Origin of the sequence: Mycobacterium sp. 360MFTsu5.1 (assembly GCF_000383495.1) — a bacterium.
GTDB classification, from domain to species: domain Bacteria; phylum Actinomycetota; class Actinomycetes; order Mycobacteriales; family Mycobacteriaceae; genus Mycobacterium; species Mycobacterium mucogenicum_B.
This window is the reverse complement of the sequence record NZ_KB911470.1, coordinates 56365-141344: the sequence shown is the minus strand read 5'-3', so window position 1 is coordinate 141344 and position 84980 is coordinate 56365. Positions and strand designations below refer to the sequence as shown.

The 84980-nt window shown below is 68.1% G+C and carries 80 protein-coding genes (1 of these 80 running past the window's edge); 31 read left to right on the top strand and 49 right to left on the bottom strand.

Annotated elements, in window-relative coordinates; translation table 11 throughout:
- The first annotated feature begins 287 nt into the window (after window positions 1-287).
- Window positions 288-587, top strand: coding sequence for a hypothetical protein (locus H289_RS0121645; protein WP_029105560.1), 300 nt, complete (start codon window positions 288-290; stop codon window positions 585-587).
- A gap of 9 nt (window positions 588-596) precedes the next feature.
- Here H289_RS0121645 and H289_RS0121640 read toward each other — a convergent pair whose 3' ends face one another.
- From H289_RS0121640 to H289_RS0121590, 12 genes are all read right to left on the bottom strand, one after another.
- Window positions 597-2441, bottom strand: a complete 1845-nt coding sequence (locus tag H289_RS0121640; RefSeq protein ID WP_020102922.1) for a CocE/NonD family hydrolase — start codon at window positions 2439-2441, stop codon at window positions 597-599.
- A 17-nt stretch (window positions 2442-2458) separates the two neighbouring features.
- Complete coding sequence (locus tag H289_RS30980; RefSeq protein WP_141772155.1) at window positions 2459-2980, bottom strand: hypothetical protein; 522 nt, start codon at window positions 2978-2980, stop codon at window positions 2459-2461.
- 267 nt (window positions 2981-3247) lie between these two features.
- Window positions 3248-4708, bottom strand: a complete 1461-nt coding sequence (ahcY, locus tag H289_RS0121630; RefSeq protein ID WP_020102920.1) for an adenosylhomocysteinase — start codon at window positions 4706-4708, stop codon at window positions 3248-3250.
- A gap of 98 nt (window positions 4709-4806) precedes the next feature.
- Window positions 4807-5427 (bottom strand): TetR family transcriptional regulator AlkX, encoded by a 621-nt coding sequence (alkX, locus tag H289_RS0121625; protein WP_036421106.1) that lies wholly within the window; start codon window positions 5425-5427, stop codon window positions 4807-4809.
- 32 nt (window positions 5428-5459) lie between these two features.
- The gene (locus H289_RS0121620; protein ID WP_020102918.1) at window positions 5460-5645 is read right to left on the bottom strand and encodes a rubredoxin; all 186 of its coding nucleotides are present in this window, start codon (window positions 5643-5645) and stop codon (window positions 5460-5462) included.
- Window positions 5642-5815, bottom strand: coding sequence for a rubredoxin (locus H289_RS32565; protein ID WP_081633492.1), 174 nt, complete (start codon window positions 5813-5815; stop codon window positions 5642-5644). Before H289_RS32565 ends, H289_RS0121620 begins: the two co-directional genes overlap by 4 nt.
- Window positions 5812-7044, bottom strand: a complete 1233-nt coding sequence (locus H289_RS0121615) for an alkane 1-monooxygenase (RefSeq protein ID WP_020102917.1) — start codon at window positions 7042-7044, stop codon at window positions 5812-5814. Before H289_RS0121615 ends, H289_RS32565 begins: the two co-directional genes overlap by 4 nt.
- Window positions 7045-7188: 144 nt before the next feature.
- Window positions 7189-8100, bottom strand: coding sequence for a cation diffusion facilitator family transporter (locus tag H289_RS0121610; protein WP_020102916.1), 912 nt, complete (start codon window positions 8098-8100; stop codon window positions 7189-7191).
- Window positions 8101-8124: 24 nt separating this feature from the next.
- The gene (manA, locus tag H289_RS0121605; RefSeq protein WP_029105559.1) at window positions 8125-9351 is read right to left on the bottom strand and encodes a mannose-6-phosphate isomerase, class I; all 1227 of its coding nucleotides are present in this window, start codon (window positions 9349-9351) and stop codon (window positions 8125-8127) included.
- A 5-nt stretch (window positions 9352-9356) separates the two neighbouring features.
- Window positions 9357-10448: a hypothetical protein gene (locus H289_RS0121600; RefSeq protein ID WP_020102914.1), complete on the bottom strand. Its 1092-nt coding sequence runs from the start codon at window positions 10446-10448 to the stop codon at window positions 9357-9359.
- Entirely contained in the window at window positions 10445-11845 is a 1401-nt protein-coding gene (locus H289_RS0121595) for a phosphomannomutase/phosphoglucomutase (protein WP_029105558.1), read from the bottom strand. The genes H289_RS0121600 and H289_RS0121595 overlap by 4 nt, the downstream gene beginning before the upstream one ends.
- 117 nt (window positions 11846-11962) lie before the next feature.
- A complete protein-coding gene (locus H289_RS0121590; protein ID WP_029105557.1) occupies window positions 11963-12394 on the bottom strand; it encodes a DUF3499 domain-containing protein in 432 nt (143 codons plus the stop codon).
- Between the two features lie 119 nt (window positions 12395-12513).
- On the opposite strand from H289_RS0121590, the gene H289_RS0121585 reads away from it, so the two are divergent.
- Window positions 12514-12936: a metallopeptidase family protein gene (locus H289_RS0121585; protein ID WP_029105556.1), complete on the top strand. Its 423-nt coding sequence runs from the start codon at window positions 12514-12516 to the stop codon at window positions 12934-12936.
- Between the two features lie 30 nt (window positions 12937-12966).
- Here the strand turns inward: H289_RS0121585 and H289_RS0121580 are convergent, their stop codons facing one another.
- Entirely contained in the window at window positions 12967-13230 is a 264-nt protein-coding gene (locus tag H289_RS0121580) for a WhiB family transcriptional regulator (protein WP_225433608.1), read from the bottom strand.
- A 535-nt stretch (window positions 13231-13765) separates the two neighbouring features.
- Between H289_RS0121580 and cofD the strand changes: the two genes are divergently transcribed.
- From cofD to H289_RS0121565, 3 genes are read left to right on the top strand one after another with little or no spacing between them, the layout of a single operon-like run.
- Window positions 13766-14758: a 2-phospho-L-lactate transferase gene (cofD, locus tag H289_RS0121575; protein WP_020102909.1), complete on the top strand. Its 993-nt coding sequence runs from the start codon at window positions 13766-13768 to the stop codon at window positions 14756-14758.
- Window positions 14755-16104 (top strand): coenzyme F420-0:L-glutamate ligase, encoded by a 1350-nt coding sequence (locus H289_RS0121570; RefSeq protein ID WP_020102908.1) that lies wholly within the window; start codon window positions 14755-14757, stop codon window positions 16102-16104. The genes cofD and H289_RS0121570 overlap by 4 nt, the downstream gene beginning before the upstream one ends.
- Window positions 16101-16646: an NUDIX hydrolase gene (locus tag H289_RS0121565; protein ID WP_020102907.1), complete on the top strand. Its 546-nt coding sequence runs from the start codon at window positions 16101-16103 to the stop codon at window positions 16644-16646. Before H289_RS0121570 ends, H289_RS0121565 begins: the two co-directional genes overlap by 4 nt.
- On the opposite strand, the gene manB is transcribed toward H289_RS0121565, so the two are convergent.
- Together manB and H289_RS0121555 are read right to left on the bottom strand one after the other, a co-directional pair.
- Entirely contained in the window at window positions 16628-17704 is a 1077-nt protein-coding gene (gene manB / locus H289_RS0121560; protein WP_020102906.1) for a mannose-1-phosphate guanylyltransferase, read from the bottom strand. The genes H289_RS0121565 and manB overlap by 19 nt on opposite strands.
- 50 nt (window positions 17705-17754) lie before the next feature.
- On the bottom strand, window positions 17755-18672 hold the full coding sequence (locus H289_RS0121555) for a glycosyltransferase family 2 protein (protein WP_020102905.1): 918 nt from the start codon (window positions 18670-18672) through the stop codon (window positions 17755-17757).
- Window positions 18673-18807: 135 nt separating this feature from the next.
- Between H289_RS0121555 and H289_RS0121550 the strand changes: the two genes are divergently transcribed.
- Window positions 18808-20244 (top strand): LCP family protein, encoded by a 1437-nt coding sequence (locus H289_RS0121550; protein WP_020102904.1) that lies wholly within the window; start codon window positions 18808-18810, stop codon window positions 20242-20244.
- Between the two features lie 2 nt (window positions 20245-20246).
- The gene (locus H289_RS0121545) at window positions 20247-20963 is read left to right on the top strand and encodes a TIGR03089 family protein (protein WP_029105554.1); all 717 of its coding nucleotides are present in this window, start codon (window positions 20247-20249) and stop codon (window positions 20961-20963) included.
- Between the two features lie 9 nt (window positions 20964-20972).
- On the opposite strand, the gene H289_RS0121540 is transcribed toward H289_RS0121545, so the two are convergent.
- The 4 genes from H289_RS0121540 to H289_RS0121525 are packed head-to-tail and all read right to left on the bottom strand — an operon-like array spanning window position 20973 to window position 24748.
- Window positions 20973-22133, bottom strand: a complete 1161-nt coding sequence (locus H289_RS0121540) for an acyl-CoA dehydrogenase (RefSeq protein WP_020102902.1) — start codon at window positions 22131-22133, stop codon at window positions 20973-20975.
- A gap of 56 nt (window positions 22134-22189) precedes the next feature.
- Window positions 22190-23014, bottom strand: coding sequence for a class I SAM-dependent methyltransferase (locus H289_RS0121535; RefSeq protein ID WP_020102901.1), 825 nt, complete (start codon window positions 23012-23014; stop codon window positions 22190-22192).
- 11 nt (window positions 23015-23025) lie between these two features.
- Window positions 23026-23538, bottom strand: coding sequence for a 5-(carboxyamino)imidazole ribonucleotide mutase (purE, locus tag H289_RS0121530; RefSeq protein ID WP_029105553.1), 513 nt, complete (start codon window positions 23536-23538; stop codon window positions 23026-23028).
- Window positions 23531-24748 (bottom strand): 5-(carboxyamino)imidazole ribonucleotide synthase, encoded by a 1218-nt coding sequence (locus H289_RS0121525; RefSeq protein WP_036421033.1) that lies wholly within the window; start codon window positions 24746-24748, stop codon window positions 23531-23533. The genes purE and H289_RS0121525 overlap by 8 nt, the downstream gene beginning before the upstream one ends.
- A gap of 117 nt (window positions 24749-24865) precedes the next feature.
- Between H289_RS0121525 and H289_RS0121520 the strand changes: the two genes are divergently transcribed.
- Complete coding sequence (locus H289_RS0121520; protein ID WP_020102898.1) at window positions 24866-25480, top strand: GtrA family protein; 615 nt, start codon at window positions 24866-24868, stop codon at window positions 25478-25480.
- Here H289_RS0121520 and H289_RS0121515 read toward each other — a convergent pair.
- The 12 genes from H289_RS0121515 to H289_RS0121460 form a co-directional block, all read right to left on the bottom strand.
- Window positions 25435-25953: a PH domain-containing protein gene (locus H289_RS0121515; protein ID WP_020102897.1), complete on the bottom strand. Its 519-nt coding sequence runs from the start codon at window positions 25951-25953 to the stop codon at window positions 25435-25437. The genes H289_RS0121520 and H289_RS0121515 overlap by 46 nt on opposite strands.
- 20 nt (window positions 25954-25973) lie before the next feature.
- On the bottom strand, window positions 25974-26777 hold the full coding sequence (locus tag H289_RS0121510; protein ID WP_020102896.1) for a biotin--[acetyl-CoA-carboxylase] ligase: 804 nt from the start codon (window positions 26775-26777) through the stop codon (window positions 25974-25976).
- Window positions 26767-27996, bottom strand: coding sequence for a lipase family protein (locus H289_RS0121505; RefSeq protein WP_029105552.1), 1230 nt, complete (start codon window positions 27994-27996; stop codon window positions 26767-26769). The genes H289_RS0121510 and H289_RS0121505 overlap by 11 nt, the downstream gene beginning before the upstream one ends.
- 37 nt (window positions 27997-28033) lie before the next feature.
- Window positions 28034-29557, bottom strand: coding sequence for a sugar transferase (locus H289_RS0121500; RefSeq protein WP_036421031.1), 1524 nt, complete (start codon window positions 29555-29557; stop codon window positions 28034-28036).
- A gap of 113 nt (window positions 29558-29670) precedes the next feature.
- Window positions 29671-30201: a YdcF family protein gene (locus tag H289_RS0121495; RefSeq protein ID WP_231388094.1), complete on the bottom strand. Its 531-nt coding sequence runs from the start codon at window positions 30199-30201 to the stop codon at window positions 29671-29673.
- Between the two features lie 31 nt (window positions 30202-30232).
- Window positions 30233-31129, bottom strand: coding sequence for a sialate O-acetylesterase (locus H289_RS0121490; RefSeq protein ID WP_020102892.1), 897 nt, complete (start codon window positions 31127-31129; stop codon window positions 30233-30235).
- Entirely contained in the window at window positions 31101-32339 is a 1239-nt protein-coding gene (locus H289_RS0121485) for a lipase family protein (protein WP_020102891.1), read from the bottom strand. Before H289_RS0121485 ends, H289_RS0121490 begins: the two co-directional genes overlap by 29 nt.
- Window positions 32340-33569: an acyltransferase family protein gene (locus H289_RS0121480; protein WP_020102890.1), complete on the bottom strand. Its 1230-nt coding sequence runs from the start codon at window positions 33567-33569 to the stop codon at window positions 32340-32342. It abuts the gene before it with no gap.
- Window positions 33566-34819, bottom strand: a complete 1254-nt coding sequence (locus tag H289_RS0121475; protein ID WP_020102889.1) for a lipase family protein — start codon at window positions 34817-34819, stop codon at window positions 33566-33568. The genes H289_RS0121480 and H289_RS0121475 overlap by 4 nt, the downstream gene beginning before the upstream one ends.
- Complete coding sequence (locus H289_RS0121470; protein WP_020102888.1) at window positions 34816-35484, bottom strand: YveK family protein; 669 nt, start codon at window positions 35482-35484, stop codon at window positions 34816-34818. The genes H289_RS0121475 and H289_RS0121470 overlap by 4 nt, the downstream gene beginning before the upstream one ends.
- Window positions 35481-36764 carry a lipase family protein gene (locus H289_RS30975; protein ID WP_020102887.1) on the bottom strand — a complete coding sequence of 428 codons (1284 nt, stop codon included), beginning with the start codon at window positions 36762-36764 and terminating at the stop codon, window positions 35481-35483. Before H289_RS30975 ends, H289_RS0121470 begins: the two co-directional genes overlap by 4 nt.
- Window positions 36764-38239 (bottom strand): tyrosine-protein kinase domain-containing protein, encoded by a 1476-nt coding sequence (locus H289_RS0121460; protein ID WP_020102886.1) that lies wholly within the window; start codon window positions 38237-38239, stop codon window positions 36764-36766. Before H289_RS0121460 ends, H289_RS30975 begins: the two co-directional genes overlap by 1 nt.
- Window positions 38240-38371: 132 nt before the next feature.
- On the opposite strand from H289_RS0121460, the gene H289_RS0121455 reads away from it, so the two are divergent.
- On the top strand, window positions 38372-39787 hold the full coding sequence (locus tag H289_RS0121455) for an O-antigen ligase family protein (RefSeq protein WP_020102885.1): 1416 nt from the start codon (window positions 38372-38374) through the stop codon (window positions 39785-39787).
- A gap of 96 nt (window positions 39788-39883) precedes the next feature.
- Complete coding sequence (locus H289_RS0121450; RefSeq protein ID WP_020102884.1) at window positions 39884-41380, top strand: beta-galactosidase; 1497 nt, start codon at window positions 39884-39886, stop codon at window positions 41378-41380.
- Here the strand turns inward: H289_RS0121450 and H289_RS0121445 are convergent.
- From H289_RS0121445 to H289_RS0121420, 6 genes are all read right to left on the bottom strand, one after another.
- Window positions 41371-42513 (bottom strand): glycosyltransferase, encoded by a 1143-nt coding sequence (locus H289_RS0121445; RefSeq protein ID WP_020102883.1) that lies wholly within the window; start codon window positions 42511-42513, stop codon window positions 41371-41373. The genes H289_RS0121450 and H289_RS0121445 overlap by 10 nt on opposite strands.
- A complete protein-coding gene (locus H289_RS0121440; protein ID WP_020102882.1) occupies window positions 42510-43646 on the bottom strand; it encodes a polysaccharide biosynthesis protein in 1137 nt (378 codons plus the stop codon). Before H289_RS0121440 ends, H289_RS0121445 begins: the two co-directional genes overlap by 4 nt.
- Window positions 43647-43677: 31 nt before the next feature.
- A complete protein-coding gene (locus tag H289_RS0121435) occupies window positions 43678-44805 on the bottom strand; it encodes a glycosyltransferase family 4 protein (protein WP_020102881.1) in 1128 nt (375 codons plus the stop codon).
- Window positions 44805-45446 carry an acyltransferase gene (locus H289_RS0121430; RefSeq protein ID WP_020102880.1) on the bottom strand — a complete coding sequence of 214 codons (642 nt, stop codon included), beginning with the start codon at window positions 45444-45446 and terminating at the stop codon, window positions 44805-44807. Before H289_RS0121430 ends, H289_RS0121435 begins: the two co-directional genes overlap by 1 nt.
- Window positions 45447-45536: 90 nt before the next feature.
- Window positions 45537-46682, bottom strand: coding sequence for a glycosyltransferase (locus H289_RS0121425; protein ID WP_020102879.1), 1146 nt, complete (start codon window positions 46680-46682; stop codon window positions 45537-45539).
- On the bottom strand, window positions 46682-47830 hold the full coding sequence (locus H289_RS0121420) for a glycosyltransferase (protein WP_155944207.1): 1149 nt from the start codon (window positions 47828-47830) through the stop codon (window positions 46682-46684). Before H289_RS0121420 ends, H289_RS0121425 begins: the two co-directional genes overlap by 1 nt.
- A 444-nt stretch (window positions 47831-48274) precedes the next feature.
- On the opposite strand from H289_RS0121420, the gene H289_RS0121415 reads away from it, so the two are divergent.
- The 10 genes from H289_RS0121415 to H289_RS0121370 all read left to right on the top strand — a co-directional run bounded on the left by H289_RS0121415 (window position 48275) and on the right by H289_RS0121370 (window position 57330).
- The gene (locus H289_RS0121415; protein ID WP_231388093.1) at window positions 48275-49003 is read left to right on the top strand and encodes a class I SAM-dependent methyltransferase; all 729 of its coding nucleotides are present in this window, start codon (window positions 48275-48277) and stop codon (window positions 49001-49003) included.
- A 59-nt stretch (window positions 49004-49062) separates the two neighbouring features.
- On the top strand, window positions 49063-50691 hold the full coding sequence (locus tag H289_RS0121410) for an acyl-CoA carboxylase subunit beta (protein WP_020102876.1): 1629 nt from the start codon (window positions 49063-49065) through the stop codon (window positions 50689-50691).
- Window positions 50688-50972 (top strand): acyl-CoA carboxylase subunit epsilon, encoded by a 285-nt coding sequence (locus H289_RS0121405; protein WP_036421027.1) that lies wholly within the window; start codon window positions 50688-50690, stop codon window positions 50970-50972. Before H289_RS0121410 ends, H289_RS0121405 begins: the two co-directional genes overlap by 4 nt.
- A complete protein-coding gene (locus H289_RS0121400) occupies window positions 50969-51607 on the top strand; it encodes a Maf family protein (protein WP_029105550.1) in 639 nt (212 codons plus the stop codon). The genes H289_RS0121405 and H289_RS0121400 overlap by 4 nt, the downstream gene beginning before the upstream one ends.
- A gap of 74 nt (window positions 51608-51681) precedes the next feature.
- Window positions 51682-52995, top strand: coding sequence for an FAD-dependent oxidoreductase (locus tag H289_RS0121395; RefSeq protein ID WP_029105549.1), 1314 nt, complete (start codon window positions 51682-51684; stop codon window positions 52993-52995).
- A complete protein-coding gene (locus tag H289_RS0121390) occupies window positions 52992-53714 on the top strand; it encodes a DUF1365 domain-containing protein (RefSeq protein ID WP_029105548.1) in 723 nt (240 codons plus the stop codon). Before H289_RS0121395 ends, H289_RS0121390 begins: the two co-directional genes overlap by 4 nt.
- Entirely contained in the window at window positions 53711-55003 is a 1293-nt protein-coding gene (locus H289_RS0121385; RefSeq protein WP_020102869.1) for an SAM-dependent methyltransferase, read from the top strand. Before H289_RS0121390 ends, H289_RS0121385 begins: the two co-directional genes overlap by 4 nt.
- Entirely contained in the window at window positions 55000-55638 is a 639-nt protein-coding gene (gene sigK / locus H289_RS0121380; protein WP_020102868.1) for an ECF RNA polymerase sigma factor SigK, read from the top strand. The genes H289_RS0121385 and sigK overlap by 4 nt, the downstream gene beginning before the upstream one ends.
- On the top strand, window positions 55631-56377 hold the full coding sequence (locus H289_RS0121375) for an anti-sigma factor (protein WP_020102867.1): 747 nt from the start codon (window positions 55631-55633) through the stop codon (window positions 56375-56377). The genes sigK and H289_RS0121375 overlap by 8 nt, the downstream gene beginning before the upstream one ends.
- A 5-nt stretch (window positions 56378-56382) precedes the next feature.
- A complete protein-coding gene (locus H289_RS0121370) occupies window positions 56383-57330 on the top strand; it encodes an SDR family NAD(P)-dependent oxidoreductase (protein ID WP_029105547.1) in 948 nt (315 codons plus the stop codon).
- 15 nt (window positions 57331-57345) lie between these two features.
- On the opposite strand, the gene H289_RS0121365 is transcribed toward H289_RS0121370, so the two are convergent.
- The 5 genes from H289_RS0121365 to H289_RS0121345 form a co-directional block, all read right to left on the bottom strand.
- Window positions 57346-57777 carry an SRPBCC family protein gene (locus H289_RS0121365; RefSeq protein WP_020102865.1) on the bottom strand — a complete coding sequence of 144 codons (432 nt, stop codon included), beginning with the start codon at window positions 57775-57777 and terminating at the stop codon, window positions 57346-57348.
- Entirely contained in the window at window positions 57774-59132 is a 1359-nt protein-coding gene (locus tag H289_RS0121360) for a TIGR01777 family oxidoreductase (protein WP_020102864.1), read from the bottom strand. Before H289_RS0121360 ends, H289_RS0121365 begins: the two co-directional genes overlap by 4 nt.
- Before the next feature lie 64 nt (window positions 59133-59196).
- Complete coding sequence (locus H289_RS0121355) at window positions 59197-59955, bottom strand: DUF4333 domain-containing protein (protein ID WP_020102863.1); 759 nt, start codon at window positions 59953-59955, stop codon at window positions 59197-59199.
- A gap of 19 nt (window positions 59956-59974) precedes the next feature.
- A complete protein-coding gene (locus H289_RS0121350; protein ID WP_029105546.1) occupies window positions 59975-60955 on the bottom strand; it encodes an NAD-dependent epimerase/dehydratase family protein in 981 nt (326 codons plus the stop codon).
- Window positions 60948-62291 carry a nucleotide sugar dehydrogenase gene (locus H289_RS0121345; RefSeq protein WP_020102861.1) on the bottom strand — a complete coding sequence of 448 codons (1344 nt, stop codon included), beginning with the start codon at window positions 62289-62291 and terminating at the stop codon, window positions 60948-60950. The genes H289_RS0121350 and H289_RS0121345 overlap by 8 nt, the downstream gene beginning before the upstream one ends.
- Window positions 62292-62414: 123 nt before the next feature.
- On the opposite strand from H289_RS0121345, the gene H289_RS0121340 reads away from it, so the two are divergent.
- Window positions 62415-63305, top strand: coding sequence for a sulfurtransferase (locus H289_RS0121340; protein WP_020102860.1), 891 nt, complete (start codon window positions 62415-62417; stop codon window positions 63303-63305).
- Complete coding sequence (locus H289_RS0121335) at window positions 63302-63721, top strand: SufE family protein (RefSeq protein ID WP_020102859.1); 420 nt, start codon at window positions 63302-63304, stop codon at window positions 63719-63721. The genes H289_RS0121340 and H289_RS0121335 overlap by 4 nt, the downstream gene beginning before the upstream one ends.
- 12 nt (window positions 63722-63733) lie before the next feature.
- Here H289_RS0121335 and H289_RS0121330 read toward each other — a convergent pair whose 3' ends face one another.
- Window positions 63734-64465, bottom strand: a complete 732-nt coding sequence (locus H289_RS0121330; protein ID WP_231388092.1) for an acyltransferase — start codon at window positions 64463-64465, stop codon at window positions 63734-63736.
- Between the two features lie 180 nt (window positions 64466-64645).
- Here H289_RS0121330 and H289_RS0121325 point away from each other — a divergent pair, with 180 nt between their 5' ends.
- Both H289_RS0121325 and H289_RS0121320 read left to right on the top strand, forming a co-directional pair.
- Entirely contained in the window at window positions 64646-66445 is a 1800-nt protein-coding gene (locus H289_RS0121325) for an acetyl/propionyl/methylcrotonyl-CoA carboxylase subunit alpha (RefSeq protein ID WP_020102857.1), read from the top strand.
- Between the two features lie 56 nt (window positions 66446-66501).
- Window positions 66502-66819 (top strand): hypothetical protein, encoded by a 318-nt coding sequence (locus H289_RS0121320; RefSeq protein ID WP_029105545.1) that lies wholly within the window; start codon window positions 66502-66504, stop codon window positions 66817-66819.
- A 7-nt stretch (window positions 66820-66826) separates the two neighbouring features.
- Here the strand turns inward: H289_RS0121320 and H289_RS0121315 are convergent, their stop codons facing one another.
- The 4 genes from H289_RS0121315 to H289_RS0121300 all read right to left on the bottom strand — a co-directional run bounded on the left by H289_RS0121315 (window position 66827) and on the right by H289_RS0121300 (window position 68467).
- Window positions 66827-67177: a hypothetical protein gene (locus H289_RS0121315; protein ID WP_020102855.1), complete on the bottom strand. Its 351-nt coding sequence runs from the start codon at window positions 67175-67177 to the stop codon at window positions 66827-66829.
- Window positions 67178-67215: 38 nt separating this feature from the next.
- On the bottom strand, window positions 67216-67527 hold the full coding sequence (locus H289_RS0121310) for an ArsR/SmtB family transcription factor (RefSeq protein ID WP_036421090.1): 312 nt from the start codon (window positions 67525-67527) through the stop codon (window positions 67216-67218).
- Between the two features lie 11 nt (window positions 67528-67538).
- A complete protein-coding gene (locus H289_RS0121305; protein WP_020102853.1) occupies window positions 67539-67970 on the bottom strand; it encodes an SRPBCC family protein in 432 nt (143 codons plus the stop codon).
- A gap of 65 nt (window positions 67971-68035) precedes the next feature.
- Window positions 68036-68467 (bottom strand): hypothetical protein, encoded by a 432-nt coding sequence (locus H289_RS0121300; protein ID WP_051128560.1) that lies wholly within the window; start codon window positions 68465-68467, stop codon window positions 68036-68038.
- A 73-nt stretch (window positions 68468-68540) separates the two neighbouring features.
- Here H289_RS0121300 and H289_RS0121295 point away from each other — a divergent pair, with 73 nt between their 5' ends.
- The gene (locus H289_RS0121295; RefSeq protein ID WP_036421025.1) at window positions 68541-69086 is read left to right on the top strand and encodes a restriction endonuclease; all 546 of its coding nucleotides are present in this window, start codon (window positions 68541-68543) and stop codon (window positions 69084-69086) included.
- Here the strand turns inward: H289_RS0121295 and lat are convergent.
- Window positions 69072-70403: an L-lysine 6-transaminase gene (gene lat, locus H289_RS0121290; protein ID WP_020102850.1), complete on the bottom strand. Its 1332-nt coding sequence runs from the start codon at window positions 70401-70403 to the stop codon at window positions 69072-69074. The two genes, H289_RS0121295 and lat, sit on opposite strands and share 15 nt — an antisense overlap.
- 49 nt (window positions 70404-70452) lie before the next feature.
- Window positions 70453-70914, bottom strand: a complete 462-nt coding sequence (locus H289_RS0121285) for an Lrp/AsnC family transcriptional regulator (protein ID WP_020102849.1) — start codon at window positions 70912-70914, stop codon at window positions 70453-70455.
- 27 nt (window positions 70915-70941) lie between these two features.
- On the opposite strand from H289_RS0121285, the gene hglS reads away from it, so the two are divergent.
- The 6 genes from hglS to H289_RS0121255 all read left to right on the top strand — a co-directional run.
- Window positions 70942-72141: a 2-oxoadipate dioxygenase/decarboxylase gene (gene hglS / locus H289_RS0121280; protein WP_020102848.1), complete on the top strand. Its 1200-nt coding sequence runs from the start codon at window positions 70942-70944 to the stop codon at window positions 72139-72141.
- Complete coding sequence (gene amaB / locus H289_RS0121275) at window positions 72138-73679, top strand: L-piperidine-6-carboxylate dehydrogenase (protein WP_029105543.1); 1542 nt, start codon at window positions 72138-72140, stop codon at window positions 73677-73679. Before hglS ends, amaB begins: the two co-directional genes overlap by 4 nt.
- A 15-nt stretch (window positions 73680-73694) precedes the next feature.
- A complete protein-coding gene (locus H289_RS0121270) occupies window positions 73695-74483 on the top strand; it encodes an SDR family oxidoreductase (protein ID WP_020102846.1) in 789 nt (262 codons plus the stop codon).
- A gap of 91 nt (window positions 74484-74574) precedes the next feature.
- Window positions 74575-79068: an ATP-dependent helicase gene (locus tag H289_RS0121265; protein WP_020102845.1), complete on the top strand. Its 4494-nt coding sequence runs from the start codon at window positions 74575-74577 to the stop codon at window positions 79066-79068.
- Window positions 79069-79265: 197 nt separating this feature from the next.
- A complete protein-coding gene (locus tag H289_RS0121260) occupies window positions 79266-84767 on the top strand; it encodes a glutamate synthase-related protein (RefSeq protein WP_081633490.1) in 5502 nt (1833 codons plus the stop codon).
- On the top strand, window positions 84764-84980 hold the start of the coding sequence (locus H289_RS0121255) for a sulfite reductase subunit alpha (protein ID WP_020102843.1). It continues 1526 nt past the right edge of the window; 217 of the gene's 1743 nt are visible here — the first part of the coding sequence; the start codon lies at window positions 84764-84766; its stop codon lies beyond the right edge, outside the window. The genes H289_RS0121260 and H289_RS0121255 overlap by 4 nt, the downstream gene beginning before the upstream one ends.

The window sequence follows — 84980 nt, the reverse complement described above, 5'->3', positions numbered from 1 at the left end:
GATCATCGACACGCAACATCGCCAGGTCGGCAATGGCCGTGAACTTCCCCGACTCGGCGATATTCGACACCCGGGCGAAATGGATCATCGCGTCGACCACGGAGACGTCGTGCACGAGAACTCCCGTGCCATCGACGCCCACATGTTCGAACATGTGTTCGAGTCTACCGTCAGATCCGGAATCTGTCACGAAAACGGCGAACACACCGATAACCCCTTCAGGACACAATCGAACGTTTTCCATCGCTCCTACGTGTCATTGGGTATAGGACCGGAAGGACCCTGAGATGCGTACTGCACTAATAACTCTCATAGCTCTCACCGCCACTGCTGCCGTACTGGCCCCCGCCGCACCGGCAGCCGCAGAGTCGGCGATCGTCACCATCGGCCAACTGGAGGCCGAGGGATTCCACGTGAATGTCGACCGGGTCGGTACCGCTCCGCTCGATCAGTGCGTGGTGACCAGCGTCCGTAACCCGCAGGAACAGACCCGGCTCATCCGCGTGGACGGCCCCGGCAACCGGGACCAGATCATCCGCGTGGTGGTACGACGGACCATCACGGTGTCGCTGGATTGCAGCCGCTAGCCCCGGGACTCAGTTCGCGATCACCGGCAACGTGATCGACGACGGATGGGCGGGGTCGTGCAGGATCGTCTGCGTCGCAACGACGGTCGCCGCATCCCGCCCGAACGGCGCACCGGTGTTGGGATTCGGCGCGAACTGCGGGTAGTCGCTGCTGGAAATCTCCACCCGCACCCGGTCCCCCGGCTTGAGTTGGTAACTGGTGGGCCAGATTTGGATGCGGTACTGGTACGCCTGCCCGGGGACGATCGGCGTCGGCGCCGACAACGAGTCCCGGAACGATGCCCGGAGAATCCCGTTGTTCATGTTGATGGCCGTGCCGTCAGGCTTGACCACCACCAGCTTGGCCGTGAAATCGGTATCCACAGCTGAGGATTGGGCCCAGAGCGTGACACTGGCCGCACCGGTGATCTCGGTGTCATGTGAGACCGGATCGCCGGTGTACACCAGCACGTCGGATCGCTGTTCGACCGGTGTCTGGTCGTACGGCCCTTGCGGACCGGACTTCGCACCGCAACAGGAGTGCCCGCCCAGGCTCGGCGCCGGATTCAGCGGATCGTAGGTGTAGGAGTCGGGTGGCTGCGGTCCGGGCAGCACCGGCAACAGCTTGCCGTCGCGGTCCGCGCTGCCGCCGGCACCGGAGAGGTAGTAGTTGATCCATTGTGTCTGCGGCAGTGGCCAATTGGTGGCCGTTTTCCAGGTATTGGCGCCCATGGTGAAGTAATCGACCCGGGGCTTGCCCGCCACCCCGTTGTCGACGCCCTTCAGGAAGTGGTCGAACCAGGCCAGCATCAGCTCATTGATCGGGCTGTTGCCCACCGCCCCAATGTCCTTGAGCATCGGGGCGGGTTCGGAATCGGGCCGTCCCCACGCGACGTGGTCCCACGGCCCGATCACCAGCCGCTGGTTCGAGCGCGCAAAGTCGTTGGCGCCGTGGGCCACCATCCCGGCGAAGTTCTCCACGCCGCCGGCCAGGAACGCGTCGTACCAGCCCTCGAAGTGCAGCACCGGAATTCGCACCGCCGGATACCGGTCGCGAATGCTGACCTGCTGCCAGAAGACGTCGCGCGTGTTGTGCCGAACCCAGTCGAAGTACCACGGCGCCACCGCCGGATTGTGCGGCTGCATCGGTGGCAGGTCCTGCTGCGGACGGAAACTCAGCCATCGCGTCGGATCGGCCCCGGCGTCCCGCAACAGCCGCTCGGCTTCACCGTCCCGGCGGTTCTGCGCGGCGCCGAGAGCGATCGACTCGATGGCCCACGGCTGCACGAACGCCAGCCGGAACTCGCCGCCCTCGTAGGTCCAGCCGTCGTAGTAGTCGGAGGCGGTGTTGGCGGGCGCGATCGTCACCAGATGCGGCGGCGCCGTCACCGCCGCAAGCCATTGCGTCGCACCGACATACGACGATCCGTACATCGCGACCTTGCCGTTCGCCCCGGGCAGGCCGGCGGCCCATTCGACGGTGTCGTAGCCGTCGGCCATGTCGTTGGTGAACTCGCTGAACACCCCGCCGGAACTCCCCTGGCCCCGAACATCTTGAACCACAACGAGATAGCAGTGCGAGGCGAACCAGTCCGGCGGCTCATAGCGCTCCGGCGAGGTCTGCGCCCCGGACTTGCCGTACTGCGTGCGCATGAGCAGCACCGGCACCGGGTCAGAAGTCCGGGGACGGTAGACATCGGCGCGCAGGACGACGCCGTCGCGCATGGTGGCACCGACATCGCGTTCGGTATCGACGGCGCATGAGCCCCGACCCGTCGCAGCAGGGAATGGAGAAGCGAGCGGACGGTCCGCGCCACAGGCAGCCAGCAGAGCCAGCACCACCACGAACGCCGTCACGCGGATCAGAGCGCGCACAGCACCACGCTAGACGGTTACGACGGCGCCGGTCCGCCCGACTTCGTCGTGAGCACCAGGACGTTCGCGTCACGGTCGAGGAACGCCTGCGTGGTCATGCCCGGACCGGAGAAGTGGTTGTTGAGTTCGGGCCCCGAAAGGTACGGACCGCCGGGCAGTTCCGACTGCAGAATCTTCTGCACCGTCGGTTGCCGGTCGGTATCGGTCGGGTGGTATTCCGCCAGCAGTCGAGTGGTCTCCGCCGGGGGCAGCTTGATGACCGCGTCGATCCAGTTGACCTTGCCGGCCAGGCTGGGATCGCCACTGTTGTTCCAGGTGACCCACACCGCCTCGTCGGGTTTACGCAGCTGCGGGAACTGCCAGACCAATTGCTGCACGTCATGCCGGACCATCTCCGGCGGTATCGGCGGGCCCTTCACGGCAGGCGACGCGGAGCCGAAGATGTCCAGGCTGCCGAGATTGACACCGTCGCAGCCGGTCAACGTGACGCCGGCCACAGCCAGCAACGCGAGGGGTGTTCCCCATCGGTTCTTCCGCATTGCCGACGTCCCTTCACGAGGGTGCCCTGGTGTGCGGAAATTCTAACGCCGAGATCCGCTCGCCAGCAGATCTTCAGCAAACATCGGAATGTGGCGCCGAACACAATATTGTCGCGGACTGCAATATACGGGCGGCGATTCTGCCGGCGGTCAGCTAATTCCTCGATGTATGCCGAGACCGGAAAAAGCGAAAACCCCCAATTCCCGTGGGAATTGGGGGCATTCGAGTGTGCTGGCGCGGACAGCGCAAACAGACCGCGAACAGACTCAGTAGCGGTAGTGCTCCGGCTTGTACGGGCCGTCGACGTCGACGCCGATGTACTCGGCCTGATCCTTGGTGAGCTTGGTCAGCGTGCCGCCGAGAGCCTCGACGTGGATGCGTGCGACCTTTTCGTCGAGATGCTTCGCCAGGCGGTAGACCTCGTTGTCGTACTCGTCGTTCTTGGTCCACAGCTCGATCTGGGCGATGACCTGGTTGGAGAACGAGTTCGACATCACGAACGACGGGTGTCCGGTGGCGTTGCCCAGGTTGAGCAGACGGCCCTCGGACAGCACGATGATCGACTTGCCGCTGTCACCGAAGGTCCACAGGTCGACCTGCGGCTTGATGTTCAGCTTGGTGGCACCGGACTTCTCCAGCGCCGCCATGTCGATCTCGTTGTCGAAGTGGCCGATGTTGCCCAGGATGGCCTGGTTCTTCATGGCCTTCATGTGGTCGAGCAGGATGATGTCGTAGTTGCCGGTCGCGGTGATGACGATGTCGGCGTCAGCGATGCCCTGCTCGACGGTGACGACGTCGAAGCCGTCCATCAGCGCCTGCAGCGCGTTGATCGGGTCGATCTCGGTGACCGCGACGCGCGCGCCCTGGCCGGCCATCGACTCGGCACAGCCCTTGCCGACGTCGCCGTAGCCACAGATCAGCACCTTCTTGCCACCGATCAGCACGTCGGTGCCTCGGTTGATGCCGTCGATCAGCGAGTGGCGGGTGCCGTACTTGTTGTCGAACTTGCTCTTGGTGACCGAGTCGTTGACGTTGATGGCCGGGAACGCCAGCTCACCCGCGGCGGCAAACTGGTACAGCCGCAGCACGCCGGTGGTGGTCTCCTCGGTGACGCCCTTGACCGACTCGGCGATCTTGGTCCACTTGGTCTTGTCGTTCTCGAAGCCGTTGCGCACGAGCTCCAGGAAGACCTTCCACTCGGCCGAGTCGTCTTCCTCGGCCGGGGGCACGACGCCGGCCTTCTCCCACTGCGCACCGCGCAGCACCAGCATGGTGGCGTCGCCGCCGTCGTCCAGGATCATGTTCGCCGGTTCACCCGGCCAGGTCAGCATCTGCTCCGCGGCCCACCAGTACTCCTCCAGCGTCTCGCCCTTCCAGGCGAAGACCGGGGTGCCCTTGGGCTCCTCGACGGTGCCGTGCGGGCCGACGACGACGGCCGCGGCCGCGTGGTCTTGGGTGGAGAAGATGTTGCAGGACGCCCAGCGCACCTCGGCGCCCAGAGCGGTCAGCGTCTCGATCAGCACCGCGGTCTGCACCGTCATGTGCAGCGAGCCGGAGATGCGCGCGCCCTTGAGCGGCTGCACGTCGTGGTATTCGCGGCGAAGCGCCATCAGACCGGGCATCTCGTGCTCGGCGAGGCGAATCTCCTTGCGCCCGAACTCGGCCTCGGACAAATCGGCGACCTTGTAGTCGATGCCGTTACGGACGTCTGCCTTCAATTCCGTCATGGATTAGAGCCCCATTCATTCGTTCCACTGGAGTGACCCCATGGCCTGCGGGCTCGCGGGACAGGCGCCAGGGAACTACTCGAATGGCGCGCTGACGGCTACGGGGTATCCCCACTACCGTAACGGTCGGCGAACGGCGTCATGAGCCGGGCCAGGTCAGCGGCCACATCGTGGTCCGCTTCCGGCGGCATTGACACGTAACTGATCGCCAGCCGGACGATCGCCCGCGCGAGTACCCCGGCGTCGTCGTCCGAAATCTGCACCCAGCTGCCGCGGAACGCCTCGGTGAGACGCTGCGAGCAGTGCGAGATGATCGGCGCGCTGTCGGTGGTGATGATCTGCAGCAGATCGGGCTTGGCGACGCCGGTGAGCAACGAGATGACCAGCGGATCGGACGCCGATTCGGTGAAGAACATCCGGAAGCCCTGCAGGAAAGCGGACTCGATATCGCCGACGTTGGCGTAGATGGCGTGCTCGACGGCGTCGACCAGGCGGTCGGCGAGGCGCATCGCGTACCCCTCGGCCAGGCCCTGGCGCGAGCCGAATTCGTTGTAGATGGTCTGCCGGCTGATGCCGGCCGCACGCGCGACGTCGGACAGCGTGATCGATGACCAGTCCTTGGCCAGCAACAGCTCTCGCATGCCGTCGAGGATCGAGTGCCGCAGCAAGACCCGGGAGGCCTCGGCGTACGGCACCCGAGGTGCCGCGGGGCGCGGCACCTCGGGTCCGTCCGGTACTGCGGCCGCGGCGGTCACGACGCCACGACCTCCACCATGTCGAAGTCGGACTTGGCGGCGCCGCAGTCCGGGCAGCTCCAGTCCTCGGGGATGTCGGCCCAGCGGGTGCCGGGGGCGATGCCGTCCTCCGGCCAGCCCTTCTCCTCGTCGTACTCGAAGCCGCACTGCAGGCAGACGAACTTCTTGAACGGCTCGCTCATGAACTCACTCCTACTGACTCGAAATCGACCTTCTCGCGCACCGCGCAGTCCGGGCAGCACCAGTCGTCGGGGACATCGTCCCACGCCGTGCCCGCCGGGAATCCTTCACGCGGAGCGCCTTTGGCCTCGTCGTAGACATAACCACAGCCCGGGCACTGGTAGGCACTCATGCGGCCGCACCTGCCCCGTACTTGGCCAGCACCTTGTCGCGCACCCGGGGGTGGACGTTGACCTTGGTGATGTCGCCGTCGTAGTGCTCGATGACCCGGTGGTCCATCATCCGGCGCCACAGCGGCGGGATGTACGTCAGGCCGATCAGCGTCGCGTAGCCACTGGGCAGGTTCGGTGCGCCGTCGATGCTGCGCAGCGTCTGGTAGCGACGCGTCGGGTTGGCGTGATGGTCGCTGTGCCGCTGCAGGTGGTACAGGAACAGGTTGGTGACGATGTGGTCGGAGTTCCAACTGTGCACCGGGGCGCAGCGCTCGTAGCGGCCGCTCTCGGTCTTCTGCCGCAGCAGGCCGTAGTGCTCCAGGTAGTTGACCGACTCCAGCAGGCTGAACCCGTAGATGCCCTGGATGAGGACGAACGGGATGAGCGCCGGACCGAACACCGCGATCAGGATGCCGAAGAACACCACCGACATGAGCCACGCGTTGAGGACGTCGTTCTTGAGGTAGGTGCGCGGGTCCCAAGGGCTGCGGCCGAGGCGACGGATGCGCTGGGCCTCCAGCTCGACCGACGACTTCAGGGCGCCCCACACGGTACGCGGCAGGAACTCCCAGAAGTTCTCACCGAAGCGCGCCGAGGCCGGGTCCTCCGGCGTGGCGACGCGGACGTGGTGACCGCGGTTGTGCTCGATGTAGAAGTGGCCGTAGAACGTCTGCGCCAGGGTGACCTTGGCCAGCCAGCGCTCCAGGTTCTCCTTCTTGTGCCCCATCTCGTGGGCAGTGTTGATGCCGACGCCGCCGAGGACACCGACCGACAGCGCGACACCGAGCTTGGCCCACCAGTCCAACCCGCCGTCGAAGCCGAGCCAGCTCAGGTCCTTGGCGGTGAACAGGTACGCGCCGAGGATGACGCTGGCGTACTGGAACGGGATGTAGACGTAGGTGCAGTAGCGGTAGTACTTGTCGTTCGCCAGCTGCTCCATCATCTCGTCGGGCGGGTTCTCCCCGTCGGGCCCGAACTTCAGATCGAGGATCGGCAGAAGCACGTAGAGCAGGCCCGGGCCGATCCACAGCGGCACCTGCGCGAGCGCATGCCAGCCGGCCTGGTTCAGTGCCCAGATCAGCGGGAGCATCACGAACAGCGCAGTGGGCGCGATCAGGCCCATGAGCCACAGATGGCGCTTGCGATCGCGCCACTGCTCAGTGTTGACGTCGGATACCTCGACTGACACGGGTCCACCTCCATTGGTTGGGCCGACAACTTGTGATCTTGACTATAGATGGCATTTTGTCGCCGGTCTAGACAATAGAGGCATTTTTGTAAAACGGCTTGTGGCAGCCGTCACCGCCGCAGGTGACTGCGGTTTTAGGCGGCGTCAGCCGCGGTAGAGGTCGGGCTCGATGTAGATGATGCGAGCGTTGGGCACCGCGGCGCGGATGGTGACCTCGGCCGCGTCGATCGTGGCGGCCACGGTCGCCAGATCGGTGTTCGGCGCCAGCGCGATCTTCACGCCGACGAGCATCTCCTCCGGCCCCAGGTACTGCGTCCGCAGGTGGATGACGCGGTCGATGTGCGGCGTCTGCTCCAGTGCGTTGCGGATGGCGCCGGTCTCGTCGACCGTCGCGCCCTCACCGATCAGCAGGCTCTTCATCTCGACCATCAGCACCACCGCGATGACGCCCAGCAGCACACCGATCGCCGCGGTACCGACGCCGTCCCACACCGGGTCACCCGTCAGCATCGACAGGCCGACACCGAACAGGGCCAGCACCAGACCGATCAGGGCACCGGAGTCCTCCAGCAGCACCACCGGCAGCTCCGGGTTACGCGAGGTCCGGATGAACCGCCACCAGCTGCCGGCTCCCTTGAGCGGACGCGATTCCTTCACCGCGGTGTAGAAGCTGTAGCCCTCCAGCCCGATCGCCACGACCAGGATGGCCACGGCGACGATGGGCGACGACAGCGGCTCGGGGTGGGTGATCTTGTGGTAGCCCTCGTACAGCGCGAACATCGCGCCCAGGCTGAACAGGACCAGCGCCACCACGAACGAGTAGAAGTAGCGGCTGCGGCCGTAGCCGAACGGGTGCAGATGGTCGGCGTCCTTGCGCGCCTGCCGCTGCCCCCACAGCAGCAGCCCCTGGTTGGACGTGTCCGCCAGCGAGTGCACCGACTCCGCGAGCATCGACGAACTGCCCGTGATCAGGAAGCCGACGAACTTCGCCGCCGCGATCCCGGCATTGGCCAACAGTGCCGCGATGATCGCGCGCGTACTCCCCGAGGCCGACATGACCTGCCCTTTCGTAGGTTTTTTCTAGATCCCCACCGTCGCACGGAACACCGTCGACGGCTCGTCAGCCACCAACCGCACGGGGCCCTCCCCGGCGGCGATCCAGACGGCGGCCCCCTTGTTCAGGGTCAGCTCACCACCTGCGGAATGCACCTGCACCCGGCCCCGCGTGCCCAGCAGAATCTGCGGGCCGGCGTGCCCCCGGGGCACCTCAACCTCGGCGCCCACCCGGTCGTCGTCGATCCGCAGGATCGACACCGCGAATTCCGGTGCGGGCGTGTCGAAAACGTCCTCGACACCGTCGTCGGTGGGCCGCGGATGGATCGGCCGACCGTCGGTCGGGGTGAAGTCGAGCACCCGGAGGAGTTCCGGCACATCCACGTGCTTGGGTGTCAGTCCACCGCGTAACACGTTGTCGGAGTTGGCCATCACCTCGAAACCCATGCCGTGCAGGTAGGCGTGCAGGTTGCCGGCGGGCAGATAGATGCCCTCGCCCTCGACCAGGCTGATGCGGTTGAGCAGCATGGCGGCCAGCACCCCGGCATCGCCCGGGTACCGTTCGCCGAGTTCGAGCACCGTCTTGGCCTCGGCCGCGAATTCGGTTGCCCCCGAACGGATGTAGTTCACCGCGCCGTCGAGGACGGCGGGCACCAGCACGTCGAGATCGGGCTGCGGCAGGGTGATCCAGGTCGTGAAGACGGCCCGTAGGCCCGCCGCGTCCGACTGGCCGGCCAGCAGGTTGATGTACGGATCGAGGTCGGACACCGCCAGCGCCCGCATGAGCTCGACGGTGCGGGCCACGGGCCGAAAGCCGGCGAGCGCCTCGAACGGGCCGAGGGCCACGATCAACTCGGGCTTGTGACTGCGGTCCCGGTAGTTGCGGTCGCGCGCGTTGAGGGCAATGCCTTGGCGCTCTTCACGATTGAAGCCCTCGGCAGCCTGTTCGGCACTGGGGTGCGCCTGCAGCGACAGCGGTTCGTCGGCGGCAAGCACCTTCGCCAAGAACGGCAACGACTCACCGAACCGCGCCAGGACCTCGGGCCCCAGCTCGCCGGCGGGATCGGCCCGGATGACCTCCAGCAGCGACACGTCCCCGTCGGCCGTCTCCAGCCGCGCCGGGTCCCCCGGGTTCGCACCCAACCACAGTTCGGCCTCGGGATGCGCTGTGGGACTGGGCCTTCCGGCGAATTCGGCCAAGGCGGTACGGGACCCCCAGGCGTAGTTCCTGACCGCGCCTCGTAGCAGATGCACTATGTCTAACCTCGAACCAGTTTCAGGTACACGGCCGTCATCTCCAGCCGGACCGCCAGCATCGCGATCTGTTGTTCCAAGCGACTACCCGGCACCTGCAGCCCCGCATCGGGCACGTCGTCGGCGCTCAGCACGTCGACATCGCCACCGAGCGCGTCCATCCGGGCGATCACGCCGGGACGCTCCTCGTCGGCACACAGCACGACGGTGCGGACCCGGGCCGGCACCGGCCCGTCGATCTCGGGGTCGTGGAAAAGCGCGTCCTCGTAAGACATTTCGACGGTCTGGCGGCCGAGCCCGCCGTGCAGCGCCACCAGGGCGTCGGAGCCGCCGGTCGCGGTCACGAGCTGATGGGCCACCCGCAGCAGCACCGTCGCAGCATGGCGGACCAGCGCCAGCATGGCCGCGCCCTCACCGGCCAGCACCACCTGCCGGCCCGACATCCGCTCGGCCAGGTTCTTGGCCGGGTTGGTGAAAATCTCGCGGGTCGCGCTGTTGCGCAGGGCCTCGGCGTCCAACTCGTCGGCCAGGGCATCCAGGTCGATGCGCAGCGCCGGGTCGACGACCATCATCGTCGCCAGGCCCGCGGCCAGGTAGCGGGTGAGGCCGAAGTCGTCGGGCACCGACAGTCGCGGCGGCAGCACCACCGCGCGGCCGGCGGCGGCATCGCGCAGCGGACCGTCGTTGGGCGCCACCACGATCACGCGGGCACCGCGGCGCACCCCGGTCGCCACTGCCGTCACCAGCGCCGGGTCGGCCGCGTCGTCACCGGCCACCACCACGACGTCCAGTGCGCCGATCCACGGCGGAATGTCCGGGGTGACCACGAGCGGGATCGGCGACGTCGCGCCGAGCGCGGCGGCCAGCACGGTCCCGGCCGCACCGGACGCTCCCGATGCCCCTCGTCCGCACACCCACGTGACGGTCCGCGGCCGTTGATCCGAGCGCAGTTCGTCGAGTTCGCCTTCAGTGAGCGCCGCGGCGACCGCGCGGGTCTGCGCACCTGCCATCGACGCCGCCCGCAGCAGGCCGTCGCGGTCGGCCGCGATCAGACCGTCGACATCGTCGAGGTCGAGGGTCGCCGGGGCGGCACTCATGGCAGCGACCCACCAGTGCGCCCGCTGACCGCCTTGATCTGCGCCGCGATGTGCGCCACGATCTCGTCGACCTCCACACGCGTGCGGGATTCGACGTTGAGCCGCAACAGCGGTTCGGTGTTGGAGCTGCGCAGGTTGAACCAGCGCCCGTCGCCGAGGTCGACGGTCACGCCGTCGAGTTCGTCGGTCGAGACGATGTCGCTGCCGTACGACGTGAGGACCGCCTGCACACACGCCGGTGCGTCGGCGACGGTGAAGTTGATCTCGCCCGACGCCTCGTACCGCTGGTACTTGGCCATCAGTTCGGACAGCGGACGGTCCTGTTCCCCGAGTGCGGCCAGCACGTGCAGCGCCGCGAGCATGCCGGAGTCGGCACCCCAGAAATCGCGGAAGTAGTAGTGCGCCGAATGCTCGCCACCGAAGATCGCGTTGGTCTCGGCCATCAGCGCCTTGATGTACGAATGGCCGACGCGCGAGCGCACCGCCGTGCCGCCGCGCTCGGCGATCAGCTCCGGCACCGCCCGCGAGGTGATCAGGTTGTGGATGACGGTCGCGCCGGACTCGCGGGCCAGCTCGCGATCGGCGACCAGCGCCGTCACGGCCGACGGTGACACAGGGTCGCCCTTCTCGTCGACGACGAAGCAGCGGTCGGCGTCGCCATCGAACGCCAGACCGATATCTGCACCGTTCTCCACAACGTGCTTCTGCAGGTCGACCAGGTTGGCCGGGTCCAGCGGGTTGGCCTCGTGATTGGGGAACGTGCCGTCCAGCTCGAAGTACAACGGCAGCAAAGTGATGGATCCGACGGTGCCCAGCACGGCCGGCGTGGTGTGCCCGCCCATGCCGTTGCCGGCGTCGACCGACACCCGCAGCGGACGCAGCGCCGACACGTCGACCAGCGAACGCAGGAAGGTGCCGTACTCGGCGAGCACGTCGCGCTCCTCGACCTTGCCCGTGACGCCGTCGTGACCGGGCACGCCGTCGGTGACCTCACCGCTGATTTCGGTCAGGCCGGTGTCCTTACCGACGGGCTTGGCGCCCGCCCGGCACAACTTGATGCCGTTGTAGGCGGCCGGGTTGTGGCTGGCCGTGAACATGGCGCCCGGGCAGTCGAGCAGACCCGAGGCGAAGTAGAGCTGGTCGGTCGACGCCAGCCCGATCCGGACCACGTCCAGACCCTGGGCGGTGACCCCGTCGGCGAATGCCGCCGCCAATGACGGTGAGCTGGGCCGCATGTCGTAACCGACCGCGACCCGGGTGGCGCCCTCGGCGCTCATCAACCGGGCGAACGCACCACCGACGTCGGCGACGAACGACTCGTCGATCTCCTCGCCGACCAGCCCACGCACGTCATATGCCTTGATGACACGCTGTACAGAGGCAGCTGGCCGAGACATAGCCCTCCCGATCTCATCGTTCGCAGACCACTGCATACCGAGGGTCTGTGACAGTCAGCCTATCGGCTGACCCATGTGCCCGCGGACGGTCGGTGGGGTTCGGTAGGACTTGGGTCGCTAACTCTCAGGCGGATCCGGCAACACCCGCAGATGACCGCGGCGTCGCCCATTGTGTTGCGTGCGCGGTGCGGGCGGCGCCATGACGGTGCCGCCGGGCGTGCCGGCGTGGCTGCCGGGCAGCGGATCGGTGAAACCTGTTGGGATGCCACCGCGAGATGGCGCGTCGCGCCCCTCGCGCACCGCGTCGGCGAGCGCGACGAGGTCGTCATCCTCGGAGGGCGTGGGCAGCGGACCGGCGTGGCGGACCAGCTCCCATCCGCGGGGTGCGGTGATGCGGCTGGCGTGCGACACACACAGGTCCCACGAATGCGGCTCCGACACGGTGGCCAACGGACCTACGACTGCCGTGGAATCCGAATAGACAAATGTCAGCGTCGCCACGGCGTAGTGCGGGCAACCTGGCCGGCAGCAGCGACGGGGAACATTCACTCGGCGAGATTATCGCGCCGCCGACGCGCCCACCGCCGGACACGCGCGTCGCGGGCGCGTCGATCTCCAACCGTTACTATCGGCCGATGGCCCACTCGCGTGTGCGCCGCCGTCGCGGCATGCGCGGCCCGCTCCTCCCCCCGACCGTTCCCGGATGGCGCAGTCGCGCCGAGCGATTCGACATGGCGGTCCTCGAGGCCTACGAACCCATCGAGCGCCGCTGGAGCAATCGGGTGTCCGGACTCGACGTCGCGGTCGACGAGATTCCGCGGATCTCCCCCAAGGATCCCGATGCCATCCAGTGGCCGCCCGAGGTGATCGCCGACGGGCCGGTGGCGCTGGCGCGGCTCATCCCGGCCGGGGTTGATGTTCGGGGTAATTCGACACGGGCGCGAATCGTCTTGTTCCGCAAGCCCATTGAACGGCGGGCGAAGGACTCCGTTGACCTCGCCGACCTGTTGCACGAAATTCTCGTGGCGCAGGTAGCCACTTATCTCGGCGTTGAACCGTCGGTGATCGACCCGACCATCCTGGACGACTAGGCCGGTCGATCTACCCGCGTGCGCGGTACGTCAGATGACGCCGCGCTTGATCCGCCGGCGCTCGCGCTCCGACAGACCGCCCCAGATGCCGAAGCGCTCATCGTGCGCCAGGGCGTACTCGAGGCACGCGTCGCGCACCTCGCAACCCTGGCAGATGCGCTTGGCTTCGCGGGTCGAGCCACCCTTCTCGGGGAAGAAAGCCTCGGGGTCGGTTTGCGCGCACAGGGCGCGCTCCTGCCACTGGTCTTCCGTGAGCTCGGGATCGTTGTCGATGTGATCAGGCACCAGACTCAACTGCGGCCGTCCGCCGACGACGTGCTGAATAGGTCCGGTGTTCGTGTGCGGTGCGGTCCCAACAGAGCCGAGCATCCGCCCGTCGAACTGCACCACGTGATCGAAATCTGCGTGTTCGTAAGACATTTGCCGCCTCCTCCCCTGCTTTACGTAGTTTTCAAACGGAGTCCAACTACTTGCCCTGCGTGCCGTGAGTGGCGATCAATATTCGAACAAACGGTCGAATCTCGGTCTGCTGCACCGGAACCGGTAAACAAACCGGGAATGACACTGTTGTGATTACACACGGGTTAGCTGCCACGGTCAAGCGGATGAAGCGCATTTCCTACCATCTTGTGACCTGAATACGGCGCGTCGTTACCGCGGCGTGTCGCGATAGTGACCAATAACACGCTGCCGCACAACGCAGTTGGTAATGGCGATAACTGATACGGCTGTTACTCAAGTGAATACTGAGGTTCAAAGTTTGCTGCGCGCCGAATTGCCTTCCGGGCGCGTCATTCCACCCGCGCGTCATCGCCTAGGGTGAGTCGACGTGAAGGTCACGGTTCTGGTCGGTGGCGTCGGCGGCGCTCGTTTTCTGCTCGGCGTCCAGAAGCTGCTGGGGTTGGGTCAATTCGCCGAACCCGGTGCGGAGCCCTCCCCGCACGAACTCACCGCGATCGTCAACGTCGGTGACGACGCCTGGATGTTCGGCGTGCGCATCTGCCCCGACCTCGACACCTGCATGTACACCCTCGGCGGCGGCATCGACCCCGAACGCGGCTGGGGCCACCGGAACGAAACCTGGCACGCCAAGGAAGAGCTCGCGGCGTACGGCGTGCAGCCGGACTGGTTCGGACTCGGCGACCGCGACCTGGCCACGCACCTGGTGCGCAGCCAGATGCTGCGGGCCGGCTATCCGCTGTCGCAGGTGACCGAGGCGTTGTGCGACCGCTGGCAGCCCGGCGCCCGGCTGCTGCCCGCCAGCGACGAGCGCAGTGAAACCCACGTGGTGGTAACCGATCCCGAATCGGGCAATCAGCGCGCCATCCACTTCCAGGAATGGTGGGTGCGCTACCGCGCGCAAATCCCCACCCACAGCTTCGCGTTCATCGGCACCGAGAAGGCAAAGGCTGCACCGGGAGTCGCCGACGCCATCGCCGGCGCCGACGTCGTGCTGCTGGCTCCGTCGAATCCGGTCGTCAGCATCGGCGCGATCCTGGCGGTGCCCGGCCTGCGCAGCGCGCTGCGGTTCACCCCGGCTCAGGTGATCGGCTACTCCCCGATCGTCGCCGGAAAGCCGTTGCGCGGGATGGCCGATGACTGCCTCAAGGTGATCGGCGTCGACAGCACCTCCGAGGCCGTTGGCGCGCACTACGGCGCCCGCAGCGCGACCGGCATTCTCGACGGCTGGCTCATCGACGAGGGCGACCACGCCGAGATCGACGGTGTCAACGTCAAGGCCGTGCCGCTGCTGATGACCGATCCGGCGGCCACGGCCGAGATGGTCCGGGCCGGACTCGAACTGGCCGGGCTTCAGCTGTGACCGAGCATGGCGCCGCGGCCGCCATCGAAATCCTTCCGGTGCCCGGGCTTCCCGAATTCCGCCCCGGCGACGACGTGGCCGCCGCCATCGCCGCTGCCGCCCCCTGGCTGCGCGACGACGACGTACTGGTGGTCACCAGCAAGGTGCTGTCCAAATCCGAGGGGCGGATCGTCGCCGCGCCGACCGACCCTGACGAGCGGGACGCCCTGCGGCGCAGGCTGATCGATGACGAGGCGGTGCGGGTGCTGGCGCGCAAGGGCCGCACCCTGATCACCGAGAACGCCATCGGGCTGGTCCAGGCCGCCGCCGGCGTCGACGGATCCAACGTCAGCACAACCGAGTTGGCACTGTTGCCGGTCGACCCCGACGGGAGCGCGGCCCGGCTGCGCGCCGGCCTGGCCGAACGGCTGGGCGTGACCGTCGCCGTCGTCATCACCGACACCATGGGCCGGGCCTGGCGCAACGGCCAGATCGATGCCGCCATCGGCGCGGCCGGACTGGCCGTGCTGCACGGATATTCCGGTGTCCAGGACACCCACGGCAACGAGCTGCTGGTGACGGAGGTCGCCATCGCCGACGAGATCGCGGCCGCCGCCGACCTCGTCAAGGGCAAGCTCACCGGCATCCCGGTCGCCGTGGTGCGGGGCCTGTCACCGCGCGACGACGGCTCGAACGGCCGGACCCTGGTGCGCGCCGGGGAGGAAGATCTGTTCTGGCTGGGCACCGAGGAAGCACTGGCCCTGGGGCGCAGGCAGGCTCAGCTGATGCGCCGTTCGGTGCGTACGTTCAGCGCCGAGCCCGTGGCACCGGAGCTCATCGAGGACTCCGTCGCCGAGGCGCTCACCGCGCCCGCGCCGCACCACACCCGGCCGGTGCGGTTCGTCTGGGTGCAGGACCACGACACGCGAATCCGGTTGCTGGACCGCATGAAAGACAAGTGGCGCACCGACCTGACCTCCGACGGGCGCCCGGCCGACTCCGTCGACCGGCGCGTGGGCCGCGGCCAGATCCTCTACGACGCACCGGAACTCGTCATCCCGTTCCTGGTTCCCGATGGCGCGCACAGCTATCCGGACGCGGCGCGTACGGAGGCCGAGCACACCATGTTCACCGTCGCGGTGGGCGCGGCCGTGCAGGGACTGCTGGTGGCGCTGGCGGCGCGCGACGTCGGCAGCTGCTGGATCGGTTCGACGATCTTCGCCGGCGACATCGTGCGCGCCGAGCTCGAGCTGCCGGCCGACTGGGAACCGTTGGGCGCCATCGCCATCGGTCACTTCCCGGAGAGCGACGAGCCACGCCGGCCGCGACCACCCGTGCCGACGGACGAACTGCTGATCCGTCGATGAGCGAGTCGTTGCACGCCTCGGTCGTCTCCGCGTTGCGCGACTGGGCGGCACCCGATCCCGATCAGGACACCCTGCGGCACGCCGTCGCCGCCTTCGTCGAGGCCCGGCCCGACGCCTGCCGGCGCGCCTGCGTACCCGGGCACATCACGGCGTCGGCATTGGTGCTCGACCACACCCGGACCAAGGCCCTGCTCACGCTGCACCCGCGGTTGGGTCGCTGGGTTCAGCTCGGCGGTCACTGCGAGGACGTCGACACCGACATCCGCGCCGCGGCACTGCGCGAGGCCACCGAGGAATCCGGTATCACCGGACTGGAGATCGCCGAGTTTCCCGCGGCGCTGCACGTCCACGCACTGACGTGCTCACTGGGCGTCCCGACCCGGCATCTCGACGTGCAGTATCTGGCCATCGCACCGGAGCACGCCGAAATTCACTGCAGCGACGAATCGCTGGATCTGCAGTGGTGGCCCCTGGACGCGCTACCGAGCCCGGACCCGGGCCTGGAGCGGCTCGTGCGGGCCGCTCAGACGTCCGTCGAGTAACGAATACCGCCGTCCGGGATGGTGACACCGGGCCACACCCGCGCGCCGCGCAGCAGCTCGCACCGGGCGCCGATGTTGGCACCGTCACCGATGACGCCGTCACGGATCAACGCCCGCGGGCCGATCCGGGCGCCGAACCCGACGATGGACCGTTCGATCACCGAACCGGCCTCGATCTTGACGCCGTCGAAGATCACCGCACCGTCCAGCCGGGCGCCGGCGCCGATCTCCGCGCCGCGGCCCACCACGGTCCCGCCGATCAGCAGCGCACCGGGCGCCACCGCGGCACCTTCGTGCACCAGGCTCTCGCCGCGGTGCCCGTCGAGTACCGGCGACGGTGCGATGCCGCGCACCAGATCCGCTGAGCCACGGACGAAGTCGTCGGGCGTGCCCATGTCACGCCAGTAGCTGGCGTCGACGTAACCGCACACCTTGAAACCGTCGGACAGCAGCTTCGGGAACACCTCGCGTTCGACCGATACCTCACGGCCGGTGGGGATCTCGTCGATCACCGCACGCTGGAACAGATAGCAGCCCGCGTTGATCTGATCGGTCGGCGGGTCCTGCGTCTTCTCCAGGAACGCCGTCACCACACCCTCGGAATCGGTTGGCACACAACCGAACGCGCGCGGATCACTCACCCGCACGAGGTGCAGCGTGACATCGGCCTGCCGCTCGCGGTGGCTGGCGACCATCGCGCCGAGATCCAGCCCGGAGAGCACGTCGCCGTTGAACACCATGGCGGTCGGGTGGCGCAGCTTGGGCGCCACGTTGGCGATACCGCCACCGGTGCCCCGGGCCTCCTCCTCGACCACGTACTCGATCTCCAGGCCCAGCTTGGAGCCGTCGCCGAATTCCGCCTCGAAGACCTCCGCCTTGTAGGAGGTGCCCAGCACCACGTGGCGGATACCCGCGGCGGCGATCCGGGCGAGCAGATGGGACAGGAACGGCACCCCCGCCGTCGGCAACATCGGCTTGGGCGCCGAGAGGGTCAGCGGGCGCAGTCGTGTGCCCTGCCCACCCACCAGGATGACCGCGTCGACGTCAACCGGATTCACCGCGTCACTCAACTCGCGTCCTTTCAAGCCTCGAGGTCATCGCCGGTAGCCTAGTTCGCCCGGCGGCGCTTACGCCTGGAATTGCCCACCACCGCGCGCTCGCGCGCGCCCAGCGCCGACTTGATGGTCCACCGCAGCGGGGCCTGCCACCAGTGCGGATGCCGGTCGGCAAGGAAGGTATAGGTACTGCGGTGGTGCGCGGCCAGATTGCGGGCCGGGTCCCGTCCTGTGGAATGTCCCTTGTCGTGCAGGATTTCGGCGGCCGGGACGTACACGTTCTGCCAGCCGCCGCGCGCCAGCCGGTCCCCCAGGTCGACGTCCTCCATGTACATGAAGTAGTTCTCGTCGAATCCGCCGATCTGCCGGAACGCCTTGGTGCGCAACAGCAGACACGAACCCGACAACCAGCCGACGGCGCGTTCGCTCGGCTCCAACCGGTCCTGGCGGTAGGCCGCCGTCCACGGGTTGGATTTCCAGAACGGGCCCACGACGGCGTGCATGCCGCCGCGGATCAGGCTCGGCTGATGCCGCGCCGACGGATAGACCGAGCCGTCGGGGTCGCGGATCAGCGGGCCCACCGCGCCGGCCGCCGGCCACCGCGCGGCCCCGGCGAACAACTCGTCGATGCTGTTGGGCCCCCACTGCACATCGGGGTTGACCACGACGAAGAACTCCTGGTCGACGATGCTGTCGGGCGTGTCGAGGTAGGCCGACACGGCACGGTTCACCGCGGTGCCATAGCCGAGGTTGCCACCGGTGCGGAACAACTCGACGTCGGCGTATCGCTCCAGGGCGGCCTCGGGCGCGCCGTCGGTCGATCCGTTGTCGGCCATCACCACCAGCAGGCGGCGTTCCGTCGCGTGGGCCAGCGTCTTCAGGAAACGGTCCAGATGCGCACCGGGTGAATAGGTCACCGTCACCACGAGCAGCGGGCGGTCCGGTTCCGCTCCGGAAGGCTGCTCGATCACGGCCTAGAGGTTAGCGGGCCGACGGCCGTACCCGCACCAGGGTGTGACCCGCCGAGCCCCGGGCTACCGGCCACGGCAAGCGCTCACCAGTAGCCTGTCCTGGTGCCAGGTCGACTGTTCCGCATCCTCGCCGTCATGACGACGGTGCTCGTGATGGTGGGCACCGGCGTGGCCTGGAGCAGCCTGCGTTCGCTGGAATCGGGCATCAACCGCATCAGCACCGCGGCCCTCGGCGGCGGGGGCGACGACGGCGCCGTCGACATCCTCCTGGTGGGTATGGACAGCCGTACCGATGCGCACGGAAATCCCTTGTCAGAGGACGAACTCGCGACGCTGCGCGCCGGTGACGACGTGTCCACCAACACCGACACCATCATCCTGGTGCGCATCCCCAACAACGGGCGCTCGGCCACCGCCATCTCCATCCCGCGCGACTCCTATGTGCAGGCGCCCGGGCTGGGCAAGACCAAGATCAACGGCGTCTTCGGTCAGGTGAAGCTCGAGAAGATGAAGGAACTCGTCGAGGAGCAGGGCGAGGACGCCGCCACCGCCGAGCCGAAAGCCGTAGAGGCCGGCCGCGAAGCGCTCATCAAAACCGTGGCAAAGCTCACAGGCGTGACCGTCGACCACTACGCCGAAGTCGGGTTGCTCGGCTTCGCGTTGATCACCGACGCCCTCGGCGGCGTCAACGTGTGTCTGAAGAACGCCGTCGACGAACCGTTGTCGGGCGCCAACTTCCCGGCCGGCTGGCAGAAACTCAACGGCCCGCAGGCCCTGAGCTTCGTGCGGCAGCGCCACGATCTGCCCCGCGGCGACCTGGACCGCGTGACCCGCCAGCAGGTGTTCATGGCGTCGCTGGCGCACGACATCATCTCCGGGCAGACCCTGTCCAGCCCCAGCACCCTGAGTCGCCTCCGGAACGCCGTGCAGCGCTCGGTCGTGCTGTCCGACGGTTGGGACATCATGGATTTCGTCCAGCAGATGCAGAAGCTGGCGGGCGGCAACGTCGCGTTCGCCACCATCCCGGTGCTCGCCGAGGACGGCTGGAGCGACGACGGCACCCAGAGCGTCGTGCGCGTCGACCCCGCACAGGTGCAGCAATGGGTGGCCGGTCTGCTGCAGGACCAGGCCGAGGGCAAGACCGAAAAACTCGCGTACACCCCCGGCAACACCACCGTCGACGTCGTCAACGACAGTGACATCAACGGACTGGCTGCGGCGGTGTCGGAGGTCCTGACCGAAAAAGGCTTCGTCGCAGGCAAAATCGGCAACAACGAGGCCGACCATGTGCCGTCGAGCCAGATCCAGGCCGCCAAGTCGGACGATCTCGGGGCGAAGGCCATCGCCGAGCAACTGGGCAATCTGCCGGTGGTGGAGAACGCCTCGGTGCCGAGCGGCGCGGTCCGGGTCGTGCTCGCGCACGACTACGCGGGCCCCGGCTCCGGCCTGGAGGGCGGCAGCCACACCGTGACCCAATCGTCTGCCGACACCAGCGATTCCGGCTCGAGCACCCCGGTCCCGCCGTCGCCCATCATCACCGCGGGCGCGGCCGACCCGAAGTGCGTGGACTGACCGTGACCAACCTGTCCAGCGCGATCCTCGACCCGCTGCTGCGCGACGACCCGGCCGGGCCGCGCATCACCTACTACGACGACGCCACCGGCGAGCGCATCGAGCTGTCCGCGGTGACGCTGGGCAACTGGGCCGCCAAGACCGCCAACCTGCTGCGTGACGAACTCGGCGCGGGTCCGGGCAGCCGGGTCGCGGTGCTGCTGCCCGCGCACTGGCAGACGGCGGGCGTGTTGTTCGGCATCTGGTACATCGGCGCGGAAGTGGTTGTCGGAGAACCGCTTCCGACGCAGTGCGACATCGCCCTGTGCACGGCCGACCGCGTCGACGCGGCCGACGAGACCGGCGCCGGCGAGGTCGTCGTGCTGTCGCTCGATCCGTTCGGCAAGCCCGTTCCTGACCTCCCGATCGGCGTCACCGACTACGCGACGTCCGTGCGGGTGCACGGCGATCAGATCGTGCCCGAACGCACCCCGGGTCCGGCGCTGGCGGGCCGCTCCGTCGACGACGTCCTCGCCCTGGCCCGAAACGATGCGGCGGCAAAGGGATTCACTGCCGGCACCCGGCTGCTGTCGACCGCCCCGTGGGGCACCCCCGACGAACTCGTCGCCAATCTGCTGGCGGTGTTCGCCGGCGGCGCCTCCCTGGTGCAGGTGGCCAACCCCGACGCGGGCGCGCTCGAGCGGCGCCGCGCGACGGAGAAGGTCACCGCCGACCTTTAGCGCCTGACGTCAGCGCAGCAGGGCGCGGGACATCACGACCCGCTGAATCTGGTTGGTGCCCTCGTAGATCTGGGTGATCTTGGCGTCGCGCATCATGCGCTCCACCGGGAAATCGACGGTGTAACCGGCACCGCCGAACAACTGCACGGCGTTGGTGGTCACCTCCATGGCCACATCCGAGGCGAAACACTTGCTGGCCGCCGAGATGAAGCCCAGGTTGCCTTCACCGCGCTCGGCGCGCGCCGCGGCGTTGTAGACCATGAGGCGGGCGGCCTCGGTCTTCATCGCCATGTCGGCGAGCATGAACTCGACCCCCTGGAACTGGCTGATGGACTTGCCGAACTGCTTGCGGTCCTTGGTGTACGCGATCGCGGCGTCCAGCGCGCCCTGCGCCACCCCGACGGCCTGCGCGCCGATGGTGGGGCGGGTGTGGTCGAGCGTCGCCAGCGCGGTCTTGAAACCGGTGCCCGGCTCGCCGATGATGCGGTCTCCCGGAATGCGGCAGTTCTCGAAGTACAGCTCGACGGTCGGGCTGCCCTTGATGCCGAGCTTGCGCTCCTTCGGGCCGATGGTGAAGCCCTCGTCGTCGATGTGCACCATGAACGCCGAGATGCCGTTGGCGCCCTTGTCGGGGTCGGTCACCGCCATCACGGTGTACCACGTCGACTTGCCGCCGTTGGTGATCCAGGCCTTGGCGCCGTTGAGGATCCAGTCGTCACCGTCGGCCTTGGCGCGCGTGCGCATCGCGGCGGCATCACTGCCGGCCTCGCGCTCGGACAGCGCGTACGACGCGAGCTTGCCGTCGACCAGGTCGGGCAGCACCTTGCGCTTCAGATCGTCGGAACCGCTCAGGATCAGGCCCATGGTGCCGAGCTTGTTGACCGCGGGGATCAGCGACGCCGACACGTCGACCCGGGCCACCTCTTCGATGACGATGCAGGCGGCCACCGAGTCCGCACCCTGGCCACCGAACTCCTCGGGCACGTGCACGGCGTTGAAACCGGACGCCGTCAGCGCGTCACTGGCCTCCTGAGGGAAGCGGGCCTGCTCGTCGACCTCGGCGGCGTACGGAGCGATCTCCTTCTCGGCCAGGGCCCGAATGGCGGCCCGGAGCTCCTGATGCTCTTCCGGCAGCTGAAACAGATCGAATGACGGGTTACCGATAGACATTGATGGCTCCTTGCCTGCCCATGTGGCGAGATGCGGGTTGCTACTCGCCGGTAACTTTACCGCCCCTGACCCGACACCTTCTGCAGCCCACGGACCAACTCGCGGTAAGTGCGGTGATAGACGGTGCGCAACGTCTCGCTACGGCGCAGCACGTCGACGGCCGTCACAGGGCCCAGCAGCAGCACCGGGTGCCCGGCGAAAACCGACGTGGTGTGCTGGATCCGCGACGAGCGGTGCGCCGCCGACTCCAGTTCGGCCTGGTAGTAGTCGCAGAACTCCGGCTGAGTGAAGAACACCTTGTTGAAGCCGATCGCGAACGGGGCCAGCCCGGCGCCGTCGTCGAGGTACTTGAGCGTGCCCACCGCGACACCGGGCCAGAACTCGTTGAAGACGTCGTCGGCGATGACGATGCCGCCGTCGGCCAGGGTGGCCTCGGCGAGCTGCATGTCGCTGTAGACGATCTCCTCGGTGTGCCCACCGTCGACGCTGAAGAACCGGATGGGCCCGCCGGCCTCCTCCAGCAGCACCTCGGGCGTCAGCTTCGTGGAGTCGCCCTGGTGGATCACCACGCCGTCCATCGACGACCACACGTCGACGTTGCTGGTGAACTTCGCCAGATCACCGGCCCCGGAACCGTCGATGTTGAGGTCCTGGTCACCGAAAATGTCGATGGCGACGGACTTTTCGTCGTCCCGCTGCAACAGGTTCAGGCCGATGAACAGCTTGCCGTGGTGCACACCGATCTCGGCGACCGCGCCGCCGACGGACCTGGCCCGCTGGGCCTCGTCCAGCGCACCGGCGACCAGGAGCACCTCAGGCTCCATGAATCCCGTGACGAGCTTGTGGCCGACGCTGCGGTACCGCGCGAATGAAGATTTCATCGATCGTGAGCTTACTTGCCCAGCAACCGATTACGCAGCGCCTCATCCTTGTCGAGCACCATCTGCTCCAGGTCCGCCTGGAACCGCTGCATCCGGGCCCGCAATCCGGCATCTGCCGACCCCAGGATGCGTACCGCCAGCAGGCCCGCGTTACGCGCGCCGCCGATCGACACCGTGGCCACCGGCACGCCGGCGGGCATCTGCACGATCGACAGCAACGAGTCCATGCCGTCGAGACGGGCCAGCGGCACGGGCACACCGATCACCGGCAGCGGAGTGGCCGACGCCACCATGCCGGGCAGGTGCGCGGCGCCACCGGCACCGGCGATGATCACCTCGACACCGCGGTCCGCGGCGGTCTTGGCGTAGTCGAGCATGCGCTGCGGGGTGCGGTGCGCCGACACCACGCCGACCTCGAACGGCACCTCGAACTCGGCGAGCGCGGTGGCCGCGTCCTCCATCACCGACCAGTCGCTGTCACTGCCCATGATCAGGCCGACGCGCGGTCCCACCCGGTCACTCATGTCCACTCCATCCGTCGGTCCACTCAGCGTGCGACAACCAATGCGCGGCCCGCACAGCGCGCTCGCGTACGTCGGCCACGTAGTCCGGGTCATCGAGCGAGCCGCCCGGCGCGCCGACGATGTTGACGTGACCGATCTTCCGGCCGGGCCGCTCCCCCTTGCCGTACAGGTGCACCCGGGCCTCGGGCAGCCGGCCGAACAGGTGGTGCAGCCGCTCGTCCATCGACATCGCCGGCTGGACGGGCGCGCCCAGCACGTTGGCCATCACCGTCACCGGGGCCAGCGGCGCCGTCGACCCCAGCGGGTAATCCAGCACCGCGCGCAGATGCTGCTCGAACTGGCTGGTCGTCGCGCCGTCCATGCTCCAGTGCCCGGAGTTGTGCGGCCGCATGGCCAGCTCGTTGACCACCAGCGCACCGTCGACCGTCTCGAAGAGCTCGACCGCCAGCACGCCGACCACACCGAGCTCATCGGCGATCCGCAGCGCGAGCTGTTCGGCCGCAGTCGCCACCGCGGGGTCCAGCTGCGGCGCGGGCGCGATCACCTCGACGCAGATGCCGTCCTCCTGCACGGTGTGCACGACGGGCCACGCCGCGCCCTGCCCGAACGGCGAGCGCGCGACCAGCGCGGCCAGCTCGCGGCGCATGGCGACCTTCTCCTCCACCAGCACCGCGACGCCGGCGGCCAGATAGCCCTCGGCGGCGGCGCGGGCCTGCGCCACGTCGTCGGTCAGGGTGACGCCCTTGCCGTCGTAGCCGCCCCGGCTGGCCTTCACCACGAGGCCGCCACCGACCTCGGCGGCGAGTTCGTCGATGGCATCGAGATCAGCGGTCGAGGCCACTTCCCGGTAGCGCGGCACCGGCGCACCGAGATCGGCCAGCCGGCGGCGCATCACCAGCTTGTCCTGGGCGTGCACCAGCGCCGCCGGCGGCGGGGCCACGTTGACCCCTTCCGCGACGAGGGTCTGCAGCAGCTCGGTGGGCACGTGCTCGTGATCGAACGTCAGGGCCGACGCACCTGCGGCGACCTGGCGCAATGCCTCGAGGTCGGTGTGCGAGCCCAGCACCACCGCGGGGCTCACCTGGGCGGCCGGCTCGTCCGCGGAAACTGCCAGTACCCGCAGGGTCTGGCCGAGCGCGATGGCGGCCTGGTGGGTCATGCGGGCCAGCTGGCCGCCACCGATCATTGCCACGACGGGGGGTTGCGTCACGGCGCCTAGTTTGTCACGCACCCGGGGTGTCCCCCGAATCTGCCTATGCGGACTAGCTACCACCCGCTACCTGCACGGGTACGTGAAATGCAGGTCGTTTCCGTAAACTGGCCGCTTATGTCGTTCACCGAGGCCACCATCGCGCGGCTCCCGCGAGTGATCCGGCCGTTTGCCGAGCGGCATCACGAGCTCATCAAGTTCGCCATTGTCGGCGCCACGACGTTCGTCATCGACTCGGGCATCTTCTACACCCTCAAGCTCACGGTGCTCGAGCCCAAGCCGGTGACCGCCAAGATCATCGCCGGCATCGTCGCGGTCATCGCGTCGTACGTGCTGAACCGTGAATGGAGCTTCCAGAACCGCGGTGGCCGGCTGCGTCACCACGAGGCACTGCTGTTCTTCGCCGTCAGCGGCGTCGGCGTGCTGCTGAGCATGGCCCCGCTGTGGGTGTCCAGCTATGTGCTGCAGCTGCGCCAGCCCAACGTGTCGCTGACCATCGAGAACATCGCCGACTTCCTGTCGGCGTACATCATCGGCAACCTGCTGCAGATGGCGTTCCGCTTCTGGGCGTTCCGGCGCTGGGTGTTCCCCGACGAGATGGCCAAGCATGCCCCCGACATGACGCTCGAGGCGACGATCACCGCCGGTGGTTTCGCCGAGGCCTACGACGAACTCGGCGACGACCCTCAGCTGGGCGACTCCTCGGAACCCAAGGTGTCGAAGACTTCGTGATACAGCAGCGAGTGGACCTGCTCCACCCGCGGAATGTCATGGAATTCCAGGGGATCCTGCGACGCCGACTCGATGATCAGCGTGCCGGTGCGCAGTATCCGGTCCAGTAGCTGGTGCCGGAACTCCACACTGTTGATACGTGCCAGCGGAATGTCGATACCGGACCGCGTCAGCACGCCGCGCCGGAACATCACCCGCCGGTCGGTGATCACGAAATGCGTTGACCGCCAATTCAGGAACGGCCAGACGGTGAGCCAGCCGATCACCACGAGCCAGACCACACCGATCACCGCGAAGATGATGTTCTTGGCGTTCGAATCCCAGTTGGTGTGATTGACCACCGCCGCGACGAACGCCGCCAGCGCCGTCCCGGCCAGCAGCACCAGCACCGGCCCGATCAGTCGCTTCCAGTGCGGGTGCCGATGCAGCACAACATGTTCGTCGGCCGCCAGCACGTTGTCCGGGTAACCCATACCCAGACTCTAGGCGGTGCTCAATCGGTGGCGGGCCGCAAATGGACGACGTCACCCGCCGAGACGGCCACCGGTCCGTCGGCCGAATCGATCACCAGCGCACCACCGGCGTCGATTTCGGTCGCCTGCCCGACCACCTCACGCCCGCCGGGCAATTCGGCCCGCACCGACTGCCCGAGGGTGGCGCTGTGCTTGCGGTAGATGGCCAGCAGCTCGACGTTCCCGCCCGCGCGCCACTCGGCGATCCGCGCGTGCAGGCGGTTCAGCAGCGCCACCGCCAGCTGCTGCCGATCCGGTTGTGCCACACCGAGACTCAACAGCGAGACGGCCACCGGGTCGGGCAGTTCGTCGGCGGCGAGCGACACGTTCAGCCCGATCCCGACGACAATGACGGGCGCCCCGCCGCCCGGCGCCGCGACCTCGGCGAGAATCCCCGCCAGCTTGCCGGTGCCCACCAGCACGTCGTTGGGCCACTTGAGTGCGGCCTGTACGCCGGCCACCTCGGCGACGGCCTCGACGACAGCCACCCCCGCCGCCAGCGACAGCAGGCCCCAGGTTTCGCTCGGCACGTCGGTGGTGTCCACCGCGATCGACACCAGAATCTGCGACCGCGGCACCGCCGTCCAGGTGCGGCCCTGGCGGCCGCGTCCCGCGGTCTGGTCCTCGGTGAACAGGGCCACGCCCGCGACGTTCTCGCCGGACTGTGCCCGCGCCGCCAGATCGGCGTTGGTGGAACCGGTTTCGGCCACCACCTCGACCCGCCAGCCGTCGCCGACGGACGCCTGGATCGCCGCGGCGTCCAGCGGCAGCAGCTCAGCAGTCATTGGTTACCTTCTTCCCGGCGAACCGATCCGCCATCCAGTCGAGCATCTCCTGCGCCGCGGGCGGGTTGTGGCCACCCCGCGGGTCGAACTCCGTCGTCACCGTGCCACCGAGCGAACACGCGCGCCCGATGGCCGCCTTCGTCCACGTGGAATCGATGAAGGGGTCCTGACCGCCGTACCAAACGTACAGCGGCGCCGTCAGCCGTCGCTGCGGAATTGCCCACGCCTGCAAGAGATCCTGCAGCCGCTGGGCCGCATCCGGCGAAACCGGGAGGAAGTCGCGCGGCCCGAGTTGCCCGGCGGCGACGGCCCGTTTGTAGGCCGCGCCCGCGCTGCAGTCCGTCAGCACGTTCCAGTATCGGGAGGCACCGCCGTGCCGGTAGTCGTCGCGGTTCAGGTCGGGGTGCAGCCGGGCCAGTGATTCGATCAGCGCCTGCAGCACCGGTCGCTGCTCGCTGGTCAGTGTGCCCGTCTGCGATTTCGCCACCAGGCCGCTGATGTCAGCGGCGGGCGCGATCGCGACCGCGCCGACCAGCTTCAGGTCCGGCGCGTAGGGCTCGGCCTGTTCGTCGGCGGCCCACGCCGCGGCGCCACCCTGGGAGTCGCCGAACGCCGCCCACGTCGTCGAGACGTCACCGAAGACATGCCGCGCGGCGCGGACCGCGTCGATCAGGTTGAGACCGGCGGTGCGGGCGTCGGAGTACGGGTGTACGCCCTTGACGCCAAGCCCCTGGTAGTCCGGCAGCGCGACGGCATAGCCGAGATTGACGACGACCTTTGCGATGGGCAGCAGGTTCATCAGCGTCGGCGACAGCGACGGCCCGCAGTTGTTGTCGATGCCCAGGGTGCCGTGGCCCAGGGCCACCACCGGCCAGCCGTCCCTGGGTGCCCGGCCCAGCGGGGTGAGCACCGCGCCCGAGACGACAGTCTGCGCGCCGGTGTCACCCGAGGTGGAGCGGTACACCACGCGGGCGGCGCGCATCCCCTGGCCGTTGAAGGTACTGGTGACGCCCGGCATGGTCGTCGCCGACAGGAGGGTGCCCGGACCCGAGCCGGCGAGATCGGCCGAACCGATCGGCTCGGGCGCGCCGGACAGCGGGATGAACATGTCCAGGGTCTTGGAGGCCGCGATCAGGGCCAGCGGCCGCAGGTAGGTCGCGGCGGTGAGACCACCGACGACCAGGACGGCCACCACTATCCACGGCAGGGCTTTACGCATCACTGGGGATTATTCACCGGCGGTCGCCCGCCCGGGCTCAGTAGGCGCCAGAACCGCCGATGATGGTGCGGAAGGTCTTGGCCGCGATCAGCAGATCGTTGGTGATCGACCAGTTCTCGACGTACGACAGGTCGAGTCGCACCGAGTCCTCCCACGACAGGTCGGCCCGTCCGCTGACCTGCCACAGCCCGGTGATCCCGGGCAGCACCAGCAGCCGGCGGCGCACCTGCTCGTTGTACGTGTCGAACTCGCGGCGCAGCGGCGGGCGCGGTCCGACGACGCTCATGTCACGGCGCAGCACGTTGAAGAACTGCGGCAGCTCGTCGATGCTGTAGCGGCGCAGGTACTTTCCGACCATCGTGACGCGCGGGTCCTCGTGAATCTTGAACAGCACCCCGCTGCCGCTCTCGTTGAGGTCCAGGCTGATCAGGTCGTCGACCATGCGGTCGGCGCCCTGCACCATGGTGCGGAACTTCGTCATCTGGAACGGCTTGCCGTCCAGGCCGATTCGCTCGGAACGGTAGAAGACCGGGCCGCGGCTGGTGAGCTTGATGGCGATGGCCGACAGGATCATCAGCGGCGCGGTCACGGTGAGCGCGAACAGCGCGACGAAGACGTCGAAGGCGCGCTTCTGGAGCTTCTTGGTCCCGCTGTACTGCGGACGCTCGACGTGGATCAGCGGCAGACCGGCGACCGGACGCATGGTGAGCCGGGGACCGGCGACGTCGATGACGCTCGGCGACACCACCATGTCGATACCGAGCTTGTCGAGCTCCCAGGACAGCTCGCGCATGCCCTCGGGCCCGAGGTGATCAGTCGTGGTCAGGGCGACGGCGTCGAAGCTGGCCTGCGAGATGGCGTCGGAGACCTGGGTCTCGTTGCCGAGCACCGGCAGCTCACCGACCCCGGCGACGTCGAACGTGCCGCCGGCGGGACGCCCGGTGAGGCAGACGCCGCGGACGGAGTAGCCGTACCACCATTCGCGGTGCAGCGACTGCACCAGGTTGCTCACGGCGCGCGGGTCACCGACGGCCAGCACCTCGGCGACGCACTTGTTGCGCCGGCGCAGCCGGGCGAGCACCCGCCGACAGATGGTCCGGCCGACGACGAGGCCGACGAGGCCGAGCGGCAGCGCGACGGCCAAGTAGCCGCGAGCGTACTCAGGGCGGAAGATCATGAGTGCGACGGCGATGATGCCGACGGTGGCCAGGGTCGCGGAGAACACCCGGCGGTACTCCTCGACGCCGGCGCCGACGATGCGCGGCGACCGGGTGCGGTACGCGGCCAGCATCGCCAGCCAGATGACGGCGACGAACGCCGACAGCACCGAGTAGTACGAGAAGACGTGCAGGTACGTCGAAGTGAATTCCAGGGAGGCGTCCGGTGTACCGAGCTTGACGAACTGGGCACTCGCCAGGGCCAACACCACCACGACCAGATCGAACGCGATGAGGCACCACCGGTACCGCGTCTGCCAGGCGCGGTCAGCTAAAGGTGCGACGGCCCGTACGGGAGGCGCAGGAGAAGCCTCGGGAATGAAGAGTTCTTCTGCCACTGACACTGACGCCTACTCCCTCCCATTTGCTGGCTGTTCGCTATAGCCCCCGCTCAGCGAACTGCGACTACTATCGCATCGTTTGCTCGAAAATACCACCGATCGGAAAAATAGGCAGGTCAACCGCAGCGTCCCTGCAGCGCGGCCTTAGCGAACCCGGCAAACTGATAGAAGAACGTCAGCTCCCACCCGATCGGCGAGAAGTCATAGTCCCTGGGCAAAGCCACCGCAACCACCGAACCGTGGTCGGTGGAATAGCACTGCCGGAAGATCAGGCGGGCGCGCGGCAGGTGATACCGCCAGCTGACCACGATGATCCGGTGCCAGGACCGGCCCTCGGATAGCCGGCGCATCATCATGGCCTCGCCGCGGGTCGTCAGGATCTCCGGTTTCCGGCAGATCACCTCGATGTCCGCCGCCGGCGCGCAGGCGCTCTTCATCTGCGGGTCGCCCGGTAGGTACGGGTTGGACAGCACCACCGTGCGCGCCCAGCCCTGCCGGGCCAGGCTCAGCCCGTACTGTTCGCGGCCGTCGTGTTCGCCGGCCAGCACGATGATCGCGTCGGCCCGCTGCAGCTGATCGGACCTGGCATTGGCGAACAGCACCACCCCGGCCAGCCCGACATCGACGAGCAGGACGATCGTGACCACGCCGATGACGCGACGAATGATTCGGCCGAGGTCACCGCGCGCCATAGTCCGCCAGTTGTTCGGCGCACATCTCGCGGTACTGCTGCCACATGCGGCGACCCAACTCGCGCTGCCCGGCGGCGCTGTAGTGCCGGTCGTCGGGACTGTTGTACGAATCACGCGGGCCCGGCACGAAGGTGGTCAGTGGCCAGCGGTTCGGGGTGTCGGCGTGCACGGCGTCGATCGCCGCGTAGGGCTTGCCGCTCAACTCCATTTCCTCGGGCACCATCTGGCCGAGCACGAACGGCAGGCCCTCGCCGTACCGCGCGCGCATGTCCCCGATCAGCGAGTCGAGCTTCACCTGGTACTGCGCGCCGGAGATCAACGGCACGTCGGTCTCGCCCTGGTGCCAGAGCACGGTGGCGATCTCACTGCCGGGATACCGCGCAAGTGCCGCGTCGATGGCCTTCACGGCCCGTTGGTACAGGTTCACCCGGGTCTTGCGGTCGGCCGGATCCCAGGTGTGCCCGTTCTTCGGGGTGAACGAGGTGTCACCGCGGGCACCGGGGATCAGCAGCACCGGACGCCCGGTGTCCTCGGCGAGTTGTTTGGCGAAGGTCGGGCCGAAACCGACGTATTTGCAAGGAATTTCGTGCAGCAGCGGCTGCGTCGCCAGCACCGCGGTGCCTTTGGACGGCCCGCACATGGCCCACTGGTGCACCAGCGGATGCGGCCGGTCCAGCCCGTCGGGCTCGACGGGCAGTCCCATGCCGAACGCGTTGGACTGGCCCAGGATGGGCAGGATCAGGTACGGCCGCTCGGGCTCGCCCACCGGGGTGCCGCGGGGCGCGATGAGTCGCTTCACGATGCATTTCGCCTCGATCAGCAACTGCTGATGAATCGGGCTGTCGCCGTCGGGATTACGTGGTCCCCTGCGCAGGACAGTCATTGACCGCCTCGCCTCCCCTGAATCGTTCTGCCAGCCACCGCAATTGACCCGGTCCGTCAATATCGGCATGCCCACCGTCCGGCTGGAAATTCCAGACCACCGTACCGCCCAGCGAACATGCGCGGGCGATGGCGGCCTTCGTCCATTCGGGGTCGAGGAAGGTGTCCTTGCCGCCGTAGACCACCGACATGGGAGCCGACAGCGGCTGCTGCGGCAGGGCCCAGTCGTGCAGGTAGCGACGCAGCCGGTCGGCGGCCGCCGCGTCGACCGGCGCCAGGTCGGTCGGTCCGATCGCATCGATGGCGGTGGCGCGGTAGGCGACGTCGGGCCCCGAGCACGCCGACAGCACCTTCCAGTACCGGGCCGCCGCGCCCCTGCGGTAGTCGTCGCGGTTCAGGTCGGGATGCAGCCGGGCCAGTGACTCGACGATCGCCTGGAACGCCGCTTCCTGGTCCTTGGTCATGGTGCCCGCGACGGCCTTGTCGACGATGCCCGCCACATCGGCCGACGGCACGCTGGCGGCCGCCCCGATGAGGTCGAGTTCGGGCGCGTACGTGCGTGCCTGTTCGTCGGCGGCCCACGCCGCGCCGCCGCCCTGCGAACCGCCGAACACGGCCCAGCGGTTGGAGATGTCGCGGAACGTGTGCCGCAGGGCGCGGACGGAGTCGATGACGTTGCGGCCCGCGGTGCGGCTGTCGGTGTAGGGATGGACGCCGGGCGCCCCCAGCCCCTGGTAGTCGGCGAGGGCCACGGCGAAACCGAGGTTGACGAAGCCCTGCACGAACACCACGTTGCCGAGGAGATTCGCCGACAGTGACGGCGCGCACGGCTGGTCGATGCCGGTGGTGCCGTGCGCCAGCGCGATCACCGGCCAGCCGCCGTCGGGAGCCTGGCCCCGGGGCGTGAACACCGATCCCGACACCACCGTCGGCGCATCGGTGTCACCCGATGTCGATCGGTAGACCACGCGGGCGGCCTGCAGATCCTTGCCTTCCACCGAGTTGGTCAGTGCCGGCATCGTCATGGCGCTGATCAGGCTGCCCGGGCCCGAGCCCGTGAGGTCGGCGGTGCGGATCGGCACCGGGTCGCCGGCACCGCCGTGCCGCAGCTTGTCCAGGGCCCAGCTACCGACCTGCCACATCACCGGCAACGACGCCGCGATCAGGAGCACTGCCGCGAGCGCGGCGCCCCACTGGATCGCACGACGCATTCAGGACCACCTGGTGCGGTACCGCTTGGCGAATTTCATGACGGGCTCTTCCACCGCGTAGTACGTGACGGCCGAGACCACCAGTGTCACCGCCAGGACGAGCGCCACGTTGCGCAGCATGCCGGGCACGGTGTCGCCGGCCATCAGGCCCCAGCGTCCCAGCAGCAGCATGAGCGGGAAATGCCAGAGGTACGCCGACAGCGAGACCTTCCCGACGAACCGGAAGGGCGCCGTGTCCAGCAACTCGGCCAGCCCGGACCGCTCGCCGCGGAACAGCGGCGCGACGATCACCAGGATGCCCAGCGCGCACAGCACGGCCAGGGCCGACGTCGCGTAGGGGTTGGCCAGTGCGATCAGCCCCAGCATGACGATGCCCGCGGGGAACATCGCCAGGAAGCTGTACAGGCGGACGCGCCGGCTGAGCGTCTCGCGGATCGCGTTGTGCTCCATGGCCACGACCAGTACCGCGGCGGCCATGCCGAACGCGAACGTGTCGGAGTTGGTCAGGAAGGTCTTGGTGTACACCGCGACCCAGTTGGCGCCCCAGTTGATCTCCGTCGGATCGGTCAGGTGCAGCGCCGAGATCATCCACGGCACGAAGGCCCGGCCGATGAATCCCAGCGCGATCAGCAGCGCCGGGCCGAGGGTCACGACGACCCATGGCCGCAGGTTCGACCGCCGTCCGAGGGCGAACAGCAGCATGCCCAGCAGCGGGATGGAAAGGTAGAAGGCGTATTCCAGCGTCAGCGACCACGACGGGTTCAGGCCGGTCTGGAAGTACTTCGGGATGTAGGACTGCATCAGGGTCAGGTTGGCGATCAACTGCCACGGGTCGGTGATCATGCCGGTGCCGTCTTCGGTGCGGGTCGGCTGCAGCGACGCGTTCTCGATGTAGACGATCTGCAGCAGGTAGTTGCACAGCAGGAAGATCACCAGGTACCCGGGCAGGATGCGGGCGATGCGGTGGACGGCGAAGTTCGCGGTGCTCGGCAGTTCGCGCTGCTCGATCAGGTTGCGCACGTAGGGCAGGAACAGCAGGAACCCGCTGAGCGCGTAGAAGAAGATCAGCGACAGCCCGACCAGGTTCGTCTTCCAGTGGTAGGCCGTCTGCGGCGAGTAGTGCCCGGTGACGTGCATGACGGCGACGCCAAGGCACGACAGCCCGCGGGCGCCGTCCAGCCCGATGATGCGGGCCCGGGTCCGGACCGGTGCCGAGGTCGGCGCGTTCACTGTCCTGCTCCCTGCGTGGAATTGAATGACGGACAACTGTTCTGGGCGGGGACGCCGTCGAACCGGTCCTTGATCCAGTCGTAGGACATCGCCACGTCGATGTCGGCGTGCCCCTTGGTCGGCTGGAACATGATGTCGATGACGTCGCCGAGGCGGCACGCGGCGGCGAGTGCCCTGTTCGTCCAGTCTGGCAGCAACAGCGTGTCCTGGCCGCCGTACAGCACCAGCATCGGCGCGGACGTCGGTTCCTTGGGCAGGCTCCGCTTGGCCAGCAGCTCCTGCAGCGTGGCTTCCGCCTGCGGGTTCGCGGGCCGCAGGTCGTCGGGCGTGATCTTGTCGATCGCCGCGGACCGCGCGGCGGCGTCCTCGGTGCGGCACGAGGCGAGGACGTCCCAGTGCTCGACGATCTCGCCGCGGCGGTAGTCCGCCAGGTTCAGCGAGGGGTTCTCCGTCGCCAGGGCGGCCAGGATCAGTTGCAGGATGGCGCCCTGCTCCTTCGACAGGCTGCCGGCCGCGGCGCCGGCGGCCAGACCGGTGAGATCGGTGGCCGGCGAGAGGCTGACGGTGCCGACGAGGTTCAGCCCGGTGCCGTAGCCGGCGGCGAGTTCGTTTGCGGCCCAGGCGGCTTGGCCGCCCTGGGACACCCCGACGGCCAGCCACCGGTCCGACGACTCCGGTACCAGCTTGTGCGCTGCGCGCGCGGAGTCGATGACGTTGTAGCCCACCGTGGTGGCGTCGGCGTACGGATGGCCGGCGGTGCCCGGGCCGAGCCCCTGGTAGTCGGGCAGGCTCACCACGTAGCCGGCCTTGACCAGCGTGGTGATCGGCATGGACAGCCCCTGCAGCGTCGACGAACCGGACGGCCCGCACTCGCTCTGCATGCCGGACGTCGCGTGGCCGAAGACGATGATGGGCCAGCCGCCTTGTGGTGGCGTCCCGTTCGGCACGAACACCGCACCCGACACCTCGGTGTGGTCGCCGGTGATCCCCGACGTCGACGTGTACGCGATGCGGGCCGCCAGCGACACGGCCGATTTCAGGCGCAGGTCCAGCGTCGGGAACGTCGAGGCCGACACCAGTGCACCGGGCACCTGACCGGCGCCCGTGGTGTCAGGTTTGAGGTCGATCCCCGGAATCGTAAGGGGCCCGGCCTTTTTCGGTGACGAGTCACTCTGGCAGGCCGGCGCGGTCAGACACACCGCGGCGAGCAGGCCCACGGCGACCACACGCCGCAGCCGCCGCGAGTTCATCCCGACGTCCCGGCGGTCGCGTCACCGATCACCCGCTCGAGGTGCCGGCGACTCAGTACCCGGTCGAAGATCAGCGCCCGCGCGATGACCGCGATGACACACAGCGCGAAACCCAGGACCGTCCCGGTCATCACGTAGGACCAGACGGTGCCCACCCGCTCGGCGGGGCTGGCGTCGTCGATGACGACGAGCGTCGCGCTGGTACCGGCGACCAGGGCCAGCCGGTTGCCCACCGCGACCATGTCGTTCACGACCTCGTGCGCGATCTGCGTGGTCTGGTCGGCATCGCCGCCGGTGACGGTGACGTTCAACATCGCTGTGGCACTGGGCAATATGACGATCCGCGCCGCGAGTTCCTTGTCGGACTCGATGAGGCCCAGCTTCTGGATGATGGGCGCGGTGATCTGGGAACTGGTGGCCAGGTTCCGGTAGGTCTCCATCAGGCCGAGCATGCCGGCGTCGCCGTAGTAGGCGTCCAGGGGCGACGCGCTGCCCTCGGATCTGACGAACACCGAGGCCGTCGACCGGTACTCGGGCTTCGCGTTCTCCCAGCCGACCCAGCCCATCAGTGCGCTCGCGATGGTGGTGACGAGCACCAGCACCCAGCTGTTCTTGACGAACAGCACGTAGTCGCGCACCCGCGGCACTCCGGTCGGGGTGATCACGTCGCCCCCACGCAGACGTCGGCCACGCGCTCGCCGTCGAACCGCGCCTGCAGCCAGGCCAGCGCGTTCTGCATCGTCTGGTCGTTGATCTGGCCGGTGTCGCCGACGCCGCGCATCACCACGATCTGCTGGCCGCGGGCACACGCCGCCGCGGTGGCCGTCAGCACGCCGGCCGCCGGGTTGACGGTGTCGGCCGTGCCGAACGCCACCAGCACCGGCGGATCATTCGGGCCCGCACCGGCACTGGGCAATGCCACGGCCCCGAGGCGACGCTTGAGGTCGGCGGCCGCGGCCGCGTCCTTGGCCTGGAAGTCGTTGGGCGTCAACTGATTCAGCGCCAGCTGGGCGGCCGCGACGTCGCGCGGTGCGCAGTCGACCAACAGGTCCCACTGGTCCTTCAGTTTCGCCGACCGGTGCGCGTCGAGGTCGAAGTCGGGCTGCATGGTCTCCAGGCTCTGCAGCGCCCGGATCTGCAGCCGGTACTGATCGGCGGTCGCCAGTGCGGCGGTGCGGTCCGGGTCGGCGAGCGGCGCCAGATCGGCGATCGGGTTGACCGCCACCGCGCCCACCATGTTCATGCCGGCGCCGTAGCTGCCGTTGCGTTCGGCCGCGGCCCACGCGGCCAGGCCGCCTTCACCGGCGCCCAGCGCACCCCAGTTGGTACTGGTGGACGGCGCGGCGCGATGGATCGCGCGGGCAGCGTCGATGATGCTGTTCCCCAGGCTGTTCGCGTCCAGGATGGAGTGCTGCCGGGCACTGGAGCCGGGGTCGATGCCCAGCCCCTGGTAGTCGGACAGGGCGATGGCGAAGCCGCGCCGCAGATACACGGTCATCCCGGTCGAATAGCCCCAGAACTGCGGCGCGAGGGTCGGCGCGCACTTGGGCAGCAGCCCGGTGGTGTCGTGCCCGAACGAGATGATGGGCCAGCCGCCCTTGGGCGGTGGGCCCGGGGGCACCGCGATCAGGCCGCTGACCTGGATGGGACGGCCGTCGACGCCACTGGTGGACCGGTACACGATGCGCGCCGCGGTCGCGCCGGCCTCGTCGAAGCTGCGGTCGCCTTTGACGGGCTTCAACTCGACCAGGGAACCCGGGCCGTCGTCGGTGAGATCGGGCGGCGGTAGCGCCTCGGCCCCCGGGAACATCGGGGTCAGGTCCCGGGTGGGACGCACGTCGTCACCCGGTCGCGGCGGCACCGGGCCCGACTGGCCGCACGCAGCCACGGTGACCAGCACTGCAGCCAGTGCCAGTACCGTGCGCCGCAACTCAACCTGACGCATCACGGCTTCTGGTGCGCCGCCGTCTTGGCCTCGGACTGCGGCGCAGCCTTGGGGGCGGCCTTGGGTGCCGCTTTCTTGCTCTTGCCGTCACCGGACTTCGGGCCGTCGGACCCGCCGATGTGGAGCTTGAACTCGACCGGTTCGTCGGTGGCGACCGAGCCGATCAGCACCGCGTTGGCGGACTTCAAGGTCTGCACGGCCCGGGTCAGCGCGTTGCTCGTGGTGTGGCGGATGCGGCCGACCAGCAGCGCACCGTCCGACAGCGCGGCGGCGACGGCACCGTCGTTGTACTTGCCGAGCGGCGGCGTATCCACGACGACGTAGTCGAACTGGCCGGACAGGTCGGCGAACAGGCTCTCGGTGTGGTCGCCGGCCCACAACTCGCCGGGACGCGTGGTGGCCGGACCCGCGGGCAGTACCGCGATCTGATGCTGACCGACGGAGACCTCGGGGATCAGGCCTTCGGCGACGGTGTTCTCGCCGACCAGCACGGTGCTCAGGCCGCGGTCGGCCGCGCCCTGACTGGCCGCCGGGGTGAGGTCCAGACGCTGTGCCACCGCCGGGTTGCGCAGGTCGCCGTCGACCAGCACCACGCGCTTGCCGGTCTCGGCCAGCACGGCGGCCAGGTCGATCGCCACGGTGGTCCGCCCGTCGGACGGTGACGGGCTTGCCACCGCGATCACCCGAGCGGGCTCGGAACGATTTGCCGGCACGGTGAACCGCAAATTGTTGCGGAGCTCGCGCAGCGCCTCCGGGTAGGCGCCCTCGGCGGTCAGGTCGACCACCGGCGCATGGCTGCGGGCCGAGTCTGCGGGCAGCGCGCCGATGAGCAGCGAACCGCTGGCGTCGGCCACCCGGTCGCGGCCGCGCACCCGGCGGTCGACGATGCCGAGCACGATGGCCGCCAGGAGACCCAGCACGGTGCCACCGGCCAGACCCATCCCGATGCGGGTGACCATCGAATAGCCGAGGGGCTTGGTCGGGTAGCCGGCCTCGTCGACCACGATGGCGCCCGCGGCGGGGCTGCCGCCACGGCGGGACGTCTCCAGCTCTCCCACCAGGCCGGCGAGCTGATCGGCGACCGCGCTGGCGTAGGTCTGGGCCTGGCCCGGGTCCTTGTCGGTGACCGAGACCTGCAGCAACACGGTCTTCGGCAGCGGGACGGCGGTGACCTTGGCCCGCAGTTCGTTGGCCGAGATGGTCGCCTTCAGCTGGTCCACGGCGCGGGCGGCCACCTGCTCGCTCGTGGCGAGGGTGGCGTAGGAGTTCACGCGGTCCTGGGAGAACAGGTTGTTCTGGTAGGCCTCCGTGACCGACGTGCCGTTCTGGGTCGCCACGAAAAGCGTCGCGCTGGACTGGTATTCGCGATCACCGAATTCCCACCACGACCAGCCCGCGACACCTCCGACAACCGCCAGCGCCACGATCGCCCACCAGTACCGGCCGAATATCCGCAGGTACTCTTTGATCTCCAAGGTCGTGCCCCTTATTTCAGCAATGCGACGGCTCACAGATTAACGGCTGGGAACCGGACCGACCATTCAGACGCGCCACGGGTCCGGGCAACCTGCTTGAGCTTAGCTGGTCGAGCTGAGAACATAGTCGACATGAACGCCCGTTTGGGTCAACTCGGCAATCTTAAATCATCGGCCGGGATTCTGGCCGTGATCGTGGGCTTGGTCTGGTTGGCGACGTCTTTCGGCCAGCTCACTTTGTTGGGCATTGTCGCTATTGCCGCAGTGGTTGCCGGCATCTATGTCGGTTTACGGCATCCACTGTGGTTCTTGTACGGATTGGCGGTCGTCACCGGCGCCCTGCCTTTCGGATATTTCCCCGGTGTTCACGTCCCCTTATATCTGCCGTTCGCATTTGGTGCGGTGATCGCGTTGTTCGTGCATCCGCGACTGGCGCGGCCCATTCATCCGATGGAATGGTCGATCATCGCGCTCGTCATCACGTCGATCGCGTCCGTCGCGGTAACCGGCGTCGGCATGGGCGACATCATCCAGATCGTCCGGTGGTCGGTCGTGACGCTCGTGGCGATCGCACTGAGCAGCCTGACGTCCGAGCATCTGGAGAAATTCGGCCGCATATTCGTCTACGCGACGTTGTTCAACGCCGTATTCGGCTTGTACATCGTGGCTTTCGACCCCAACCAGACGTCGTTCAGATACCTGCGCGTCTTCGGCTATGCCGCGGAATACACCGCCACCCGCTTCGCTTTCACCGACGGCGGCATGGCGCGTTCCATGCGCCTGGGCGGCACCTCGGTCGATCCCAACGCCGAAGGCATCGCGCTTGTCGTCTCGATCGCCGTCGCGCTGGTCGTGCTGGCCGGTTGGCAGCGCATCGTGGTGACCGGCATCTTCGCGGTCGCGTTGCTGCTCACCCTGAGTCGGGCCGGCATGTTCACCGTCGTCGCCGGGGCGCTGCTGGTACTGGCCTTCCACACCATGCGGGCGCGAGACCGTGGGCTGGCCATCGCCGCCATGATCGCCGCCGTGGGCCTCGCGGCGGCGATACCCGAGGTGCGCACCAGATTCGCGCACTCGTTCAGCAGTGACGACGTCGGCTCCACGTCGCGAATTGATGCCATCCGCGAATTCCCCGACACCATGGCCGGTTACTGGTTGTTCGGAAAAGGCTGGAACCGGCTCGAATTCCGGGACGGCAACTACGCGTTCGTCCTCAACCATGTGTCGAACGCGCCATTGCTGACGATTTACCGCGGCGGCATCTTCACCGGTCTGGCGTTCTTTGCGATCATGCTGATCGGTTGCGTCATGAGCTACCGGGCGATCCGCTCCAATTCATTTCCGTGGGCGGTGTACGGCGGCATCTTCATCGGATTCTGCGTTGTCGCGCTCCAACTCGACCACCCGGTGGTCGGTATCCCGCCCGCCACACTCAAATTCTCGATTTTGCTGGCATTCCTGGTGCATATAGACCGAGAACGCCGAGATCAGATACGGCGACACGCCCAAGCAGATTCACAGCAAATGCCCATTTCTGCTGCACACTGAGGGCGCGTTTGCGCCTCGCGACGCACTTCATAGGTGAAGGGCGGTTGCACGATGCCCGGGAAGCGCCCCCGACGATCCGCCCGCCGTTTCTCGAGCGTGGCATCAGCGATCGCCGGCAGCATGGTCTGCGCCCTCATCGCCCTGACCGGCATCCCGGGGGACGCCCCTGAGCGGGTCAGGATCGCCGAGCGGGCCAACGTCGTCAACCTGCCGACCACCATCGGCTTCGCCGACTCCGACATCTACGGCCTGTCACCCGACGATGTGAACCGGACGTTGGCACTGATGGCCAACAACCGCGTCAACACCATCCGGTTGATGATCCCGTGGGCCGGGGTCGAACCCGTCCTCGGCCAGCTCGACTGGAGCCTGGTCGACAAGACGGTGAATGCCGCCGCCGCCATGAACATGTCGATCATCGCGTTCATCAACGCGACCCCACCCTGGGCCATGTCGCAGGGCGGCCTGCCACTGAGCAGCCGGCCGTCGGACCCGGACGCCTACGGCGCGTTCACGGCCAAGGTGGCCACGCGTTACAAGGGGAAGATCTCCGCGTACGAGGTCTGGAACGAGCCGAACGCGGTGTTCTTCTACAGTCCCGCACCGGATCCCGCGGGCTACACCGACCTGCTGAAGTCGGCCTATCCGCGCATCAAGGCCGCCGACCCGAACGCGACGGTGATCGGCGGCGTCGTCGGCGCCGTGGTGGACTTCGGCTCATGGTCGATCAACCCGGTGCGCTTCATCGCCGGGATGTACGCCGCCGGCGCCAAGGGGAACTTCGACGCGCTGTCGTTCCACCCGTACAACTACAACCTGAAGTTCTCCGACGGCATGCTGATCGCGAATTCACCTGTGCTGCAACTGGTTCAGATGCGCCAAGTGATGATCGACAATGGCGATGAGGAAAAGCGGATCTGGGCCACCGAGTACGGCGAGCCCACGTCGGTGGTCAACGAGACCACGCAGGCCGCGTACCTCAAGGACATCTACACAAAATGGCAGGAGATGCCGTACACCGGCCCACTGATGATCTACACCACGCGTGACCGGAAGACGGGAAGCAACCAGGCGGACGCCACCGTCGGGCTCTACCGCAGCGACTGGACGCCGAAGCCGGCGGCCGCGGAACTGGCGGCGACCATCGCCGCCGGCGTACCGAAATCCCCCGAGTTCCAGCGCTTCTCGCAGATCACGGACCCCGCGCACGGCTCGGTCCTGAGCCCGGTGTTCAAAGCCACCAAGACGGTGTGGGCGCAGGTCCGCACGGTCAACACCATCTACGAGCTGCCGAGCGGCTACGTGTCCTCGCCGCGCCCCGTGGCCGACATCGCGATGCAGCGGAATTCGGTGCCCGCGAGCGTGTTCGCCAACGGCCAACAGGACTTCACGGGTGGCCAGGCGTTCCGGGTCTGGTGGTCACCCGAGACCGGCGCCCACTGGGCCTCGAGCGCTTTCGCGCAGGCCTGGAAGCCGCAACTGGGGTTGGCCACCAGCGACGAGCGCTACGTCAACGGCTCCAACCGCGTCGACTTCCAGCACGGTTACATGGTCTGGGCACCGTGGGTCGGCGTAAAGGTCTACTACACCTGAGTCCCGCCGCGGAGCAGGTCGGCAACCGCCTTGTGCGGCAACCGGTCCTGCCACCGCTGCCGGTTGATCTCGTACAGCTGGTTCCCGAGGTCGACGGCGGCCGGCACCTCGGTGAGCAGCCTGCGGCACTCGGCGATGAACGCCGCGTCGTCGTCCAGCGGGCGCAGCCCGAAGATCGGCCCGAGTGATCCGATGGCCGCGGTGGTGGCGACGGCCGGCAGCCCGATCCGGATGGTGTCGAGCAGCTTGACCCGGACTCCCCCGCCAGTGCGGATCGGCGCGATCAGGGCACGGCAGGTGCCGAGGAACGCCCCGAGATCGTCGACGAAGCCGAGGTCTCGGACCCCGTCGGGATACACCGGGTCGGCCGCACCCGGTTTCTTGGCTCCGATGATGCACAGTTCGGCGCCGGGGATCCCGGCGGAGATGCGCGGCCACAGTTCGAGGGCGCGCAGGAACCCCTCCTGGTTGGGTGGCCAGTCGCGGGTGCCCATGAACACCAGCCGCGGCGGGGACGCCGCGATGTCGACCTGCGTACCGGGCGGCATCGTGATGTCCATGAACCGGGCATCCCGGACGCCGTTGTCGCGGTAGTACTCGGCTTCCTCGGCGTCGTAGGTGCTGACGGCATCGGCCGCGCGCGCGACGCGCAGTTCGTCGCGGACCAGCCGCGGTTCCTCGATGCGCCCGAGCGCGCCGCGCGACGCCCGCCAGACCAGCGACTCACTCACGTTGGTATTGACGACGAGTCGCTTCCTCCCGAAATGCCTGCTGCGGAAGAACGATTCGGCCATGTAGCTGTGTTCGGCGACGAACACGTCGGCGTCGCTGCGGTCGATGGCGCGGACCAGTTCGTCGGTGTCGAACCGCACGTGCACCAGGCTGAGCCGGCGGCGCAGGGAGTCGACGAGCAGTCGGTGCGGGCGCACGGCCGGCTTGTGGACGCGTTCCAGCGGTAGGCCGCCGGGAATCAGGTCGGCGGTGATGGTGCCGGGTTCGGGCGACAGCGCGATGGCCGACACCTCGAAGGAGTCGGCGGCCAGCTGCATGAGCATCCGGGCCAGCGCGACGTCACCGGTGTGTTCGAGCACCGGGTCCTTCGACAGGATGAAAGCGGTCTTGGGCGTGGTCATGAGTCCACCACGTCGCGGGGCCGGTAGACCGCCCAGGTGAACCCGGCGAGCATGATCGCGTCGGCGACGGTAGCCGCGATGGCCGCTCCCACCGCGCCCAGCGGCGTCAGCGTCGCGAGGGCGGCGACCATGCCCAGTTTCACCGGCACCAGGCCGACGGCGATGGTGAGCCGGAAGACGTCTCGCCGCTGGGTGTACAGGATCACCTGCAGCACGAAGATGCAGATGCGCAGTGCGGCGAAGCCGCCCATGATCATCATGGTCGTGGCGAGCTGGGCGGGTGCCCCGAAGGCGAACAGGAAGCCGCCGATGATCAGCAGCAGCGAGCCGCCGAGCGCCGCCATCCGCAGGATGTTGCGCAGCGGTGGGGCCGCGGACAGGTCGCCGCCGCTCTCCCGCAGCGGCTCGTGATAGGTCATGCCGAAGGACTGACCGGCGGCCGCCACCGCGGCCGCGACCACCCACGCCAGCTGGTAGTAGCCCGCGGCCGTGGTGTCCACCAGCGTGCCGAGCAGCAGCACGTCGCCGCCCAGATACAGCGTGGTGCCGAGCATTTCGCCGGTCAGCGCCGCGATCAACCGCGGCGGCCCGGGCGGTGCGGGCCGGTGGCCGACGGCCAGCTTGGCACCGACGAGCAGGATCAGCACGTAGGGCGTGCAGTACAGCAGCGAGGCATGGGTGAGCGTCGGGTGCGCCGAGGTGTACAGGTACACCGCGCCGATGCCGGCACTGGAGAACTGCCGCGCCGTGTCGAGCCGATACACCTTGTCCGGGTGGCCATCTCGCGCGGACTGGCTCTTGACCACGTTGAGGGCGATCTCGCCGCCGGCCACCATCAGGCCGAAGCCGATGACGTAGTTGACGTCGAACGTGACCGCGCCGGCAATGACCAGGCCCACCGCGACGAGATAGCGCATGGTGCGCTCACGCAGGAAGTGCTCCTCGGATTCCCGGATGGCCCGGACCGCGAAGGAATTGTCGACGGTGTTGCCGACGATGCCGTTGAGCACGGTCGCCATGGCGTACAGGCCGTATTCGGAGACACCCAGCCGCTGGACGAGGATCAGCGTCCACAGCAGGCCGACCCCGCGGCCGCCGTAGATCCAGACCAGGGAGATGAGCGTCTTCGCCACATTGCGGGTGGGCGCGTCGGGGGCAGTCAGGTCACACGCTCACAGATGCTCGGGTCAACAAGTCGGTCCACACGCGGCCGAACGCCTCGGCCGTCCGCGGCCCGGAGCAGGCCTCGCGGTAGGCCTCGACGTGCCGGCCGAACTCGGCCAGCCGCTGGTCGTCGGAGACGAGGGACACGATGGCCTTGGCCAACGACGACGCCACCTGTTCGGGGTTCTGGTCGCCGATGCGGACGACGAGGGCACCGGCGCGTTCGTCCAGTTCGGCCAGGGCGCCGTAGTCGGTGCACACCACCGGGGTCCGGTACGCCATCGCGTGCGCGACGGAGCCGGACGCCGGGTAGGTCTCGGCGTAGAAGTGGCGCTTGCCGTACGGAATCACCACGGCCCGTACCGAATCGAAGAACGCATCCTCGGCCGGACCGTCGACCGGGCCGACGATCTCCACCCCCGGCCCACCCGTCAGCGCCTCGGTCCCCCGGCCCGCCACGCGGATCACGACGTCGTCGGGCAGCTCCCGGCGGATGCGGGCGATCTGCTCGAACCCCTTGCCCCGGTACACATGCCCGAAGAAACCCACCGCCTTGGGCCGCTCGGCGAGCGGGCGCAGCCGCGGCCGTTCGGAGATGATGTGCGGCACGGCGGCGACCGTGGTGGCGGGGTAGGTGGCCTTGATGGAGTCCGCGCCGATCTGGCTCAGCGCGACCATCGTCCGGTCCCCGTTGACGATGCCCTCGATCCGCCGCGACAGCGGACGCAGCGGGTAGTGCAGGCCATGCATGACGAGCCGGTGCTGCGCCACGAACCGGGTCCGCGCCGGCCACCAGATGCCTTGCGGCGGATCGTGAACCGTCGCCGTCACCGGCACCCCGCGCAACCCCGCGATGGACCAGAACGCCGACACCGCACCGGCCGCCAGCTCCGCATGCACCAGCACGCGGCCCGGCGTACCGCCCGCCACCAACTCGGCGACCGCACGCCGGTGAGCCCGCACCTCGGCTACCGTCTCGGCGCCCGGACCCAGGGTGCGACGTTGTACGACCTCACCGAACAGCGGCCGTACGGCGTTGACGAAGTTCTCGGCGTAGTCGCCCACCGCGGTCTGGCCTTCGGCCGGACCGATGTAGACCAACCGGTACTCGCGCAGATCGACCGGCATCAGCAGAACAACGGCCGGTACTTTGCGCTGTAGCCCAATGCATCCGGATTACGCTTGGCGAACACTTTGGCGGGGTTGCCGCCGACCACGTCGAGCGGGGCCACATCCTTGACCACGAGCGCCTGTGCGGCGACGACGGCGCCGCGGCCGATCAGGGCGGGCAGCACCATGGCCCGGCTCGCGATCCAGACGTAGTCCTCGATCACCGTCGGGATCGGGATCGGCAGGAAGTCCGGGTGGTTGATGTCGTGCCCACCGCCGAGCAGGTGGACGTCGCTGGCGATCGTCACGTTGTCGCCGATCCACAGGCCGGCCCGCGCGTCGAGCAGGCAGCGGAAACCGATGGTGGTGCCGTTGCCGATCGTCAGGAATTCGATGTCCAGGATCGTGGTGCCGCGCATGATGGTCGACCACTCACCGATGGTGGCGCCGAACAGCCGCAGGAAGCCCTGGCGGATGGTGTGCGACGGGATGTGCGTGATGAACATGTTGAACAGCAGTTCGCCAATTCGGTTGCGCGCCTTGCGGCCCACGCCCATGCTCTGCATCTTGTAGTAGGTGACGCGGCCGTCTTCCCCGAGTTTCCATTCCGGATCCGGCGGCAATTTCAAGGTCGGCGCGGCCGCTTTCTTGCGTGCCACATCTGCTGGGTCTGCCGTTGCCGGCTCGCCAATCACGTTGTTCGCTCCCGTCGTCCCGGATTCCGAGTTAACCACAGTGTTTCGGCCTAGTCAGTGCAGCCGGCCCTGGCGCGCCAGCATCTCCGACCACTTTGCGGCGTAGGCGGCGGCGACGTTCTCCGGCGACCGCTCCTGGCGCGTCCGGTCGGCGTTCGCCTCCAGTTCCTTGAGCCGGGTTTCGTCATTGAGCAGGGCCTCGATGGCCGCCGAGAACCCGGCCGGCAGCGCCTTCGGGTCATCGGAGTCCATGGGCACGACGACCGCGCCGGTCTCGGTGCCGAACTCCGCCAGCGAGCCGTAGTCGGTGCACACCACCGGCGTGCGGTAGGCCATGGCGTGGGCCGCGACCGACGAGGCGGGGTAGGTCTCGGCGTAGAAATGGCGCTTGCCGTACGGAATCACCACGGCGCGCACCGAATCGAAGAACGCGTCCTCGGCGTCACCGTCGACGGCACCCACGATCTCCACCCCGGGGCCACCGGGCAGTGCCTCGGTCCCCCGGCCCGCCACGCGGATCACGATGTCGTCGGGCAGCTCCCGGCGGATGCGGGCGATCTGCTCGAAACCCTTGCCCCGGTACACATGTCCGAAGAAGCCCACGGCCTTCGGGCGTTCGATCACCGCGCGGACCCTGGGCCGGTCGCACACGAGGTAGGGGGCGTAGGCCACGTCGGTGTTCGGATACACGTCGCGGATGGACTGCGCCCCGATCTGGCTCAGCGCGAACAGCGTCCGGTTCCCGTTGACCGCGCCCTCGAGCATCCGTGACACCGGGCGCAGCGGGTAGTGCAGGCCGTGCATCACCAGCTTGTGCCGGGCCACGAACTTCGTGCGGCCCGGCCACCAGATGCCTTGTGGCGGATCGTGCACCGTCGCCGTCACCGGCACCCCGCGCAACCCAGCGATGGACCAGAACGCCGACACGGCACCGGCCGCCAGCTCCGCATGCACCAGCACCCGGCCGGGTTTCCCACCGGCGACCAGGTTCGCCACCGCGCGCCGGTGCCCCAGGATTTCCCGCGCGCTGTCGGAACCCGGCCCCAGCGTGCGGTGCTCGACGAGTTCGCCGACGTGTGGCCGCAGCGCCCGCGTCAGGTTCTCCGCGTAGTCGCCCACCGCCGTCTCGTGGTCCGCCGGACCGACGTACACCAGGCGGTAGTCCTTCAGCGTCGCGACCGGAGTCGCTTCTGGCGCCATCAGTACCCGGCCAGCTTGTCGACCGCTTCATGCAGTCGAGCGCTGAACGCGTCCTCGGTGAACTGGGAGACGTGGTGCTTGATCTTCTCCTGATCCCACGTCGCCGACTCGAATCGGTCCAGCGCCTCGCGCACCGAATCCGGTTGTGGTTCATCGAAATACAGGCCGGTGGTGCCCTCGTCGATGGTGTCGAGGAAGCCGCCGAACCGCAGCGCGACGCTCGGCCGGCCCCACACCCCCGCCTCGATGGGGGTCAGGCCGTAGTCCTCGAAACTCGATGACATCAGCGCTCGGCAGTTCTTGTAGAGCCAGGCCATCTGCCCGTCGGTCAGGTTGTGGAGCATGGTCACATTGTCGGTCTTCATCGACCGCAACCGCTCGGCTTCCGGCCCGTTGCCGACCACCACGAGCTGCCGGTCGCTGCCGGCAAACGCCCGCACGATGACGTCGACGTTCTTGTACGGCAGCAGCCGGCACACGACGAGGTAGAAGCTGCCATCCGGATCGCTCAGGTCGACCTTGTCCTCGAGTTCCTCGACGGGTTCGACAGCGTACGACCGCGACATCGCCACGGGCGCGAACATCACCTCGGCGTCGATGTCGTAGGCCTTCTTGACGTACCCGCTGATCATGGTCGAGATCGCGAGGTACTTGTCGGCCGCGAGCGCCTGCCGGCGGTCCCAGTCCAGCAGGCGCTTCTTGGTGAGCTTGAGGCCCAGGCGCTTGAGCGGGTTGGCGTGGTCCCCGAGGTAGGCCTCGGTCTGGTACAGCCAGCGCGCCGGGTTGTAGCAGTAGATGAGCTTCTTGCCGTTGGTGCGGAAACCGTGCGACCAGCCACTGCAGCTCGCCAGCACGATGTCGGCGTCGACGTACATGGACTCGGCCACGCGCGGATAGAGGGGCAGGGCGGCCCGGTGGTACTTGCGGGCCAGACCGACCTTGTTGAGCGCGGACACCCGGATGTCCAGGTCGGCAAACTCCGGGTAGGTCAGCTCGGGGTCGTACAGCATCGTGTACAGCGGGGCGTCCGGGAATGCCTTGGTCATCGAGAGGACAACTTTTTCCGCGCCGCCGAACTGGGTCAGATAGTCGTGGGCGATGGCCACCTTGGGCCCGTCCACTCCGTCGTACTTGCGCGTCGAATGCACTGTTGAGTATCCCTCTGCGCCGATCCGGTGATCGTCTCGCGGTCGTGAAGTCAGCTACCCGCAAATGCCGGGCACGCATATCGAACCGCAAACTAACGCAATTGACAAGCTAAATGCATCGCGCCTGCGCAGGACGCGCCCGCGACGGTGCGCACACACCGGCTCAGCTAAGTGCAATTCACCACCGGAAATCTGCCGTCCGCGGTTCCACGACCGGGCCGTAACGCCTGTTCACGGCCATGCCGACCAGGCAATTCGCCGCCTCCGAGAGAAGGCTCGGCGTCGCCGCGCTCACGACTCGCCCAGCAAATACCACAGCCTGAACGGTGTTCAACGCGAGTTCTGGGCGGGACCAGCGCGCGAAGTGTATATTGACTTACCAGCAAACTGCTGACGCAGGACGTGCAAGCCGCGGGGGCGGAAGAATCTATGAACGGTGCGCAAATGAGCGGTACACACGTGGACGTCCATTACAAGGACCTGGACACCCTGTGGCAGGGCTACGACGAGTCTGTCCGCACCTTGGCCGAGCGCGAGGGTGTCAAGGCCGTCGCCGAACTCGGTGGCGGCGCCAACCCCATCATCGGTGGCGACGACTGGAGCTTCGCCGACGAGCGCGTCGTCATCGACATCTCGGCCACCGAACTGGCCAAGGCCAACAGCCGCGTGCACACCCGCGTCGCCGATCTGTGCAAACCGATCGACAACGAGCTCAATGCGTACGACCTGGTGTTCTCCAAGATGCTCTGCGAGCACCTGCCCGACGCCCGCACGTTCCACGAGAACTGCTTCAAACTCCTTCGCCCAGGCGGACTTTCGGTGCATTTCTTCCCGACACTGTTCGCGTTCCCGTTCGTGGTGAACCTGCTCATCCCCGAGCAGGCGGCGCGCACCGTCATCAGCAAGCTGCAGCCCGGCCGGTTGCAGAACCCGCACCACGAGAAGTTCCCGGCCTACTACCGCTGGACCACCGGCCCCACCCAGAAGGCCATCAAGCGCTACGAGAGCGTGGGTTTCCAGGTCGAATCCTGGTCCGGCGCCTACGGCCACGGCTACTACCGCGTGCTGCCGCCGCTCGATGCCCTCGAGCGCGCGAAGAGCCGTTTCCTTCTTAAGCACCCGGTGCCGGCGCTCACGAGTTTCGCGGCTGTGGTCCTGCGCAAACCTGCGTGACCCGCCGAGTGAGCACCCCACCTTCACAACTTTCTTAGAGAACCGTTAACATCGTCGCCATGACGAGCGTGACCGAGCCACCGGTGGACAAGGCGATCGACATCCACACCACCGCAGGCAAGCTGGAAGACCTGCGTAGGCGTACCGAAGAGACCCTGCACCCCGTCGGCGAGGCCGCCGTGGAGAAGGTCCACCAGAAGGGCAAGCTCACCGCCCGCGAGCGCATCCTGGCGCTGCTGGACGAGGGCTCGTTCGTCGAACTCGACGCGCTGGCCAAGCACCGCAGCACCAACTTCGGCCTGGCCGACAAGCACCCGCTCGGCGACGGTGTGGTCACCGGCTACGGCACCATCGACGGCCGCGAGGTCTGCATCTTCAGCCAGGACGCCACCGTCTTCGGCGGCAGCCTCGGTGAGGTCTACGGCGAGAAGATCGTCAAGGTCCAGGAGCTGGCCATCAAGACCGGCCGCCCGCTGATCGGCATCAACGACGGCGCCGGCGCCCGCATCCAGGAGGGTGTGGTCTCGCTCGGCCTGTACAGCCGCATCTTCCGCAACAACATCCTGGCGTCGGGTGTCATCCCCCAGATTTCGCTCATCATGGGTGCCGCGGCCGGTGGCCACGTGTACTCGCCCGCGCTCACCGACTTCATCATCATGGTCGACCAGACCAGCCAGATGTTCATCACCGGACCGGACGTCATCAAGACCGTCACCGGTGAAGAGGTCACCATGGAGGAGCTGGGCGGCGCCCACACCCATGAGGCCAAGTCCGGCACCGTGCACTACGTCGCCTCGGGCGAGCAGGACGCCCTGGACTACGTCCGCGACCTGCTGAGCTACCTGCCCCCGAACAACTACGCCGAGCCGCCGCGCCTGCCCGCGCCGCCGCACCCGGGCGCCGTCGAGGACAACCTCACCGAAGAGGACCTCGAGCTCGACACGCTGATCCCGGATTCGCCGAACCAGCCGTACGACATGCACGAGGTCATCTCGCGCATCCTCGACGACGACGAGTTCCTCGAGATCCAGCCCGGCTACGCGCAGAACATCGTGATCGGCTTCGGCCGCATCGACGGCCGCCCGGTCGGCATCGTGGCCAACCAGCCGACGCAGTTCGCCGGCTGCCTGGACATCAACGCCTCGGAGAAGGCCGCGCGGTTCATCCGCACCTGCGACGCCTTCAACATCCCGATCATCATGCTGGTGGACGTCCCGGGCTTCCTGCCGGGCACCGAGCAGGAGTACAACGGCATCATCCGCCGCGGCGCCAAGCTGCTGTACGCCTACGGTGAGGCCACCGTCGCCAAGATCACCGTCATCACCCGGAAGGCCTACGGCGGCGCGTACTGCGTCATGGGCTCCAAGGACATGGGTTGCGACGTCAACCTGGCGTGGCCGACGGCCCAGATCGCCGTCATGGGTGCCTCGGGCGCGGTCGGCTTCGTCTACCGCCAGGAGCTCAAGCAGGCCGAGAAGGACGGCGTCGACGTCGACGCCCTGCGCCTGCAGCTGCAGCAGGAGTACGAGGACACCCTGGTGAACCCGTACGTCGCCGCCGAGCGTGGTTACGTCGACGCCGTGATCCCGCCGTCGCACACCCGCGGCTACATCGCCAACTCGCTGCGGCTGCTGGAGCGCAAGATCGTCCAGACGCCGCCGAAGAAGCACGGGAACATCCCACTGTGAGCGGAGCGAACGATTTGGCAGATGTGAGCGCCGACAACACGTCCGAAGCTGAGGCCCCCGTGGAAGCCCCTGTGGCCCCGCTGTTCCAGGTCGTCAAGGGCAACCCGTCCGATGAGGAGCTCGCCGCGCTGGTGACGGTGCTGGCCAGCGCCTCGGGCGCCGGCGGTGCCCCGGAGACCGGTGACCGCAACGACTGGGGCCACCCGGTCTCCAAGCTGCGGTACGCGTACACCAGCTGGCAGTTGGTGACCCTGGTGGAGCGGACCTTCATCCGGCGATGACCCGGATAGTGCTGGGCTCGGCCTCCGCGGGCCGGCTCAGCGTGCTGCGCAAGGCCGGTGTCGAACCGGTCGTGCTGGTATCCGACGTCGACGAGGACGCGATCATCGCGTCTCTCGGCGACGCCCGGCCCGGCGACGTCGTGCGTGCCCTGGCGACAGCCAAGGCGCAACGGGTCGCCGAATCACTCGATGCGAGCCTGTCGTCGGATTGCGTTGTCATCGGCTGTGATTCGATGCTCGAGTTCGACGGCCGGCTGACCGGCAAGCCGGGCACCCCCGATGTGGCACGGCGGCAATGGAACTCGATGGCCGGCCGCAGCGCCGTCCTGCACACCGGCCACTGCGTCCTGCGCCTGACCGACGGCGCCGTCACCGCTCAGGTCAGTGAACTCGGCTCCACCACAGTGCGTTTCGGCGAACCCACCGCCTCGGACCTGGAGGCCTACCTCGACACCGGCGAACCCCTCTGGGTGGCAGGCGCTTTCACCCTCGACGGCCTGGGCAGCTGGTTCATCGACGGCATCGACGGCGATCCCTCGAACGTCATCGGGCTGAGCCTGCCCCTGCTGCGCCGCATGCTGGCCCAGCTCGGCGTGTCCGTCGCCCAGTTGTGGGCCGCCAACCGGCCCGAGTAACTTTTTCCCGAATCCACCTATCCGCAGCGCATCCCGCGCCGAATTCCTGGTGACAAACCAGGAAGGACGGCACGGTGCGGCGGATAGCAGTGATCGGCAGCGGCATATCGGGGCTCACCTCAGCCTGGGTGCTCGCCCGCGACGCGGAAGTCACCCTGTTCGAGGCACAACCGCGGTGCGGTGGCCACGCGCACACCCATGAGCTGACGGCCCGCCGCGGCAGCGCCGCCGTCGTCGGCGTCGACTCCGGCTTCATCGTGCACAACGACCGCACCTATCCGACGCTGCTGCGGCTGTTCGCCGAACTCGGTGTCCGGACCCAGGAATCCGACATGTCGATGTCGGTCTGCTGCGAAGGCTGCGGCCTGGAGTACGCCGGCGCGAAGGGGCTGACGGGCCTGTTCGCCACACCCGGCGCGGTGGTCTCCCCGCGTTACCTGCGCCTGCTCGCCGAGGTGACGCGTTTCCACCGGCTCGCCCGCGCCGAGCTGGCGCGCGGCGTGGCAGATGGTCAGACACTCGGCGAATTCCTCGGCGCCGCAGGGTTTTCCCGCTACTTCGTCGCGCATTTCATGGTGCCGCTGGTCGCGGCGGTCTGGTCGTGCCCGCCGGACGTCGCGCTCGACTACCCCGTCGGCTACCTGCTGGCGTTCCTCGACCACCACGGCATGCTGACGGTGTTCGGTTCACCGACATGGCGGACGGTGACCGGAGGTTCTGCGCGGTATGTCGAAGCGATCACCGCGCGCCTGCCGTCGGTCCGCCCCGGCGTACCTGTACGCACCGTCACCCGGACCACCGACGGCGTGCTCGTGCGTGACGACGCCGACCGGGTGGAGCCGTTCGACGCCGCCGTCATCGCGACCCATCCGAATCAGGCCCTGTCGATCCTCGACCGGCCGACGGCCGACGAGGTCGACATCCTCGGCGCCCTGCGGTACTCGATCAATCACACTGTGCTGCACACCGATACGTCGCTGCTGCCGCGTCGCCGGGGCGCCCGGGCGTCGTGGAACTACCGGATGCCGTCGTGCACCGTCCAGGCCGACGAGGTCCTGGTCAGTTACGACCTCAACCGGCTGCAGCGACTCGACGCGAGCACCGACCGGCGGTTCGTGGTGACGCTGGGCGGCGGCAGCCGGGTCGACCCGGGCCAGGTCATCGCGACCATGCTGTACGACCATCCGCAGTACTCCCCCGAGTTCCGCGCCGCGCAACAGCGGCTGCACACGCTCGGCGATCACCGGTTGGCGTTCGCCGGCGCGTATCACGGCTGGGGCTTTCACGAAGACGGCGCGGCCTCGGGCGTCGCCGCGGCCGAACGTCTCGGTGGTACGTGGAGCGGCCCGGTGCCGCCCCTGCTGCGGCCGGCGGGGAATGTCGTATGAGCCCACCACAGATCGTGCGAACCAGCATCCACCACAGGCGGACCGTGCCGGTGCGGCACGCGTTCACCTACCGCAGCTACAGCTGGCTGGTCGACCTCGACGCCGTGCCCGAGTTGCCGCGCCTACTGCGGCCGTTGGCCGGCTTTCACGCCGCCGACCATGCCGGCGATCCGAACCGCACACTGCGTGAGAACGTCGAGGCCTATCTCGGTGACCACGGCATCGACCTCGGCGGCGGCCGCATCCGAATGCTGGCCAATGCCAGGGTCTTCGGCTTCGTGTTCAATCCGCTGACCGTCTACTGGTGCCACGACGCCGCCGGCGCACTGGTGTGCGCCATCGCCGAGGTGCACAACACCTACGGCGGACGCCACCGCTACCTGCTGCGCGCCGACCATCGCGGCGAGGTCACCGTGCCGAAGGCGTTCTACGTGTCGCCGTTCAACCCCGTCAGTGGCCGGTACGTGCTGCGGGTTCCCGAACCGGCGCGGGGCCGGCTCGGCGTGGCGGTCACGCTGCTCGACGCGGCCGGCGAGGTCGTCATGACGGCCACCTGGACCGGGTCCGTTCACCCCGCCCGTCCCACAACCGTTCTGACCACCGCACTGGCAGCGCCGCTGGCGCCGCTGCTGGTCCTCGCCCGCATCCGCTGGCAGGGCGTGCGCCTCTGGGCGCGCGGACTGCCACTGCATCCCCGCCCACAGGAGGCCGCCCTATGACGAATCAACTCCACGACGGTGCCGCCGCGTACGATCCGTTTTTGCCGGCCAGGTGGACCGAAATCGCCCAGGTGCCAAGCGGTCTGCGCACCCGGCTCGGCACGCCCGTCACGCGTGCGTTGTTCCGGGCCGCGGTGCGGGACCTGCCGGTTCGGGTGGAGTATCCGGACGGCACCGTCCAGGGTGCGGCCGGCGCCGATGATCCGGCCGCACCGCGAATGTTGTTGCACCGCCCCGACGATTTCTTCGGCCGGATCGCGAACAGTGGCCTGATCGGCTTCGGCGAGGCGTACATGGTCGGCGACTGGTCCGCACCTGAGCTCACCGCCGTACTCACCGCGCTGGCGTCCCGCATCGACACGGTCGTGCCGGCCGTGTTCCAGGGACTGCGCTCGGTGCTGCTGCCACGGACCCCACGCAACCACCGTGGGGCGCAAGCGGATACGCGCGCGAACATCGCCCATCACTACGACCTGTCCAACGAGTTCTTCAGCATGTTCCTCGATCCGACGCTGACCTACTCGTGCGCGCTGTTCGACACGCTCGACCCGCCGCCGGCGTGGCGCGACCTGGCGGCCGCGCAGCACCGCAAGATCGACCGGCTGCTGGATGCCACCGGCGTCGGCGCCGGCACGCGGCTGCTCGAAATCGGCACCGGCTGGGGCGAATTGGCGATCCGCGCGGCGCAGCGTGGCGCGCACGTACACACCGTCACACTGTCGCGCGAGCAGCAGCTGCTGGCTCGGGAGCGCATCGCCGCCGCCGGGCTGTCGGACCGGATCACGGTCGAGCTGTGCGACTACCGCGACATCACCGGCACGTACGACGCAATCGTCTCCATCGAGATGATCGAGGCCGTCGGGTATCGCTACCTACCGGCGTACCTGCGCACGCTCGAGCGTCTCCTCGAGGCCGACGGCCGGGTCGGCCTGCAGCTGATCACCATGCCGCACAAGCGCATGCTGGCGTCCCGCGACACCTACACGTGGGTGCACAAGTACATCTTCCCGGGCGGGTTCCTGCCGTCGGTCAAGCTCATCGAGAAGTCGGTCAGCACACATACCGCACTGCGCATCACCGACCGGCATTCGTTCGGACCGCATTACGCCCACACGCTGCGACTGTGGCTGCAGCGTTTCACCGCCAACAGCGCCGGCGCCGACGCGCTGGGGTTCGACCGCATCTTCCGGCGGATGTGGCGCTTCTACCTCGCCTACTCCGAGGCGGGCTTCGCCTCGGGCTACCTGGACCTGCACCAGCTGGTCCTGCAGCCGAAGGCGCGATCGTGAGCACGCCGCCCGGATCCGACGGGTTGCGCCAGATCGCCCCGGTTCCCACGCCGCCGTGCGACGATTCCCGCATGGATGGTGAGCCGGACCGCGCAGCGCTGCTCACCGCGATCGCTGACGGCGACAGAACGGCTTTCACCGAGTTCTACGACCTGACCTCGCCACGGGTTTTCGGCCTCGCCTACCGCGTCGTGCGGGACCGGACCCTGGCCGAGGACGTCGTGCAGGAGGTTTTCCTCCAGGTGTGGTCCTCGGCGGCACGGCAGTACGACCCCGCACTGGCCAGCCCGATCGGCTGGCTCATGACGTTGACCCACCGCCGCAGCATCGACCGGGTGCGCTCGGAACAGTCGGCCGCCGACCGCAACCACGCCTACGGCGCCTCGAACCTCGGCCGCGAGCACGACACCGTCGCCGACGAAGTGGGACAGCGACTCGACGAGCAGGAGGTCACCGACTGCCTCGACGGATTGACCACCGTCCAGCGCGAAGCCATCGGCCTGGCGTACTACAGCGGCCACACCTACCGGGAGGTCGCCGAGCACCTCGACGTCACGCTCCCCACCATCAAGGCCCGTATCCGGGATGGCCTGATCCGCCTGAAGAACTGCTTGGGGGTGGGCACCGATGCCTGACAGCTACACCGACGACGAACAGCAATTGCTCGATCTGGCGTACGTATACGCACTCGACGCGGTGTCCGAGGCCGAACGTTCGGACATCGCCGGCCGCCTCGGCATCGCCGCGCCGCACACCGCGCAGGCGTTCGCCCGGATCGTCGGCGACACCCAGGAGACCATGGCACTGCTCACCGCGAGTGACACCCTGACGCCGCCGGCCGAACTGCGCGCGCGCATCCTGCAGGCGATCGGTATCCAGTCGGCCGAGCGCAGTTCGGATGAGTTGGCGCTCAGGCGAACCCGGCGACGCCGGTTGCTCGTCCGACTCGCGGCGGCCGCCGCGGTCATCTGCGCGATCGCCATCGGCACGACGGTCGTCGCCGACCGCTTCACCGAGCACCCGGGACAGCCGACGGTGTCGCAGGTGCTGGCCAACCCGGACGTCCGCACGTACTCCGCACCCGTCGCCGGGGGCACCATCACCCTCAGCGCGTCGCAACAGGCGAACGCCGTCGTGGTGGCCATGGCGGACGTGCCTGCGCCACCGGCAGGCCACGTCTACCAGATGTGGTTCATCCCGGCGTCGGGCGCGCCGCGGTCCGCCGGCACCATGAGCGCGGACACCATGCCACCGCCCGGCGGCGAGGTGATACCCGCACTGGACGCGGCCGCCAAGGTGGCCGTGACGGTCGAGCCGGGCTCCGGGTCCAGCCAGCCGACGAGCACCCCGGTCGTCGTCGTCTCCCTGACGTGACGGCCATGGTCCGCGCCTTCTTCGACGATCTCCTGGACCGCACCGTCGTGTTCGGCTACTCCCGCGTGGGACTGGCCGTGCGGCAACAGTTCTGGCAGACACCCGAACTGCCGGGCGAGGCACTCGCCGGCCGCACCGTGCTGGTGACCGGGGCGAACTCCGGTATCGGCAAGGCCATCGCCACCGAACTCGCGGCGCTCGGGGCGACGGTGCTGATGACGGTGCGCGACCGGGCCCGCGGCGAGGCCGCCCGGCGCGACGTGCTCACCGACGTACCGGGAGCCAAGGTGGCGGTGGAGGTGTGCGACGTGTCGCACCTGGCCGCGGTCCGGTCGTTCGCCGCGGACCTGCTGTCCCGGCGGCCACGGCTGGACGCCGTGATCCACAACGCCGGGGTGATGCCCGAGGCGCGGACGGAAAGCGCGGAGGGACACGAGCTTTCGCTGGCAACCCACGTCCTGGGCCCGGTGTCGCTGACGGAGCTGCTGCTGCCGGCGCTCACCGCCGCGCCCGACCCGCGGGTGGTCCTGATGTCCTCTGGCGGTATGTACACCCAGTCGCTTCCGGTCGATGACATCGAGTATCGGCGCGGGCATTACCGCGGCGCCACGGCGTACGCGCGCAGTAAGCGCGTCCAGGTCGCGTTGACGCCACTGCTGGCGCGGCGCTGGCCCGAATTGATGGTGGCCGCCATGCATCCCGGTTGGGCCGACACCCCGGGCGTCGCGCAGTCACTGCCGGGGTTCCGCCGCCTGACGCGCCCGATCCTGCGGACGTCCGAGCAGGCCGCCGACACCGCGGTCTGGTTGACGGCCACCGAACCCACCCCGGTTTCCGGACAGTTCTGGCACGACCGCCGCATCCGCCCCACGCGCTACCTGCCCACCGGCCGGGACGACGACGCCCAGGTGCGGCAGGTGTGGCAGTACTGCGCCGCTGCCATCGGTTTGTGAGGACTTGCCGCGCAATCAGATTCGTTCGAGTTCGCGGCGTAGTCCGCGCGCCCCGTCGTCGAGAAGGTGTGCCACCGCGAGTTGCAGCAGGGGCTCGATCCACCGCAGCCACCCCTGGAACGCGAACCTGATCCGGTAGGTGACCTCGGTGCCGTCGGGGTGCGGAGCCACGGTGATGGTGTCGCGCGCGACCAGGTACTGATTGACCCCGCGCAGTTCGATCGCCTGCCCCGGCGTCAGGCTGGTGACTTCGTATGTGATCTCCGACGTACGGCCGGCGAAGCGGGACGTGTTCGCGTAGCGGGTACCCACGCCGCCGTCACCGGCGATGCGTTCGGTGTGCACGGTGCCGGGGTCCCACTGCGTCGTGGTCGTGAAGTCCGCCAGGTACGCGAAGACGGCGTCCGCAGGCGCGGCCACCACCACCTGACGCTGCGCGTCGATCATCGGGCCGCCTTCCCCAGCTGATGGCGCAGGCACTGTTCGAGATCCGGGCGCCGGAACCGGTGTCCGGCGTCGATGAGCCGGCCGGGCACGACGCGCTGACTGGCCACGGCCAGCTCGCGCGCCCCCTGCCGGCCGAGCAGCAGCGCCGGCCCGAGGGCGGGCACGGGCAGCACGGCCGGACGGTGCAGCACCCCGGCCAGGGTCCGCGTGTAGTCCACGTTGCGGACCGGTTGCGGGGCAACGGCATTCACCGGACCGGACAGCCCGGCGTCGACGAGGGCGCGGTGGTACACATCGACGAGGTCGTCGATGTCGATCCAGGACAGCCACTGCCGCCCGTTGCCGAGCGGGCCGCCGAGACCGGCGGCGAACAGCGGCCGCATCAGTTGCAGCGTGCCGCCGCGCGGCGTCTGCACGATCCCGGTGCGGACGTTGACGACGCGCAGTCCGGCGTTGGTTGCAGGCGCCGTCGCCGCTTCCCAGTCGGCGACGACGTCGGCCAGGAACCCGTCGCCCGGTTGCGCCGATTCGTCGAGGTGTTCGTCGGCCCGGTCGTCTCCGTACCAGCCGATCGCGGACGCGCTGACGAACACCGATGGTCCGTCCGTCGCCGCCGCGGCGCACTCGGCCAGCCGGCGGGTCGGCTCGATCCGGCTGTCACGCACCGCTTTCTTGTGCCCGTCGGTGAAACGGCCGGCAATCGATGCGCCCGCCAGGTGCACCACGGCGTCGATGCCGTCGAGCAGATTCTCCGCGGGTGCGTCGGGATCCCAGCGGCGTTCGGTGTCGTCGCGTGGTTCGCGGCGCACCAGCCGGATGACCCGGTGGCCACCGGTGGACAGGAAGGCGGTCAGGGCGCTGCCGACCAATCCCGATGCCCCGGTCACCGCGACCGAGCCGGGACGCGCACCGTGTTCGCGCGCCCACTGGTGAGCGGCCAGGTCGTCGCTCAGTTGGCGATGGCGGTAGCGGAACGTCGACTCGAGCAGGTTCCCGGGTACCGGCGCATCGACGCGGTCGGTGACCCGGGTGCGCCCGTCGCCGACGGCGTCGAAGCAGTGTTCGTGCCGCCAGTGCCCGACCAACTGTGTTGGCAGCGAACGCAATCCGTCGCGGCTCAATTCGTCGACGAACCGTGCGGGCGGCGCATAGTCGGCGGGATTGTGTTGTGCGTTCCAGCGCAACCCGCCCGGCAGGCCGAGCACGGCGCGCCCGTCGGCCAGCGACGCCGCTTCCGCGACCACGCTCATGGGCTGCCACGGCGGCAGCATCCGGTGGATGGCCCCCGGCCGCGCATGCCAGGCGAACACGTCGTTGCGTGGCGCGTCGACCACACTGCTGTACTCGATTCCCATCAAACCTCCGAGTCGAATCGGTCTCAGTGGGATTCGGAGCCAACCGGCCGGCGGATGGGTCTGCTCAGTTCACCGGCTTGTAGCTGAACGACACCTTGCCGTCGGCGACGTCGGTGACCGTCAGGGTGTAGGCCCGGTTCTGGCCGCCGACGACCGCGGTGCACCGCTGCGTCGCCCCGACCTTGCTGTCCACATCCCCGGCGCACGTGACGGTGCTCGGGCTCTGGCCCAGCTGCGAGGCAAGGGAACTCTCGGCCACCGACTTCTCCAGCACGGGCGTCAGGCCGTAATTCATTGCGAGGCCGGACACTTCGCTCACCAGCGCGGTGCGCCGGCTGGTGAACCCGTCATCGGTGATGTCGCACAACGCCACCGCGCCCTGCTTGCCCTCCAGTCCCGACAAGCACGTCACCGAGTCCGGGGCCGCCTTGCGGGTGCGGGTCACCATGTCCGCCACGGCCGCCTCCAACTGCGTCTTGGAGACCGCCGGGGTCATCGAATAGCTGACCTTGCCGCCCTCGACGCCGGACACCGTGATGGTCGGCTGGATGCCGTAGGCCGGTGACATCGTGACGTCGCACCGCGTGCTCTGCCCGACCTTGGCGATGAGGCCGCGTTCGCAGATCACCGCCTGCGGCGGCTGGCTCGTGAAGGCGTCGTGGATCGCGCGCTCCAGCGACGCCTTGTCGACCATCGGCAACTGCGCCGACGGCTTGGCCTGGACGGCTTCGGGTTCGGGGCGCGTGAGGCTGTAGACCAGCGCCGCGAGCCCCGTCAGCAGCAGCCCAGCGATGACGACCAGTGCCAGGATGCGCGCCCTCATACCCGCTATTGTGCCCGGGCTACATCAGGTCGTTTGCGGGCACGTCATTTCGGTGCTCGCGGTACCACGCCACGGTGCGCGCCAGACCGTCGTCGAGGGCCACCTGCGGCGACCAGCCCAGCGCCCGCATCTTCGAGATGTCCGGGCACCGGCGCGGTGTGCCGCCGGCCTGCAACTCGCCGGGCTTGATCTCGAGCTCGACACCGACGGCCCGGCCGATCCGCTCGGCCAGCTCGCGGACGCTGAGTTCCTCATCGCTGCCGATGTGGTAAACCTCGCGGTGACCGCCCTTTTCGTACATCGTCAAGATGCCCTGGACGATGTCGTCGACGTAGCAGAACGAGCGCGTCTCGCTGCCGTCACCCTGGATCGGGAAGGTCGGGTTACCCGCCTCCTGACAGCCCAGCGCCCGGAGGATGAACTGCGGCTCCACGTGCTTCCACCCCATGTTCGGCCCGAACACGTTGTGCGGCCGGAAGACCTGCACCTGCCGGTAGTGGTCCTGCCCGTAGTTGAAGGCGATCAACTCACTGACGATCTTGCCGCCGCCGTAGGAGTACCGCGGGTTGAGGCTGTCCGGCAGCATCAGCGGGATGGTCTCGGGCGTGGGGATGATCGCGGGCGTCTGGTAGACCTCGGCGGTGGAGGCGACGATTAGGTCGGGCACCCCCGCGGCGCGGCCGGCGTTGGTGACCGCGAGCGCGCCGCGCAGGCCGACGTCGAGGACCAGTTCCGGTTGCTTGTAGAAGTTCTCGGTGCCGTTGATGGCGGCCAGGTGCATGACGACCTCGGCGCCGGCGAACGCCTTCTCGAGGGCGTCCTGATCGCGGACGTCACACGTGAAAAGCTCGACGTCCGAAGCGACTTCGGCGAATCGGCTGGCATCGCCGCGGACCATGGAGTCCACGACCGCGACCTGCCAGCCGTCCCGCACCAGCCGCTTGACCAGGTAGGCGCCGATGAATCCGCCACCACCGGTGACCACGACCTTCTTAGACACGCTCGACGACCTTTCCGCTGCGGCCCACGGCGAAGTAGCTGTCGCCCAGCTCGGTGGCCGGCAGGTGGCTGTAGTGGTTCCAGTAGTCGAAGACGAAACCGTCGGGGCTGATGAACTCGCTGATGGTGCGCGGCGAGATGGTGCCCAGCGACGGGTGGTTGTTGCCGAGGACGACGACGTCCGCACCGCTCACCGCGTCACCGAACCGGTTGTACACCTTGTGCCCCGGGAACGCTTCGGCCAGAACATCATTCGGCGTGACGGGGTCGTAGACGCCGATCTCGGCATCCGGGTGCGCGGCCTTGAGCTCGTTGAACACCTTGATGGACATCGACCCGCGCAGGTCGCTGGTCTCGGGCTGGCCCTTGAACGCCATGCCCAACAGGTTGATCTTGAGCGGCCCGTCGGCACCCAGCTTCCGGCGTGCGATCTCGCTGGTGATGAAGCGCACCGTCTCGGCCGGCTGACGCTCGTTGACCAGACGGCCGGCGGCGGTGATGTCCAGCGTGACGCCGCGTTCGCGCACGCTCTCCATCAGGATGTGCGGGTCCTTCTCCAGGCACGGGCCACCCACCAGACCCGGCAACGGGATATTGGTGCGGTTGTATCCGAGTTTGCCCGCCGAGATCACCTCATAGGCGCTGACACCGAATGCGTCGCAAATCCGGGCGACTTCGTTGGCAAACGCGAATTGAACATCGCGGAACGTGTTGCTCACCAATTTGATGATCTCGGCGGTCTCGATATCGGAGACCAGCACGATCGAGCTGGTGAGTTTCCGGAATACCGCGGCGGCCCGGTCGGCGACCGCCGGGTCGTCGGCGCCGACGATCTGCGGCAGCTCACGCAATTCCTGCAGCGCCTTGCCTTCCAGGGTGCGCTCGGGGCACATCGCAATGTCGAAGCTCTTGCCGCTGGCGGCCAGCATCGGCGCCACCACGTCGCGGGTGGTGCCGACCTTGACCGTCGACCGCAGGATGACCAGCGCGCCATCCTGCATGTTCCCGGCGATGTCACGGGCCGCGGCCTCGATCATGTCGACACGTGCGACACCGTCCGCCGACAGCGGCGTGCCGACGGTGATGATGTACGTGTCGCACGAGAAGCTGTCGTCAAATGCGGTGACGGCCTTCAGTTTCCCGAATCGGGTGACGCCCTCGAGGGCGTCGGGCAGGCCGGTCTCCGTGAAATGCGGCAAACCCTGATTGGTCATATCGACCAATTCCTGGCGGGTCTCGATTCCGATGACGGAGTTGCCGGCCTCGGCCAGCACGGTGGCCAGCGTCAGCCCCACATATCCCAGGCCGATGATTCCGACGTCGTATTTCTCTGGCAAATCCTCAATCCCTCCGGTCAGCCCTGTGGGAGACGGCTGATGTCATACCGCAGCGGTTGTCGCGCAAACAAGTTTCGACCTTACGGGTCGGCGGCGCATTTCGGGCCTAGGTACGCTCACAGTGTGCCGCTGCCCGCAGACCCACATCCCGCTTTCGCCACCTATGCGCATCCCGATCGCCTGGTGACCGCCGACTGGCTGTCAGGCAACATCGGACGCCCTGGTTTGGCCATCGTCGAATCCGACGAAGACGTCCTGCTGTACGACACCGGCCACATCCCCGGCGCCGTCAAGATCGACTGGCATACCGACCTCAATGACCCGCATGTCCGCGATTACATCGACGGTGCGCAGTTCGCCGCGCTGATGGATCGCAAGGGCATCAGCCGCGACGACACCGTGGTGATCTACGGCGACAAGAGCAACTGGTGGGCGGCCTACGCGCTGTGGGTGTTCACGCTCTTCGGGCACCCGGATGTCCGCCTCCTCGACGGTGGCCGCGACCTGTGGATCACCAACGGCCGCGACACCACCCTGGACGTCCCGAGCAAGCAGACCACGGGGTACCCGGTGGTCGAGCGCAACGATGCCCCGATCCGCGCCTTCAAGGACGACGTCCTCGCGATCCTCGGCAAAGAGCCGCTCATCGACGTCCGCTCGCCGCAGGAGTACACCGGCGAGCGCACCCACATGCCCGATTACCCGGAGGAAGGTGCGCTGCGCGGCGGCCACATCCCCACCGCGCGGTCCATCCCGTGGGCAAAGGCCGTCGACGACAGTGGACGGTTCCGCAGCCGCGCCGAACTCGATGAGCTGTACGGCTTCATCTCCCCCGACGACAAGGCCGTCGCCTACTGCCGCATCGGCGAGCGCTCCAGCCACACCTGGTTCGTGCTGACGCACCTGATCGGTCTGCCCGCCGTCCGCAACTACGACGGTTCGTGGACCGAGTGGGGCAACGCGGTGCGGGTGCCCGTCGCTGTCGGCGAGGAACCGGGGCCGGCGCCGGCATGACCGTCCCCGCGGCCCTGGCCGAGGTGGTGTCGGATTTCGCAAACGTCCAGGGACAGGACAAGCTGGCGCTGCTGCTGGAGTTCGCCAATGAACTCCCGCCGCTGCCGGCGACGCTCGAAGAAGCCGCCATGGAGCCGGTACCTGAGTGTCAGTCGCCGTTGTTCCTGCACGTCGACGCCGGCGACCCCGAGCATGTGCGGCTGTACTTCAGTGCACCGGCCGAGGCCCCGACGACGCGTGGTTTCGCGGCCATCCTCGCGGCCGGCCTCGATGGCCTGCCGGCGTCCGACATCCTCGCGGTGCCCGACGATTTCTACGCGGACCTTGGCCTGGCCAAGCTGATCAGCCCCCTGCGGCTGCGCGGCATGTCGGCGATGCTGACGCGTATCAAGCGCCGCCTGCGCGACGCCGTGTAACTCGGGTACGGCTCAGAAGAACGGCAGCTTGAACTTGCCGCTGTAGTGCAGCGCGTCCGGGTTGCGCTGCCCGATGATCTTGCCGGGCACGCCGCCGACGATGCCGAACGGCGGCACCTCTTTGTTCACGACGGTGTGCGCGGCCACCACGGCGCCGCGGCCGAGCAGGCACGGCAGGATCATGGCGCGCGTCGCGATCCACACGTGGTCGTCGATCACGATGGGGTCCGGCGGGTTGGGCGCCGGCACGAAGTTCGGGTGATTGATGTCGTGCCCGCCGGCGATGATGTGCGTGTCGCTGGCGATGACGACGTCGTTGCCGATCGCGATGCCCGCGCGCGCGTCCAGCAGGCAGCGGAAGCCGATGGACACCCGGTCACCGATCACCAGGTACGGAATCGACCAGACGCTCGTGCCGCGGTTGATCGCGGTGTCCTTGCCGATCTTCGCGCCGAACAGCCGGAGGTAGCCCAGCCGGATGAAGTGGAACGGGATGTGCGTGACGACCGAGCTGTAGAACAGCGCGGCGTAGGTGTCCCGGATCCGGTGCCAGAGGGTCTCGCCGGGCAGCTCGTGCTTGAGGATGTTGCCGTCCTCGTCGGTGACCCATTGCATCTTCGGTGGGATGCGGACGTTCGGGTTGACCGCTCGCTTGCGCGCGATCAATTCGGGGTCTGAGGCCTGCGGCTCGACGAACAACGGTGTCCCCTTACTCGTGGCTCCCCGGCGGGTCCGGTGCGGCATCAGTATCACCCAAGCAGATGTTCGGTGAGAAAGCGCGGGTCAAGCGGGTCGCTTGGGCAATCTCTAAGAAAACGTCCCGGCGCCCGCGTATCCCGAAGTGGGGATCCGCCGGTTAGGCCTTACACTGCACGCGATACATTCTTAAAGACATTTCTTAGAGAACCGCCGTCAGGAGGCACTGTGGCCAACCACGCCAGTTCCAAGATCTCCAAGGTGCTAGTCGCCAACCGTGGAGAGATTGCCGTCCGGGTCATCCGGGCTGCCAAGGACGCCGGACTGGCCAGCGTCGCCGTTTACGCCGAGCCGGACGCCGATGCGCCGCACGTGCGGCTTGCCGACGAGGCCTTCGCCCTGGGCGGACAGACCTCGGCCGAGTCCTACCTCGTCTTCGACAAGATCCTCGACGCCGCTGCCAAGTCGGGCGCCAACGCGATCCACCCGGGCTATGGCTTCCTGTCCGAGAACGCCGACTTCGCCCAGGCCGTCCTCGACGCCGGGCTGATCTGGATCGGGCCGAGCCCGCAGTCCATCCGCGACCTGGGTGACAAGGTCACCGCGCGCCACATCGCCGCCAAGGCCAACGCGCCGCTGGTGCCGGGCACCCCGGACCCGGTGAAGGACGCCGACGAGATCCTGGCCTTCGCCAAGGAGCACGGCCTCCCGATCGCCATCAAGGCCGCCTTCGGCGGTGGCGGCCGCGGCATGAAGGTCGCCCGCACCATCGAAGAGATCCCCGAGCTGTTCGACTCGGCCACCCGTGAGGCCGTCGCGGCCTTCGGCCGTGGCGAGTGCTTCGTCGAGCGCTACCTGGACAAGCCGCGCCACGTCGAGGCCCAGGTCATCGCCGACACGCACGGCAACGTCGTCGTCGCCGGTACCCGCGACTGCTCGCTGCAGCGCCGCTTCCAGAAGCTCGTCGAGGAGGCCCCCGCGCCGTTCCTGTCCGACGCGCAGCGCAAGGAAATCCACGAGTCGGCCAAGCGCATCTGCAAGGAAGCCGGCTACTACGGTGCGGGCACCGTCGAGTACCTGGTCGGCCAGGACGGCCTGATCTCGTTCCTCGAGGTCAACACCCGTCTGCAGGTGGAACACCCGGTCACCGAGGAGACCTCGGGCATCGATCTGGTGCTGCAGCAGTTCAAGATCGCCAACGGCGAGGCCCTCGACATCACCGAGGACCCGACCCCGCGCGGCCACTCGTTCGAGTTCCGCATCAACGGCGAGGACGCCGGCCGCGGCTTCCTGCCGGCCCCCGGCCCCGTCTCCAAGTTCGAGGCGCCGACCGGCCCCGGTGTCCGCATGGACTCGGGTGTCGAGACCGGTTCGGTCATCGGTGGTCAGTTCGACTCGATGCTGGCCAAGCTGATCGTCACCGGCGCCACCCGCGAAGAGGCCCTGGCCCGCTCGCGTCGCGCGCTGGCGGAGTTCAACGTCGAGGGTCTGGCCACGGTCATCCCGTTCCACCGCGCTGTGGTCTCCGACCCGGCCTTCATCGGTGACGGCGACAAGTTCGACGTGCACACCCGCTGGATCGAGACCGAGTGGAACAACACGGTCGAGCCGTTCACCGGTGGCGAGGCACTGGACGACGAAGACGCCGCGCCGCGTCAGAAGGTCGTCGTCGAGGTCGGTGGCCGTCGCGTCGAGGTGTCGCTGCCGGGCGACCTGGCCATCGGCGGTGGCGGCGGTGGCGCAGCCACCGGTGTCATCAAGAAGAAGCCGAAGCCGCGCAAGCGTGGCGCTGCCGGCGGCAAGGCCGCCTCGGGTGACTCGGTCACCGCGCCGATGCAGGGCACCGTCGTGAAGGTCGCCGTCGAGGAGGGCCAGCAGGTCTCCGCGGGTGATCTGATCGTCGTGCTGGAGGCCATGAAGATGGAGAACCCGGTGACCGCGCATAAGGACGGCACCGTGACCGGCCTGTCGGTCGAGGCCGGCGCCGCCATCACGCAGGGCACCGTCATCGCGGAGCTGAAGGACTAGTTCTTTCTGTCCGCCGGGTGGCCAGTTCTCTGGTCACCCGGCGGATTTTTTTCATCATGGAACCCATCGAGATCAACGCCGGCGCCTGGTATCTGCGCGCCCTGCGTGCCGACGACCGGATGGATGACCGGCCGTCGCTGGCGGATTTGGGTGAGCACTCCCCCGATCACGTCGAAACCCGTACGGCGCAATGGGAATCCGACACGTTGTACTCGTGGGCGGTCTGTGAGCCGACGACCGGTGAGCTGCTCGCCGAGATCACCTTGGACCCCGCCACGCGGGAGATTTCCGTACGGACCCGCACCGGGTTCGACGAAGCCGCCGCGACGGGCGTCGAGTCGGTGCGCCGCTTCGCGGCCGCGATGCTGGGCTGACAAGTCACTAGAACAGCAGCACCGGCAGGCTCATCGTCAACACGATGGACATGAGCAGCAACAGGAACCAGCCGGCGCCCTGCCAGGCCCACCAGACCTTGTCACCCCGCCAGGCCCGATACGTCCGGACAAAAGCCCATACCCCGCTACCGAACAGGAACAGCGGGCCGGCCAGGGCCAGGACGGTGCGATACGGCATGGTGCAGGCGGCGGTGTCGTAACCATGGCAGTGCCGGACCCAGACGGCCGCCAGCACCATGAACCCGACGCCGAGGCTCCCCATCACCAGAGCGAATCGCGCGGCCTGATGCACGCTGGGATCGTCGTCGCGAAAGCGATCGGTTGTCGGGCTGAGCATCGTTATCACCGCCAACCCCAGTATGCGCCTGGTGGACGCTAGGGCGCCAGCCCGCCCTCGGCGATCCGTTTGATCGCGGCGAGACGCCGGTCCCATTGCCTGCCAAGGGTTTCCAGCTCGTTGCCCAGCGCGCTGAGCTTGGCACCCAGCGCCCGGTAGCGAATCTCCCGGCCCACTTTGACGGGCTCGACCAGCCCCGCGTCGGCCAGCACCGACAGGTGCTTGGCGATGGCCTGCCGACTCACGGGCAACCGACCGGCCAGGGCGCTCGCCGACAGATCGTCGGCGCCCAGCTCGGTCAGGATGCGCCACCGCGTCTCGTCGGCGAGCACCGCCAGCACCGCCGGCATGTGGGTGTCGGTCACACCGACGCCTGCAGGTACGCCACCAGGTCGTCGAGCTCGGCCGTCCAGCCGCCGCTGTTCTCGGAGTACGCGGTCTGCGGGTCGGCCAGGTTCTCGAAGCCCGTCTCGCGCAGATCGAGCCGGGTGCCGCCATCGATCTCGGTGAGGTCGAAGCGGACGACCGTGGAGTTTTCCGGGGTCGGGTCGGCGTCGGCCTCACGGTGCGCCCACCGATAGACCAGCGTGTGCGGCGCCTCGGCGCTTTCGACGACGACGCGGAACTTGCCGTGGGCGTTCCAGCCGAAGAACCCGGTGCCGCCGGGGATCGGCTCGAGTTCGGCTGCGTCACCGAACCATTGGGCGATGAGCTCGGCTTTCGTCAGGGCATCCCAGACTCGCTGGATCGGCGCGTTGATGTCGATGGTGCGGGTGATGTCCAGCGTGTCCATGATTCCCCTTCGAGTGGCGTTATGTGCAACTCCACAGTTGCACACACGCACACGTACTGCAACCCTCAGATTGCACTTAGCGTCGCGCGCCGCTCTCGCAACAGCATCAGACCGATGGTGCCGAACACCAGATTGGCGGCGATCTCCAGAATCGCGGTTACCCACGAGAACGCCGTCACGCGCGCCCACGCCGGCGCATTGATGAAGCTGTCGCTGAAGAATCCCCATTTCGGAAGCAGGTGTGCCGCAGTGAATCCCACCGCACCGGCGTAGCCGATGCCGACTGCCGCGAGCGGCGCCCACCGGTTCCGCTTGAACACCAGCCCGATCGTGACGGCCGCGAGGATCAGCTGCACCGTGCCGCCCACCATCACCGCCGGCGGGATGACGTTCATCCCCCGCCGCAGGTGATCAGCACCGTGCAGCAGTAGCGCGACCGCCAAAAGGCCTGCAGCCCAATCGAAGTTACGTTGCCAATTCCTGGAGTCACCAGTCATGCGGATCACCTCTACTACGCACGGTAGTAAATCGACGCGATCCTGTAAAGACCTGTCAGGGGCTGGCCCTACGATGCCTGGCGTGCGGATGAAACTCTTGGGCGCGGCCGGGCTGGCCTCGGGCGGCGCGGCGTATCTGCACGGCTGGACGTGGGAACCGGCGCTGGGCGTGGCCGTCGGCGTGCCGCTGCTGCTCGCCGCCGTTCCACACGTCGTCACCGGAATGCGCACCCCGAGCCGCCACGAGGATCCCGTCCACGACATGTCCGGCACCGAATTCGAGGACTACATCGCCCGGATCGCCCGGTCGTGCGGCGTCCCGGTCATCATGACGGAGCTGTCCGGGGACTGGGGCGTCGACCTGATCGTCGGCACGCGGCCCAATCGCCTTGCCATCCAATGCAAGCGCCTGTCCCGGCCCGTCGGCCCCGGCGCCGTCCAGGAGGTGGTCGCCGGCGCACCCATGCAGGACTGCGCGCACACCATGGTGGTCACCAACAACGAGTTCACCCCGGCCGCAAGGAAATTGGCGGAGCTGCACGACTGCACCCTCGTCAGCGGCACCGAGCTGACCCGGCTGCGCGGATTGATCCGGCAGCAGGTCCTAGAGCGCCGCTAGTACGTCCCGCACCGCCTGGACGGCTTCATCGATCTCGGTCCGCGACACCGTCAGCGCCGGCCGGAACCGCACGGAGTCGGTGCCACTGGCCAGCAGGATGACATGGTGCTGCCACAGCCGCTTGATCACCTCGTCGCGCTGAGCGGCCGACGGCATGCTGAACGCACACATCAGCCCGCGTCCGCGCGGATCGAGTACCAGTGACGGGAATTCGTTTGCCAGGCAACGCAACTGACCCACCAGATACCAGCCCATCCGCACGGCGTTGTCGATCAGCCCGTCGGCTTCGATGACCTCGAGGATGCGGCGGGCCCGCACCATGTCGGTGAGGTTGCCACCCCAGGTGGAGTTGATCCGCGAGCTGACGCGAAAGACGTTGTCCGCGACGTCGTCGACGCGGCCACCGGCCATCACGCCACACACCTGGGCCTTCTTGCCGAACGCCACCACATCCGGCGTGACGCCCAATTGCTGGTAGGCCCATGGGGTTCCGGTCATACCGACGCCCGTCTGCACCTCGTCGAAGATCAGCAGCGCGTCGTACTCGACGCACAAATCCCGCATCGCGGCGAAGAACTCGGGACGCATGTGCCGGTCACCGCCCTCACCCTGGATCGGCTCGGCGATGAAGCAGGCGATGTCGTGCGGGTACGCCTCGAAGGCCGCCCTGGCCTGGCGCAGCGATTCACGTTCCAGCGCAACGATATCCACGCCGGGAGAAACCACCGGCGCGTCGATGCGCGGCCAGTCGAACTTCGGGAACCGGGCGACCTTGTTGGGGTCGGTGTTGGTCAGCGACATGGTGTAACCACTGCGACCGTGGAACGCGCCACGCAGGTGCAGGACCCGGGTGCCCAGCGCCGGGTCGATGCCGCGCGACTCATTGAGCCGGCTCTTCCAGTCGAAGGCGACCTTCAACGCGTTCTCCACCGCCAGCGCCCCGCCGTCGACGAAGAACAGGTGCGGCAGCGCCGGGTCACCGAGCACACGCGCGAACGTCTGCACGAAGCGCGCCATCGGCACGCTGTACACGTCGGAGTTGCTCGGCTTGTTCACCGCCGCCTGCGCCAGTTCGGCGCGGAAGGCCGCGTCGGTCAGAGCCGGATGGTTCATCCCCAGCGCCGACGACGCGAAGAACGTGAACATGTCGAGGTACCGGGTGCCGTCACGCGCGTCGACGAGATACGAACCACCCGACCGGTCCAGATCGAGCACGAGATCCAGACCGTCGGTCAGGATGCTGCGCCCCAGCACGTCGCGAACGTCGCGGGCGCTGCCCGCCGACAGCCCGTCACCAGAAGTCAGAACAGCGGTCATGCCGCCATCCTAACGCAATATTTACAGCTTCCGCGACCTATAGCAGGAACTATTCCGGTAGCGACACGTGATCATCGTAAAAAGTCTGTAAGATGATGGTGCTTCGCGTGCGAACGTTGGCGACCGTGCGGATCCGCTGCAACAGGCCCTCCAGCGCCCGCGCCGAGGCGACCCGCACCAGCAGGACGTAGCTCTCCTCGCCCGCCACCGAATGGCAGGACTCGATTTCGGGGAAAGGCTGCAGCCGCGCCGGGGCATCATCAGGTTGGGAAGGATCGAGTGGGGTGATCGCGACGAACGCCGACAACATGTGGCCGACGGCCTCGGGGTTGATCCGCGCCGTGTATCCCGTGATCACACCGCGGGATTCGAGCCTGCGCACGCGCGACTGCACCGCCGACACCGACAGCCCCGCGGCCGTCGCGAGGTGCGCCAGCGTCGCGCGGCCGTCGGCCATCAGCTCCCGCACCAGGATTCGGTCGACATCGTCAAGTTGCTCGGCTTCGGCCATGGCCGGAGACTACCCGCAGGTCATGCCATGACGGTCCAGACCTGGGAGCTGCGCGCCGCGTTCGCCGCCGCCCTGTCGCGCATGTACGGCACCGAGGTTCCGGCGTACACGACGCTGGTCGAGGTCAGCACGGCCGTGAACCGCGACTGCGCCACCGACGGCCGGCTCGGTTCCCTCGACCGCGTCACCGCCGAACGCCACGGCGCGATCAGAGTCGGCAGCCCCGCCGAACTCGCCGACGTCGCAGACCTTTTCGCGGCCTTCGGCATGTACCCCGTCGGGTTCTACAACCTGCGCGAGGCCGCCTCACCGGTGCCCGTGGTCTCCACCGCATTCCGTCCCATCGACGCGGAAGAGCTGGACTGCAACCCGTTTCGGGTGTTCACCTCGATGCTGGCCACCGAGGACGCCCGCTTCTTCTCCCCCGATCTGCGCGACAGGGTGCAGCGGTTCCTCGGGCAGCGCCAACTGTTCGACCCGGCGCTGATCGCCCAGGCCCGCCGGATCGCCGCCGACGGCTGCCCGGACGGTGATGCCGAGGACTTCGTGCACCGGTGCACCGCCGCTTTCGCGTTGTCGCGCACGCCGATCGACAAGGCCTGGTACGACGAGCTCAGTGCGGTCTCCGCCGTCGCCGCGGACATCGCCGGCGTGGCCACCACCCACATCAATCACCTGACGCCACGCGTACTGGACATCGACGAGCTGTACCGACGGATGACGGCCCGCGGCATCACCATGATCGACGCGATCCAGGGACCGCCGGCCACCGACGGTCCGCCGGTCCTGTTGCGGCAGACGTCGTTTCGGGCCCTGGCCGAGCCCCGCACGTTCCGCAACCCTGACGGCACGGTGTTCGACGGGAGTCTGCGGGTGCGCTTCGGCGAGGTGGAGGCCCGCGGGGTGGCGCTGACCCGCGCCGGCCGGGAACGCTACGACACCGCGATGACCGATCAGGAACACTGGGACCGGTACTTCCCCGGCACCGACATCGAGATGGCGGCACAGGGCCTGGCCTACTACCGCGGCGGCGATCCCACGAAACCCGTTGTCTACGAGGATTTCCTCCCCGCCTCTGCCGCCGGCATCTTCCGGTCCAACCTCGACCGGGATGCGGAGCCGGCAGCTGCCGACGACCACACCGACTACAGCCTCGACTGGATGGCCGGCGCCATCAGCCATCACATCCATGACCCGTACGACCTCTACGAGAAAGCGGCATCATGACTTCTGTGCAGAATCAGCTCTTGCCCACCGCCGATCAACTCCGCGACCGCGTGCGTACCGCGCTGCAGGCCGTCGGCGCCCACGTCACGCTGGGCGAGCCCGGCGCCCACGGCTTGCACGCCAGCACGCCCATCACCGGTGAGGTGCTCTTCACGCTGCCCGAGAGCACCGCCGAGGAAACCGACACAGCGATCGCCGAAGCGGCGCAGGCCTTTTCCACCTGGCGCACCACGCCGGCGCCGGTCCGCGGCGCGCTCGTGGCCCGGCTGGGTGAGCTGCTCGTCGAGCACAAGGCCGATCTGGGCACGCTGGTGACCATCGAGGCCGGCAAGATCACCTCCGAGGCGCTCGGCGAGGTGCAGGAGATGATCGACGTCTGCCAGTTCGCGGTCGGTCTGTCGCGCCAGCTGTACGGGCGCACCATCGCCTCCGAACGGCCCGGACACCGGCTCATGGAGAACTGGCACCCGCTCGGAGTCGTCGGCGTCATCACCGCGTTCAACTTCCCCGTCGCGGTCTGGGCCTGGAACGCCGCCATCGCGCTGGTGTGCGGCGACACCGTGGTGTGGAAGCCCTCCGAACTCACCCCGCTGACCGCCGTCGCCTGCCAGGCGCTGCTGGAGCGCGCCGCAGCTGATGTCGGCGCCCCCGCGCACGTCGGTCGATTGGTGCTGGGCAGCCGCGACATCGGCGAGCAGCTGGTCGACGACCCCCGCGTGGCACTCCTGAGCGCGACGGGATCGGTGCGGATGGGTCAGGAGATCGGCCCGCGGGTGGCCCAGCGGTTCGGCAAGGTGCTGCTGGAACTCGGCGGCAACAACGCGACCATCGTGACGCCGTCGGCCGATCTCGACCTCGCGGTACGCGGCATCGTGTTCGCCGCCGCCGGCACGGCCGGGCAACGGTGCACGACGCTGCGCCGCGTCATCGCGCACCACAGCGTGGTCGACACGTTGGTGCAGCGGATCGTCACCGCGTATCAGAGCCTGCCTGTCGGCGACCCGGCTGCCGAGGGGACGTTGATCGGGCCACTGATCCACGAGCGGTCCTACCGCGACATGGTGGGCGCGCTGGAACAGGCACAGGCCGAAGGCGGCGAGGTGACCGGCGGTGAGCGGGTCCAGCTGCATCCCAGCTCGTACTACGTCACGCCCGCGGTGGTGCGGATGCCCGGGCAGACGGCCATCGTGCACCAGGAGACGTTCGCGCCAATCCTGTACGTCCTGACCTACGACACCCTCGATGAAGCCATCGCGCTGAACAACGCGGTGCCGCAGGGCCTTTCGTCGGCGATCTTCACCACCGACATCCGGGAGGCCGAACGCTTCATGGCCGCCGACGGGTCGGACTGCGGCATCGCCAACGTCAACATCGGCACGTCGGGTGCGGAGATCGGCGGCGCGTTCGGCGGCGAGAAGCAGACCGGTGGCGGCCGCGAATCCGGCTCCGATTCCTGGAAGGCGTACATGCGCCGGGCCACCAACACCGTCAACTACTCATCCGAGCTGCCGCTGGCTCAAGGCGTCCAATTCGGCTGAGGTAGACATGAGCCCGTGAAGATCGAAGGTGCGGTGGCTGTCGTCACCGGAGCGGGCTCGGGCATCGGCAGGTCCATCGCGACGGCACTGGCGGCCGCGGGCGCATCGGTCGTGGCCGGCGACATCAATGCCGAAGCCGCCGCCGAGACGGCCGCGGGCTACGGCGGTGTCGGCATCGGCGCGGACGCGTCGTCGGTCGACGGCATCGCGACGCTGCTCGACGCCGCCCGCGCGACCTACGGACCCGTCGACATCTACGTCGCCAACGCCGGCATCACCGGCGAACCCGGGCTGGGCGACGACGAAGCCGCGTGGGACCGCATCATCGACATCAACCTGCGCGCGCACATCCGGGCCGCCAAAGCCGTTGTGCCGGAATGGGTTGAGCGCGGCGGCGGACACTTCGTCGCGGTGGCCTCGGCCGCCGGCCTGCTCACCCAGCTCGGCGCGGCCGGGTACAGCGTCACCAAGCACGCCGCCGTCGGGTTCGCGGAGTGGCTGACCATCACCTACGGCGACCAGGGCATCGGCGTCAGCTGCGTCTGCCCGATGGGCGTCGACACGCCCCTGCTGCGCGGCATGACCGACTCCCCCGACGCCGCGATCCGCGTGGCCGGCAACGCCGTGACCCACGCGGGCAACGTCGTCAGGCCCGATGGTGTCGCGGCCCTCGTCGTCCAGGCCGTACAGGACGGCACGTTCCTGGTCCTCCCGCACCCCGAGGTACTGGAGATGTACCGCCACAAGGGCGCCGACTACGACCGCTGGATCGCCGGCATGCGGCGGTACCAGCGGACCCTCTGACCTGCGATTTGTGCACGATTTTCCGCGCTGACCGCGGATTTTCGTGCACAAATCCCTCAGGCATGTCAGACCCGCCGGGCAGTATGGACACGTGAATCCACTCGACAGGTTCAGTGACCTGACCCGGGAGTGGTTCGCGGCTGCCTTCAGCACGCCCACCCCGGCCCAGGAGCAGGCCTGGCAGGCCATCGCCGACGGCCACAACACGCTGGTCATCGCCCCGACCGGGTCCGGCAAGACGCTGGCGGCGTTCCTCTGGGCCATCGACCAGCTGGCACAGCAGCCCGCCAACACCAACGGCGCCAAGGGCACAAAAGTCCTCTACGTCTCGCCGCTGAAGGCCCTCGCGGTCGACGTCGAGCGCAACCTGTCCACGCCGCTCACCGGCATCACGCGGGTGGCCGAGCGGGTGGGCGCACCGGCGCCCGGCATCACCGTCGGCGTGCGGTCGGGTGACACCTCTCCCGCGCAGCGGCGCCAGCTGATCGCGACGCCGCCGGACATCCTGATCACCACACCCGAGTCGCTGTTCCTGATGCTGACGTCGGCGGCCCGCGAGACGCTGGCGACGGTGCGGACCGTCATCGTCGACGAGGTGCACGCCGTCGCGGCGACCAAACGCGGCGCGCACCTCGCCCTGTCGCTGGAACGCCTCGACGAGCTGCTCGACCAGCCGGCCCAACGCATCGGCCTGTCCGCGACCGTCAAGCCACCCGAGGAGGTCGCCCGCTTCCTGTCGGGAGCCGCGCCCACCACCATCGTCAAACCACCGGCCGCCAAGACCTTCGACCTGAGCGTCGAGGTACCGGTGCCCGACATGGCCAACCTCGACGGCGGCACCATCTGGCCCGATGTCGAGGAACGCATCGTCGACCTGATCGAGTCGCACAATTCGTCGCTGGTGTTCGCCAACTCCCGGCGGCTGGCCGAACGGCTCACCGCGCGGCTCAACGAGATTCACGCCGCGCGGTCCGGCATCGAGCTGCCCAATGAGCGAAACCCACAGATCGGCGGGGGCGCGCCGGCCACCATCATGGCCAGCGGGCAAACCTTCGGTGCGCCGAGCCTGCTCGCCAAGGCCCACCATGGCTCGGTCAGCAAGGAGGCGCGGGCGCAGGTCGAGGACGACCTCAAGAGCGGCCGCCTCAAGGCCGTCGTCGCCACGTCGAGCCTGGAACTCGGCATCGACATGGGTGCGGTCGATCTGGTCATCCAGGTCGAGGCGCCGCCGTCGGTGGCCAGTGGTCTGCAGCGCATCGGGCGCGCCGGCCACCAGGTCGGCGAGATCTCCGAGGGCGTCCTGCTGCCCAAGCACCGGACCGATCTCATCGACTGCGCCGTCACCGTGCAGCGGATGCGCGCCGGCGAGATCGAGACCCTGCAGGTACCCACCAATCCCCTCGACGTGCTGGCCCAGCACACCGTCGCGGCGGCCGCCCTCGAGCCACTCGATGCCGACCGCTGGTTCGACGCCGTCCGCCGCAGCGCGCCGTTCGCCGCGCTGCCGCGCAGCGCCTTCGAGGCGACGCTCGACCTGTTGGCCGGCAAGTACCCTTCGACCGAGTTCGCCGAGCTGCGGCCGCGCCTGGTCTACGACCGCGACACCGGCACCCTGACCGCCCGGCCCGGCGCGCAGCGGCTGGCCGTCACGTCCGGCGGTGCGATCCCGGACCGCGGCATGTTCACCGTCTACCTGGCCACGGGTGACGAAAAGCCTTCGCGGGTAGGCGAACTCGATGAGGAGATGGTCTACGAGTCGCGGCCCGGCGACGTCATCTCCCTGGGCGCCACCAGCTGGCGGATCACCGAGATCACCCACGACCGGGTGCTGGTGCTGCCCGCGCCCGGCCAGCCCGCGCGGTTGCCGTTCTGGCGCGGCGACGCCGTCGGCCGTCCCGCTGAGCTGGGCGCGGCCATCGGCGCGTTCACCGGCAAGCTCGCCGGGCTGCCGCGCGCCGAGTTCGACGAGTACTGCAGCACAATGGGTTTCAACGACTACGCCACCGACAACCTGTGGCAGCTGCTCGACGAGCAACGGCAGGCCACCGGCACGGTACCCACCGACACCACGTTCGTGGTGGAACGGTTCCGCGATGAGCTCGGTGACTGGCGGATCGTCCTGCATTCGCCTTACGGGCTGCGGGTGCACGGGCCGCTGGCGCTGGCGGTGGGTCGACGGATCATGGAGCGGTACGGCATCGACGAGAAGCCCACCGCGTCCGACGACGGCATCGTGCTGCGCCTGCCCGACACCGGGGAAAACCCGCCCGGCGCCGACATTTTCGTGTTCGAGGCCGACGAGATCGAGCCCATCGTCACCGCCGAGGTCGGCGGGTCGGCACTCTTCGCATCGCGTTTCCGCGAATGCGCGGCACGGGCGCTGCTGCTGCCGCGGCGCCATCCCGGCAAGCGGTCGCCGCTGTGGCACCAGCGACAGCGGGCCGCGCAGCTGCTGGACATCGCCCGCAAGTACCCGGATTTCCCGATCGTGCTGGAGACCGTGCGGGAATGCCTGCAGGATGTCTACGACGTCCCGATGCTCATCGAGTTGATGCGCCGTGTCGCACAACGCCGGATCCGGGTGCTCGACGTGCAGACCGCCACGCCGTCGCCGTTCGCCGCGTCGCTGCTGTTCGGTTACGTCGGCGCGTTCATGTACGAGGGCGACAGCCCGCTCGCCGAACGTCGTGCTGCCGCACTGTCGTTGGACGCCACGCTGCTGGCCGAGCTGCTGGGCCACGTCGAACTGCGCGAACTGCTCGACCCCGACGTCGTCACCGCCACCATCCGGCAGTTGCAGCACCTGACGGAAGACCGTGCCGCCCGTGACGCCGAGGGCATCGCCGACCTGCTGCGGTTGCTCGGGCCACTGAGCACCGAGGAACTCCGGCAGCGGTGCACCGCAAGCGATGTCGAGGCCTGGTGCGCCACGCTGCAGGCCGCCAAGCGCGCCGTGGCGGTGACGTTCGCCGGCCAGAGCTGGTGGGCCGCCGTCGAGGACATGGGCCTGCTGCGCGACGGTCTCGGCGTCGCGGTGCCGGTCGGCGTGCCGGCCAGTTTCACTGCCGCGGTGACCGACCCGCTGGGCGAACTGCTCGGCCGCTACGCCAGAACCAACGGGCCGTTCACGACAACCCAGGCGGCGGCCCGGTTCGGCCTCGGTCACCGGGTGACTGCCGATGCCCTGAGCCGGATGGTGCTGGACGGCAAGCTCATTCGCGGTGAGTTCACCGATCTGCCGGACAGCGTCGACCAGCAATGGTGTGACGCCACGGTGCTGAAGATTCTGCGGCGCCGGTCGCTGGCCGCGCTGCGGGCCCAGATCGAGCCGGTGAGCACCGCCGCGTACGCCCGGTTCCTGCCGGCCTGGCAGCAGTTCGGCGATGCGCGCGGCATCGACGGCCTGGCATCGGTCATCGAACAGCTTGCCGGCGTGCCGATTCCGGCATCCGCCGTCGAACCGCTGGTGTTCGGTCAGCGGGTGTCGGACTACCAACCGGCGATGCTCGACGAACTGCTGGCCTCCGGTGAGGTCACCTGGTCAGGTGCCGGCCAGATCGGCGCCAACGACGGCTGGGTCGTCTTCCACCGGGCCGACACCGCGCCGCTGTCGCTGGCGCCGGGTACGGAGATCGAGTTCACCGACACGCACCGCGAACTCCTGGACACGCTCAGCAACGGCGGCGCCTACTTTTTCCGGCAGCTGGCCGCAGAGGACAGCACCGACGCGAAACAGGCGCTGTGGGAACTGATCTGGGCCGGCTGGGTCACCGGCGACACTTTCGCCCCCGTCCGGGCGCTCCTCGGCAACGCGGGGCGCAAACCCGGAGGATCGCACCGGCAGCGGCAGCAGCGCCCGCCCCGGCTCAGCCGCTACAGCGTCGCCCGGCCACAGGCCCGCACCGTCGACCCGACGGTCGCCGGCCGGTGGTCGGCCCTGCCGCCCGCCGAGCCGGAATCCACGACGCGGGCACACTTTCAGGCCGAGCTGCTGCTGGGCCGCTACGGCGTCGTCACCCGCGGCGCGGCCGACGGCCTGCCCGGCGGATTCGCCACGCTGTACAAAGTGCTGACGGCGTTCGAGGAGGCCGGGCGCTGCCAGCGCGGGTATTTCATCGAATCCCTTGGTGGCGCGCAGTTCGCGGTGGCCTCGACGGTGGACCGGTTGCGCAACTATCTCGACAGCGTCGACCAGAGCAGCCCCGACTACACCGCCATCGTGCTCGCCGCCACCGACCCGGGCAATCCCTACGGCGTCGCCCTGCCGTGGCCCGACGCCGCCGGGCATCGACCGGGCCGCAAGGCGGGCGCACTGGTGGCGTTGGTCGACGGCGAGTTGGTGTGGTTCCTCGAGCGGGGCGGAAAGTCGTTGTTGTCGTTCGGCGCCACGCCGGAACAACAACGCGCGGCGGCCGGTGCGCTGGCAGAGCTGGTGAGCACCGGGCGACTGCAGTCGCTGTTGATCGAGAAGGTCAACGGGGAGGCGGTATTGGCTCCCACCCCCGACGCCGCGCAGGCCGAGGTCCACGCCGCGCTGGCCGACGCCGGTTTCTCCCGGACGCCGCGGGGTCTGCGGCTGCGCTGATCCGATGGGTGGAGTTAGATCTCTCTAGATCCTGCACGCTCACGGTCCACTGCTTACGATGTGATGAGCTCGGAAATCATCGGCCGGCGTTCACACGCCGGTCGATGTGACGAGCGTCGCCGCCAGTCCACCTACCATCTAGTTAGGTTAGGCTAAGCTGGTTGATTGCGTCGGCTGCCGGCCTGGCCGCGTCGGCCATGGCGGGTCGCTCAACGACGAGAACCCACGGGACACGCCGGTATGCGGCTGAAGGGTTTGAGGAGACGCGATTGCCCGGACTGTACGACCCGGATCAGGACAAGAGCAGTTGCGGTGTCGGCTTCTTGACCCGGAAGGACGGCGTCCAGACTCACGACGTCATCCGCAAACTCCACGAGGCGTTGTGCGCCGTACCGCACCGCGGCGGCATGTCCTCCGAAGGCGTGGGCGACGGCGCGGGCGTCAACCTCGATCTGTCACTGCGATTCTTCGCCGAACTCACCAATCGGTCCGACCTACGCCTCGGCCAGTTCGGCGTGGGCAACTTCTTCCTGCCGAATGATCCCGCCCACCATGACGAGGCCGAGGCGGTCATCGAGAAGGCACTCCTTGACCAGGGTTTCGAAATTCTGCTCAAGCGCGATGTCCCCGTGGATGATTCCGCAATCAGGGCCGCCGCGACGAAGTATCAGCTCCCCATCCGGCAGTGGGTGTTCCTGTCGGATTCGGATCGCAAGATCCACGATGCCCTCATGGCCATCGAGGCGATCGCCTACACCCGCCCCGAACTGCTTGGCCTGTACCCGCTTTCGTTGAGCGCGCGCACGCAGGTGCTCAAGGGCCGGCTCAACTCGAACGAGGTGGTGCCCTACTTCCGCGATCTGTCCGATCCGCGGATGGAGGTGCACTCCATGTTCTTCCACACCCGCTTCTCCACCAACACCGCGCCCAATGCCACCATGGCCCAGCCGTTCCGGTTGATGGCCCACAACGGCGAGCTCAACACCGACAAGAAGAACCGGCTCTCCGACAACGCGATCGCCCGGGCCCACAACCGCGCCATCATCCGTCCCGCCGGACAATCGGACAGCTGCCGGCTCGACCAGACGCTGCAGCACCGGGTGCTCGAGGACGAACTGGACCTCGTCACGGCCGTGGTCGCCATGATGCCCCCGGCATGGGAGAACGACACCACACTGTCGCCTGAGGTCCGCGCCATGCTCGAGTACTTCAGCCTCTACGAGGAGAAGAACGACGGTCCTGCCGCACTGATCTTCGGCGACGACCGGTTCATCGGCGCGCGCCTCGACCGCTTGGGACTGCGCCCGCTGCGCACCGTGGAGACCGCCGAATATCTGGGCGTCATGTCCGAAGCAGGGCAGGTGTACTTCCCGCCGGAGGAAGTGATCAAACGGGGCCGCATCGAAGCCGGCGGAATGCTGTACTACGACCACAAAGAGCAGCGGTCGTACGGTTCTACCGAAGCCCTGGAAATACTTGCTGCACAACATGATTACCCCGAAATGCTGGCGCGGGCCCGGGTCAACCTGGCCGACCTGCCCGCGGTGCCGCCGGAAAGCCAGCTCTCCCCCGCCCGCTACAACGGCGACCTGAACCGCTATCAGCGCTACGTCGCCTATTCCATGAGCCAGGAAGATTTCAAGTTCCTGATGGACCCGATGCTGGCCACCGGGCAGGAGAAGATCTCCGCGATGGGTTACGGCGCCGCGATCAACGCGCTGTCCAATCACGAAGGCGGCATTGCCCGGTATTTCTCGCAGCGGTTCGCTCAGGTCACCAATCCGCCGCTGGACAGCATCCGTGAAGCCGACGGCATGACGCTGCGGGTGGCACTCGGCGCCAAGCCGGGTAGCGGCGGCACACCGGCGCCGCAGATCGTCATCCCGTCTCCGATCCTGTCGCACCTGGACATGCTGATGATCCGAGACCAGAGCCACACCCCGGTGCGGGTATTCGGCATGCGGTACCGAGTGGCCCTCGATGGCGGGCAGTACAACGCCGACGTTCTGGTGCACGCGATCGACAAGCTGTGCGATGAGGTCGAAGCGTTCGCGCGCGAGTCGGGCGGCATCGCCGTCATCTCCGACCGTCACGTCGAAAGTGCCCGGGCGCCGATGCCTCTCACCATCGTGGTCTCGGCCATCAACCAGCGGCTCATCGAAGAAGGCCTGCGGCTGCGGGTGTCGCTGATCGCCGAGAGCGGACAGCTGGCGTCGTCGCATCACATCGCGACGGTGCTCGGGTTCGGCGCGTCCGCGGTGTATCCGCTGACGGTGCAGATGCGCGCCGAGGAGAAGTTCGGCCCCGACGAGCAATCGGTTGCCGCCGCCTACAAGCGTTTCGCCAAGGCCGCGGAGAAGTCGTTGATGAAGACCATGGGCCGCGTCGGCCTGTGCACCGTCGAAAGTTACATCGGCGGTGAGTTTTTCGAGCCCAACTACCTCGACACCGCAGGGCCGGTGCTCCGCAAGTACTTTCCGAACGTCACCGCGGTCGTCGGCGGCGTCGGATTCCGTACGCTGTCCGACACCTCGGCTGAGTGGCATAACCGCGCCCTGCAGGTCAGCACCGAGAAAGACGTGCCGCTGCTCGGCCTGTTCAAGGAACGGGCGGAAGGCGCCGGGCACTCGTACGGCACCACGGCCGTGCGGGGATTCGTCGACATGACCGAGGAATCCATCGCGTTCGACGACGCTGCGCGGCCCAAGAATGCCGACATGGCCGACCCGGTGTTCCTGCGAACGCTGCCATTGAACCAACTCGAAGGTGCATTCGGTCTGAACGACGAGGCCTACCGCAACAACAGCTTCGAGGAACTGACGCCGCGAGCCATCAACAGCTTCGACATCACTCCCGGCTACCGCAGTTTCGTGTTCGCCATGAACGACGAACGTGCCCGCCGGCCTGCAGCTCTGCGCGACGTGCTGGCGTTCCCTGCCGACGTCACCTTCGCCACCACGGCGGACGAATTCCGTTCCGAGATGGGCAAGTTCGCTCGCTTCGGCAACAACTCCTACCTGGTGCGCGGTCTGACGGTAGAGCGGATGGGAGACGAGTTCACAATCCGGCTGAGCCACTCACCGGAGCGACTGCAGGCACTGGCGGACTCGTTGGTGCAGCGGTTCGGTGAGGAAATCATCGACCACCGGATCGACGACGACCGGCTGTGGCTCGTCGCTCGTGCGAGAGCTCGGCATTTCCTGGGAATGACGCAGACCGCGCCGGAAGCGATTCCGCTGGATTCGGTCCAACCGGCCGATGAGATCGCGGCCACGCTCACCTCCGGCGCCATGAGCCACGGTGCGCTGGTGGCGAACGCCCACGAGGCCGTCGCGCACGGCACCAACATGGTGGGCGGTCTGTCGAACTGCGGTGAGGGCGGCGAGCACATCAGCCGCTACGGCACCATCCGCGGCTCCCGCATCAAGCAGTTCGCCTCGGGCCGCTTCGGCGTGTGGGCCGGCTATCTGGCCGATCCGATGCTCCGCGAGCTGGAGATCAAGATCGGGCAGGGCGCCAAACCCGGTGAGGGCGGCCAGCTTCCGGCCCCCAAGGTGACGGTACAGATCGCGGCCGCCCGTGGCGGCACCCCCGGCGTCGAGCTGGTGTCGCCACCGCCGCACCACGACACGTATTCGATCGAGGACCTGGCACAGCTGATCCACGACTGCAAGGCCGCACGCGTGCGGGTGATCGTCAAGCTGGTGTCGAGTGAAGGCATCGGAATCATCGCCGCCGGTGTCGCCAAGGCCGGCGCAGACGTCATCAACGTGGCCGGCAACACCGGTGGCACCGGCGCGGCCGCCGTCACGAGCCTCAAATACGCGGGCCGCTCGGCGGAGATCGGCGTCGCCGAAGTGCATCAGGCCCTGGTGGCCAACGGGATTCGGCAGAAAGTCGTCCTGCGATGTTCAGGCGCGCACCAAACCGCCAGTGACGTGATCAAATCGGCGCTACTCGGAGCGGACAGCTACGAGTTCGGCACCACCGCCCTGATGATGCTCAAGTGCGTCATGGCAAAGAACTGCAATATCAAATGCCCGGCAGGCCTGACCACCAACGCCGAGGCGTTCGAGGGCGATCCTCGTGCCTTGGCGCAGTACCTGCTCAACATCTCCCATGAAGTCCGCGAAATTCTCGCCACGCTCGGGCTGCCGTCATTGCAGCATGCCCGCGGCCGCAGCGACCTGCTGCACCTGCTGGATCACCCGTCGAGTATCGGCCAACTCGATCTGCGGGCAATGCTCGCCCCCGCAGAGGGTTTCGTCCCCGAAGACCCGATCTACATGGAACGGGACTACTCCGTCGACGACTCGTTCCTGGCCCAGCTCGACCTGGCCGGAGTCGCGATGGAACCGGTGACGCTGACCAACCGGAACAAGAGCGTCGGCGGACAGCTGGCGATCGACATCGAACGCATGCTCAACCACGAGGGTGCCGATGGTCCGGCGGTGGCGACCGACGACCGCGGCCGCCGCTTCCTGAAGCCGGACAGCGTCGTCATCACGACGTCCGGATCGGCCGGACAGAGCTACGGCGCGTTCTGCAACGACGGAATGCTGTTGACGCACACCGGAACTTGCAACGACGGCGTCGGCAAGAGCGCCTGTGGCGGCACCATTGCGGTGCTGTCCCCCGGCGGCGGATCGGAAGAGCCCGGCGGCAACGTGCTGATCGGTAACTTCGCCTTGTTCGGCGCATCGGGCGGCCGGCTGTTCGTCGCAGGTGAGGCCGGTGACCGGTTCGCCGTGCGTAACTCCGGCGCCACGGCAGTGGTCGAAGGCGTCGGCGAATTCCTCTGCGAGTACATGACCAACGGTGCGGTGTTCAACATCGGCGAGTTCGGCAAGGGTGTCGCCAATGGCATGAGTGGCGGATTCCTCTACCAGTTCGACCCCGACGGTCAGCTGCCCTCGAAGGTCAGTGCCGACTCGGTGGTCGTCGCCCCGATATCGGAGGCGCCGTTTCACGAAGCGACGGCACTGACTCTGCTGCAGTGGCATGCTGAGGCCACCGGTTCGGCGAAAGCGCGGCGGCTGCTTGACGATTGGCACGTCACCCGCCAGCACGTGGTGTACGCCATGCCGCGGGCACTGCTGCTGTACCAGGACGCCGACGCAATCCTGGCGGCCAAGACCCGCAAGGAACTGCTCGACGAACTGGCCACTGCGCTCGCCGGCTACCAAGTGGCCAAATTCAAGCGGTCCTACCGCAACGGCGAAACAGTGCTCGGCGGTGCGGTACCCGGTTACGGCGATACCGACACCGAGGAGATGTACGCGCTGCTCAACACCTACACGGTGCTGCACATGGCTCAGCAACTCGCCTTGTCCCGCACCCCCGGGATGGCTGACGTGGCCGATCCACGGATCGGAAAGACTGTGCGCAACCTGGTGCTCACCGAGGATTTCTTCCTCATCCAGAAACTGCAGCGCTACGCCCGCGAGGCCATCGACGGGTTCAGCGACGAGGACCTCGCGGTGTTCGTCGCCAACAAGCGGATCAACGACTACAAGGAGGCGCTGGCCCAACGCAATGTGCTGTCCATGGACAGTCCCGGCACCTACGGCTGGATCCTGTACCAAGATGCGAAGAACGTCGAGAAGATCGGCCGACTGCCGTCCTTCGAGGAACTGTTTGCCGCACAATCCGTCCCGGATGTCGCCGCCTCGTTCGACTCCCTGGAGAGCGCACAGTGAAGATCGCCTACATTCCCGAAGACGCCCCGTTCAGCGGAGACCAGCGTGCCTGGATCTCCGGCTTCCTGGCCGGTCTGCATTCCCGACTGGCGATCAATGTCGCTGCCCCGCCGCCCGTGGTCGTCGGTGACCAACCGGCCTCGCTTCCGCAGCTGCGTATCCTGTACGGAACCCAGACGGGCAACGCCGAGGGTGTCGCCAATGATGCTGCGG

Excerpts from the sequence above, each read along its gene's own strand:
- H289_RS0121475 (WP_020102889.1), bottom strand. The coding sequence starts at position 34,819 with ATGAACTCGCGGCGGCTGCGGCGTGTGGTCGCCGTGGGCCTGCTCGCC.
- H289_RS0121310 (WP_036421090.1), bottom strand. The coding sequence starts at position 67,527 with ATGCCGGCGGTGCTGGCGGTGCTCGCCGACGAGACGCGGTGGCGCATC.
- H289_RS0121320 (WP_029105545.1), top strand. The coding sequence starts at position 66,502 with ATGGAACCCATCGAGATCAACGCCGGCGCCTGGTATCTGCGCGCCCTG.
- H289_RS0121610 (WP_020102916.1), bottom strand. The coding sequence starts at position 8,100 with ATGTCGGCCTCGGGGAGTACGCGCGCGATCATCGCGGCACTGTTGGCC.
- H289_RS0121585 (WP_029105556.1), top strand. The coding sequence starts at position 12,514 with ATGCGCGGCCCGCTCCTCCCCCCGACCGTTCCCGGATGGCGCAGTCGC.
- H289_RS32565 (WP_081633492.1), bottom strand. The coding sequence starts at position 5,815 with ATGAGTGCCTACCAGTGCCCGGGCTGTGGTTATGTCTACGACGAGGCC.
- H289_RS0121385 (WP_020102869.1), top strand. The coding sequence starts at position 53,711 with ATGACGAATCAACTCCACGACGGTGCCGCCGCGTACGATCCGTTTTTG.
- H289_RS0121565 (WP_020102907.1), top strand. The coding sequence starts at position 16,101 with ATGAGCGAGTCGTTGCACGCCTCGGTCGTCTCCGCGTTGCGCGACTGG.
- H289_RS30980 (WP_141772155.1), bottom strand. The coding sequence starts at position 2,980 with ATGCGGAAGAACCGATGGGGAACACCCCTCGCGTTGCTGGCTGTGGCC.
- H289_RS0121295 (WP_036421025.1), top strand. The coding sequence starts at position 68,541 with ATGCCTGGCGTGCGGATGAAACTCTTGGGCGCGGCCGGGCTGGCCTCG.
- H289_RS0121510 (WP_020102896.1), bottom strand. The coding sequence starts at position 26,777 with ATGACTGCTGAGCTGCTGCCGCTGGACGCCGCGGCGATCCAGGCGTCC.
- H289_RS0121445 (WP_020102883.1), bottom strand. The coding sequence starts at position 42,513 with ATGACCACGCCCAAGACCGCTTTCATCCTGTCGAAGGACCCGGTGCTC.
- H289_RS0121520 (WP_020102898.1), top strand. The coding sequence starts at position 24,866 with ATGTCGTTCACCGAGGCCACCATCGCGCGGCTCCCGCGAGTGATCCGG.
- H289_RS0121285 (WP_020102849.1), bottom strand. The coding sequence starts at position 70,914 with ATGGCCGAAGCCGAGCAACTTGACGATGTCGACCGAATCCTGGTGCGG.
- H289_RS0121490 (WP_020102892.1), bottom strand. The coding sequence starts at position 31,129 with ATGACTGTCCTGCGCAGGGGACCACGTAATCCCGACGGCGACAGCCCG.
- purE (WP_029105553.1), bottom strand. The coding sequence starts at position 23,538 with ATGAGTGACCGGGTGGGACCGCGCGTCGGCCTGATCATGGGCAGTGAC.
- H289_RS0121485 (WP_020102891.1), bottom strand. The coding sequence starts at position 32,339 with ATGCGTCGTGCGATCCAGTGGGGCGCCGCGCTCGCGGCAGTGCTCCTG.
- H289_RS0121400 (WP_029105550.1), top strand. The coding sequence starts at position 50,969 with ATGACCCGGATAGTGCTGGGCTCGGCCTCCGCGGGCCGGCTCAGCGTG.
- H289_RS0121425 (WP_020102879.1), bottom strand. The coding sequence starts at position 46,682 with ATGGCGCCAGAAGCGACTCCGGTCGCGACGCTGAAGGACTACCGCCTG.
- H289_RS0121305 (WP_020102853.1), bottom strand. The coding sequence starts at position 67,970 with ATGGACACGCTGGACATCACCCGCACCATCGACATCAACGCGCCGATC.
- H289_RS0121600 (WP_020102914.1), bottom strand. The coding sequence starts at position 10,448 with ATGAGTGCCGCCCCGGCGACCCTCGACCTCGACGATGTCGACGGTCTG.
- hglS (WP_020102848.1), top strand. The coding sequence starts at position 70,942 with ATGACGGTCCAGACCTGGGAGCTGCGCGCCGCGTTCGCCGCCGCCCTG.
- H289_RS0121260 (WP_081633490.1), top strand. The coding sequence starts at position 79,266 with ATGGCGGGTCGCTCAACGACGAGAACCCACGGGACACGCCGGTATGCG.
- H289_RS0121300 (WP_051128560.1), bottom strand. The coding sequence starts at position 68,467 with ATGACTGGTGACTCCAGGAATTGGCAACGTAACTTCGATTGGGCTGCA.
- H289_RS0121620 (WP_020102918.1), bottom strand. The coding sequence starts at position 5,645 with ATGAGCGAGCCGTTCAAGAAGTTCGTCTGCCTGCAGTGCGGCTTCGAG.
- H289_RS0121330 (WP_231388092.1), bottom strand. The coding sequence starts at position 64,465 with ATGCCGCACCGGACCCGCCGGGGAGCCACGAGTAAGGGGACACCGTTG.
- amaB (WP_029105543.1), top strand. The coding sequence starts at position 72,138 with ATGACTTCTGTGCAGAATCAGCTCTTGCCCACCGCCGATCAACTCCGC.
- H289_RS0121335 (WP_020102859.1), top strand. The coding sequence starts at position 63,302 with ATGACCGTCCCCGCGGCCCTGGCCGAGGTGGTGTCGGATTTCGCAAAC.
- H289_RS0121390 (WP_029105548.1), top strand. The coding sequence starts at position 52,992 with ATGAGCCCACCACAGATCGTGCGAACCAGCATCCACCACAGGCGGACC.
- H289_RS30975 (WP_020102887.1), bottom strand. The coding sequence starts at position 36,764 with ATGCGTCAGGTTGAGTTGCGGCGCACGGTACTGGCACTGGCTGCAGTG.
- H289_RS0121410 (WP_020102876.1), top strand. The coding sequence starts at position 49,063 with ATGACGAGCGTGACCGAGCCACCGGTGGACAAGGCGATCGACATCCAC.
- H289_RS0121355 (WP_020102863.1), bottom strand. The coding sequence starts at position 59,955 with ATGAGGGCGCGCATCCTGGCACTGGTCGTCATCGCTGGGCTGCTGCTG.
- H289_RS0121415 (WP_231388093.1), top strand. The coding sequence starts at position 48,275 with ATGAGCGGTACACACGTGGACGTCCATTACAAGGACCTGGACACCCTG.
- H289_RS0121595 (WP_029105558.1), bottom strand. The coding sequence starts at position 11,845 with ATGTCTCGGCCAGCTGCCTCTGTACAGCGTGTCATCAAGGCATATGAC.
- H289_RS0121455 (WP_020102885.1), top strand. The coding sequence starts at position 38,372 with ATGAACGCCCGTTTGGGTCAACTCGGCAATCTTAAATCATCGGCCGGG.
- H289_RS0121315 (WP_020102855.1), bottom strand. The coding sequence starts at position 67,177 with ATGCTCAGCCCGACAACCGATCGCTTTCGCGACGACGATCCCAGCGTG.
- H289_RS0121550 (WP_020102904.1), top strand. The coding sequence starts at position 18,808 with ATGACGACGGTGCTCGTGATGGTGGGCACCGGCGTGGCCTGGAGCAGC.
- H289_RS0121435 (WP_020102881.1), bottom strand. The coding sequence starts at position 44,805 with ATGCCGGTCGATCTGCGCGAGTACCGGTTGGTCTACATCGGTCCGGCC.
- H289_RS0121375 (WP_020102867.1), top strand. The coding sequence starts at position 55,631 with ATGCCTGACAGCTACACCGACGACGAACAGCAATTGCTCGATCTGGCG.
- lat (WP_020102850.1), bottom strand. The coding sequence starts at position 70,403 with ATGACCGCTGTTCTGACTTCTGGTGACGGGCTGTCGGCGGGCAGCGCC.
- H289_RS0121360 (WP_020102864.1), bottom strand. The coding sequence starts at position 59,132 with ATGGGAATCGAGTACAGCAGTGTGGTCGACGCGCCACGCAACGACGTG.
- H289_RS0121515 (WP_020102897.1), bottom strand. The coding sequence starts at position 25,953 with ATGGGTTACCCGGACAACGTGCTGGCGGCCGACGAACATGTTGTGCTG.
- H289_RS0121645 (WP_029105560.1), top strand. The coding sequence starts at position 288 with ATGCGTACTGCACTAATAACTCTCATAGCTCTCACCGCCACTGCTGCC.
- ahcY (WP_020102920.1), bottom strand. The coding sequence starts at position 4,708 with ATGACGGAATTGAAGGCAGACGTCCGTAACGGCATCGACTACAAGGTC.
- H289_RS0121540 (WP_020102902.1), bottom strand. The coding sequence starts at position 22,133 with ATGTCTATCGGTAACCCGTCATTCGATCTGTTTCAGCTGCCGGAAGAG.
- H289_RS0121365 (WP_020102865.1), bottom strand. The coding sequence starts at position 57,777 with ATGATCGACGCGCAGCGTCAGGTGGTGGTGGCCGCGCCTGCGGACGCC.
- H289_RS0121370 (WP_029105547.1), top strand. The coding sequence starts at position 56,383 with ATGGTCCGCGCCTTCTTCGACGATCTCCTGGACCGCACCGTCGTGTTC.
- H289_RS0121505 (WP_029105552.1), bottom strand. The coding sequence starts at position 27,996 with ATGCGTAAAGCCCTGCCGTGGATAGTGGTGGCCGTCCTGGTCGTCGGT.
- H289_RS0121535 (WP_020102901.1), bottom strand. The coding sequence starts at position 23,014 with ATGAAATCTTCATTCGCGCGGTACCGCAGCGTCGGCCACAAGCTCGTC.